106 protein-coding genes, 6 pseudogenes and 1 riboswitch (2 of these 113 cut by a window edge) are annotated in these 115,343 nt (G+C 48.2%); of the genes and pseudogenes, 47 read left to right on the top strand and 65 right to left on the bottom strand.

Annotated elements, in window-relative coordinates:
- The 7 genes from KZ483_RS14380 to KZ483_RS14350 all read left to right on the top strand — a co-directional run.
- Window positions 1-1,419: the 3' portion of a GNAT family N-acetyltransferase gene (locus KZ483_RS14380; protein WP_397376114.1), read on the top strand. It extends 120 nt beyond the left edge of the window; only the last 1,419 of its 1,539 coding nucleotides appear in the window; the start codon falls outside the window, past its left edge; the stop codon is at window positions 1,417-1,419.
- Between the two features lie 17 nt (window positions 1,420-1,436).
- The gene (locus KZ483_RS14375) at window positions 1,437-2,318 is read left to right on the top strand and encodes a nitrilase-related carbon-nitrogen hydrolase (RefSeq protein WP_220348007.1); all 882 of its coding nucleotides are present in this window, start codon (window positions 1,437-1,439) and stop codon (window positions 2,316-2,318) included.
- A gap of 1,256 nt (window positions 2,319-3,574) precedes the next feature.
- Complete coding sequence (locus KZ483_RS14370; RefSeq protein WP_220348006.1) at window positions 3,575-3,763, top strand: hypothetical protein; 189 nt, start codon at window positions 3,575-3,577, stop codon at window positions 3,761-3,763.
- Window positions 3,764-4,027: 264 nt separating this feature from the next.
- Window positions 4,028-4,411 carry a hypothetical protein gene (locus KZ483_RS14365; protein ID WP_220348004.1) on the top strand — a complete coding sequence of 128 codons (384 nt, stop codon included), beginning with the start codon at window positions 4,028-4,030 and terminating at the stop codon, window positions 4,409-4,411.
- A complete protein-coding gene (locus KZ483_RS14360) occupies window positions 4,351-5,148 on the top strand; it encodes a hypothetical protein (RefSeq protein ID WP_220348002.1) in 798 nt (265 codons plus the stop codon). Before KZ483_RS14365 ends, KZ483_RS14360 begins: the two co-directional genes overlap by 61 nt.
- A gap of 187 nt (window positions 5,149-5,335) precedes the next feature.
- On the top strand, window positions 5,336-6,613 hold the full coding sequence (locus tag KZ483_RS14355) for an RHS repeat-associated core domain-containing protein (protein ID WP_220348000.1): 1,278 nt from the start codon (window positions 5,336-5,338) through the stop codon (window positions 6,611-6,613).
- A gap of 16 nt (window positions 6,614-6,629) precedes the next feature.
- A complete protein-coding gene (locus KZ483_RS14350; RefSeq protein WP_397376113.1) occupies window positions 6,630-7,118 on the top strand; it encodes an SMI1/KNR4 family protein in 489 nt (162 codons plus the stop codon).
- 393 nt (window positions 7,119-7,511) lie between these two features.
- Here the strand turns inward: KZ483_RS14350 and KZ483_RS14345 are convergent, their stop codons facing one another.
- Window positions 7,512-8,396 (bottom strand): AraC family transcriptional regulator, encoded by an 885-nt coding sequence (locus tag KZ483_RS14345; protein ID WP_220347998.1) that lies wholly within the window; start codon window positions 8,394-8,396, stop codon window positions 7,512-7,514.
- Window positions 8,397-8,519: 123 nt separating this feature from the next.
- On the opposite strand from KZ483_RS14345, the gene KZ483_RS14340 reads away from it, so the two are divergent.
- The 6 genes and pseudogenes from KZ483_RS14340 to KZ483_RS28545 all read left to right on the top strand — a co-directional run.
- Window positions 8,520-10,364 carry an alpha-galactosidase gene (locus KZ483_RS14340; RefSeq protein ID WP_258881244.1) on the top strand — a complete coding sequence of 615 codons (1,845 nt, stop codon included), beginning with the start codon at window positions 8,520-8,522 and terminating at the stop codon, window positions 10,362-10,364.
- Window positions 10,365-10,400: 36 nt separating this feature from the next.
- Entirely contained in the window at window positions 10,401-11,297 is an 897-nt protein-coding gene (locus tag KZ483_RS14335) for a rhodanese-like domain-containing protein (RefSeq protein WP_220347997.1), read from the top strand.
- Between the two features lie 1,656 nt (window positions 11,298-12,953).
- Window positions 12,954-13,286, top strand: coding sequence for a group II intron maturase-specific domain-containing protein (locus KZ483_RS29125; protein WP_397376112.1), 333 nt, complete (start codon window positions 12,954-12,956; stop codon window positions 13,284-13,286).
- A 153-nt stretch (window positions 13,287-13,439) separates the two neighbouring features.
- Entirely contained in the window at window positions 13,440-13,937 is a 498-nt protein-coding gene (locus KZ483_RS14325) for a GNAT family N-acetyltransferase (RefSeq protein ID WP_220347994.1), read from the top strand.
- A gap of 419 nt (window positions 13,938-14,356) precedes the next feature.
- Window positions 14,357-14,506, top strand: coding sequence for a hypothetical protein (locus KZ483_RS14320; protein ID WP_220347993.1), 150 nt, complete (start codon window positions 14,357-14,359; stop codon window positions 14,504-14,506).
- Window positions 14,507-15,157: 651 nt separating this feature from the next.
- A pseudogene (locus KZ483_RS28545) lies at window positions 15,158-15,290 on the top strand (RNA-directed DNA polymerase); the annotation flags it as partial.
- Here KZ483_RS28545 and KZ483_RS14315 read toward each other — a convergent pair.
- A complete protein-coding gene (locus KZ483_RS14315) occupies window positions 15,279-15,608 on the bottom strand; it encodes a transposase (protein ID WP_220347992.1) in 330 nt (109 codons plus the stop codon). The pseudogene KZ483_RS28545 and the gene KZ483_RS14315 sit on opposite strands and share 12 nt — an antisense overlap.
- A gap of 201 nt (window positions 15,609-15,809) precedes the next feature.
- Between KZ483_RS14315 and KZ483_RS14310 the strand changes: the two genes are divergently transcribed.
- The 13 genes and pseudogenes from KZ483_RS14310 to KZ483_RS14255 all read left to right on the top strand — a co-directional run bounded on the left by KZ483_RS14310 (window position 15,810) and on the right by KZ483_RS14255 (window position 28,033).
- Window positions 15,810-16,358 carry an RNA polymerase sigma factor gene (locus KZ483_RS14310; RefSeq protein ID WP_220347991.1) on the top strand — a complete coding sequence of 183 codons (549 nt, stop codon included), beginning with the start codon at window positions 15,810-15,812 and terminating at the stop codon, window positions 16,356-16,358.
- Window positions 16,322-17,596 carry a DUF4179 domain-containing protein gene (locus KZ483_RS14305; RefSeq protein WP_220347989.1) on the top strand — a complete coding sequence of 425 codons (1,275 nt, stop codon included), beginning with the start codon at window positions 16,322-16,324 and terminating at the stop codon, window positions 17,594-17,596. The genes KZ483_RS14310 and KZ483_RS14305 overlap by 37 nt, the downstream gene beginning before the upstream one ends.
- Before the next feature lie 244 nt (window positions 17,597-17,840).
- A complete protein-coding gene (locus KZ483_RS14300) occupies window positions 17,841-18,266 on the top strand; it encodes a GNAT family N-acetyltransferase (protein WP_220347988.1) in 426 nt (141 codons plus the stop codon).
- A 328-nt stretch (window positions 18,267-18,594) separates the two neighbouring features.
- Entirely contained in the window at window positions 18,595-19,815 is a 1,221-nt protein-coding gene (locus KZ483_RS14295) for an IS256 family transposase (protein WP_220347986.1), read from the top strand.
- Between the two features lie 56 nt (window positions 19,816-19,871).
- A pseudogene (locus KZ483_RS14290) lies at window positions 19,872-21,077 on the top strand (IS110 family transposase); the annotation flags it as partial.
- Window positions 21,078-21,611: 534 nt separating this feature from the next.
- Window positions 21,612-22,061, top strand: a complete 450-nt coding sequence (locus KZ483_RS14285) for a cell wall hydrolase (RefSeq protein WP_220347984.1) — start codon at window positions 21,612-21,614, stop codon at window positions 22,059-22,061.
- Between the two features lie 366 nt (window positions 22,062-22,427).
- Window positions 22,428-22,640: a hypothetical protein gene (locus KZ483_RS14280; protein WP_220347983.1), complete on the top strand. Its 213-nt coding sequence runs from the start codon at window positions 22,428-22,430 to the stop codon at window positions 22,638-22,640.
- Between the two features lie 407 nt (window positions 22,641-23,047).
- Window positions 23,048-23,638: a DUF4253 domain-containing protein gene (locus KZ483_RS14275; RefSeq protein WP_220347981.1), complete on the top strand. Its 591-nt coding sequence runs from the start codon at window positions 23,048-23,050 to the stop codon at window positions 23,636-23,638.
- 26 nt (window positions 23,639-23,664) lie between these two features.
- Window positions 23,665-24,821 (top strand): IS3 family transposase gene (locus tag KZ483_RS14270; protein WP_258881243.1). Its coding sequence is split into 2 segments (ribosomal slippage): window positions 23,665-23,923 and window positions 23,923-24,821, totalling 1,158 coding nucleotides; the frame shifts between segments, so codons are not numbered across the junction.
- A 111-nt stretch (window positions 24,822-24,932) separates the two neighbouring features.
- Complete coding sequence (locus KZ483_RS14265) at window positions 24,933-25,829, top strand: hypothetical protein (RefSeq protein WP_220347979.1); 897 nt, start codon at window positions 24,933-24,935, stop codon at window positions 25,827-25,829.
- A 182-nt stretch (window positions 25,830-26,011) separates the two neighbouring features.
- Window positions 26,012-26,860, top strand: coding sequence for a copper amine oxidase N-terminal domain-containing protein (locus tag KZ483_RS14260; protein WP_220347978.1), 849 nt, complete (start codon window positions 26,012-26,014; stop codon window positions 26,858-26,860).
- A gap of 130 nt (window positions 26,861-26,990) precedes the next feature.
- Window positions 26,991-27,477: pseudogene (locus tag KZ483_RS28540) on the top strand (hypothetical protein).
- Window positions 27,478-27,580: 103 nt separating this feature from the next.
- Window positions 27,581-28,033: a hypothetical protein gene (locus KZ483_RS14255; protein ID WP_220347977.1), complete on the top strand. Its 453-nt coding sequence runs from the start codon at window positions 27,581-27,583 to the stop codon at window positions 28,031-28,033.
- A gap of 356 nt (window positions 28,034-28,389) precedes the next feature.
- Here the strand turns inward: KZ483_RS14255 and KZ483_RS14250 are convergent.
- Window positions 28,390-29,655 (bottom strand): annotated as a pseudogene (locus tag KZ483_RS14250) (IS110 family transposase).
- A 223-nt stretch (window positions 29,656-29,878) separates the two neighbouring features.
- On the opposite strand from KZ483_RS14250, the gene lepB reads away from it, so the two are divergent.
- The 4 genes and pseudogenes from lepB to KZ483_RS14235 all read left to right on the top strand — a co-directional run.
- Window positions 29,879-30,463: a signal peptidase I gene (lepB, locus tag KZ483_RS14245; protein ID WP_220347976.1), complete on the top strand. Its 585-nt coding sequence runs from the start codon at window positions 29,879-29,881 to the stop codon at window positions 30,461-30,463.
- Window positions 30,464-31,085: 622 nt separating this feature from the next.
- A complete protein-coding gene (locus tag KZ483_RS28535; RefSeq protein WP_258881242.1) occupies window positions 31,086-31,709 on the top strand; it encodes a hypothetical protein in 624 nt (207 codons plus the stop codon).
- The gene (locus tag KZ483_RS28530; RefSeq protein WP_258881241.1) at window positions 31,702-32,304 is read left to right on the top strand and encodes a tyrosine-type recombinase/integrase; all 603 of its coding nucleotides are present in this window, start codon (window positions 31,702-31,704) and stop codon (window positions 32,302-32,304) included. Before KZ483_RS28535 ends, KZ483_RS28530 begins: the two co-directional genes overlap by 8 nt.
- Before the next feature lie 46 nt (window positions 32,305-32,350).
- Window positions 32,351-33,511, top strand: a pseudogene (locus KZ483_RS14235) (IS110 family transposase); the annotation flags it as partial.
- Between the two features lie 514 nt (window positions 33,512-34,025).
- On the opposite strand, the gene metE reads toward KZ483_RS14235, so the two are convergent.
- From metE to KZ483_RS14205, 6 genes are all read right to left on the bottom strand, one after another.
- Window positions 34,026-36,314 carry a 5-methyltetrahydropteroyltriglutamate--homocysteine S-methyltransferase gene (gene metE / locus KZ483_RS14230; protein ID WP_220347975.1) on the bottom strand — a complete coding sequence of 763 codons (2,289 nt, stop codon included), beginning with the start codon at window positions 36,312-36,314 and terminating at the stop codon, window positions 34,026-34,028.
- A 109-nt stretch (window positions 36,315-36,423) separates the two neighbouring features.
- Window positions 36,424-37,326 (bottom strand): LysR family transcriptional regulator, encoded by a 903-nt coding sequence (locus tag KZ483_RS14225; RefSeq protein WP_220347974.1) that lies wholly within the window; start codon window positions 37,324-37,326, stop codon window positions 36,424-36,426.
- 173 nt (window positions 37,327-37,499) lie between these two features.
- Window positions 37,500-37,868: a hypothetical protein gene (locus KZ483_RS14220; RefSeq protein ID WP_220347973.1), complete on the bottom strand. Its 369-nt coding sequence runs from the start codon at window positions 37,866-37,868 to the stop codon at window positions 37,500-37,502.
- A 32-nt stretch (window positions 37,869-37,900) separates the two neighbouring features.
- The gene (locus KZ483_RS14215; RefSeq protein WP_258881240.1) at window positions 37,901-38,821 is read right to left on the bottom strand and encodes a pyridoxamine 5'-phosphate oxidase family protein; all 921 of its coding nucleotides are present in this window, start codon (window positions 38,819-38,821) and stop codon (window positions 37,901-37,903) included.
- A gap of 135 nt (window positions 38,822-38,956) precedes the next feature.
- The gene (locus tag KZ483_RS14210; RefSeq protein ID WP_220347972.1) at window positions 38,957-39,565 is read right to left on the bottom strand and encodes a CGNR zinc finger domain-containing protein; all 609 of its coding nucleotides are present in this window, start codon (window positions 39,563-39,565) and stop codon (window positions 38,957-38,959) included.
- Window positions 39,566-39,797: 232 nt separating this feature from the next.
- Window positions 39,798-41,147: an aminotransferase-like domain-containing protein gene (locus KZ483_RS14205; protein WP_220347971.1), complete on the bottom strand. Its 1,350-nt coding sequence runs from the start codon at window positions 41,145-41,147 to the stop codon at window positions 39,798-39,800.
- Between the two features lie 214 nt (window positions 41,148-41,361).
- Here KZ483_RS14205 and KZ483_RS14200 point away from each other — a divergent pair, with 214 nt between their 5' ends.
- A complete protein-coding gene (locus KZ483_RS14200) occupies window positions 41,362-42,030 on the top strand; it encodes a nitroreductase family protein (protein ID WP_220347970.1) in 669 nt (222 codons plus the stop codon).
- Between the two features lie 236 nt (window positions 42,031-42,266).
- Here KZ483_RS14200 and KZ483_RS14195 read toward each other — a convergent pair whose 3' ends face one another.
- The gene (locus tag KZ483_RS14195; RefSeq protein ID WP_220347968.1) at window positions 42,267-44,705 is read right to left on the bottom strand and encodes a Calx-beta domain-containing protein; all 2,439 of its coding nucleotides are present in this window, start codon (window positions 44,703-44,705) and stop codon (window positions 42,267-42,269) included.
- A 369-nt stretch (window positions 44,706-45,074) separates the two neighbouring features.
- Here KZ483_RS14195 and KZ483_RS14190 point away from each other — a divergent pair, with 369 nt between their 5' ends.
- Window positions 45,075-45,608 (top strand): DUF1003 domain-containing protein, encoded by a 534-nt coding sequence (locus tag KZ483_RS14190; protein WP_220347966.1) that lies wholly within the window; start codon window positions 45,075-45,077, stop codon window positions 45,606-45,608.
- Between the two features lie 21 nt (window positions 45,609-45,629).
- On the opposite strand, the gene KZ483_RS14185 is transcribed toward KZ483_RS14190, so the two are convergent.
- Window positions 45,630-45,857, bottom strand: coding sequence for a hypothetical protein (locus tag KZ483_RS14185; RefSeq protein WP_220347964.1), 228 nt, complete (start codon window positions 45,855-45,857; stop codon window positions 45,630-45,632).
- A gap of 404 nt (window positions 45,858-46,261) precedes the next feature.
- Between KZ483_RS14185 and KZ483_RS14180 the strand changes: the two genes are divergently transcribed.
- Genes KZ483_RS14180 through KZ483_RS14165 form a run of 4 tightly spaced genes read left to right on the top strand, consistent with a single transcriptional unit; the run spans window position 46,262 to window position 49,816 of the window.
- Window positions 46,262-47,182, top strand: a complete 921-nt coding sequence (locus tag KZ483_RS14180) for a metal ABC transporter solute-binding protein, Zn/Mn family (RefSeq protein ID WP_397376200.1) — start codon at window positions 46,262-46,264, stop codon at window positions 47,180-47,182.
- A gap of 26 nt (window positions 47,183-47,208) precedes the next feature.
- A complete protein-coding gene (locus tag KZ483_RS14175) occupies window positions 47,209-47,967 on the top strand; it encodes a metal ABC transporter ATP-binding protein (RefSeq protein ID WP_220347960.1) in 759 nt (252 codons plus the stop codon).
- Between the two features lie 17 nt (window positions 47,968-47,984).
- On the top strand, window positions 47,985-48,920 hold the full coding sequence (locus KZ483_RS14170; RefSeq protein ID WP_220347958.1) for a metal ABC transporter permease: 936 nt from the start codon (window positions 47,985-47,987) through the stop codon (window positions 48,918-48,920).
- On the top strand, window positions 48,917-49,816 hold the full coding sequence (locus KZ483_RS14165; RefSeq protein ID WP_220347957.1) for a metal ABC transporter permease: 900 nt from the start codon (window positions 48,917-48,919) through the stop codon (window positions 49,814-49,816). Before KZ483_RS14170 ends, KZ483_RS14165 begins: the two co-directional genes overlap by 4 nt.
- A gap of 210 nt (window positions 49,817-50,026) precedes the next feature.
- Here the strand turns inward: KZ483_RS14165 and KZ483_RS14160 are convergent, their stop codons facing one another.
- Complete coding sequence (locus KZ483_RS14160) at window positions 50,027-50,440, bottom strand: DoxX family protein (RefSeq protein ID WP_220347955.1); 414 nt, start codon at window positions 50,438-50,440, stop codon at window positions 50,027-50,029.
- A 128-nt stretch (window positions 50,441-50,568) separates the two neighbouring features.
- Here KZ483_RS14160 and KZ483_RS14155 point away from each other — a divergent pair, with 128 nt between their 5' ends.
- The gene (locus tag KZ483_RS14155) at window positions 50,569-51,309 is read left to right on the top strand and encodes a class I SAM-dependent methyltransferase (protein WP_220347954.1); all 741 of its coding nucleotides are present in this window, start codon (window positions 50,569-50,571) and stop codon (window positions 51,307-51,309) included.
- A gap of 183 nt (window positions 51,310-51,492) precedes the next feature.
- On the opposite strand, the gene KZ483_RS14150 is transcribed toward KZ483_RS14155, so the two are convergent.
- The 12 genes from KZ483_RS14150 to KZ483_RS14095 form a co-directional block, all read right to left on the bottom strand.
- Entirely contained in the window at window positions 51,493-52,386 is an 894-nt protein-coding gene (locus KZ483_RS14150) for a hypothetical protein (protein WP_220347953.1), read from the bottom strand.
- Between the two features lie 257 nt (window positions 52,387-52,643).
- Window positions 52,644-53,960: a deoxyguanosinetriphosphate triphosphohydrolase family protein gene (locus KZ483_RS14145; protein WP_220347952.1), complete on the bottom strand. Its 1,317-nt coding sequence runs from the start codon at window positions 53,958-53,960 to the stop codon at window positions 52,644-52,646.
- 166 nt (window positions 53,961-54,126) lie between these two features.
- Window positions 54,127-55,485 (bottom strand): 2-oxoglutarate dehydrogenase complex dihydrolipoyllysine-residue succinyltransferase, encoded by a 1,359-nt coding sequence (odhB, locus tag KZ483_RS14140; RefSeq protein WP_220347951.1) that lies wholly within the window; start codon window positions 55,483-55,485, stop codon window positions 54,127-54,129.
- Entirely contained in the window at window positions 55,478-58,402 is a 2,925-nt protein-coding gene (locus KZ483_RS14135) for a 2-oxoglutarate dehydrogenase E1 component (protein WP_220347950.1), read from the bottom strand. Before KZ483_RS14135 ends, odhB begins: the two co-directional genes overlap by 8 nt.
- A gap of 323 nt (window positions 58,403-58,725) precedes the next feature.
- Window positions 58,726-59,229 carry a hypothetical protein gene (locus KZ483_RS14130; protein ID WP_220347949.1) on the bottom strand — a complete coding sequence of 168 codons (504 nt, stop codon included), beginning with the start codon at window positions 59,227-59,229 and terminating at the stop codon, window positions 58,726-58,728.
- 113 nt (window positions 59,230-59,342) lie between these two features.
- The gene (locus tag KZ483_RS14125) at window positions 59,343-59,897 is read right to left on the bottom strand and encodes a TVP38/TMEM64 family protein (RefSeq protein ID WP_220347948.1); all 555 of its coding nucleotides are present in this window, start codon (window positions 59,895-59,897) and stop codon (window positions 59,343-59,345) included.
- A gap of 39 nt (window positions 59,898-59,936) precedes the next feature.
- A complete protein-coding gene (locus KZ483_RS28915; RefSeq protein WP_220347946.1) occupies window positions 59,937-61,025 on the bottom strand; it encodes an MSMEG_1061 family FMN-dependent PPOX-type flavoprotein in 1,089 nt (362 codons plus the stop codon).
- A 100-nt stretch (window positions 61,026-61,125) separates the two neighbouring features.
- Window positions 61,126-62,031, bottom strand: coding sequence for a sugar phosphate isomerase/epimerase family protein (locus KZ483_RS14115; protein WP_309568573.1), 906 nt, complete (start codon window positions 62,029-62,031; stop codon window positions 61,126-61,128).
- A gap of 19 nt (window positions 62,032-62,050) precedes the next feature.
- The gene (locus KZ483_RS14110) at window positions 62,051-62,944 is read right to left on the bottom strand and encodes a DNA polymerase domain-containing protein (protein WP_220347943.1); all 894 of its coding nucleotides are present in this window, start codon (window positions 62,942-62,944) and stop codon (window positions 62,051-62,053) included.
- Window positions 62,941-63,819 (bottom strand): ATP-dependent DNA ligase, encoded by an 879-nt coding sequence (locus tag KZ483_RS14105; RefSeq protein ID WP_220347942.1) that lies wholly within the window; start codon window positions 63,817-63,819, stop codon window positions 62,941-62,943. Before KZ483_RS14105 ends, KZ483_RS14110 begins: the two co-directional genes overlap by 4 nt.
- On the bottom strand, window positions 63,816-64,817 hold the full coding sequence (locus KZ483_RS14100; protein WP_220347941.1) for a non-homologous end joining protein Ku: 1,002 nt from the start codon (window positions 64,815-64,817) through the stop codon (window positions 63,816-63,818). The genes KZ483_RS14105 and KZ483_RS14100 overlap by 4 nt, the downstream gene beginning before the upstream one ends.
- A gap of 163 nt (window positions 64,818-64,980) precedes the next feature.
- Complete coding sequence (locus KZ483_RS14095) at window positions 64,981-66,312, bottom strand: outer membrane protein assembly factor BamB family protein (protein ID WP_220347940.1); 1,332 nt, start codon at window positions 66,310-66,312, stop codon at window positions 64,981-64,983.
- A 334-nt stretch (window positions 66,313-66,646) separates the two neighbouring features.
- Here KZ483_RS14095 and KZ483_RS14090 point away from each other — a divergent pair, with 334 nt between their 5' ends.
- On the top strand, window positions 66,647-67,306 hold the full coding sequence (locus KZ483_RS14090; protein ID WP_220347938.1) for a phosphatase PAP2 family protein: 660 nt from the start codon (window positions 66,647-66,649) through the stop codon (window positions 67,304-67,306).
- Window positions 67,307-67,420: 114 nt separating this feature from the next.
- Here KZ483_RS14090 and KZ483_RS14085 read toward each other — a convergent pair whose 3' ends face one another.
- The 4 genes from KZ483_RS14085 to KZ483_RS14070 all read right to left on the bottom strand — a co-directional run bounded on the left by KZ483_RS14085 (window position 67,421) and on the right by KZ483_RS14070 (window position 70,408).
- On the bottom strand, window positions 67,421-67,867 hold the full coding sequence (locus KZ483_RS14085; RefSeq protein ID WP_220347936.1) for a disulfide oxidoreductase: 447 nt from the start codon (window positions 67,865-67,867) through the stop codon (window positions 67,421-67,423).
- Window positions 67,867-68,586, bottom strand: a complete 720-nt coding sequence (locus KZ483_RS14080) for a DsbA family protein (RefSeq protein ID WP_258881239.1) — start codon at window positions 68,584-68,586, stop codon at window positions 67,867-67,869. Before KZ483_RS14080 ends, KZ483_RS14085 begins: the two co-directional genes overlap by 1 nt.
- A gap of 128 nt (window positions 68,587-68,714) precedes the next feature.
- Window positions 68,715-69,740: a sensor histidine kinase gene (locus tag KZ483_RS14075; RefSeq protein WP_220347935.1), complete on the bottom strand. Its 1,026-nt coding sequence runs from the start codon at window positions 69,738-69,740 to the stop codon at window positions 68,715-68,717.
- The gene (locus KZ483_RS14070) at window positions 69,737-70,408 is read right to left on the bottom strand and encodes a response regulator transcription factor (protein ID WP_220347933.1); all 672 of its coding nucleotides are present in this window, start codon (window positions 70,406-70,408) and stop codon (window positions 69,737-69,739) included. Before KZ483_RS14070 ends, KZ483_RS14075 begins: the two co-directional genes overlap by 4 nt.
- Before the next feature lie 178 nt (window positions 70,409-70,586).
- On the opposite strand from KZ483_RS14070, the gene KZ483_RS14065 reads away from it, so the two are divergent.
- A complete protein-coding gene (locus KZ483_RS14065) occupies window positions 70,587-71,354 on the top strand; it encodes an ABC transporter ATP-binding protein (RefSeq protein WP_220347931.1) in 768 nt (255 codons plus the stop codon).
- Window positions 71,341-73,269 (top strand): ABC transporter permease, encoded by a 1,929-nt coding sequence (locus KZ483_RS14060; protein ID WP_220347929.1) that lies wholly within the window; start codon window positions 71,341-71,343, stop codon window positions 73,267-73,269. The genes KZ483_RS14065 and KZ483_RS14060 overlap by 14 nt, the downstream gene beginning before the upstream one ends.
- A 16-nt stretch (window positions 73,270-73,285) precedes the next feature.
- Here KZ483_RS14060 and crcB (KZ483_RS14055) read toward each other — a convergent pair whose 3' ends face one another.
- A complete protein-coding gene (gene crcB, locus KZ483_RS14055; protein WP_220347927.1) occupies window positions 73,286-73,642 on the bottom strand; it encodes a fluoride efflux transporter CrcB in 357 nt (118 codons plus the stop codon).
- The gene (crcB, locus tag KZ483_RS14050) at window positions 73,639-74,040 is read right to left on the bottom strand and encodes a fluoride efflux transporter CrcB (protein ID WP_220347926.1); all 402 of its coding nucleotides are present in this window, start codon (window positions 74,038-74,040) and stop codon (window positions 73,639-73,641) included. Before crcB (KZ483_RS14050) ends, crcB (KZ483_RS14055) begins: the two co-directional genes overlap by 4 nt.
- Window positions 74,041-74,099: 59 nt before the next feature.
- Window positions 74,100-74,160: riboswitch (Fluoride riboswitch) on the bottom strand.
- Window positions 74,161-74,314: 154 nt separating this feature from the next.
- On the opposite strand from crcB (KZ483_RS14050), the gene KZ483_RS14045 reads away from it, so the two are divergent.
- Window positions 74,315-74,470, top strand: coding sequence for a DUF1540 domain-containing protein (locus KZ483_RS14045; RefSeq protein ID WP_220347924.1), 156 nt, complete (start codon window positions 74,315-74,317; stop codon window positions 74,468-74,470).
- Window positions 74,471-74,582: 112 nt separating this feature from the next.
- Window positions 74,583-74,717: a DUF4023 domain-containing protein gene (locus KZ483_RS14040; protein WP_220347923.1), complete on the top strand. Its 135-nt coding sequence runs from the start codon at window positions 74,583-74,585 to the stop codon at window positions 74,715-74,717.
- A gap of 112 nt (window positions 74,718-74,829) precedes the next feature.
- On the opposite strand, the gene KZ483_RS14035 is transcribed toward KZ483_RS14040, so the two are convergent.
- From KZ483_RS14035 to KZ483_RS14005, 7 genes are all read right to left on the bottom strand, one after another.
- The gene (locus KZ483_RS14035) at window positions 74,830-75,480 is read right to left on the bottom strand and encodes an amino acid ABC transporter permease (protein WP_220347921.1); all 651 of its coding nucleotides are present in this window, start codon (window positions 75,478-75,480) and stop codon (window positions 74,830-74,832) included.
- A gap of 14 nt (window positions 75,481-75,494) precedes the next feature.
- On the bottom strand, window positions 75,495-76,148 hold the full coding sequence (locus KZ483_RS14030) for an amino acid ABC transporter permease (RefSeq protein WP_220347919.1): 654 nt from the start codon (window positions 76,146-76,148) through the stop codon (window positions 75,495-75,497).
- Window positions 76,149-76,157: 9 nt separating this feature from the next.
- On the bottom strand, window positions 76,158-77,036 hold the full coding sequence (locus tag KZ483_RS14025) for a transporter substrate-binding domain-containing protein (RefSeq protein ID WP_309568572.1): 879 nt from the start codon (window positions 77,034-77,036) through the stop codon (window positions 76,158-76,160).
- Between the two features lie 30 nt (window positions 77,037-77,066).
- Complete coding sequence (locus KZ483_RS14020; RefSeq protein WP_220347917.1) at window positions 77,067-77,795, bottom strand: amino acid ABC transporter ATP-binding protein; 729 nt, start codon at window positions 77,793-77,795, stop codon at window positions 77,067-77,069.
- Window positions 77,796-78,022: 227 nt separating this feature from the next.
- The gene (locus KZ483_RS14015) at window positions 78,023-78,331 is read right to left on the bottom strand and encodes a hypothetical protein (protein WP_220347916.1); all 309 of its coding nucleotides are present in this window, start codon (window positions 78,329-78,331) and stop codon (window positions 78,023-78,025) included.
- Window positions 78,332-78,417: 86 nt separating this feature from the next.
- Window positions 78,418-80,193: an ABC transporter ATP-binding protein gene (locus KZ483_RS14010; RefSeq protein WP_220347915.1), complete on the bottom strand. Its 1,776-nt coding sequence runs from the start codon at window positions 80,191-80,193 to the stop codon at window positions 78,418-78,420.
- A gap of 166 nt (window positions 80,194-80,359) precedes the next feature.
- Window positions 80,360-81,352, bottom strand: a complete 993-nt coding sequence (locus tag KZ483_RS14005) for a serine hydrolase domain-containing protein (RefSeq protein ID WP_220347913.1) — start codon at window positions 81,350-81,352, stop codon at window positions 80,360-80,362.
- Between the two features lie 218 nt (window positions 81,353-81,570).
- On the opposite strand from KZ483_RS14005, the gene KZ483_RS14000 reads away from it, so the two are divergent.
- On the top strand, window positions 81,571-82,347 hold the full coding sequence (locus KZ483_RS14000; protein WP_220347912.1) for an alpha/beta hydrolase: 777 nt from the start codon (window positions 81,571-81,573) through the stop codon (window positions 82,345-82,347).
- A 50-nt stretch (window positions 82,348-82,397) separates the two neighbouring features.
- On the opposite strand, the gene KZ483_RS13995 is transcribed toward KZ483_RS14000, so the two are convergent.
- The 3 genes from KZ483_RS13995 to KZ483_RS13985 all read right to left on the bottom strand — a co-directional run bounded on the left by KZ483_RS13995 (window position 82,398) and on the right by KZ483_RS13985 (window position 87,435).
- Complete coding sequence (locus tag KZ483_RS13995; RefSeq protein WP_220347910.1) at window positions 82,398-83,708, bottom strand: beta-propeller fold lactonase family protein; 1,311 nt, start codon at window positions 83,706-83,708, stop codon at window positions 82,398-82,400.
- A gap of 694 nt (window positions 83,709-84,402) precedes the next feature.
- Window positions 84,403-85,977: a GMC oxidoreductase gene (locus KZ483_RS13990; RefSeq protein ID WP_220347909.1), complete on the bottom strand. Its 1,575-nt coding sequence runs from the start codon at window positions 85,975-85,977 to the stop codon at window positions 84,403-84,405.
- 18 nt (window positions 85,978-85,995) lie between these two features.
- Complete coding sequence (locus tag KZ483_RS13985; protein WP_220353442.1) at window positions 85,996-87,435, bottom strand: GMC oxidoreductase; 1,440 nt, start codon at window positions 87,433-87,435, stop codon at window positions 85,996-85,998.
- 179 nt (window positions 87,436-87,614) lie between these two features.
- On the opposite strand from KZ483_RS13985, the gene KZ483_RS13980 reads away from it, so the two are divergent.
- The gene (locus KZ483_RS13980) at window positions 87,615-88,430 is read left to right on the top strand and encodes a ThuA domain-containing protein (protein ID WP_220347908.1); all 816 of its coding nucleotides are present in this window, start codon (window positions 87,615-87,617) and stop codon (window positions 88,428-88,430) included.
- Between the two features lie 210 nt (window positions 88,431-88,640).
- On the opposite strand, the gene KZ483_RS13975 is transcribed toward KZ483_RS13980, so the two are convergent.
- Window positions 88,641-89,252: a DUF3298 and DUF4163 domain-containing protein gene (locus KZ483_RS13975; RefSeq protein WP_220347907.1), complete on the bottom strand. Its 612-nt coding sequence runs from the start codon at window positions 89,250-89,252 to the stop codon at window positions 88,641-88,643.
- A gap of 249 nt (window positions 89,253-89,501) precedes the next feature.
- Between KZ483_RS13975 and KZ483_RS13970 the strand changes: the two are divergent.
- Window positions 89,502-89,807, top strand: a pseudogene (locus KZ483_RS13970) (AAA family ATPase); the annotation flags it as partial.
- A gap of 117 nt (window positions 89,808-89,924) precedes the next feature.
- Window positions 89,925-90,260: a winged helix-turn-helix transcriptional regulator gene (locus KZ483_RS13965; RefSeq protein ID WP_220347905.1), complete on the top strand. Its 336-nt coding sequence runs from the start codon at window positions 89,925-89,927 to the stop codon at window positions 90,258-90,260.
- 48 nt (window positions 90,261-90,308) lie between these two features.
- Here the strand turns inward: KZ483_RS13965 and KZ483_RS13960 are convergent, their stop codons facing one another.
- The 24 genes from KZ483_RS13960 to KZ483_RS13850 all read right to left on the bottom strand — a co-directional run bounded on the left by KZ483_RS13960 (window position 90,309) and on the right by KZ483_RS13850 (window position 114,545).
- Window positions 90,309-91,058, bottom strand: coding sequence for a glycerophosphodiester phosphodiesterase (locus tag KZ483_RS13960; protein ID WP_220347904.1), 750 nt, complete (start codon window positions 91,056-91,058; stop codon window positions 90,309-90,311).
- Window positions 91,059-91,060: 2 nt separating this feature from the next.
- A complete protein-coding gene (locus KZ483_RS13955) occupies window positions 91,061-92,065 on the bottom strand; it encodes a CehA/McbA family metallohydrolase (RefSeq protein WP_220347903.1) in 1,005 nt (334 codons plus the stop codon).
- A gap of 3 nt (window positions 92,066-92,068) precedes the next feature.
- Window positions 92,069-92,533, bottom strand: a complete 465-nt coding sequence (locus KZ483_RS13950; protein ID WP_220347901.1) for a hypothetical protein — start codon at window positions 92,531-92,533, stop codon at window positions 92,069-92,071.
- Window positions 92,534-92,563: 30 nt separating this feature from the next.
- Window positions 92,564-93,412, bottom strand: a complete 849-nt coding sequence (locus tag KZ483_RS13945) for an ABC transporter permease (protein ID WP_220347900.1) — start codon at window positions 93,410-93,412, stop codon at window positions 92,564-92,566.
- Window positions 93,409-94,575, bottom strand: coding sequence for an extracellular solute-binding protein (locus KZ483_RS13940; RefSeq protein ID WP_220347899.1), 1,167 nt, complete (start codon window positions 94,573-94,575; stop codon window positions 93,409-93,411). The genes KZ483_RS13945 and KZ483_RS13940 overlap by 4 nt, the downstream gene beginning before the upstream one ends.
- 57 nt (window positions 94,576-94,632) lie before the next feature.
- Window positions 94,633-95,664 carry an ABC transporter ATP-binding protein gene (locus KZ483_RS13935; protein WP_220347898.1) on the bottom strand — a complete coding sequence of 344 codons (1,032 nt, stop codon included), beginning with the start codon at window positions 95,662-95,664 and terminating at the stop codon, window positions 94,633-94,635.
- 55 nt (window positions 95,665-95,719) lie between these two features.
- Window positions 95,720-96,544: an ABC transporter permease gene (locus tag KZ483_RS13930; protein ID WP_220347897.1), complete on the bottom strand. Its 825-nt coding sequence runs from the start codon at window positions 96,542-96,544 to the stop codon at window positions 95,720-95,722.
- 147 nt (window positions 96,545-96,691) lie between these two features.
- Window positions 96,692-97,696 carry a LacI family DNA-binding transcriptional regulator gene (locus tag KZ483_RS13925; RefSeq protein WP_220347896.1) on the bottom strand — a complete coding sequence of 335 codons (1,005 nt, stop codon included), beginning with the start codon at window positions 97,694-97,696 and terminating at the stop codon, window positions 96,692-96,694.
- Between the two features lie 285 nt (window positions 97,697-97,981).
- Window positions 97,982-98,116: a hypothetical protein gene (locus KZ483_RS28515; protein ID WP_258881238.1), complete on the bottom strand. Its 135-nt coding sequence runs from the start codon at window positions 98,114-98,116 to the stop codon at window positions 97,982-97,984.
- Between the two features lie 311 nt (window positions 98,117-98,427).
- Window positions 98,428-98,637 (bottom strand): hypothetical protein, encoded by a 210-nt coding sequence (locus tag KZ483_RS13920; protein ID WP_220347895.1) that lies wholly within the window; start codon window positions 98,635-98,637, stop codon window positions 98,428-98,430.
- A 120-nt stretch (window positions 98,638-98,757) separates the two neighbouring features.
- The gene (gene uraH, locus KZ483_RS13915) at window positions 98,758-99,126 is read right to left on the bottom strand and encodes a hydroxyisourate hydrolase (RefSeq protein ID WP_220347894.1); all 369 of its coding nucleotides are present in this window, start codon (window positions 99,124-99,126) and stop codon (window positions 98,758-98,760) included.
- Window positions 99,123-100,154 carry a factor-independent urate hydroxylase gene (gene pucL, locus KZ483_RS13910; RefSeq protein WP_220347893.1) on the bottom strand — a complete coding sequence of 344 codons (1,032 nt, stop codon included), beginning with the start codon at window positions 100,152-100,154 and terminating at the stop codon, window positions 99,123-99,125. Before pucL ends, uraH begins: the two co-directional genes overlap by 4 nt.
- Before the next feature lie 32 nt (window positions 100,155-100,186).
- On the bottom strand, window positions 100,187-100,687 hold the full coding sequence (gene uraD / locus KZ483_RS13905) for a 2-oxo-4-hydroxy-4-carboxy-5-ureidoimidazoline decarboxylase (RefSeq protein ID WP_220347891.1): 501 nt from the start codon (window positions 100,685-100,687) through the stop codon (window positions 100,187-100,189).
- Window positions 100,684-101,172, bottom strand: coding sequence for a nucleoside deaminase (locus tag KZ483_RS13900; RefSeq protein WP_258881237.1), 489 nt, complete (start codon window positions 101,170-101,172; stop codon window positions 100,684-100,686). The genes uraD and KZ483_RS13900 overlap by 4 nt, the downstream gene beginning before the upstream one ends.
- Complete coding sequence (locus KZ483_RS13895) at window positions 101,169-101,672, bottom strand: (2Fe-2S)-binding protein (protein WP_220347887.1); 504 nt, start codon at window positions 101,670-101,672, stop codon at window positions 101,169-101,171. Before KZ483_RS13895 ends, KZ483_RS13900 begins: the two co-directional genes overlap by 4 nt.
- Window positions 101,669-103,951: a xanthine dehydrogenase subunit D gene (gene pucD, locus KZ483_RS13890; RefSeq protein ID WP_220347886.1), complete on the bottom strand. Its 2,283-nt coding sequence runs from the start codon at window positions 103,949-103,951 to the stop codon at window positions 101,669-101,671. Before pucD ends, KZ483_RS13895 begins: the two co-directional genes overlap by 4 nt.
- Before the next feature lie 494 nt (window positions 103,952-104,445).
- Window positions 104,446-105,387 (bottom strand): FAD binding domain-containing protein, encoded by a 942-nt coding sequence (locus tag KZ483_RS13885; protein ID WP_220347884.1) that lies wholly within the window; start codon window positions 105,385-105,387, stop codon window positions 104,446-104,448.
- Window positions 105,388-105,474: 87 nt separating this feature from the next.
- Entirely contained in the window at window positions 105,475-106,404 is a 930-nt protein-coding gene (locus tag KZ483_RS13880; protein ID WP_220347883.1) for an ABC transporter permease, read from the bottom strand.
- 16 nt (window positions 106,405-106,420) lie between these two features.
- Entirely contained in the window at window positions 106,421-107,533 is a 1,113-nt protein-coding gene (locus tag KZ483_RS13875; protein ID WP_220347881.1) for an ABC transporter permease, read from the bottom strand.
- Window positions 107,530-109,065: an ABC transporter ATP-binding protein gene (locus KZ483_RS13870; protein WP_220347879.1), complete on the bottom strand. Its 1,536-nt coding sequence runs from the start codon at window positions 109,063-109,065 to the stop codon at window positions 107,530-107,532. Before KZ483_RS13870 ends, KZ483_RS13875 begins: the two co-directional genes overlap by 4 nt.
- 105 nt (window positions 109,066-109,170) lie before the next feature.
- A complete protein-coding gene (locus tag KZ483_RS13865; RefSeq protein ID WP_220347877.1) occupies window positions 109,171-110,328 on the bottom strand; it encodes a BMP family ABC transporter substrate-binding protein in 1,158 nt (385 codons plus the stop codon).
- A 104-nt stretch (window positions 110,329-110,432) separates the two neighbouring features.
- On the bottom strand, window positions 110,433-111,026 hold the full coding sequence (locus KZ483_RS13860; RefSeq protein ID WP_220347876.1) for a nucleotidyltransferase family protein: 594 nt from the start codon (window positions 111,024-111,026) through the stop codon (window positions 110,433-110,435).
- Window positions 110,959-112,068: an XdhC family protein gene (locus tag KZ483_RS13855; RefSeq protein ID WP_220347875.1), complete on the bottom strand. Its 1,110-nt coding sequence runs from the start codon at window positions 112,066-112,068 to the stop codon at window positions 110,959-110,961. The genes KZ483_RS13860 and KZ483_RS13855 overlap by 68 nt, the downstream gene beginning before the upstream one ends.
- 524 nt (window positions 112,069-112,592) lie before the next feature.
- Window positions 112,593-114,545 (bottom strand): ATP-dependent DNA helicase, encoded by a 1,953-nt coding sequence (locus tag KZ483_RS13850; protein ID WP_220347874.1) that lies wholly within the window; start codon window positions 114,543-114,545, stop codon window positions 112,593-112,595.
- Window positions 114,546-114,745: 200 nt separating this feature from the next.
- On the opposite strand from KZ483_RS13850, the gene KZ483_RS13845 reads away from it, so the two are divergent.
- Window positions 114,746-115,343: the 5' portion of a metal-dependent hydrolase gene (locus tag KZ483_RS13845; protein WP_220347873.1), read on the top strand. It continues 47 nt past the right edge of the window; the window shows 598 of its 645 coding nt (coding positions 1-598); it begins with the start codon at window positions 114,746-114,748; its stop codon lies off the right edge, out of view.

The raw sequence follows: 115,343 nt of genomic DNA, 5'->3' as shown, positions 1-115,343 counted from the left end.
AAGCTGGATCAATTGGAAAGTCACGTCCGCACGTTTCCCGATGGTCAAATGTGCGTTGAGCTCGACGGTGATATTATCGGCTCCTGTTCTAGCCTGATCGTGAACTTCGACGATTATTTGGAGCAGCATACGTATTCCGAAATCACGGACAAGGGCTATATTCGCAACCATAACCCCCGGGGCGGGAACCTCTATGGGATGGAAGTCATGGTGCATACGGATTTCCGTCGCATGAAGATCGGCAGAAGGTTATACGAGGCAAGGAAACGGCTGGCGGAGCAGCGTAACCTCAAGAGTATTATCGTAGGGGGACGCATTCCGGGGTATCACAAGTATTCCGATAAGTTGTCGCCAAGAGCTTACGCGGAGGAAGTGTTGCAGCAGAACATCTACGATCCGGTGCTGACTTTTCAGATGATGAACGGATTTACGCTGAAGAGGATCATTACCAATTATTTGTCCGATGACGCCGATTCTGAGAATTTCGCGGCCCTGTTAGAATGGAATAATATCGAATACAGGCCGAGCATCAGCAAGACGCTTTATAAAATGTCTTTCCCCGTCCGCATTTGCGTGGTCCAGTATATGATGAAGAAGATCGATTCTTTCGAGGAATTCGCCACCCAGTGCGAGCATTACGTGGACGTGGCATCGGATTACAAATCCGATTTCGCCGTTTTCCCGGAGAACTTCACCATGCAGCTGCTTTCCTTCTTGGATGAACGGTCTCCGAGCTTGGCCGTCCGGAAGCTCACGACATATACGACCAACTACGTGGAGTTATTCTCCGAACTCGCGGTCAAATACAACGTAAATATCGTAGGCGGCTCCCACTTCGTCGAGAACAATAACCGGATCTACAACGTGGCTCACTTGTTCCGCCGGGACGGCACAATTGAGCAGCAATACAAGCTGCATATTTCTCCGAACGAGCGGAAGTGGTGGGGCATCAACGGGGGTAGCTCACTCGGGGTGTTCGACACGGATTGCGGTAAAATATCGATTCAACTCAGCAGCGATATCGAGTATCCGGAGTTGTCGCGTATCGTCGCGGAGGAGGGAGCGCAGATTATATTCGTTCCTTTCTGCGCGGAAGATAGGCAGACGTTCCTGAGGGTGAAGTACTGCGCACAGGCCAGGGCGATCGAGAACCAAGTGTTCATTGTGACCGCGGGAACGGTAGGAAATCTAACCCATGTGGACAACGTAGACGTTCAGTACGCCCAGTCCGGTATCTATACGCCGGCTGATTTCTCCTTCTCTCGCGACGGCATCGCTGGGGAGTGCAGCGAGAATACGGAGACGGTCATCATGGCCGAGGTAGACATGGAAACGCTGGAAAGGTACCGTAAGTCCAACGATGCATTGTCGTTCAAGGATCGCCGGACGGACATCTATTCCTTACAAATTCGTACTTAAACAAACGAGAGGTGCATATGAAGAAGTTAACGATAGCAACAACGCAATACGGTCTCACTGATATCCGTTCCGAAGAAGAGTTCTGGACGGGAATCGATACGAAGGTTCGGGATGCTGCCGAGCAGGGCGCCTCGATGATCGTGTTCCCGGAATACATGACGGCTCACTTGCTAAGCTTAGAGCCGTCGATGCTGCACGATGAAGCGTGTTATTTTCTGGACGGGCTAACGGATAGATATATCGAGTTCTTCGGAGAGCTAAGCCGAGAATGCAATATTGCCATACAAGCGGGGACGCATATTTGCTTAGAGGAAAAGGGCGAGTACTCGAACAAGGCATTCCTCTTCTTTCCCGACGGACGGGTGGAGACGCAGAGCAAGGTGCATCTTACGCCGGAGGAGCAGATTCGCTGGCCTCTGGTCGCGGGTGACGAGCTTAACGTATTTGACACGGAGTGGGGCAAGATGGCGATCTTGACCTGTTACGACATCGAGTTTCCGGAGCTGGCGAGGGCAGCCGCGCTTCGCGGCGCGGAACTGCTGCTATGCCCTTCTTATACCGATAGTTCCTTCGGGTACCATCGCGTGCGGTATTGTGCCCAAGCGAGGGCGATCGAGAATCAGCTGTTCGTCGTATTGAGCGGCCTCGTCGGAGCCTTGACCGAGGATCGTCCGCAGGTGGACATTGGTTTTTGCCAAGCGGGCATATTCACCCCATGCGATCTACCGTTCGCCGCGGATGGCATCTTGCAGGTCGGAGAAACGAACGAAAACAGGACGGTGCTGGCCGAACTCGACTTCCACAGGCTCCGAGAGAATCGCGAACGCGGCGCGGTAGCGCCCTTCTACGACCGCCGCCCCGAGCTATACGAACACGAACACCAGAAGACGCTACTGTAAACCGAAAAGATGGCCCCTTGCGAAGGAGTTTGTAGTACCAGAAAAGGAAAAATTAAGATTCGAAATACATTGTCGGGTGACAAGAACTTGGTCCCAATGACGTCCGCGTAAATCGCGGGCTTTTTTATTTATGGAATCAAGTTCTTGTCATATTACGTTGACAAGAACTTGATCCCATTCCCGACGGAAATATTCTGTAATTAGAAGTGAGTCATTAATCCATTACTCAGTTAATGATAAACACGAACGGTGGCCCTTAAGTTATTGAGATGACAGGCAAATTAACGCAGAATTACCCTCGCAGATTGATTAGTGATATTTATCTTTGATGGCCGGCTACCAGTACATTCGGCAGCCTTCGTTACTAAACTCGCGATACGCGTGGAAATGGAACGAAAGTCCAATATCCGAAAACCGGCAGGTACGAGTTGTTTGGTTACGACAGTCTTGACCGCATAATCTATGAGGAATACGCATCGAATTTAGGTATTGTGTACAAATAAGATGCGAATGATAATATCACGCAGGTTGATACCCAAGATTTTGTATGGAAACATACGCTGCTAATGACAGACTGGTTTTATATCAATGGCTCAAAATCGCCAGAAAAGGTGCTGTAAAAATCAGAGTTCCTTCTTGGACTGAAGTTAGTAGATTAACTTATTATTTTATCACCGAAAAATGAAGGTTATATAGTGTATGACACCACAGCGCGGTTTTACTTTCTTATGGTGAAGCAATAATTGACCCCTGTGCAGCCGGGTGTCGGACGACAAGAACATCTATACAACAAAGTCGCACAAACTGCGGCTTTTTATTTTTTGTATAGAAGTTCTTGTCGTCTGCTCAAGACAAGAACTTCTATACAAAGCCGTATTAGGACAAGAACTTCTATACATTCCCGTGATCCAGGAAAGTGCACGAGTTATTAAGCCACCCCGAAAATTACTCTTAGTCGCAAACCCCAAAATGGCAGCACGAAACTAAGCCCAGCTTTACGTTTTTTAAAAACTGCGCTTCTTAGGATCTATATGAAATATAGCGTTAAGAGGCCTCTGAAGCAGATAGCGAAACCTGAAAACCAAGATTCTCGAGCCTTCGAACGGCTTGACTCACGATCGTTTCTTGCTGTCGCTGCTCAAAGTAATTGCTGGCTTTGTAGTCCTCTTTGCGTATAAGAAGATGATAAACAATATGGTCATGATGGGTCTGGTGACAAGCCCGTGCTTTTTTTTTCGGTAAGCGGAGGGAAAGAGATGAGCGTTATCAAAAATTTCACGGGTAAGAAAGATGAGGCGTGGAGATCGGTAAGGGAATTAGCGCAGAGACAGGCAGTTCTGTTTGAAATCGGATTAGAGGAAGCACCGGAATTGATTCAAAGGATCTCGGAAAGCTCGAAAGAAGCTTTTAGCAGGAGAAATCCTGCTTTTTCTCAGTCAAGTTAAAAGAATAAATCATTTTCTAAATAATAGACAAAAAAGACCTTTTTTCTACAATTTACACCTCTTACCTATTATATTGTAGAAGTGCATAATTAAATTGATTCAGAAGATCGAAATAATGTTCAATCCAGTTTTTTATGTCAAAGGGTGTCCAAATTTGTTAGTGGAAAGGATGGATCTAGCGGTGAAACTTTCATTGCGAATATGTACTCATTCATGATGTGTTAGGAAATGGATTTTTAAAATATAAAAAAGAGGAGTCCAACTATGTCCAGTAAGAAAACAAAAAAAGCACGTTTTCTAATGTGCTTCCTGATATTTATTATCTGTTGTCCTTTGAAGGAAGTGTTAGCAAATGCACAAACGACTACTGCAGATATTTCAAGTACAAACAATAATGCAAATGCAACCGCTGAACAGCCGCCATCACAAGATGGATCGACCCCTGATAACAGTCAAGTCTATCCTGCGGGAGTACTCGACAAAGCAAAGAAGTTAGAAAAAACTGTTGTACGGGAAGCTGTTGAGCGTAGGACTGAAAATAGTAAGCATTATCAGCTTTCTGATGGCTCATTTATTGCAGAAATTACTTGGATGATACGGGAAAATGGCAACCGATCAGCACTGAGCTTATCGATGAAGCTGATTTAGACTTGGTACATATCCCATTTTCACAGGTCTCATCTGATGATATGAAAATGATTGCATTGAAAAACAAAGAGATTCGCAAAAATAAAGCAATTGATCGAACAGAAACAAATTATAGAGCGCCTCAAGTACCTTTCGATGTGAAGATCCCGAAAAAATTCGATAGTGGTTATTCCATTGGTAAAGGTTCTGAAAAATTTATCTTTACCCCAATTAAAGCTAATACTGTAACCGCTAATGTTTACAGCAATAAAGCGGAGTATCACAACGCTTGGGAAAACACTGATTTGCAGTTGGAAGTACTTGACACAGGCATAAAGGAAACGATTATTTTAAAAAACAACCAAGCTCCGACCACTTTCAGATTCCAAGTGGATGGTGATATAAAAAATTCACTAAATTTCAAACTGATGTCCGCGTGGCTTGTTAATGCCATCGGAACAAAGAGGGATGTATCTCAAACCATTGATGAAACTGATGGTGAAACCTTTATTCAACTTAATGTTGACACAACCGGTTTACAATTCCCCATTTATGTAGATCCAAGTGTGATAACTACTTCGACATCGAAAGATATGACTTGTAGCAATTATTGGAATTCTTGCCATGACGGTCCTAGTGAGTCTTTCTCGGTGGGATCGTGGAGCAGCAGCTATGATAACTATAAACAAGATGATGGTTACTTTCAGTTTAATTTAACATCTATTCCACTTAACAGTGTAAAAGTCTCGGGTCGTTAATTCAGAAGAAATCAGACGGAACCGTACTAAATAGTTTCAGCTACAGCTACGATAATAACGGTAATATAACTCGAAAACAGAGAATAGTGCGACAAGTACTTTCGGCTATGATGAACTGAATCGTATCACAACATCGTCACAATATATTGAAACGTATAAGTACGACAGCCGCGGCAATCGTTCGAGTATGACGACTAATCATCCGTTTGACAGCCCAGATTCGGTTAAAACGTATGACAAACGTGATCGTCTGACCAACATCGCTATCAACAATGGAGGAGGTAATGTTTCATACAAATATAACGGTGATGGTTTGTTATGGGAACGAACGGAAAATGGAAAGACTACACGGTATTATTGGGATGGCGATCAAGTTATTGCTGAGGCCAATGTCTCTGGTGGAGTTGCGACTCTGAAAGCGCGTTATATCCGCGGCCAGGGGCTTGTCGCTAGGGAAGATAACCAAAGCAAGGCCTACTATGTTCATAACGGTCACGGTGACGTAGTTAACCTCATGGATCGTACTGGAACGACGAAGTTGAACCAGTACAACTATGACATCTTTGGGAATATCGCATCGCAAACTGAGAACATCCAACAGCCATTTAAATACTCGGGCGAAATGCAGGATGACACAACAGGCCTGCAGTATTTGCGGGCAAGATGGTATGATCCTAGTATAGGACGGTTTATTGGTGCGGATAGTTATAAGGGGCAGACTACGAATCCGCTAAGTCTCAATCTTTATACGTATGTGAATAATAACCCGTTGATTTATCACGATCCTTCTGGACATTATACAAAAGAAGCAGTAGATATGATGCTATCTGTTGCTGCTTATGCAGGTAAAGGGAACCAAATCTATTGGAATATTAGAAGTGATTTGGGAGTTGCAGTCAGCGGCTCTCTTGTAACGGATCGGAACCAATTTTTATATCTATTTAATATGGCGACCGGAACCAGTTCAAGGATCTCGGAAAATACCTCGGGCCAAGCATCGTGGGCTAAAGCACAATTGATGTTAATTGTTGAAGTAGCTGAAAAGGATAAACAACTTCAAGAGAACATGGCATTCGCGTTTTTGGGTATGGTTGGTGGTCGATCTGGTACAACCAAAGCAGTTAAACCTAATACAGTCGTACCGTATCGACCAAGTAATGCCCCTCTTGAAAATCATCATGGTATTCTTGATGTGTGGGCAAAAAATAACATTTCCGGTTATAAAAGTAGAAAATCGGATAACCCAACTATCGCTCTAACACAACAACAACATGATGCAACAAATCAAGTTTATCGCGAGTGGCTGTATGAAAACACTGGAAAACCAGTTGGAGGGGCGGTAGATTGGACAAAAGTTTCTGCACGAGAGATAATAGATTTAAGTGAAAGAATGTTTGATGCCGCCAATGTACCGGTAGATGCGAGACTGGAATACTATTCTGAATTTATTAAATATATAAGCTAAATTAGAGGTGATAAAATTGATCGATCAACTCATTTCAAGAATATCTTTAATAAAGGATTGTGAAGTTCTTCTATCGGAGGGTCTACCTGTAACAAATAGTACACATATTCTTCCCAGTGATGTTCAAGAGTTTTATAAATTATGTGGGGGCGTTAACCTATACAAAGGATCGGACTATTCTATATCGATTGTTCGTCCTGAAGAGTTCGTTCTTTCAAGTCATGTTATTCTAGGAGAAATATATGAAGATGATATATCCAGCCATTGGTATGTTATAGGCAAAGGAGGGACGTCAGAGTATATTTCTATTGATCTTGCACCAGAAAGATATGGGCGTTGTTACGATAGCTTCGCCGAAACTTTTGGGCTAGCAGGAGACAGTCCCATAATTGCAAGTTCATTCACCGAACTATTGAAAAGGTTGATAGATAATAAAGGAGAACGCTATTACTGGCTAGATGACAACTTCATCCCAATTGGTGATGCATACGATGATTTAGAATGAGCACTATCCGGACCGCATCGGACAGCATCTGCGATAAAATTTCCCCCTCGGGGGAAAGCACGAAAAGAGTTTACACAAAAGATTTGACAGACCCTTCGCTGGCTGGATATTCGTTTCCCTGAGTATGCTTCCGTCTTTAAGGATTGGAATTGCCCTCGAGCAATGGCGACCCTAAAAGAGTTTCCGTCTCCGTCTGATCTAAAGATTGCATAAATATAGAAGTTCTTGTCGTCCGACAACATTGTCGGGTGACAAGAACATTATCTCATTAATTGCCGCGTAAATTGCGGCATTTTTATTTTATGGGATCAAGTTCTTGTCAAAACCAAATGACAAGAACTTGATCCCATTCCCGACGATACAAGTTCGATTGATCTTATTGTCATACTACGCTTAAACGGGAGCTTTTAGATCATTAAGGGAGGAGTCGGTCTGTGACTGGCAGCTGTAATTTGGTTCATAGCTATTTATGGACTGTTGAAAGAAATTTTGATCTCTCCATTGTGTGGGAGTCATATTAAAGTGTTTTTTAAACAGCTTCGAAAATTCCATCTGATTTCCATATCCGACACCATTGGCAACCTCTTTAATGGTCATACTGCTTTTTTTGAGTAATTGTGAAGCCATCTCCATTTTTAGAGAAATTATAAACTGCTGTGTGCTTATGCCGCAAATGCTTTTGAAGATACGTGCCAGATGACTGCGGTCTATGTTTAAAAAATGTGCAATTTCAGAAACGGATACCCTTTTGTGAACATTACTTCTTATAAAGTTTTTTGCATTAGAGACATATGTTTCTGCTGTATTCTCATCTTTCTTTAATAATTTGCCCTTCGTAAGTGCCGCAATAAATGACCAAAAATGGCTCATGATAGTTTCAAAGTCAGACCAGCCTAAATCTATTATATTCTTAAGTGCGTTTCCAACGCCATGATCATCATTTATAACGTGGTTTTCGTGTGAAAAGCCTGTCACAGTCATAAGCTTTTCCGAAAAACTGCCGTCAAACTCGATCCAACGATACAGCCACGGCTCATTGTCATCTGCCTTATAGTATGCTGTTTGTTTCGGATAAATCAGAAAAAACTGTCCTGCATGCACTTTATAAGCTTTTTTATTAATATGCAGTTCGCCTTGCCCGCTATAAATGTAATGGATTAAATAGAAGTTGCGCACTGCAGGTCCAAAGGAATATCCGTTATCGCACTGCTGTTCACCATATTGCATGGGATAAATATCGGATGACATAAAAGGGCTTTTTGCATAATATAGTTTCATTTAAATCAGCTCCTGAAATGAATATATCACATTTCCCCATAATCACTCGATAAAAACATATTTATTTCCCCCTTTGTTTGTCCTATCATGACAATGTAAATGCAAGTTTAAGGAGGATTTCTTATGGACAAGTTTATGAATTTAAATTCAATATCTACCCCTGCACCGGCTAGAGTTACATCAAGGACTGAGCCTGACGAGATCACGGATCCTGACTATATGTTTCCGGCTTTCTCAAACGGTAAAGTGCTTTTAGATAAAAAGCAGGGACGCCTCCCTGCCATGGGCTGGAACAGCTGGAATGCCTTTGGCAGTAAGAACAACGAGGTACTCACAAAGGCAATGGCAGACGCAATTGTTGATTTGGGACTTGCGGATCTGGGATATAAGTATGTAGTGCTCGATGACGGCTGCTATAAGTCCGAACGCGTAAACGGTTTACTTTCAAATGAAACGATTAAATTTCCAAGCGGCTTTAAGGCGTTATCTGATTATATACACAGCAAGGAACTTAAATTCGGTATGTACAATGATATAGGTACGAATCTTTGTGCAGGCTCTGCGGTAGGTACGTGTGGCTTTGAGGATGTCGACACAAGGTCTTATATTGACTGGGGGGTTGACTTAATAAAGGTTGATAACTGCTACTACCTTTGGGACAATGCAACGTTCTCAGACTCAACAAATGCAAAATATTCCTATGCACCGAATATCAGAAGCATAACGGTTGCGGGTGAAGGATTGAAAATAACTTTAAATGCTGTAAAGGACGGTGTGCTTTTAGGCCAGGGTGCATCCAAAAACAGTGGCGACTATGTAACAAATATCGGTACATTCGACGGAACAAACGTCGGTACAACACCTGTGGGCGACCGCTGGGGCGAGCTTCAGTTTACTGTTAACGCGCCGGCTAGCGGAAAATACGCCATAACCATAAATTACGCAAGCGGCGAGGAGGATGGCACTGGACGCTGGCTTCAGCTTGCAGTAGGAAACGCAGATCATGAAACTCGATATTTTGATAATTTGCTTCCTCTTACCCAAAGTACAGCTACCTTTGAAGATTCGGAAGAAATAACTGTATCCTTAAATGAGGGAGAAAATATTATACGTCTTATGAATCACAGAAGGCAGGAAAACACCCTTAATTCATATGCGGCTCTGCTTGAAGGCTTGAACAAGGCTGACCCTGACCATGATGTTGTACTCTCAATCTGTGAATGGGGTAAAACACAGCCGCATAACTGGGGATATAAGGTTGGAGACTCATGGCGTATTCTTAATGATATAACCTTCTGTGTCGGCTCAGACGGTAATCCGGGCTCCGCCGAATGGAGTTCAAACAATACCGCAAGTATAACCTCGCAGTACAGTAAGGCGGTTATTATGGACGAGTTTGCCGGACTTGACAAGGGGTGGAACGATCCCGATATGCTTGTAATCGGTATGAACGGAATTACAAATCCCATGAATAAAACTCATATGACGATGTGGTGTATGATGAATTCTCCGATTATGCTGGGAATGGATTTAAGACGGGTTACAAAGGGGGACGAGCTATGGATGATTATTGCGAACAAAGACCTAATCGCATTGAATCAGGATCCCCTTGGTATTCAGGCAAAAAGAATTTACTGCTCTATCGATAATACCAATCCCGATACGGCATATATTACGAATAATAACCGAGTTGATATTCTTGCAAAGCCTCTTGCGAACGGAGATATTGCAATGTCCTTTATAAATCTCAGCGAGTCAAGAGATACGAAGGAGCATTCCGTTGATGTAAGCCGCATTATCGAATATATTGGGCATAAAATGATTGATGCTGGAAAATTTAAAAATGCTGTAAGCTATTATCTAAAGGATTTATGGACAGGTGAGGTTACAACGAACATTTCAAGGACCTTTTCCGTTACAGGAATTGACGCCTATGACAATGTAACCATAAGAGTTACTCCTGTTTAATATACTGATGAAAAAGTTAAAAAAAGGATTTATAATATGAGAAAATTAATGCAAACTGCAATAGACTTTGATGCGGCAGACAATCAATTTGCTGATATTGATAATCATTGGGCTGAAGCATATATTTTAAAACTTATAGAACGCGGCATTATTCCAGGGATGAAAGGCGGCTTATTTCATCCAGAGGATAATGTTACGACTGAACAGTTTGTAACAATGGTAATTAGAAGTAGTAAAGGCAATAAAGAGCCAACGCATGGCTGTTGGTCATCTGGATATATGGATTACGCGTTGTATAAGGGAATAATAGAGGACTATGATATAACAAACATAAACAAACCCATTGAGCGCCGTTCCGCTGCAAGAATAGTTCACGAGGCGCTTGTAACAGAATTCGGAGAAAGAGATGAGTACGAATGGTCGGCGGCAGAAAATCTTAGAGACTTATATTCCTGCCATACCTGCGTTATGCATATAGCGCAGGTGTATGTTAAAGGTATAATGCACGCGCGTGACAATACCGTGTTCGACACTGTGGGCAGCTTAACTCGCGCGGATGCTGCAGCAGTTGTTGTAAGAATGCTTGATAGGGACCAGCGTATTCCTCAGACTGGGAGCAGAGAATTTCAAAGTAAAAATCTGTCCCCCGATGAAGCATGGCAGCTGATGTTAAATGATAATACTGCAATGCTTGTTGATGTGCGGACTAATGAGGAATATAAGATAGGACATATACAAGAAAGCATTTGTATACCGTTAAATGATATATCCAATAACCCGTTCTCGGTATGTGATAGAAAGGATACTCCATTAATCCTTTACTGTCAAAAGGGGTATAAGAGTTCTTTAGCGGCACAAGCACTTATAGATGCAGGCTATAGCAGAATCTACACAATTCCGGGTATAGAGCAGTATCAGTATAATTTAATATAAGAGAATTTTTTTGTGGATATTATCGTATGTTGGTATGTTTTGATATGTTTCCCCAGGACAGAATGTTGCCGCCCACGTAAAATGACGGCGTGAATCTCGCCGACAATGGCGTTGGAAATGTAACGTTAATCCGCCAAGAAGGTGAGTAGTGTACCGCCATCCAAAAGAGGAGTGCTAACATTTTGACGGGTTTATATCTTATATTAGCGGACACGTATTCGCCCCGTTCCTTACGACCTTAGCGGTAAATCTCCAATTTAACCCGTGCGTTCGCAGATGGTATCAGCTACGCAGGTACTATCCTAATTAAGAAGGAACAGAAATAAGCTTCCCGTGAAGGGAAGCTTATTTCTGTTCTGTCATCATTCGTGCCGGGGACAGATGTGGTGTTGTTGTATTGTTGTCGATCAACAGACACCCATTGCCTGGTTGCTGGCCGGTGCGGGCGTACTGGTTCTAGCCGCTTTGATTGGCTGTGGACAGAGAGAGTATTCGGACAACATATCCCCTCCTGCTGCACTTCAAAATTCAGAAGGAGCCGGTAACTCCAAGTCGGCGTCACAGCCACCGTCAGCAGCGGTCGAGGAGCCTCCTGCTGAACCGGCGTGAAGGAAACAATGGAAAACTGTCGGACGACAAGAACATCTATACAATGGAAGTCGCATAAAGGTTATTCAGCTATTGATTCACTATATCATTCAATCCTTGGATTAGCTGCTCAAATGTCGGGTGACAAGACATAATCTCATTAAATTGCCACATAAATTGCGGCATTTTTAATTTATGGGGTCAAGTTCTTGTCAAAACCAAATGACAAGAACTTGATCCCATTCCCGATGGGCCACTGTGAATTGATGAAGAGGCTTAATAAAGCCGGAAACGTGTCCTGCTCATTAAGATAGCAGGCAGGATAGTTCCAATAAATGGTGATTGGCATTATACTTTAAATAACACTAGGCAGGAGGTGTGCCGCAAAGCAAAGAGTTTTATTTACGGTTAGTTGAAGAGACTGGAGAATATAAATACCCTTGGCAATCCCAATTCGATGAGCCAACCGCTGAAATGATTTTAGCACAGACTATATTATCGTACATATCTGAAAGTTCGAGGATTCTTGATGTAGGATGTGGACACGGTGAATTTGCGAATCAATTTTCTAATAGAAGTTATTCCTACTCATGATTAATGGTCCATCACCTACGTACTCTAACATTAAATACTTGATTTTCTGACCATTTAGTCCGTAAAAAAAATGAAGCCAACAATATTAATGGCAGCTTCGTATGCTTTTTCGTTGAAATGATTACCTAGTCAACGCAGTGAATCGCCTTATAATTTATTATTTTTAGTGTTACTCATGAAAGATTGTATAAATTTTCGCAGGGAAAGTGAGAGCCACTTCTCCGATAATTTTGAGCCACCCTTCCGGTTCAGAGAGCCAGCAACAAAATGAATTGCAAACAAAAAACGGACTCTTGGGGCTCTGCCCCAAACCCCGTCCTCGTCGGAGGTTAGGTGATCTTTGCTAAAAACCACCAACGACAGGATCTGGGGCTGGAGAGGGATTCAAGGGTCAAGATGAACTCGCTACGCTCGCCCTTGATTCCCGCATCATATCTACTTCTAAAATACAATTGACTCTTCTCGATAAATAGTGTGGTTTCCAGCACCGGAAGAGTGGCTCAATTTTTCCGGAGAGCTGGCTCACTACTTACTAGGGAGAACCGGGACAAGCCGCTGAGACGACTGATCCCGAAACTAAATGCAAAACTCCAGGGCTATTACAATTACTATGGGTTAATCGGGAACTACGCCAGTCTATGGGATTTTCATACGCAGGCAATCCGAATCCTGTACAAGTGGTTAAACCGGAGAAGCCAACGACGAAGCTTCAATCTAAGCGCCTTTACCGCCTGCTTGAGCAGGTATTATGTTGTGAAGTCTCGAATTGTAGAATCCAGACATATCCAACTTCAGTTTGATTTCTAGAAGCCGGAAGTGCGGAAATGAGTATTCTTGAAGAGCCCGGTGCGGGAAATCCGCACGCCGGGATATTGTGCGGGGGACGCCGAGTAATCGGTGTCTCTACCGTGACGCTGAAATTCGGCAAATCAGTTTAAAGAATATTTGGGAGGATTACTTATGAATAAGATCACATTTGTGGAAATTAGAGAAGATCATATTCCTGACCTATTATCTATTTATAATCATTACGTTCTAAGTTCGACAATAACTTTTAATACTGAGCCATTATCAGAGTTAGAGATGAAAAACTTGATAATGAATCATAACAGTAACAGATACAAGTCATTTGTAATTTTAAATCATGAATTCATCTCGGGGTATATTTTAATAACACAATACAAGGCAAGACAGGCTTATGATAATACAGCAGAGATAACTATATACTTAAAGCCAGAGTTCATTGGACAAGGGCTTGGTAAACACTCACTTCAATTTATCGAAGGAGTTGCAAAGGATAAAGGATTTCATACATTGGTTGCTGGACTTTGTACTGAGAATGAAAGAAGTAGACATTTATTTGAAGGAAATGGATATCTAAAATGCGCGCATTTTAAAGAAATTGGATATAAATTCGGAAGATTTTTAGATGTAGAATATTTTCAAAAGATGATTTAACCATTCGTGGGAATATTCAAGGAGAGCCGAACTTCAGCTAACACTCTGGATTCGTTGCGCAGTTGTCAAAAAAATGGCCTTCGAAGCTGAAACCGAATAATGGATCTTGAGTCTGTTTGCCGGCGGCTACGGCGTGGCCTGTGCATTAGCGTTTCTCGCCGCGACTCATCTGTTTCGTAGGTGGTGGCCCTACAGCGTAGTTGCAGCAATGCATCTGCTTGCCAGGGCAGTCTACGTCTGCATGGCCGATTTCACGGTGACTAAGCAGTGGACAGCGACAAGAAACTGCCGATGGCTATCGCGCGGAATTTGCTTATTTTAACGGGCAGAAAGAGATTCCCATCGAGCTCGGAATGGGACAGACGTTGGCATATCACATCGACTGGCAGATCACCAACGGTGGCGGCTACGGCACGTACTTGGACGCCGAGGGCGGGACGTACACAAGCGTAAAGCGGGGTGACAAAGACTGGATCGCATATCGAGTCAAGTCACCGTCTACTGTACGAATCGTCGTCACCGGCGATCGGGCACAGGGAGCGTTGACGATGCAGTGGGAGATAACCTGATGAGAAAGGATGGCTTCAGCTCCTACCAACGACGGGCAACGATAGTGGAGCAGCTACTTTAAGCAGCACCACTTTTGCTTTTTATTGAAGTAAGGGGCAGGTTCGACAAGTTCTGCTATAAGCGCCACGGCGTGAAAAGCAGGAGATTAAATGAATAATCTTAACTTTACAATTGAGGATGGGAATGACGGAGCCATGTTTCCCGAAACCATCCCGCCAATACTCCTGCGTGCGTCATGCCTGACAGATCATGAGGTATGAAGTACAGGTAGATCCGGCAGAACGAAGGCTGAAGCCATTCCTCTGGACAAGGTATGCCAACGGATATGCCGCACGGCTGAAAAGCTGGATACGGTGAGAATGCTCAAATATACGAAGTGACGAACTTCCGAATGTACGGGTCTAAAGTTAGAACTTATGAAAACATATGGACCATCAAACGATGGGGTGAGTGGCGTAAAGTAAAATTTTCTTCTATGAAATACGCTATGCCGAACCATGGCAGCATCCAGCTCACAGGCAGAGGAAGCACCTATGTCTAGAAAGGAAAGCTAGGTTGTAAGGGACTTGGAAAACAAGGGACGTTGCATCAAGGGCTGTCACCCGAAACGGTTGCTATAAGGCACTCGCCGAAATGCACCTATCCTTGCGTTCAGACCGCTGAGGTCAACCCATCATGCGATGGCCAGAGTGCAATTTCTCGTGAATCACTCAAACTGCATTACGTTGTAGACATTGAGTTAAAGGTTTCTTTGAAAACGTGAACCACTCTTTACTGGTGAAACTGAATTGACTCGAAAAACGATGGGTACACCCATAGCTTTTTTAAGTATTCATTCTCCGCTCGTAACCGTAAGAGCTCCTGTTCCTGGCTCATCGGCTCCGCTTTTGGACGGCCCTTTGCAGCCCCTGAAGATTTACCACGCTTCTCATCCAAGCCAGCTAGGCCTTCTCTTTCATAATGTGCAACCCACCGCCTTACCATTTTATCGTTAATGCCAAGTGCTTTTGCGACAGTCTTATATCCCATCTTGTCATCAAGGAACATTTTAACGGCCTTATATTTAAATTCTACATCATACGTTTTTCTCATTTCCCCCATAAAAAATCCCCTCCAAGTAAACTGTAGTGCGCTTTCTTGGCACTGTCTACTTAAAGGGGATAATATCAAACCGGCAGCCTTCATTGAAGTAACGGGCATTTAAGCTCAATTAGCATTCCGAAAACATTTTTTTGATAACGTGAAACCTAACGATCCTCTTATGTATCTAACGTATGGTTGCAACCAGAAAGGAGATTGTCGATGGATGCCGTATCGGAAGTGAAAAAAGCGCAGCGCGGAGACAAGAAAGCATTCGAAGGCTTGATCTTCTCTCACAGAACGGTCATGTATCGTATGGCGAAAACGATGCTTCAACGCGATGAAGATTGTGCTGACGCCATCCAGGATGCGATCCTGAAAGCGTACCAAAACATTCGTAGCTTGAAGGAACCGAGATACTTTAAAAGCTGGTTACTGCGCATCCTCATCAATGAATGCAAACAAATGTACCGACAACGTGAAAATATAATTGCGCTTGAGCTGCGTGACGAGCCCGTTTCCAACGACGACGCATTAGCACGGATCGAAGTCGATCAACTACTCGAAAGTTTGCCAGAGGATCAACGCGAGCTTCTGAAGCTGTTCCATATCGAGGATATTTCCGTACAAGACTTGGCGGCTATTTTTGAAGTGCCTGAAAGTACAATCAAGACGAGATTGTGCAGAGCGCGTGAAAAAGCAAAAGAAATATGGATAGCGGAGGAGGAGCGACAGTGGAGCAATGGGAAGAAGCAATTAAACAAACGGTGAATCCATCCGTACCAAGCGAACTGGAGGATCGAATCATGCACACTCTTAATCAGCTTCCTCGACAAGCACGCAAGCGGAAAATGTACTACGCACTCCCGGCGGTGGTATTGGCGGTAGTTATCCTGTTCGGCGCAAGAGCGATTTCTCCGGTTTTCGCGGAAACCATACGTTCAATTCCGGTGATCGGATCGATTTTTGAGCTTGTAGGGAATGTCGGGGAACGGAAAGCCAGTCAAGACGGGCTTGTGAGTCCGCTTGGACAACAGGTGGTCATTGACGGTAAAACCGTTACCTTCACGGAAAGTCTTTACGACGGATCGAGCATTCATATCGGCTTTATCAACGATACTGGCAACTTTGAATTTTGGAACCATACTCAAATATCGATAGACGGTAAACGTCTGACGAGCTATAACGCGGATTTAAGCGGCAGCAGAACGTTGGCGGATGGAAGCTTCGCCGGTATCTATACGATTCACCCAAATCAAGAAATTCCGGAAGCTTTCACACTTGAATTAAGCTCATTGGATGACCGATCGTGGCATGTCGCGATTCCTATGAAATTACAAGGAGACGAGCATGCTTACCTCATTAATGACGCCAGAGTGTGGCGGGATATGACGATGCTTTACGATAAAACTGTTTTTAATTCAACTTCCGCAACACTTTCCATCCGTTGGTTCAGTAATGAAAAAAGGGAGCTCCCTTCAGTCATGAACTATCAAATTTTCGATGACAAGGGACGCGTTCTGCAAATATTCAGTCATAATGGAAAAGACACACCGACTGAAGACGGTCAATATGTGTACTCTTCTCAATTGAATTTCGAACGTATGGATCCCATTCCGAAGTCGCTGACCATTAAGCCGTATCTGGGGAGCGGTATGACGGGTTTGGAAACAAAACGATGGGAGGGAAAGAGCCTCGAGCTGTCTCAAGGGGAAGCCGGTTCCGTTCGGATTGAGCATATTGAACAAAAAAATAATACATTTACGATGACGTTCGAAGTAGAGGGCGAGCTTACCAGTGATCGGACAAGGTATGTGTGGCTAGAAAATCAATATGGCGTAGGATATGACGTTCTTCAATACCCTCAACGGGTGGAAGGAACGGTGAATCAATATCAAGCTGTATTTACCTCGACCAATCCAAACGATGACGTCATCATCGGCACGGAGCAATTCCATCCGAAAGATTATATTGATGACCTGACGATTACAGTCGAAATTAGCAAATAATGAAGGTGGCGACGTAACAATAGAATGTGATTCCAACAAATATTGAAAGGGCAGCGACTGAAAAAGGAAAAATTTATAATTTTGCTAAATGGGAACGATATTTCAACGAATCATGGAGCAGATTGCCGGTGGCAGCTGCTCCATATTTCATTAAGCTAAAGGGCTGTAGAGTTTAATAACGGCTATTCATGTTTAAATTCATCCATGTTAGAATATTTTCAATAATTTGCTAAGGGGGATTAGAGTGGAGATATCATATAAGCAATACGTAATAAGTGATGATAAATCAAGAATTGACGTTCAAACGGTTTTAAACTTTTTGGCAAACAGTTACTGGGCTAGTCGAAGACCCCCCGAAAAAATCAAAAAATCTCTTCAAAACTCAATTTGTTACGGTGTATATCACAACGATAAAATGATTGGATTCGCAAGAATAGTTACAGATGGGGCAACAATGTATTATTTGTGCGATATCTTTGTACTGGAAGAGTACCGGGGACAAGGAATCTCAAAAAAAATTGTCGATGTTATATCCAATGCTCCAGAGTTCGAATGGATGACCGGTATTTTGGGGACTCAAGACGCACATGGATTGTATGAACAATTTGGATTTGTTAGGGATTCAGAGCGGTTCATGAAAAGATTACCACAAGGAAGAAAGATACTTTGATTTATTTTCAGAACAGCTAAGTTGGCACTTGGTGTCTTGCTCATTACGTTAACGGGTACGATAGCATTCCTGTAGAGCGTTAAATTTCCGCTTTGCAAAAAAACGAGCGCCTCGGTACGATGGGAGTACGAAACGGGTCATAGCCCTTTAAATCCCATCATCTTAGGAGGACGCTCTACTATGAAGTTTAAATCGCAGGACAAACAAAATCAACTTATTGAAAAAATTTCCGCCCAGCATCTGGTCGTCGGGATCGAGTCTGTAAAATAGATTGTGTAAATTCCTAAACCTATTACAATGGAAGTAGAAGAAAGGTTGGGGAGAACACATGGGATTATGGACGAAACAGCAACTCCGGCAGTTCATCAAGGAGAATAAATTGGTCTCGGCGCAGGATGCACAGAATGCGTTGAAAGAGCTGTTTGCCGAAACGCTGCAGGAGATGCTGGAAGCCGAGATGGATGAACATCTGGGCTATGAGAAGCACGACATGCAGAACAAGCAGACGACCAACAGTCGTAATGGCAAGAGTAAGAAAACCATCGTAAGCGAGTACGGTGATCAGGAGATCGCCGTTCCCCGTGACCGGCAAGGGGAATTTGAACCCCTGGTGGTGAAGAAGCACCAGTCTAATGTGACCGGCATTGAAGATCAGATTATTGCCCTTTATGCCAAAGGTGTCAGCACGCGTGAGATTCAGGATCATCTGCAAAATCTGTATGGGATTGAGGTCTCTCCCACCTTTATTTCTAACGTCACCAACAAGATCATTCCCTTGATTAAAGAATGGCAGAACCGGCCGCTCCAAGGCGTGTACGCGGTTGTCTTCCTGGATGCCATACACTTCAAGGTGAAGCAAGATGGTGCCATTGTCAATAAAGCCGCCTACATGGTAATCGGCATCGACCTGGATGGCAACAAGGATGTACTGGGCATGTGGATTGGTGAGCATGAATCCGCCAAGTTCTGGCTTAATGTTCTAAACGACCTGAAGAACCGGGGCGTGCAGGATATCCTTATCATCTGTGTCGATAATCTGACCGGCTTCAGCCAAGCCATTCAGGCTTGTTACGCGAAAACGGATATTCAGAAGTGTATCATCCACCAGATCCGCAACTCCACCCGTTACGTCTCTTACAAGGATCTGAAGAAGGTAACAGCTGACCTGAAGCCGATTTACAAAGCAGCGACGGAAGAAATGGCACTCGTCGAGCTCGATCGCTTCGAGGAAACCTGGGGGAATAAGTACCCGCTCATCATTCGCTCTTGGCGCAATAACTGGGATGAGCTGGCCACCTTCTTCAAGTATCCACCCGAAATCCGCAAGCTCATTTACACCACCAACATCATCGAGAGTTACCACCGCCAACTTCGCAAAGTGACGAAGGGAAAAAGCATCTTCCCGACGGATGAATCCTTGTTGAAAATGCTTTATCTGGCCACCATGGATGTTACGCGTAAATGGACAGGCCGCGTTCAAAACTGGGGTCAAATGCTGCTGCAGCTCTCCGTTTTCTATCCGGACCGCATCGGACAGCATCTGCGATAAAATTTCCCCCTCGGGGGAAAGCACGAAAAGAGTTTACACAAAAGATTTGACAGACCCTCGGGATCGACATCGCCCAGCAAATGCATGTCGCACGTGCTGTTAATTTTCGGGGAATCGTGGTCGGTAATCCCCTATCCTTCTCAAACGATGAAGAGGGTTTTAATAGCCTTCTTCGGTGGATCCAGTCGCTGCAATCCGCTCACGCTTTAACAGCAGCCATTGTCGGTATGGAGCCTACCGGACACTACTGGCTTAACCTCTCCAGGTGGCTCTCAAATCGTCAGTTTGAAGTTGTTCTAGTCAATCCACATCTCGTGAAAAAGAACAAGGAAAATCGCGACAATACGCCATCCAAGAGTGACAAAAAGGATGCCCTGGTCATCGCAGATATGGTCAAAAACGGCTACTACTCGTTCACTCGCAACACACCAGAAGCATTCGATGAACTACGTGTTTTTCTCTCAAACCGCGACTCTGTCGTTACGAGACTCGTTAGTGCCAAGAACCAAATTCATCGCTGGGTCGACGTTGTTTTTCCTGAGCTGCGACAAGTTTTCAAAAACATCCTGTGTGCCGGTTCATTGGCCACTCTTCGTCTTTTCCCAACGCCCGAAGAATTGTGTAAATTACAGCCTCAAGACGTTTTACAACGTTGGAAATCGATTATGAAACGGCATTCTGGTGAGCGAAAAGCTCGAGCTCTTATCTCATTGGCTTACAAATCTGTGGGTTCTAAGCAAGCCACACATGCCTACAAGCTTCACTTGAAGCAGCTGCTCGATGAGTACGACCTTGCTTGCCGGCAATTGCAAACAGTAGAAACGGAGATAATCGCTGTTTTGGATCGCATTCCATTTGCGAAATCCATGCTTGCTGTCAAAGGGATAAGTGCGATTTCGTTAGCTGGTATTCTAGGTGAGGCGGGGGATTTAAGCGGCTTTGTTCACGGTAATGCCTTACTGCGTCATGCTGGTCTCAACCTTGCAGAAGCAAGCTCAGGTAAATGGACCGGACAGATGAAGATTAGCAAACGTGGACGCTCTCGTCTCCGACGTTTCATCTTCATGATGACCATGAGTTTAGTTGCTAATAATTCGGAGTTTAAAGCCATCCATGCATACAATGTACAGACAAAGAAGATGAAGAAAATGAGGTCCATTATGAAGCTGTGTGGCAAATTAGCCAGAATCTTAGTTGGAATGGCTCGCAGCGGCGAAGCTTACAACGCTCCAAAAACGATGCCAATCCAGCTAGCTGCTTAACCTATACTTACCGTTTCGTTGTACGAGTTTTGGCTTATTCGCGGGATTTCAAAGAAAGCACGGGGTACCGGATGAATTGAACCAAAGGGCACCGACCCGTAACGATAGCAAGACCGGCCTCCACCCCTTGGCCAGGTGTAACGAAGGAATGAAAGGGCGTAGACCCGTTGAGACATGGGAGTGAAAACCTCCAGGGGCGGCGTGGAGAATGCGTGCAGTAGATGGAAGAATGTGGGGTTGCAACCTCCCCCTCTATTTCCTCACGCCTTCATGTTGCTCAGGTCTATTACGAGGTCATCTTTCTTACCTTTCTACATTTCTAGTAAGGGTGAAATCCTGCGAATAAGCGAGTATTCGTGAGAAAACAATATCGTACCGAGGGAGTTCAACCATTACACAGCGGCAGCCGGCCAAACGATCGGCTACTTTTTTAAGTTTTGACACCCTGGCACACATGTGACCCACCCCGCACGCCAACGGTCATTTTGCCAAAATGTGAATATAGTGTGTTAACCAGTTAAAGGGGGTTTTGCCATGGGTGCAAGGGTTAAGTATAGGTCGTCTGACGTTGATTTGTTGGCGCGGCTTATGAGGGGCGAGGCACAGGCGGAAGGCGAAAAGGGTATGTTAACGGTTGGCGCTGTCGTGATTAATCGGGCCGTAGTCAGGTGTTCGGACTTCAAGAACGTCAACAATATTAATGATGTTATTTATCATTATATGAATGACGATGCCATGTTCGACGCCATATTAGAACCCGATTTTTATCTGAAGTCACGGGAACGAGAGCGTCGGCTAGCTGAACAGACCATAAAAGGCTGGCGAGAATGGCCTTCAAAATACTCGCTGTGGTATTTCAACCCGTGGGGGCCAACATCTCAAGCTTGTCCCGCAATGTGGTACGGTCAACCGCTCGCGGGTGCTTGGAAAAATCATTGTTTTTACCAACCTACAAGCACGGAATGCGCGGAAATTTACCGATAAAAAGCTTTATAAGGGCGAATGCCATAAGGCATTCAATGCCTGGTATGCCATCGACTACGAAAAGTTGCCTTAAAAGAAGCACAGCCTCTTCTTGATAAGAGTCCTCACCTGACTGTGAAAAAATAGGTGATCAATTAAAAGTAGTTACAAATCCAAACTTTAAATAATCAAGGGTGAGCTTTTATCAAATTTCAAGTAGTATCGGAAGAAGATTAAGCTAACGGATAACGATAGCGTAATAAACAGGGAGTAGATTGCCGCGGCAGCTGCTCCCTGGTTTTTTATTGAACGGGCAGCATAGCGCAACTTTCCAAGTATTGGAACGTAAAAGAATAAATTGAGACGGAAAGAGCGTGAGGTGATTTAATGAATAGACTAGCGGGGTTATTACTCATGGGCTTTTCATGTTTAACTGCAGCGATAATATTTACTCTGGCTAAAATGTCACAGAATGTGGATGAAATCGATGGGAATTTTGGAGGGTGGTCTGGACAAATTCCATCTGTAGTTTTTATTTTTCTAATAATTCCTTTGTTAATTGGAGTAAGATTATTAAATAAAAGGGATTCGGATAAATAGACTACTTTACTGAGGAGAATTCACTATCGGATAACAAGAGCTCAATGAAGCTGCCGCGGATCAATCGACAGCTTCACTCCGCTAACGGGCAGTGCGCGCCTAGCCAAGCTAGGCACAACTTACTGATGAAAGTTCAGTCGGGGTAGGGACCAAGCCGCCCCGTAGCTAGCAGGCAGACGTCGGCGAAATCCGGCGGTTGAAGCCCTGTGAAAAGTCGCGCTCTGCGCGGTGAAGCAAATCTGCAGGCCGTAATGAAAATGAATCCTACCGCATCGTGAAAGTGAAGCCGAAGGGGATAATGCTTGGGCAAATTAACTCGAAAAAGCCCCATGAAGGCTTGGAGCTTAGAGATGGATGATTTTGTGGCACGATACATGCTGGGGTGCTATTAAGTGAGGAAACCGAAAATGGGTTGGAAGAAGATTTTTGGATTCGGGAAAAAAAGAGATGTACTTGGCGATGATATTGCAAAAGAAATGGGATTTAGTCATGACGTATTAGATATTGTTAAGCACGTATCTAATAACAACTATCAGCATTTAACTGTAAGAAATTTATATAATGAAGGTGAAATAGAGGTTGAAGGGATTTCCTTCTCCACATCTAAGAACGAAGCTGAAAAGTTAGTCATTCAACTTCAATCTAAACTTAGACCTTTAGAATACTCAGTCTTTATTAGCGAGCACACAAATAATAAAATTTGTAAGGTAGGTGTAATAAAAGGGGATGACCAGTTTGAGATTCTTAAAATTCAACAAACAAATGGTGACAATTATGATATAGGAAACGATGATGTAATTGACAAACTAAAGGAATGGAACAAAAAATATCCTTTTACTATTATCGGGGCAGATTATGACTGGGTTGAAGTACACTTTAAGGTCATACCAAACGATAACGATTTAAAATCTTTTGCACAAGAAATTTATGAATTTTGTCCAGATATAGTTGTTGCTAGACTAGAAAGTGGACACGAAGAACCGAGAATGCGAGAATAAAATCAAATCCATTCGAGGTGTCGAACATGACGAAAAAATACGATAGAGACTTCAAGATACAAACGATCCGAATGATCCAAGAGGAAGGGAAGCCGGTGGCGCAGGTAGCCCGCGAGCTCGGCATCAGTGAGAATACCCTGTATCGCTGGATGTCAGAATTTAAACAGGAAGGCAAACAGGCCTTTCCTGGGAGTGGAAATCTAAAGCCCGATGAGAAAGCAGCGCGTGAACTTCAGAAGCGTATTCGCGACCTGGAAGAGGAAAACGAGATCTTAAAAAAGGCTATGCACTACTTTGCAAAAGACCGGCGCTGATCTATTCCTTCATTCATGATCATCGCTTCAAGCTCCGTGTCGCAAAGATGTGTGCTCAATTTGACGTTTCTCGAAGCGGCTACTATGCATGGCAGAAAAATAAAGACAAGCAAACCAAGCGGAGTACACGTCGAAAAAAGTTGGAGCAGTGCATCCGCCAGGTTTTCTTAAACTCCCGCCGTCTGTACGGTAGCCGGAAGATCAAGGAGTCGCTGGAACAGCAAGGTGTTCATGTATCAGGAAAGACGGTTGCGCGGATCATGAAGGAACTGGGCTTGAAATCCCGGACCGTTAAGAAATACAAAGCAACGACCAACTCCAAGCACAATCTCCCGGTTCAAGACAATGTGTTGGACCGACAGTTTTCTGCAGATGCCCCCAATAGTAAATGGGTGGCCGATATTACCTATGTCCCGACAAGCGAGGGCTGGCTTTATCTGGCCAGTATTATGGATTTATACAGCCGAAAGATCGTCGGATTCCACATGGATGATCGCATGACCAAGGACCTTGTCCTAAAAGCGCTTGACCGGGCCTATAGCCTTCAGAGAACTAACGGTCCCGTCCTGCATCATTCTGATCGCGGCAGCCAGTATGCTTCGCTTGACTATCAAGCGCGACTGGATAAATACCAGATGCAAGGCAGTATGAGCCGCAAGGGTAACTGCTATGACAATGCGTGCATCGAATCCTTCCACAGTGTGCTAAAGAAAGAACTCATTTACTTGGAGAAATTCAAGACTCGCTCGCAAGCCAAAAAAGCAATTTTTGAGTATATTACATGCTTCTACAACGGAAAACGAATCCATTCATCCATCGGCTACAAAACACCTAACCAGCACGAACGTCAGTACCGATCTGCAGCGTAATCCTCTCGATTCTATGTGTCCATTCTATTGACAGCGGTGCATACAGTAACTTTTTATAAATGTGTGTTTTTAATACTCTCGGGAAAAGATGATGGGTAGGAGGTGCAATACATGCACAATAAGCAAGTAGACAGGTTTTTAGGCGGCTGGGAAGTCGATTTCAATGATCATGAATCTGCAACATCGTTCCTTCTCACGCATGGGGTAGACGAAGAAGCATTTGATTTTTTCTGCACAGCTCAAAGAGGACTAAGATTGACAATTGAAAATAATAAGTGTTGTGAATTGTATGAAAGATGTTTAACGGCTGATGGTGAGTTTGAAGAAGAACTACTACAGCAGGATAGCTTTGATTTACCCATTAGGGATTGGGAGGATCATGCGATTTTTTTTCTGGAGAAAGATGCTGAAGGCCTACATGTGATTGGCGGGAGAAAACCCGAGGAGTTTATTTTGCCAGAAACCCAAGATGTTAAAAACCAATTTCATTTTATAGGTACACTTGATGCACGAGATCCTTTCTTTCAGTGGCTTAACCTTCCAAAGTTGCATATTGCCTTTCCACTGCATCAATTTGGTAGTCGTTTATTTCTCGATTATTCGGATCCCAATAAACCGATTATTCTAAACCCAGATACTTTTAATTATCAATTACCGTCTGATGTTGATCCGTTCCCCGATGAATTGGATTTTCCTGATTCTGATTATTCCTATCCAATTCATTTTCTTGAAAAGAGGTACAGATCCACCTCACATATTGATATGGAGAGATTTATGGAAACAAGTGATTTGATGTTATGCGGCGTTCCACTATGGTATCAGGCGCCAAATATTCCTATATGTCCGAAAACTGGTGAAAGGATGAAGTTTGTCTGCACCATTAATTCCGATTCGGAAATAAAGACCACTTTAAGTGATTATGATTTTCTTAATTTCGGGGATTGTGGTCACTTATTTGTTTTCTTTCACCCGAAATCTAAGATTCTACATCTTGAAGCCCAATGGTAATTTTTTAATGCTCTAACGGTTACAAGAACGCGGCGATGGATCGGATCCATCGCTTTTTCTGCGTTACTTAGCTGATCGCTCAACTAACTGGCAGGAAAGCGCAACAAATTTTATCCAGTTACGTCTTAATATGGTGGAGAGTTACTGTGCACTAAGTTTAACCAAAAAAGGAGCTATAATTTATGAAAAAAGCATTCTTTGGGGTTTTTCTTGCAATCTTTCTATTTATTTCATCGTCAACTACTTATGCAGCAGAAATTCAAATCAAAGTTGACGGTGTTGCTATTGCATCCGATGTGAAGCCCGAAATTAAGAACAAACGTACAATGGTACCTTTACGTGTTATTAGTGAAAATTTGGGGGCTAGCGTCGAATGGTCCAATTCCGAGGTTATTCTCGCTAAAAGCGATATGAAAGTATTCTTAAAACTGAACAGTAGTACAGCGGTGAAGAACGGGGAAAAGATGCTGCTTGATGTAAAACCATACATGAAAAATAATCGCATATTTGTTCCACTTCGTTTTATTGCAGAGACGTTTGGATGCAATGTTAATTACAGCAACTTTACAGTGATTGTCGATACTGAACCATTGTTCATAGACGGAGTACAAGTAAAAGCATTGCAACAAGAATACCATATGACTATGGGCGGCGTAGTTCAGCAAATTAATGGAAATGCATATAACGAAACAATTTATAATATTTTTGTAGAAAACAAAGGTGAAAAGGTAGAAGAACCTGCAAACTACTCTTGGAGCCCCACTATTGACACACTTGGGTCTTATTATAAAAATGCACAATATGATTTTCTAGACCAAAAAGGGAACAGCTTAGTTCGTTTTGATGTATATTCTTTACTTCGTTCTTTTCCATCTGAACTTTTAACAGGATACCCAGAGATTTTGATTCATGACGTATCTAAAGATGAGTGGTATTTGTTTAGCGATACTGCAAGACAATCCATTGATCTGTTAATATATACCGCTGCAAAGAACGGTTTTCTGACGATTATAAGTAATACAGTTGTATAAAGTGATTTTTTTATTCCACTAACGGGACACGATAGTGAAATGATTACAATAGGAGCAGGCGTGGTAGTGACCTGCTCTTCATCGTTGAAGTAACTGGCAGGATTACGCAATATTGGAGGTGGAAGGGAAAATGGATGTGAACTCAATTATAATCCAAAATTCCATTGTAAATTCACGTTCAAACATACCACGATATGTCGTGGGCATTGACGGTTTAAGTCGTTCAGGGAAAACAACATTGGCTGGTACGAATACTATTACCTTCAATGGGATGTTAACTGGCTTAAGAAAATTTATTTGAAAAATTGAGAACTTCCAATGAAATTCACCTTCCATTTTTCGACGCTGAACTGGATAATCATAGCGTACATAACATAACCATTTCAGATTCATGTATTATTCTTATAGATGGGATTTTTCTTCAACGCAAAGAATGGAAAGGATTTTTCGACTATTTGGTTTATTTAGATTGTCCGAGAGAGATAAGGTTTCAACGAGAAAGTCAGGCTACTCAAAGGAATTTTGAAAAGTTTACAAATAGGTATTGGAAAGCAGAAGACTTTTATATTGATATAGAAAAGCCAAACGAGAGGGTCGACCTGGTTCTAAAAAATTGATTGAACTTACGGAAACGATAGCTCAACGAACAAGAATAAAGGCTGCCAATCGCCAGCCTTCTCTTGACTAACGGGTACACAAAAGGCTGATTAGCTCAAATAGGTGGTGTTAATTTTGCACATAGTAAGATACTTAATTTTATGGATATCTTTTATCATTTTGTTCAGCCTTGCTGCATTGGGCTTGGAACTAATAGAAGGATATAAAATCACCACAAGCGAATATTATGGTCTTCGTAATATAGGTTTTATTTTTATCACGATGATGTTTCTTATTGCATCTGTATTCTATCCTGTTATTTTAATACCGTTATCTATCGTTATTAGCAAAATCGTGACCGTTGCGCTTGGTCGGGTGCTACTGTATTCCATACTGGGGGGAATAGGAGGAATCTTCATATTCCATAAGTTTTACAGTGATCACTTTATTCAGGAATACGATCTGAATATTAGCAGCTCCATTTTAATCTTCGGAGCTGTTGGCTTCATGTATGCCCTGATAGATAATTATCTCCAACGTCGGCCGTCTCCATTACGCTCCCTCGATATGATTTGATTTTCTCACGCAAGCTCGTGTATTCGCAGGATTTCATCCCTTTTAGATTCGGTGATGAATGAAGAGAGCCAGGGCTTGCTATTTTTGACCCGTTAGAAGGTGTGCGGGAACAGAGGTGGGGGTAGCCTCACCCAATTCGTTCCATATGCTGCACGTATTCTCCACGGTTCCCTTAGCGATTATCGCTCCCATGTCGGGGCGGGTCATAGCCCTTTCATTCCTTCGTTACACCTATCTAAGGGGTGGAGGTCGGTCTTTCTAACGGAACGGGTCTGAGCCCTTTTGCGTAACATATCCCGATACTCCGTGCTTTCTTTGTAATCCCGCGAATGCACCAACTTGCGTGAGTGTTGTTTTTAAGCTGCCTGTATAAAGACTTTACCTGGGTTGTAAGCTTCCTCACTACGTGCCAAACCGACTAAAAGGCGGGCCAGCTTTCCACATAATTTCATGATTGATTTCATTTTTTTAAGCTTTTTAACCTGTACGTTATGTTTATGCAAAGCCTTAAATTCTTTGTTGGTCATAACCATGCACATCGTGATTAGGTAGAGGAAGTGCCGAAGGCGTGGGCGGCCTCGTTTACTGAGCGTCATCTGGCCTTTCCATTTCCCTGAGCTGGCCTCGGTTAGATTAAGGCCTGCGTGACGGAGTAGTGTATTCCCATGAACATAACCGCTGAGATCACCTGACTCCCCCAAAACGCCAGCTAAAGAAGTAGCACTCACACCCGTAATAGCAAGGATTTTGCTCGCATAGGGAATACGCCCAAGAACGTCCCTGGCTTCAGCCTCGATTCTCTGAAGCTGTGTATTTGCTAAATCATACTCTTCAAGAAGATGCTCAAGATGGAGCTTGTAAGCGAGAGTTGCCTGCCTAGAACCAACGGTTCGCTTGGCAAGATCGATGAGCAACTTAGCCCTACGCACACCTGAATGGCGTTTCATGGACTTTTTCCATCCCGCAATTACATCAGAAGGCTCTAATTGACATAGATCGGCGGGGAGAGGAAACAACCGAAGAGTTGTCAATGCACCTTTGCAAGTCAAGATTTTAAAGACTTGTCTAAGTTCAGGGAATACAATGTCGACTTAGGCGGTGGATCTGATTCACAGCACTAACAAGCCGTTTAACAACAGTTTCTCTGTTTGCCATAAGGACTCGCAGCTCTTCGTATTCTGTGGAATGGAAACGGACAGGGGAATAATAGCCGTTTTTCACCATGTCTGCAATGACAAGCGCATCCTTTTTGTCGCTTTTAGATCGAGTATTATCGCGGTTTTCTTTATTCTTTTTGACTAGGTGAGGATTAACGAGTACGGCCTCGATCTCTTTGTCCTGAAGCCAATGGGCGAGGCTGAGCCAGTAGTGTCCTGTCGGCTCCATACCGACAATTATTTTGGTTAGCTTGTACGACGCCAGCAAGTCGCGGATCCAGCGATTAAGAGATTGGAACCCGACTTCATCATTACTAAATTCCAATGGATTACCCAGGGCAATACCGCGGAAATTACAGCTCTAGCAACGTGGGTCTCCTGCGCGATATCTACACCGATGACAAGGTGACCAGCGGTAATGTTTTCAATGAGTTGATTTTGCTTATCTTGTGCCTTAAACTTCATAGTAGAGTGACCTCCTGATGTGGGATTTTAAGGGCTGTAGACCCGTTGTGTACTCCCATCGTACAGGGGCGCTCTTTTTTATTCAAACTCCAAATTATTCGTTCCACAGGAATTCTAACGGAAACGATAGTTGAATAACCCGCCAAGGGCTACCGAATAACGGGAAATCAGCATTGATTCCAAAATTAGAACACGTAGCCGCAAGAAAGGAGTGAAGATGATCTTGAGACGAAAGATAATGGTTCTTTTAATGCTATTCATTGCCTTGATTTTGAGCGGTTGTACCGAAACCGTCACTGACACCGTGACAGTAGATAAAATAAAGGTGATTGAGAATCCTGACCCATCGTTAAAGAAGGTAAAGGTAAGAACAGACGGAATGTTATCAGAAGTTGGTTATAGTCACCCACATCCTTTTGGCATGGGCAACGAAGTGTTAGTAGACTTGAAATACTATGAGCAACATGACATTTCCCGCGGGGATATTGTAGTGTTCAAAACAAAAAACAAAAAAGAACAAGACACAGATATTGCAAGAGTCGTGGGGCTCCCTGGTGAAACGGTGCGCATTAAAAAGGGCCAAGTCTATATTAATGATAACAAACTGGACGTGTTTTATGGCAATGATTCTACCTCTGACAACAGTGATTCATGGAACGCTGTAGCGTTGAAAGAAAACGAGTACTTTATCTTGGCGGATGTTCGTTGGAGAGGATTCAATGACAGTCAAACGGCGGGAGCTTTTTTAAAACAAGATGTCTTAGGAAAAGTCGTGGGATATGAAAAACCTGGTATTAATCAGAAATAGAATAAAAATTAACTTATGCAGGAGTGAGGAATAATCATTCCACCTTTAAGCTACCATGAAAGAACGGATTAACTTTCATGCTCTGTGGTGCAGCATAAGAGATGCATGGATGGCTAACGGGTACGATAGTGAGGAGCTTGCTTGTCGTGACGTTTAATGGTTAAATCGGTTATTGGAGGTGTATAAAATGGTAAGGGGATTGATATTATTCATTGGTTTATATTTTCTTCTTTTTTTAGGGACCAGGATTTGGGGTTTGGTTACAAAGAGATATCAAAGATTAGTTTGAAAAGGAACTAGTGGAAATTTTTAACCAGCTTCCAAAACAGCAGGAGTGCTGCGGCAGAAGTGAGAAAGCATTTATGTATAGAAGTTCTTGTCGTTTTTGTATAGAAGTTCTTGTCGTCCGACATTGGAACGCTACTGAATACGTTTGAGGGATTCAATCGATTTATAGACATATGTACAAAATACAATGTAATATCAATTGTTAAGTTTCGTTGACGAGCCTATGATTCTACTGTATTTTCATATAGTGTTACACATCATATGTGGACATCCGTTTCAGGGAACGGAAATGTCCGCTTTTTTGTGAGGATGAAGGTGGGGAGGAGGGAAGGAAATGGCTTCATTTTTCCATGTATACTGTCCGGAGGGAGTGAGCAGCAAATACCGTCTCATTGTATTTGACGATTCGAAGGAGGCATTCATTCCTCTGACGGAGTTTTATCACGATCAGGTCAACAGGATCAGTGAGAGCTCCGTTATCGCTTATTTAAACGTCCTGGAACCGTTCTTTTATTGGTTAAAGTACCAAAGTCGCTACAAGGCAAGAAAGGTCTGGTGGGATGACGAATCGGAAGCCGTTAAGGAGGCAGTCAGGCAGTATTTGTTAGACCAGATGCACTGTAAGATCCGCGGCAGAGACGGGCATGAGGGCGTTTATTTGACGAGCAAAAGCTCCAAAACAGTTCAACTGTTCCTGTCCGCCATTAAAGGGTTTTATAAGACCATGATCCGCTTAAAGAAGTATTCCCACGCCAATCCACTAATCGATTTAGAATTCAAAGAAAGTGTTTCTGAGCAGCCGGGGGAAAGGGGGAACAGACCAAGGATGCCCAAGGCAGCCGGTACCGAAGAGCCGCTCTCCTATAGGAAACAAACGGATTCCTACTTTAAAATTATCAATGAAGAATGGGTCCCTGAGATCATTGGGGACTGGGATCTGCCTTATCGCTATGCATGAATTAGCCGCGACGAACAAAGGCAGCTTTAAACGGCGAATTAAGTTCATTCGAATTTCTCCGGAGACACTGAAATTACTGATCAAATATGTGAACTCGGAGCGACGTCAATTCGCAAGCACACAAGTAAAGTTCAACGACTTGCCTGACGGCGAACCTTTATTTTTGTCGACCAGAGGCACTCCATACACTTACTCAGCGTTTTATTCGAATTGGACCACGATCACCAAGAACTCCGGACTCAAACTAAACCCGCATAAAGCAAGGCACTGGTTTGTGACCTCGATGCTGCGCGGCATTTATGAACAATCGGAAACGGCAGCCCAAATCGAAGACAAGAAGAAGCAGCTAATTGAGTACATGAAATGGCGAGACCCAGATACATTAACCGTGTATGAACATTATTACGATGAGGAGAAGTTCCGAGACTTGCATGAGAAGCTTCAGGAGAGCTATATGAAGCGTGAGAAAGAGTACTTCAAATCAGCCAAGTCGCGCTCACCGATCGCGAAGCCGATACATACGGTTTTCGAGTTGGAGAACTCCGAAGAGAAACAAGACTGGTTAAATGAGTTTTATGAGGGGATGGAAACGTAGTGTCAACAGCTGTGCGTTTACTAGAAAAAGTACAAGATAAACCTTTAATTTTCGGGGAATCGTGGTCGGTAATCCCCTATCCTTCTCAAACGATGAAGAGGGTTTTAATAGCCTTCTTCGGTGGATCCAGTCGCTGCAATCCGCTCACGCTTTAACAGCAGCCATTGTCGGTATGGAGCCTACCGGACACTACTGGCTTAACCTCTCCAGGTGGCTCTCAAATCGTCAGTTTGAAGTTGTTCTAGTCAATCCACATCTCGTGAAAAAGAACAAGGAAAATCGCGACAATACGCCATCCAAGAGTGACAAAAAGGATGCCCTGGTCATCGCAGATATGGTCAAAAACGGCTACTACTCGTTCACTCGCAACACACCAGAAGCATTCGATGAACTACGTGTTTTTCTCTCAAACCGCGACTCTGTCGTTACGAGACTCGTTAGTGCCAAGAACCAAATTCATCGCTGGGTCGACGTTGTTTTTCCTGAGCTGCGACAAGTTTTCAAAAACATCATGTGTGCCGGTTCATTGGCCACTCTTCGTCTTTTCCCAACGCCCGAAGAATTGTGTAAATTACAGCCTCAAGACGTTTTACAACGTTGGAAATCGATTATGAAACGGCATTCTGGTGAGCGAAAAGCTCGAGCTCTTATCTCATTGGCTTACAAATCTGTGGGTTCTAAGCAAGCCACACATGCCTACAAGCTTCACTTGAAGCAGCTGCTCGATGAGTACGACCTTGCTTGGCGGCAATTGCAAACAGTAGAAACGGAGATAATCGCTGTTTTGGATCGCATTCCATTTGCGAAATCCATGCTTGCTGTCAAAGGGATAAGTGCGATTTCGTTAGCTGGTATTCTAGGTGAGGCGGGGGATTTAAGCGGCTTTGTTCACGGTAATGCCTTACTGCGTCATGCTGGTCTCAACCTTGCAGAAGCAAGCTCAGGTAAATGGACCGGACAGATGAAGATTATCAAACGTGGACGCTCTCGTCTCCGACGTTTCATCTTCATGATGACCATGAGTTTAGTTGCTAATAATTCGGAGTTTAAAGCCATCCATGCATACAATGTACAGACAAAGAAGATGAAGAAAATGAGGTCCATTATGAAGCTGTGTGGCAAATTAGCCAGAATCTTAGTTGGAATGGCTCGCAGCGGCGAAGCTTACAACGCTCCAAAAACGATGCCAATCCAGCTAGCTGCTTAACCTATACTTACCGTTTCGTTGTACGAGTTTTGGCTTATTCGCGGGATTTCAAAGAAAGCACGGGGTACCGGATGAATTGAACCAAAGGGCACCGACCCGTAACGATAGCAAGACCGGCCTCCACCCCTTGGACAGGTGTAACGAAGGAATGAAAGGGCGTAGACCCGTTGAGACATGGGAGTGAAAACCTCCAGGGGCGGCGTGGAGAATGAGGGAGCTCAATTACGCAGACCACAACGTCGAGACGAAACAAAATTATAGCAAGATTCACACAAAACAACCTCCAATCAAATGATTTGATTGGGGGTTGTTTTGTCGGACTTTAGTACTTATTATTTTGATCATCATATAATGTGTAACAATATATAAAAAACCAATGGCCGAAAGGGATTAAATCGGTTTTTATACATTTGTACAAAATACGGGTTTTGTGAAATTGTCATGATGAATAACTGAAAAAAGCCGCGGCGCCGCGGCTTAGTTATCTTTTATAGATCTTTACTTTATCGATCACTTAAACCTTTAAGGAATGCTTTGCGCGCGCAATCTGCGTGGCTTCGACCATGTTGCGCAAGGATTCTACCGTTTCCTGATATCCGCGCGTTTTAAGTCCGCAATCCGGATTGATCCAGAATAGTTTCGGATCAAGCACTCGCAAAGCGCGTTCGATCATACTGGTCATTTCCTCTACACGCGGAATACGTGGACTGTGTATGTCGTATACACCTAATCCAATGCCTAGTTTGTATGTGTTCAGCTCAAAGCTATGAATCAGCTCGCCATGACTGCGCGATGTCTCAATCGAAATCACATCCGCATCCATTTCTTCGATCGAATCAATCATGTCATGGAACTCACAATAACACATATGCGTGTGAATTTGAGTCGTATCCCGAACCGTACATGTGGTCATGCGGAACGCTTTCACAGCCCAAGCCAGGTAATTCGCTTGATCTTCTTCCTTAAGCGGAAGTCCCTCGCGAACAGCGGGCTCATCTACCTGTATCATGCCAATGCCCGCCTCCTCTAGCGCCTCTACCTCTTGTCTTAGCGCATATGCCAGTTGATAGGCAATTTGTTCGCGCGAGATATCCTCGCGGACGAATGACCAGTTCATTATTGTAATTGGGCCGGTCAGCATGCCTTTAACGGGACGTTCAGTCTTCGATTGGGCATATTTCGTTTCCTCGACAGTCATCGCCTCTTCAAACGCCACATCTCCGAAGATAATTGGCGGTTTTACGCAGCGAGAACCATAAGACTGCACCCAGCCGAACTGTGTGAAAGCGAAGCCCGCCAGCTTCTCACCAAAGAACTCGACCATGTCAGTTCTTTCAAATTCCCCATGTACGAGAACATCCAGCCCGATTTCTTCCTGCAGTTTAATCCAGATGTCGATTTGTTCCCGGATGAAATCCGCATACTGCTCATTGTCCCAATCACCCTTGCGCCACAATTGACGCGCTTTGCGCACCTCTGCTGATTGTGGAAAGCTGCCAATCGTCGTCGTTGGAAAAATCGGCAATTGCCATCTTTTCTGTTGAGCAAGATGACGCTCCGAAAAAGGAACACTGCGTTTTGGCTGCTGTCCACTGATGTCCGCGACGGCATGCTGAATTTCTTTACGATTCCGCTCGCTTGAATGCTCGAGCGCCTGTAGAACACGGTCGCATTCTTCTAGCTCAGCTGTAACTCCAGTTCCGCCCGAAGAGACTGCTTTTGCCAGAAGGACAAGTTCGCCCAGCTTCTCATCGGCAAATGCAAGGGCATTCCTCAATTCACTTAAGAGCTTCGTCTCATTTCTTACAGTGACCGGAACATGCAGCAAGCTGCATGACGACTGCACAATTAGCCGGTCGTTTGTAACGAATTCGGAGAGCGCTTCTATTACTTTCAGTTTCTCGCGCAATGAAGCCTTCCATATACCACGTCCGTCAATGATCCCTGCACCCAGAATCTTGTCCGATGGAAAACCAACCTCTTTAATTGACGAGATATTACCAGAGAAGCCATGTACGAAGTCAAGCCCTATACCTGTTACAGGCAGTGAGACAATTTCTTTGTAGTAAGCAACCGACTCAAAATAGGTTTGCAGCATGATATTAAGGTTCGGTACTGCTGCTGCAAACGTCTCATAGATTGACTTCAAATGCTGCACATCATCTGCGCTTAACTTCGTTACGAGAATCGGCTCGTCTATTTGTACCCATTGAACACCTTCTGCCTCAAGCTCCTGCAGCAGCTGTACATAAAGCGGCAGCAATTTCCCGAGCCACGAGTCTGTCTCCGATTTACTGTATCCTTTTGATAGCTTCAGGAAGGTCAAAGGCCCGACGATAACCGGCTTACCCTCGATCCCGAGCTTCTCCTTCGCTTCCCGGTACGCTAGCAGGGGTTTATTCTCGGTAAGCGCCGGCGATACTCCTTCCAGCTCTGGTACGATATAGTGATAGTTCGTATTGAACCACTTGGTCATTTCGCTTGCTGCAGCATCCTTCGTACCACGGGCTATACCGTAATAAACAGACAATGGTACGACGCCGCCCTCATAAGAAAAGCGTTTTGGAATAATTCCGAACATTGTCGCTGTATCAAGAACATGATCATAATAGCTGAAATCATTAACCGGGATCAAGTCGACTCCCTTCTCCTGCTGCTTGCGCAAATGATTCAATCGAATCTCCTGCAGCTCACGATGAAATTCCGATTCTTCGAGCTTGCCGGACCAGAACGCTTCAAGTGCTCTCTTCCATTCTCTATCTTCACCAATACGCGGATATCCCAAAACACTGCTTTTTATCATCTTGTAAGCTCCTCTACACATTGTTACAAGAAAGATATCACGGTTTCGCAGATATAGTGTAACTGAAATAAACTATAGCTAGTTATAGCTTTTTGCTATATCAAAACATTTATCGGGAGATTGCCTCCACCAGCGCTTCTATATAGGCCGCTCCGAGCTTGGAAAGCGAAGCATTTTTATGAGAAATCCAACCGACATTGATCGTTTCCTCACAATCCAAAGGTACGGGAATAATTTCATTACCGTTCAAATCGGCGCTTAGCACCCCTGTCGATATGGTATATCCATTAAGTCCAATCAATAAATTGAAAAGCGTCGCACGGTCATTCACACGAATGCTCTTCTTATGTGACATCGTGCTAAGAATCTCTTCTGAAAAATGAAAAGAATTATACTCCCCTTGATCAAAGGACAGATACGGGTAGTTCTGAAGCTGGTCAATCGTCACGATGGATTGCTTGGCCAGCGGGTTTTTAATACTGATGAAAATATGCGGCTTTGCCGTGAATAAGCTGTTGAATTGCAAACCTGCGGTTTTGAGCAGCTTGTCGATGACTTTCCTGTTAAACTCATTAAGATATAAGATCCCTATTTCACTGCGTAAACCTTTGACATCTTCGATAATTTCATAGGTTTTGGTCTCTCGTAAAGTTAACTCATATTCATCCTGGCCATACTCCCGAACCAGAGTAACAAATGCATTCACCGCGAAAGCATAATGCTGAGTAGATACCGAAAAATGCTGCGGGGAAGGCTTAGCATTCAGGTATCGGCTTTCCAACAATTCCGCCTGCTCGACTACCTGCCTGGCATAGCTTAAGAATTCAACACCTTCCTTGGAAAGTGAGATCCCTTTATTGGATCTTTCAAAAATCTCAAACTGCATTTCTTCTTCCAGATCCTTAATCGCATTTGAAAGACTTGGCTGAGAAATAAACAATCGCTTGGCAGCTTCATTAATGGAGCCCCGGACCGCGACCTCAATTACGTACTTTAATTGTTGTAGAGTCAATGAAATACTCCCCTCTAACATCTCGTTGAACTTACCGGCAGGTGGATGCTTAATGTTCTTCTCTACATTATACATGGTTCCTAGCAGTCTTAGCGCAGCGAGATAGAGAAATAGCGGACCGCTAAGGCAGCCCGCTATTTCCCGTGATTTCGTTATAAAGGACGAACATATTATTAAAGAATGATCGGTAAAAATCCGTCTTTGATATATTGAGCAAACGGAATATGTCCGCCGGTTTTCTCAATCCCCACCAACGATACCCCTGCTTTCTGGATTTCATCTTCAATATCGTGGAATCCGGAGCACGCTTGGCATCCGCCTTTAATAATCCCCGATTTCATGACTTGTTTGTACAACGAGTTGAACGGATGGTCTGCCTTGCTAAGCTCACTCGGCCATTCCGTACCGGCACCGTCGAAGAGAACCTCTACTTCATAACCCTCGTCATGCAGTTCCTGACCATATAACAAACCATGAACCGCTTTACCTACATCCTGTTGATTCGCTTGGATAATAATCACATATTTATTCGCTGTTGGCATGTACTTCATCCTCCTATAATTTGGTCGTTAATTTACAATGTTGGATTGGCCGGGGAATACTCGAATATATCCCAGCTAAGCGAAGATCTGTATTCCGTATAAATGACTTCATCGATAACAAACTGAACCAACCGTTCCGCCCCCGCAAAGCTGGATATTTCGTTCTCGTCCCAAATGATTGTCGATCGTCCGGTAAGTTGAAGGGAGTTACCGCTATCAAAATCAATAAACAATAGACTAGAGCTGGGATTGCTATAAATATTTCCGAGGGTATTGAACATGGAGTTTCCGAAGTAATCGGGGAAAAGCAGCGTGTTTGCATCGGCAACCTTTACAAATCCGGGATTCCCCCCTCGGTGAGAGACATCCGCTTTCCCTTCCAAGCTGGCGCTGCCAATGAAGAACGTGTCGCTTTTTCGAATCCATTCTTGCTGCTTCGAATTTAAGTGAAAGCTTTGCTCTACGGATTTCAGAGTTCTATGGAGGCCGCCGCTCGGTTGCAACGATCGTTTCTGTATGTACTTCGGACAGTTTCCATATACTTGCTCCGTTGTTACCGATAACCGTCGGTCTTCGTCAAAATGGCCTTGCCCGTTGATTCTCATTCGGATTCTTCTGTTGAAGTCGATCGCCAATAAGCCGATCTCCGGGTTTGATGCGATATTTCCGACCAGAGGATCGCTTGCGACTGGTATGGATATTATCCTTAACGTATTCTCGGACGTAACATTGATAAAACCCGGCTCGCCCGTTAGAAAAGAACTCCACACTCTACCATACCCGTCGACGGAAGACGCTAAGATTAGCGATTGCGTTCGAAGGAACGCCATTGCCCCTTTTAAAATCACAGGTTTTATGCCTGTTCCGTTTTGCTGCGCAACGATTTCCGCCCCCGCCAGTTTTTGCACAGTCAATTCGCCTGCATGATACACGCCGCTCACTTTTATCACCACCTTTTTTAACCTCCATACAGGTCATATGAGTATTATACACAAATTTATTTAACCTGCAAATACTATTATAGGGTATTAATAAAAACAAATAAAAAAAGAGCCTTAGAAGCGATTCTAAGGCTCGGCTAAACTTGTTTATTGATTTTTGCGCCTTTCCAGGAAAGCCGCAACTTTCATTCGGTTGCCGCATGTCTTTTGGCTGCACCAACGCCTGGTGGCGTTTTTGCTCTGATCGTAAAACAGAAGGACGCAATCCGGATTTTCGCATTTTTTGACGAGCTGCATCTCGCAATGACTGAAAAACTCAATGGCCGCCTCAGCGATCGGGGCAAGAAGGTCGGTAGGTTTCCGGACCTTCACTTCTCTTTTTTCAGCGAATCCATTCTCCATCTGAACGAGCTTCGTTGTAATTACCCGATCCCTGAGCAATCCGTTGATTTGCTCCAGATGCTCCGAAACATCGCGGCCCGCGTTCCTTTGTTCAACCAGAGACAACAACGCGCTTCGCAAAGCTCTAGCCGTCGTCACGACAGCTTCCCCTTCTTTACCGCTTCCCCATGTCCGACTGTATTCGTTCGCTTCCACTTCTATAATAAAGCGAGCTTTCACCAACCACTCCAATAGATCCGAAAAATCCGCCAATAAATCGACGGGTTTTCCGCCCACGGCAATCTTCGTGTTGATAAAATCCAAAACAGAGTGGTTGCCTATAAAATAAAAGCTCGGGGCGATTTTCTTAGGCATTTTCGTAAGGCTCCTTATTCGCAGCTTCTTTCAACAGTTCTTCGGGTAATTCCTTCCTGCTCCGGCAACTCTCGACTAGACAACCAGGGATCCAAGCACTACGGATTCCTTTGAAATGATATCTCGGTCTCCAGTCCATACTTGTTAATTCTATGGTGTCTCACCATTTTCCTTTTCTTGCCTTTGTTTACTCAACAACCTTGCTTCCGGGAACCGGTGGTGTATTCCGCCATTAAGATGGGGACTTCACTTCCCGCCTCGCTTCCTCGATGATCTCCCTAATCCCCTCCTCGATTTGCTCCGGCTGCGCCCGTGAGATGCTGATCCTCAGAAACTTCTCCCGTTTCAAATAATTCGATAAATAAAACCGCTTGCCGGAGACGACAATAATATCCTTTGCCGCAAGCCGCTCTATTAGGCGTTCAAGATTGACCGTTTGCGGCAGCTTGAACTGCACGTAAACGCCGGTGCGGACTTCCGATATTTCGAGTATTACTTCATCGTTATATCGCTGTACGGCCTCGTTCAGTGTTTGAAGCCGCGCAGTATATTGGCTGCGTATTTTGCGTTTGTGCCGTTCGTACATGCCGTTTTTGATATATACTTCGAGCGCCGCCTGGGACAGCTGCGAGGTGTCCGCGTATCTTTTGTATTCGTGGAATGTCTGGAGCAGCTTTTCCGGCAAGACGGCGGCGCCGACCCTTAGTCCCGGGAAAATGATTTTCGAGAAGCTCTTCAAATAAACGACGTGCGACGTACCGTTATAGGCGTAAATAGGGTCTGAGCCCGGTTCTTCGCCCAAATCGGCCATGTAATCGTCCTCCACGACGTATACGTCATATTTGCTGGCCAAACGGGCGATCGTTTTCCTCACATCCGCGCTATAAGATGTACCGAGCGGACAGTGGTGCCTCGACATGGTGTAGAAGAACTTGATGCCGCCAAGTCTGAATTTCTCCTCGAGCTCCCGCAAATCAATGCCAGCCATCGTACGGGCGATACCGGAGACCGGAATACCCTCCATTTCTAAAAACCGTAAGTAATTATCGTAGCTAGGCTGTTCGACCAGGATGACCGATTTCCCATTTGGAAACGGCATTTTCGCCAATATTTCGAGTGCCGGCTGCGCACCCGACGTTACGACGATCCGCTCCGCTTTGGTAAATACTTGATCTCCAGCCAAATGGGAAACGAGCGTATGACGAAGCGTCTCCAGCCCTTTTGAATCACCGCAGGTGAACAGATCGTATTTGTAAGTGTCTAAAGCTTTGTTCAAGCAGTGCTGGAAATCCAAATACGGAAATACGCTTGGATCCGGCGACGCAGAGGCGAAATCGATCGTCCTGCTCTCCGTGACGCCGAGCCGGTTCCCCGACTTTTCCACTATATAATAGCCGCTTTGAGCAATCGAGTAAATGGCGTGGCGTTTTTCCAATTCCGCATATGCCCGTGTAATCGTGTTGACACTGCAGCCATACAGCTTCGCGGCATTTCGGACGGAAGGAAGCTTCTGGCCCGAAGCGAGCTGACCTTCATGGATTTTTTGCTCCATATCGATAAGAATATCCAAATATTTTTTCATTCCGCTCCCCCTGCTCACTCAGCCATTATATTATACCGGTTAACTGTATTGATACACTTTGGGAAAAATGCTATTGTTTCAAGCCGAAGATCGGCATATCATTTCAATTAACGGATCCGGTTCGCGAACGATCTATCCAAGCCGTAGGAAAATATGACTGGTATTAATATCCAGATTCAGTGCAGATTATTCATTCAAAGGAGTCGATTAAGAAATGTTATCCGCTGCGAAAACCGAATTTTTGACCATATTCCGTGAACGTCATTCCGTCAGACATTTTGATGCATCGCACAAACTCAGAGAACAAGAAATTAAGGAACTCCTTGAAATAGCGGGCAGCGCGCCGTCGTCTTGGAATCTTCAGCATTGGAAGTTCGTCGCCATTACCGATGCGGCAGCCAAGGCAAAGCTGCTTCCAATCGCGCACGGTCAAAAGCAAGTCGTGGGCGCTTCCGTTACCGTCGCCATACTCGGGGACCTGCAGGCCAATCGCAATACCGAAGCAGTGTACAGACCCGCCATCCAGACGGGACTTGAAGATGCTTATGCGGGCTATTCCTCCTATCCGGCCATGGTCGCTCAAATCGAAGATTCTTACGCGAACGCATCTCCCACCTATCGGCGCGACGAAGCGATTCGCAACGCATCACTTGCCGCCATGCAGCTTATGCTCGCCGCGAAAGCGAAAGGTCTCGACTCAAGCCCTATGGTCGGCTTCGACGCCGATGCCTTCGTCAAAGCGTTCAATGTCCCGCCGCGTTATGTTCCGGTCCTGCTCGTAGCCATTGGCAAGGCTGCAATCCCTGCCCGGCCTTCCTCACGCTTCCCGGTGGAGCAGACGATTATCTGGAACGGGTTTGAACCCGATGCCGATCATATGTAATTGGATATCGCAAGAGTTTTTGAGCATGAGTTGGAAAATAAAAAGATGGCCGGTGTATCGACCATCTTTTTTGGCTTCCTCTTCAACTACCACGTAATGATCGGCCCCACAAGCTTCGCCAAATATTGTCGGGATCCAGCCCGTCGGAACTTTTTGAATCGAGAGACAGAATTAATAGGGTAAAAATAAAAAAGCCGCAGCTTGGCGGCTTAATATGTGGGGTTCAAATTCGGCTTCTACCTTAAATGGTCTTGGTCGAAAATATATACTTCTGTCGAAGCCTGCGCGCCGAGGCTTGCACCTGGGGACGGGTTCGAGAGCCGGACGGAGAAAGTTTCCTTATATTCAATAAGGGTATCATCAGGGATTGATAACCGAATCGTTTTTACCGTCTCTCCGGGCGCGAATTTCAGTACGCCCGATACAGGTGTAAAATCTTTAACCGCAGCCGCTGTCCCAGCAGAGGATTCGTACTGAACGGAAGCCTCGTTTCCGGTATTGCCGGAACGGACTACCTTTACATCGATCCTCCCCGTTTCCTCCACCACATTATAGGTTGACGCCTTAAACTCCAGCTTGGCTGGTGCTGCGTCACGAATTACCATTATCGTATGCGTATTATTGCCGGCAGTCCTCGCCTGCAGGCCGGTAACTGGAACCTGGACATCAACCGTATTCACCCCGACGTTCAGACTTAGGGCGGCACTCGCGCTGCCGCTGGCTACGGACACATAGTCACCGCCGTTTACCCTTACCTGAACGGCTGCAGAGGAATCCGATACGGTCGGCATTACCTTTATAGAGGTGATGCTATTGTCAACGTGCGTTTCATAGTTCATCGTATCAGGGGCGAAGGAAGGACTGAGTGTGGCTCCAGGGAGCGTCAGACCGGTGAGCTGCACAGTGCCGTTTTGTATCGGTTCCGATTGCACTACCGTTTCACTCTCGCCAACCGCGACGAACGAGCTACCGCCGAAAGTTATTCCTGTCAGCGATTTGGAAACGCCGGAAGCCCGGGTTGTCCAGTTCGTGCCGTCACTGGAGGTAAGTATCGTACCAAGCGAGCCTGTCACGACATACACCCCGTTGCCGTACGCGGCGCCACATAGGTATACTGATGTTCCGGATGATTGCTTTGTCCAGCTTGTCCCGTTGCTTGAGGTCAGAATAGTACCGTTCAATCCGGTGGCCACATAAATGCCGTCGCCGAAAGCTGCTCCCATAAGAGTATCCGTTGTCCCTGAGGATTGCGAAGTCCAACTCACGCCATCATTTGAAGTAAGAATGGCGCCCCCGCCTCCCACAGCAGCATAAGTACCGCCACCAAAAGAGATATCTTCCAGTTGATTCGCAGTTCCGGATGTACGGACCGTCCAACCGGCACCGTCAGTTGAGGTCAGAATCGTTCCATAGTCTCCGACTGCCACAAAGCTTCCGTTTCCATAAATAACGCCTCTAAGATAATTTGAAGTTCCGGACGAGCGGCTCGTCCAGTTTACCCCGTCACCGGAGGTCAAGATCGTACCCATCATGCCTACCGCTACATAGGTCCCATTGGCGTAAGCAATATCGGTAAGCCCTCTTGAGGCGCCCGGTTTCCTGCTTGTCCAGACCATTCCGTCACTTGAGGTCAGTATATCCCCGTTCAGCCCGACCGCCGCATATATTCCTCCGCCGTAAGTGATACCGGAAAGCCGGTTTCTGCTGTCCGAAATACGCTGCGTGCGGTTGGTCCAGTCCATGCCGTCGCTGGAGGTCAATATCGTACCCGAATTTCCGACGGCGACATAAATGTCGCTACCATATGTTAAACCGTTAAGCCAATTGACACCTGCAGGAGTGGAGTCTTGCCAGTTCACACCGTCATTGGAGGTACGGATCGCACCGCCTAGCCCGTCCCTTTCGACTCCGACTGCCACATACGTGCCGCTGCCGGCCGCGGCGTCAAAGAAAGTGCTGACCCCCCAAATACTTTGGCTGTTCCAGCTTGAAGCGTCTGCGGAGGTAAGAATCGTGCCAAGTCCTCCCACTGCCATATAACCGCCGTTGTGGTAGCTAAGTTCATGCAGCATTTCCAGTGTATCGTAGGAACGCTTCTGCCAGGCTGACCCATCAGAGGAGGTCAGGATCATTCCGCTGTTACCCACTGCCACGAATGTCCCGTTATCGAAACTGATCCCTGCGATAAAATTCTCGGTTCCGGACGCTTGGCTCTGCCAACTGACACCATCAGCCGACGTTAGAATAGTTCCATCCCATCCCACAGTTACAAAAATCCCGTTTCCAAAGGCAATGTCATGAAGCGCTTTCACAGTGCCTGAAGGCCGGATTGTCCAGCTTGCGCCATCATTCGAGGTCACAATAGCGCCTTCTCTGCCTACCGCGACATAAGTTCCGTTAAAATAACCGATGCCGTTCAGATCGCTTTGAATACCCGAATCCTGAACTGACCAATTCACACCGTCGCTGGAGAGCAATATCGTGCCGCTCTCTCCAACTGCGACGTACTGGCCGTTGCCGTATGTAACCTCCTCCAAGTCATTAGCCGTGGGCAGCGGATTTCGGATATGCCACTCGTCAAGTGGTTCTCCATACGCATACGAAGGTATGATTCCGGCCAGCAGCACAATTACCGTTACAACAAAGAAAGTGAACCTGCGCCTGAGCATTTTCATAAACGACTCCTTCCTTTCGACATTATAATTTGTAAGAAGACACTGCGAGTTTAAAGCGGTCTCAGTATTTCTTTATTTCTCCAGTATGTCAGAATATCCATATTATGTTAATCATTCTTTAGTCCCAATACCTTGTAGAAAAATGTCTATTCAGCAAAAAAATTTGATGCAGCGGCAAATATCAGGTACATAATCCCCCTTTATGGAAAAATATGTTTATTTTTGTCGGTATAGTTGTTCTCGGCCCATTACACGGTAACCATTCAAATAAAGTATTGCAGACTGACATAACGTGACAGGTTATTTCTTTTGCCAAGGGGGTATATGGTCTTAGGGGCGGCCATCTTTAACTTAAGGAGGAATTTACCCATGAACCAAGAGAACCACGAAACCTCATTGCTTGAATGTTTGGAGGAAGAAGCTAAAGAGGCCGAGCAAGCGAATGAACTGGAGGAAGAACATTTACTTCGAATCACTGAATTAGTGAGCGATTATAAAGGCGCCGTGAAATCCAGGTTAAGTCAGGAGCAAGATAAAAAGACCAGATGGAGCGACAGGCTTGCTGATAAGATAGCATCTTTTGGCGGAAGCTGGTCGTTTATCGTCATATTCGGGCTGTTCCTATTAGTATGGATGCTGTGGAATACCCTGAGCGGCAAATTGAAGTTCGACCCCCCTCCTTTTATTCTTCTGAATCTTTGCTTGTCTTTTATCGCCGCATTTCAAGCGCCTGTCATTCTGATGAGCCAAAATCGTCAGGAGGCCCGCGACAAGCATGAGGCGATGATCGACTTTGCCATCAACTATAAAGCGGAAGAAGAAAATATCGAGATGCAGCGTCAGCTCAAACGGATCGAAGACATGTTGGTAAAACTCGTGGAGGATAAAGAAAAGCAGCCGTAAGTGAAAAATTTGTTAATGTCATTAAACGCCTCTTCGATATTTTCGTTCGCTGGAGGAGCTGTGTTTGGTCGACTCTTTTTGTTTCTCTTCCTCTTGCTCAATATTGAGGTCTTCTACCGGTATAGGATCGACGGTACGCTCGGATTCGAAGCGATCGAATAAGCTCTCGTTATCGGTCGGATATTGCTCCGGGTGATCACGATTGCCCTGCTGTACAATCTTTTTCTTATTTTTCTTCGACGGTTTCAATATTTTCACCTCACTCTGTATTGATAGTTCTATATACCTTTTATGCTTCAATATCAAACATTCTGTGCCGCGGACTGTCTTATGGCTGCTTACTTGCGGTAAATGCCGCTGCGGGACTGTCTTCCTGAATGAATAAACCCAACAAAAACTTTCCCGCGGGAAAGTTTTTGTTGTACAGGCAATTATTTTGAGGTAGGATAATAATATAGGTAGCGGGCAATAAGGTGTTTATTTTTTTACTTAAAATGTTTCCCTGGAGAAAAATAATTGTTCTCAGGAAAGAGGTTCCGTTACCCTTACTTTGAAATTGATTGATAGAGTGACCATTTAACCGATTGTCCAGAAGGGGAGATTATGACATGCAAGCAAATCAAACGGTAAGACTCAAAGCCTACGTAAACAGAATGTTTCTCGCATTCACCTTCATCGGGTTTGCAGCTTTTATCTCGGCCTGCGGCAGCAGTGAACCGACTCCGTCAGATTCGGACGGCAAAATAAAAATAACGACGACGATCGGCATGATCGCCGATATGGTCAAACAAGTTGGCGGCGAGCACGTAGAAGTAACGGGACTTATGAAAGCCGGCGTCGACCCTCATCTGTATAAAGCGTCGCAAGGCGATATCGAGAAGCTCGACAACGCCGAAATCATCTTCTATAACGGTCTGCACTTGGAAGGGAAAATGGTTGAAATATTCGAGAATATGGCGAAGAAGAAAACCGTAATTGCCGTATCGGATAAAATTGACCGCTCCACGCTGCGGTCCGGTGCGGAAATGGAAACCGAGTACGACCCTCATATCTGGTTCGATGTAAGGCATTGGATGACGGCGACCGAATCGGTGCGGGACACTCTTGTGGAGAAGGATCCGGAGAATGCCGATGACTACCGCAACAACGCTGAAAACTATTTGAAGCAGTTAAGGCTGCTGCACGATGAGGTAGCGGAGAAAATCAAATCCATTCCGGAAGCGAGCCGCGTGCTCGTCACCGCACATGATGCATTCGGATATTTCGGAGACGCCTATGGCATTAAAGTTATGGGACTTCAAGGGATTAGCACAGCTTCGGAAGCCGGTACGAAGGACGTGACTGATTTGCGGGATTATCTGGTTGAAAACAAAATCAAGGCTGTATTTATTGAATCCAGTGTTCCCCGCAAGGCAATTGACGCCGTCATTCAGGGCGCCAAAGCAAAAGGACATGAAATGAATATCGGCGGCGAATTATTCTCCGACGCTATGGGCGAAGAAGGAACGCCGGAAGGAACTTATATCGGAATGGTGCGTCATAACGTTGAAATCATCGTCGGCGCTTTGAAGTAGCAATTATCGGTCAGGAGGAATGAGGCATGCAGGCAAGCCCTTTATCGATCCGCAACCTGTCGGTCGCTTATCAGAAAAAACCGGTACTCCGAGATGTCAGCTTTGAAGCTCCCGAGGGAAAGCTCATCGGAATCGTCGGTCCCAACGGAGCCGGTAAATCCACATTAATCAAGGCAGCATTAGGGCTTATCCCCCGTCTGTCCGGCGACGTGTCGATATATGGCAAGCCCTATTCGCAGCAGCGGAAGCTGGTCGGTTATGTCCCCCAGCGGGAATCGGTAGACTGGGATTTTCCTACGAACGCGCTTGATGTTGTCATGATGGGGCGATACGGACACCTTGGCTGGTTCAGACGCCCGGGAAGCAGCGAAAGAAGATTCGCAATGGAGTGTCTCGCAAAAGTCGGGATGACCGAATATGCCGACAGACAGATCAGCCAGCTTTCCGGCGGGCAGCAGCAGCGGATATTCCTTGCCAGAGCATTGGCGCAGGATGCCAACCTTTATTTTATGGATGAACCGTTTGTCGGTGTTGACGCGGCAACGGAGAAAGCGATCATTTCGCTGCTTAACGAGTTGAAGACACAAGGAAAAACGGTGCTGGTCGTCCATCACGACCTCGCTACCGTTAAAGAATATTTCGATTGGGTAATGCTCCTCAATGAGCGAATCATCGATTTTGGTCCTGCTGAGGAGACCTTTACGACTGACAAACTTCAGCAAACCTACGGGGGCCGGTTAACGATACTGGATAACAGCAGCCAATCGGCTCTGATCATGAAATAACAAGGCAGGTGTAGGGCATGTTTGAATGGTTGAAAGTGTTCCAGGATCCTAACACACAGTGGATATTATTCGGCTGCATGCTGCTTGGTTTAAGCAGCGGCGTCATCGGAAGCTTTGCTTATTTGCGGAAACAATCCTTAATGGGCGACGCATTATCGCACGCGGCGCTGCCCGGAATATGCATCGCCTTCATGCTCAGCGGCTCCAAATCCATTCTGTTGTTTCTGATCGGGGCCGCCGCCGCAGGTATCGTCGCCACCTTCGGGATCGGATATATTACGCGTAACACAAGAATCAAGCAGGACTCGGCTTTGGCAATCGTTCTTTCCGTATTCTTCGGCTTCGGGATCGTATTGCTTACGCAAATCCAGCACAGCGGCGACGGCAATCAAAGCGGACTGGATAAGTTTCTGTTCGGTCAGGCCGCGTCCATGATGCTGTCAGACGTAATCATTATGACTGGGATCTCCGTCCTCTTAATCGGCGTATGCTCCCTACTCTTCAAGGAATTCAAGCTGCTCAGCTTCGATCCCGGGTTTGCCCGTGGATTGGGATATCCGGTTGCTTTCCTGGATCAGCTGATCATGTTTCTGATAGTCATCGCAGTCGTTGTCGGCATACAGGCCGTTGGTGTTGTGCTTATGTCAGCCCTGTTGATCACCCCCGCTGTATCGGCACGCTACTGGACCGAGAAGCTTGGGGTTATGGTTGTGCTATCAGGCTTGTTCGGCGCATTCAGCGGGTTGGCCGGCACCTTCATCAGCGCAAACGGCAATAATTTGCCAACGGGACCGTTAACCGTGCTTGCGTCCACCTCCCTCTTCGTTATATCAGTCATCGCCGCGCCTAGGCGTGGTGTTCTGTCGAAACTGCTGCTTCGCGCATCTGTACGGAGCAGCATGAGGCGCGAGCAGGCAGTCCTTCAAATAGAACGGAGGGACGAAGCGTTATGAGTACCTTCTGGATTATATTAACGGGAGCGCTGGTTGCAGGCACCTGCGGCCTTGTCGGCTGTTTTCTCGTCCTTAGGAGGATGGCGATGGTCGGGGATGCGATCAGTCATTCCGTCCTTCCGGGTATCGTAATCGCCTTCCTCATCAGCGGATCAAGAGATTCCTTGTTCATGCTGCTGGGAGCCGCCGCACTGGGACTGATTACCGTGTTTCTTATCCAATTGTTTCATCAAAGCGGCGTACAGTCCGATGCCTCAATTGGTGTTGTGTTTACCGCTCTATTCGCAATCGGTATCGTTCTGATCAGTATATTTACGAGGGATATTGACCTGGATCTCGACTGTGTTCTTTATGGCGAGATTGCCTATGTTCCGTGGAATACGATTCAACTTGCCGGAATAGATATCGGACCTAAGGCGGTTTGGGGAGTCGGCCTTGCGTTTCTGTTAAGTATTGGCGTCATTACCGCATTCTATAAGCAGTTTAAAATTTGCTCGTTCGATCCGGCCATGGCCGCGGCTGTCGGTATCCCGGTTGCATTCTTTCACTACCTGCTTATGGGGCTCGTTTCCGTCAGCACTGTTGCTTCCTTCGAAAGTGTAGGAGCGATTCTGGTGGTGGGAATGCTGGTCGTGCCTCCGGCAACGGCATATCTGCTTACAGAGAAATTGAGTCGTATGATGATTTATAGTGTAACTATCGGCTTCTGCAGCTCCGTAATCGGCTACTATACGGCACATGCATTGGATGCTTCTATCGCAGGGTGTATGATCAGTGTCGCCGGTATATTCTTTCTTCTTGCTTTATTATTCTCGCCAACTCATGGCGTAATATTACGCAAATTTAATAAGAGGCGTCTGTCGGAGTCTTATGCGGCGACTCCGTCGAAAAAATAACGAAAATTCTTAATAAAACGATGCATGGATTGTAAGCCGTTCAGAGAACACAGGATTGGGTAACATAATAATTATTATGTTACCCAATCCTGAAACCGGTACGCCGAGTTTGTCCTGACAGAAATCACTAAAAGCCTCAGGGACAGCTCTTAATCCGGTCGGTTTCTTATTAAACCTGATAATTCCGCATCTTATTCGGCGATTGCTAGCTCAGCCCTGCAATTTCACTGTAGCCCCTTGCTTTCTGCGGTTCAATAAGTTATCCAGTGAGAAATACGGATGACCGGCAGCCGTAAAGAACAGTGACATCGACAACAGCGCAATTTCATACTCATAACCTCCGACAAAACCTGCCTTCAACTTTACCTTTAAGATTGCGACCAGCATAATAAGCGCGAATAACGCAGCGATTACGCGTGTACCAAGGCCGAGAATGATAAGAATACCCCCGACGAGCTCGATCGTTCCGACTGCGTATGCCAAGAACCCTGGAATGCCCATGCTTTGGAAGAAGCCTGCCGTATTGCCGATCCCACCCTGAAACTTCTGAAGCCCATGCATGAAGAAAATGACGCCAAGAACGAACCGAATGATCAAACCACCGATTTGCACATTTTTTTCCATAAACTATTCCTCCTTTAAAATTTAAAACAAGCTCAACAACAATTTACACTACTCATTGTAGTGTTAAAAGCCAAGGGGTGTCAAGTCGACTATAGCACTAGAACCAACGAATTCCATAATTTACATGAATGCTTGATCTAATAACGAGTTATATTACTTCCGTTAACTATGAAACGGTGGTGACAACAAACGTTATGCCTCTTTCCCCCCGCTTATATCACTGGTTTGTGCGTCCGCAATGGCTGACGAGAAAATACATCCATGAGCACATCAAGAATCACTTTGAATTGGATAATAAAATCATACTCGATTTCGGATCGGGAACCGGTGCTAATTGTTCCATATGCACTCCCGGCCATTATATAGGTATTGAGCCCGATAAAGAGAGGGTAAATCTGGCTAAACATCTTTATCCCGATCATAATTTTGTCATATTTGATGAGCAGCGTATCCCGTCAAACGACGATTCGTTTGATTATATTTTTGTAATTGCCGTTCTGCACCATATTCCTGACGAGCTAATAAGGAATTATCTGCTGGAGTTCGAGCGAGTATTGAAACCGGATGGAAAAATCATTGTAATGGAGCCTTATCTGAGAGAAAACACGCAATTCAGCAACCGTTTTATGAACTGGTATGATGACGGCGAGCACATACGGGACGAAACTAGCTATTTAAACTTATTTAAGTCAAACCGCTATGAGTGCAGCGTACTTCACAAGTTTAAGAAGTGCTTTGTGTACAATGAACTGTTTTTCTCGGCGACCCCAATGGTAAAATCGGCCGAAAGTGCATACGATATGGACGTCTCCCTTATGCCAGGCCTGGAATTCGAATACGAAGATGCACAATATCAAGGGTCATATTAAACAACTGTCCGCTTTTTAATTTAATCACGTTAATTAACTAGTTAATGTGATTAATTTTCCAATACGAGAAATTTAATTAATATCATTAATTAAATAAGCATCTTCGGAATGACTCCCAGCCACACTCTTAAAATGTCAAAAAGCCCGAATTCTCGGGCTTTTTCTTGTGCTCCGGTATGGATGTTACACGTTTAACCGCCGCTGCATCATCGCGGCTACATCTTCCGTCTTCTCCCATACATAAGGTTGTATTTGCTTTATTCGCACTCTCAAATTATCCGCGTTGAGCCGATTGACGGTCAGGATGACCGGGATCTGCATGCCCAGCGCAAATCCCGCAGCAAAGTAAATCTCGGGTTCGCCGCTTGCGATATCTGCCAATATCAGCTTGCACTCGGAGATGAGACGAACCGTATCTTCACCGCTGCTCTCCGCTTGCAAATCATCGGACATTCGTGGCAAATAACCGCACTGTTCCAGCTTCGGCAGTACATTCTCTTTCCACTCCTCGCGCAGCTGCTCCTCGTTTGGAAGATAAACGAGGCAGGGCTTCAATCTCTTTCCTCCTGCACGTGCTGCAGCTTCGCGCCATCCAGATTCAGTCAATTTAAAAGTTGTTCCGATCCGTTCGATCAACAGTTCGTCCTTTAGCTTCTCGATAATATATACAAGCTCCTGCAGGTTGGGAGAATACGTAAGATTGCAGCTCTCCGAAAGCCGGTGTATGATGACCGGATCCCCCGGCGCACTTGAGTTCCGATGCAAGTAAAGAAGAAGCCTGCCGGCCTTCTCATCCATCGTACCGGGTATGCGCGGGGAATTGATCACCGATTCCAAATCTGCGAACGATAACAGGACCGTTTCATTGCAATCGGTCGTCTCTCTGATATATCCGGAGAGGATAGGAAACCACTGTCGTTTCTCCTGATACGACAGTTCATGATATAGATCGTAGCTGTCTCTTTTCAGACTATAAAACCCGCCCGGCGCGCATGAGCAGCCTACATACCGGTCATAGTCGCCTTGCGGCTGAAGCGGAACAATTTTGTCGCAAAACAAACAACGTTTCATTTCCATTGCCGTAATCACCCCTCAACTTATCTTTCGCACAGTTTACAGGATAACAGGGTGTACAGGCGATTAAGATTCTCTCATAACGTTAAATATTTCCTCATAATACCGTACATCTCCAGGTTGCCCTGAAACAGAAACAGTTCCAGCGTACAAGAACTGAAAGTTCTGCCGGTTGCTTACCCGTTTATATTCACAACAAACAAGACCGTTCAACTTTCGAACGGTGCTGGCATGTTAGGTACACGGCTCTTGCCGCAGCTTTAATCCATCTCATAGATGGAGCCTGAACGGCTGGCGAAAAATTCGGCATAGACTTTCTCGGCGTATGCGTCAGTCATTCCGGAGATATAGTCCGCCGCCATCCGCTCCCAAGACCATTTCCCCTTGTGTTGCTCATAGCTTTCCAGCCAATCCGGCGGAATAATCAATCTTCCTGTGTCTACCCTTTTGAAGCTGTCCCAGAGCCGCTTAATCATAATCTCGCTTCGCTTGTGCAGACGCTGTACACGAAAATCCTTGATCAACGTAACCCAGGCAAGTTTCTTGAGAATTTCCATTGTGCGCAGAAGCTCCAGATCCTGCCGGCCTTCCCGGGTAAAAGTGACACGCTTCCAGCCTGTGGCTGGGTCGTCGATGATACCAACCTCGCTCGCGAATTTCCGGACCCACCTTGCTTTCATCTCGCGTCTGGTCCTCGAAGGCTCCCGGCCGCATTCCACATATATGTCTTCCCACTGCTGCACATACTGGCTCAGTACCTGCTTCACCATGTCATTCATATCGACATGTTCCCAGTCTACTTTCGAATGGTTCGGATCGTTAACTATTTCTTGCACCACGTGTTCGATCAGGCGGTCATCCTCGAACAAATCGCGGTTCATCTGGATTTTACCCGCCCGAATGCCATCCTCGATGTCGTGAGTGGAATAAGCGATATCATCGCATAAATCCATTAACTGTGCCTCGAGCGTTGCGCAGCCTTCCGGCATCTGCCAAGTTTGCCGCAGAAAATTGATTCCCTCCCACTCCATCTTATAGACGCCCTTAAGACGACCAGGCTCATCGATGCAGAATGGATATTTATTGATCGCCAGAAGAACGGCTGCGGTAAGATCCAGCCCGCTGTCGCTGCCTGCCCGTTTCTCCAGAAACATTAATATGCGGAAGTTCTGCGCGTTGCCCTCATAGGAGAGGCCAAATTCATCCGTAAGAAGCCGGTTGAGCACCTCTTCTCCCTTGTGGCCGAACGGCGGATGTCCCAAATCGTGTGCGAGTGATGCGCATTCGACCACTTCAGGGTCCATCGTCAAGCCAGGATGCTCCTTCTTCGCAAGGAACGGATAATTCTTGCCCAGACGCCTGGCAACCTCTCGGGCAATTTGGGACACTTCAAGAGAATGAGTCAACCGGGTTCGGTAATAGTCGCCCGAGCCTGCGCCGAACACTTGCGATTTCCCCTGCAGCCTGCGAAAGGCGGGGGATTGAATCAAACGGGCATAGTCCTTCTCGTATTCATCCCGGTCCTCGCTGGAGTGGATATTTTCCGTATCATGTAACCTTATTTTACGTACATTCATGTCGATTCCCTACGTTTCTCTCGCATATCCGGTTGTTCGTGCGTTTGTTCCGGTATTTATATTTTATGAATAACATTACCGAATAGCAACATGACAAATTGGCGTCACATTTGTGTCACGCCAGTTCGTCGGACTATGGACCTATCTCAATCAATCACTCGGCTATTTACCCTTCGAGCAGCAGGGATTCCGGGTCCTCCAGCAGCTGCTTGAGGGTTACGAGGAACCGTACGGCCTCCGCACCGTCCACTATACGATGGTCGTAAGAGAGAGCTACATACATCATATGCCGGTTCTCCATTCTATCCGCATCTATGGCCACCGGTCTGAGCTGGATCTTATGCATGCCGAGAATACCGACCTGCGGCGCATTAAGAATCGGCGTAGATAACAAGGAACCGAACACACCGCCGTTTGTAATGGTAAACGTGCCGCCCTGCAGATCGGACAGTGCCAATGAATTGGAGCGCGCTTTCTCCGCCAGACCGGAAATTTGCTTCTCGATTTCTGAGAAGGTCAGGCGGTCGGCGTTCCGTACTACAGGGACAACGAGCCCTTCCTTGGCGGATACGGCGATTCCGATATCGTAATACTGCTTCACTAATATCTCATCACCCTGAATTTCCGCATTAAGAAGCGGGAATTCCTTAAGCGCACCTACGACGGCTTTGGTGAAGAACGACATGAATCCAAGCCCGATGCCATGCTTCTCTTGAAATGCCTGCTTGCGCCTCTTGCGGATATCGAGTATAGCCGTCATATCCACTTCGTTAAACGTTGTAAGCATAGCGGCTGTCCGCTGCGCCTCCACTAACCTGGCCGCGATCGTGATGCGGCGGCGGGACATCTTGCGTCGCTCTGCCGGTTTGGCCGGATCAGCGCCTGCCGCGCTCTGTTTCACATCGGTACCGCCCCCTTCGTTAGGACGGCGTTCCGAGGCTGCGCTTCCGGCCGGGCGTGCAGGAGTTTCACCTGCCGCGGGTTTGGCCTTATAGGCTTCGACATCCTCCTGCCGGATTCTTCCGATCGGATCCTGGGATTGGACCTTGGAGAGATCGATTCCCCTTTCCCTGGCGAGCTTCCTCGCTCCGGGAGTTGCGTTATACGAGGCGGCAGAGACCTCGGAATCGCCTGACGCGTCGTCTTTCTTCGGCTGTGCTTGTGATGCAGCGGACTGCTGCGGTGAAGCTGGAGCTTGGGCGCCCAGTTGACGTTCGGATGACGCACCGGCGTCTTCTTTGCTCTCTCCGGCCGAGCCCGTCTTGCCGTTCTGTTCGGCAGCAGCTGCCTTGGCAGTGCCGATTCGGGCTATCGTTTCCCCCACGCCTACGGTTTCGCCCTCTTGACGTGTGATTTGCTCGACTATCCCGCTTTCCTCTGCGCTGATTTCTATATTAACCTTATCCGTTTCCAGTTCGGCCAGAACCGCACCCTGATTTACGGAATCCCCTTCCTTCACATGCCACTTCGCGATTGTGCCTTCTACAATAGATTCGCCCATTTCAGGCACTTTAACATCACTCATTGCCGTTCTCCCCCTTAACATTCGTCGTTAGCGTGCTCCGGTTCAAAGCGACTGAAATAATCCGCTGCTGCTCGGTATTGTGGATGTACTGGAAGCCGCTCGCAGGGCTGGACCGTTTGGGCCGGCCGACATAACGTACGGCCGCACCACCTGGTGTCCGGGCCCTAATACGCGGCTCGACATAATTCCAAGCTCCCATATTTTGCGGCTCTTCCTGGACCCACATGATTTCCTTCACATTCGGATAGCGTCCGATAACCCGTTCGACATCGGCTTTGGGGAACGGATACAATTGTTCAATGCGGGCAATATGAAGCCAGCTACGGTCATTCGGTTCGCTTTTCTCCGGATTGTCCGGCTGCAGGGCAGCTTCCAGTTCGACCGCGATTTTACCGCTGCAGAAGATCAGCCGCTCTACCTGGGCAGGTTCCTCTCCCAATCCCTGCTGCTCCAATACGGGCTGGAAAGCCCCTTCGCTTAATTCTCTCGGCGCTGACGCGACATTCGGGTTCCGAATCAGACTCTTGGGCGACATTATAATGAGCGGCCTTGCTTCCTCTGTGTCCGTTATCGCCGCCTGCATGCGCAGCAGATGGAAATATTGCGCCGCGGATGTTAGACTCGCGATCGTCCAGTTGTCTTCTGCCGCGAGCTGGAGGAACCTCTCCAGTCGTGCGCTTGAATGCTCCGGTCCTTGCCCCTCGTAGCCGTGGGGCAGGAGCATGACGAGACTGGATTTTTGCGACCATTTCACCCTGCCGGCTGTAATAAATTGGTCGATAATGACCTGCGCCGCATTGGCGAAATCCCCGTACTGCGCTTCCCAGATGACGAGTGTTTCCGGAGAGAATACATTATAGCCATAGTCGAATCCGACCACAGACGCTTCAGAAAGCGGGCTGTTATAGATCGCGAACGACGCGCGCGCCTCCGGCAGCGTATGAAGGGGACACCATGTTTCTCCGGTGCTGCTGTCGTGCAGGACAAGATTCCGGTGCGCGAAGGTCGCTCTTTCCGTGTCCTGTCCGCTTAGTCGGATCGGTTTGCCGTCGGCCAATATCGAAGCGAATGCCAGCGTTTCCGCAAGCCCCCAATCCACTTTACCGCCCTCGTCCAGAGCATCGGCACGACGCATCAATATACGCTCCAGCTTGTTGTACACCTTAAACCCTTCTGGCCACTTCAATAAACCGGCATTGATGGATTTCAATCTGTCCAGCGGGACAGCTGTTTTGTTCTGGGTAGGCCGCCGCTTGCTGCCCGCCTCATCGGTTCGGAACGGGCGGTCCTTCTTCTCGTTCTCCTTCACTTCTCCGAGGGCTGCTTGCAGCCGCTGCATTCCCTCTTGTTTGATCTTCTCGATCTGTTCTTCCGTAATCAGACCCTTTCCCTTGAGGCTCTCGGAATAGATTTCCGTTACTCGCGGGTGGTTCTGGAGCTTCTGGTACAAAAGCGGCTGCGTCGTTGCGGCATCGTCCGTCTCGTTATGGCCATAACGTCGGTAACCGATCAAATCGATGAGAAAATCCTTGCGGAAACGGTGCCTGTATTCACAAGCCATGCGAACAGCGGCAATACATGCCTCCGGATCGTCCGCGCTCACATGGACAATCGGTATTTCATAGCCCTTTGCAAGATCGCTTGCATAATGCGTGGAACGGGAATCGCTGCTTTCCGTAGTAAAGCCGATCCGGTTGTTAACAATAATGTGGATCGTTCCCCCGCTCTCGTAGCCCTTCAGCTTCTTGAAATTCAGCGTCTCAGCAACAATTCCTTCCCCGGCGAAAGCGGCGTCGCCATGCATAAGCACCGCAGCTGCGGCTCCGAAATCCGGCTTCGGGTAGCCGGGCGACGTCCTGTCGTCCTGCGCGGCGCGGGTGAATCCTTCGACAACCGGATTTACGAACTCGAGGTGGCTCGGATTGTTCGCCAAGGTCAAGCGGGTTTCTATCGTCTCTCCCGCCTTCACCGAACGGTGTGCGCCAAGGTGATATTTGACATCCCCGGTCCAGCCGATGTTGATGCCGATCGATCCTTCCGATGGTATAAGATCCTTATTGGGCGCAAGGTGAAACTCCGAGAATATCTTGCTATACGGTTTGCCCAGTACATGAGCAAGAACGCTCAGTCTTCCGCGGTGAGCCATTCCCATCAATATTTGAGTAGCGCCGTCATGGGCAAGCTCCCGCACGATTTCATCCAGCATCGGAACGAGCATATCGGTTCCTTCTATCGAAAACCGTTTTTGTCCGACAAACGACCGCTGCAGGAAGTTTTCGAATTGCTCGACCTCTATAAGTCTGTGCAGCAGCGCGGTTCTTTCCTTGGCACCGAGCGGTTTCCCGGCCATTCCGGATTCTGCCTGCCGGTTCAGCCATATACGCTCATCCTCTTCATGAATGTGGCCGAATTCGAAGCCGAATGATTGCGTATAGGTTTCCTTCAGCCGAGTTATCGCTTCCCACCCGTTTCGTACCGTTTCGGGCGCGTCCTCCCATATGAGAGAAGCGGGAATTGCCGCCAGCTCGTCCCGGGTAAGATGGAACCTCTCGGGTTCAAGCAGGCTGGTATCCGGTGCGGTACCCAGCCCGAGCGGATCATTATGGGCGGCCAAATGCCCGTAGGTTCGAATATTTCGGACCAGCTTTCCGGCATCGACGACCTTTTTGAGAAACGCGGGGTCTCCCGCCTGGATGCTTCTCTCCCCGGATAATTCTCTTTGCTGCGGCAAAGGCTTCGCCGGACTTGCAGCCGAAATCGAGGGTGGCGGCCCCCACTGGGCGAACAACTCCCGATAGGAGGGATCCACGTCTTCAGGGTTGTCTAAATACATATCATACATTTCCTGTATGTACCCAAGATTAGGACCGTAATAGAGCTGCCAGGGCGATTGCCCGCTTTGATTGCTTGCTGTCATTACCGCCTACCTCCGTCTAAGTTTAATGAATGATCGGAATAACTTCCTTCTATCCTTATTAACCCTTTCAATACCCATCCATACATTCAATCCGTAAAGTTTGGAATACCGTCAAATATACTGCTGTATGCATAGTCAATAAGATGCTCAGAATCGCAAGGATGGATGCGCAGAAGGACATGATTTCATCGTAAAGTAAAAGTTAATCAAACGACAAATACACAGATTAGATATCATTAATCTCTTTTCAAGATGAACGCCGGGAGGCAAAATAAAAAGCAAGCTTATGGAAAGCTTGCTGCAGTGGCCCGTATCTTGATCCGTTATGGAATATATTGCTGTACGATTTTAACAATCCGGTTATTCTCGATTGTAAGATGGTACGGATAATCGCTCATGTCCCATATACCGTCCTTTTTAAACAGCGAACGGAATTTGGCGACATCAATCCGCTCGTTCCAGACAATGTCATCATCTGCAGCTTTGCCGGTCCGATCATAGATTTGCATCAGGACGACAGCATTGTGATCGACTTCGAAGGTGCGCAATTTCTTGCTGTCGTTAATGATATAATAGCCGTCTGGCGCTTCGTTCATATCGGCATCCTTCTCGCGTTCCCGAAACATACGGTTCGCTGCTTCGCCTTCAAACCACTGAATATAATCGGCCGTAATATAAGTATGGCCATTCTTCGTGTAGATCCTGTCGATGAATGCCGGGTGCGTATCCGGGCTCTTCGGGACCGGATGATATTCATTGTCGTCCGCGAAGCTTAGCTGTGTCAGGAACAGAAATACGACGGCAAAGCATAGTACGGTTTTTCGCATTATGATCTCCCCCTTGGCCTTTCTCTTTAAATTTATTATTCGTTTGCCGGAATCAGTCCTCCCTATCTATTGCCCAAAAAGCCCCGACATAAAACAGCGCCGCGACTAAGCGACTAGCCGGCCTTTTTCTTTGATGTTCCAAACAGCAGCACAAACGCGGCGATAATGACGATTGTAACGATAAATCGGGTCGTATTTTGCTTCAGAAAAATCAAATCATGTCCAACTAATGTTTCTAAAGCTACAGACGGCGCTTTACCGATTAACGTGGCCAGAATGAAGTCGGTAAACCGCATGGATGAGATCGCGCCTATAATGGTCACTATCCCAGATGGAATAAAGGGGGTGAGCCTGGCAAGCAGGATCGCGGTGAACTGCCGCATGCGATCCAGTTGGTTGATGCGGCTAAGCCACTTCCAGTCCGCATTCTTGCCTTTCCTTAGAGACAGAAAGCCTTTCCTGTACAGAAAATACGAAACTGCCGCTCCCAGCAGTTCTCCTAACCACGATACAAAAAATCCGGGGACCAAACCGAATACAACGGCATTTGCAGCCGATAAAAAAACGGAAGGCACGACACCGAGCAGACTGATCACCACATTTAACAACAAACTGATTACAATCGCCCAAATGCCCCACTGTTCAAGCCATTCCGCAAGATGCCCCACTTCGCCTCTCCTCTCGTCTGCCGGTATCTATAATATACACTAATACAACCGCTTCTCGTAGCTTTCCTTCAGCCCTTCAGAGATAACATCAGCTGAAAGATCAGGGTTGCCTACGTGGTCGGCAAGCATTTCGGGTATTGATGGCAGCCCAGACTGGTCAGGCCACGTAAGGTTATCCCACAAATGCGAACGAATGAATGCTTTTGCACAGTGGACATAGCACTCATCTACTTCAACACCAATGCCGAGTTGAGGTATCTTACCACTCGCTTGCAGCGGGGACAACAGCTGCCGGTCATCGACAATAACGGCTCGCCCATTGATACGAAGCGTTTCTTTGAGGCCGGGTATAATAAAAATTATTCCGATATGCGGGTTGGAGAGAATATTCTTCAGCGTATCCATTCGTCTGTTGCCGGGCCGCTCAGGAATAAGCAGCCGTCTCTCGTCGATTACCGATACGAACCCCGGGGCATCGCCGCGCGGCGATACATCACACATACCCTCTGAATTGGACGAAGCAATGAACAGCATCGGAGATTTCGAGATGAAGCTGCGGCAGTGGCGATCGATGAACGATATTGTCTTACGGTTCACCACTTCGCTAGGATAGCCCAGACGAGAATGAAGCTCCTCCTCCGTATGAATTCTCCTAGCGAATGGATTATGTTTCGGCAGCGCTCGTACCAAATTGACGAACTGCGGCATCGAATCGTAAAACATTTGCACCAAACGTCTCATTTGCTCCGCGAATTGTACACTGCCAGGCGCACTAACCTCAACGGACTGGAGAGTTCCGCTCATAATTTCATGAAACAAAGGAATGTCCCTGTTGTACGTAAGCTTGATATATTCCTTATGCCGGATACTCATGCCTATGATGAAATCATACTCGTTAAAGCAGATTTCATCGAACTGCATTCGCGTAAAAGAGGATGTGTCGATGTTCATTTCGTTCATTATGGAGAAATGAAGGTCCGAATAATGGCCGATTTCGCTTCCCGCACTTATTCCGGCTGAATGAACAACGACATCGTCAATATTCGAGCGCAGCAAATAATCTCTAAGACAAAACTCCGCAATGACGCTTCGCGTATAATTGTCTGTGCACAGAAACAACAGCTTCATGGCATCTCGTCCCTTCAGGTTAGCTTATGTCTACCACTGTACACTATCACTGATCGATTCGAATAGCTCCGGATTAAATTCCATTACCAGTCGATTCCATTCAATAGCCCTCACAAATATTTTCCACCCAAGCATAACAGCGGTCAAGCTGTTCATCGCTGATCAGATCCGAGCGATGCTCAAACAGAATCTTCACATCCGGATTTGCCTTCAGGATGATGCGTAGATATTGCTCGATCGGAGCCCAGCCGTCCTGCGGTCTTTGCTCGGGCAGAACGGGTACGTGGCGGTCTACCCCGGACTCGCGGATTCGGGAATTGGCGAGGTGTACAAGCGCTGCATACCCGGCGTACTTGAGAATCACCTCTATGGCATTAAAATGCGGATCGATCCGTTCCTGAAGGTGAAGCCTCCCCGTGTCCAGGCAGAGCTTTATACGGGGATAGGCCTCCAGCAATTTTTCCAGTAAATCGGTATCATAAACATATCTGTTCAGGGCATCGAACTCGAGTAATGGCGTGAAAGCATACTGCTCTCCTTTATTCGACAGCCATTCGAACATCGCTTCGCTATGGCGCTGAAACGACTCAAAATCATAGACGCTCTCGAATTCATATTCGCTTCTGTCGGCGAAATGCCATTGGTTCCAATCGGCGCGCTCGTCAAGAATAACCGGCTTGGGGTAATGGAATAGCACATAATTCGGCTTCAGCCCGCTGAGCAGCTGCAGCTCCTCGTCTACTTCAATGAATTCTTGCTCTCTGATTTCCTGATCCCGAGCCAGGAATAATGCGTCCCGAAGCTTTGAAGGCTGATGCCGGAAACGATAATGGATGCCAACCTGGAATCCGTGCCGCGCCGACTCCTTGGCCAATGCCTCGTAATCGGCTTGATTCGAAAATTGGCTTGCTTCGATGCCATAAAAGCCGGAGCGAAAATCACGCTCAAACTTCCCATAGTCGAACCTTCCGTATTGACCGATCAGGAATCGCGAACACAATTTCAAGTTATTCTCCTCCGTGCGCTCAGCAGCGTAATTTAATAAAGTCAAGAATCGCATCCAGCGATTGCGGCTCCGTCTGAGCGATCAAATCGCCGTACCGGGATAAACGCTCTTCGATGTTGAGCAGGTTGAATAAGCGCGGATCGATTCCCTCCCGCACCTCTCGCCACAGAAGTGGCGTCGAAACGGTCGCAAGCGGACGGCCTCTTGGCGTGTAGGGCGCCGACAAGCTTTTTCCCGCGGCATGCTGGACATAATCGATGTAGATTTTACTGCCGCGGTCTTTAATAAGCCGCTCAACCGTAAACAGCTTCGGATATTTCTCGGATAGATACTTGCCGACAAACCTTCCGACTTCTCGGAGCTGACCGAAAGTATATCCCTTCCGTATAGGCACATATATCTGAAAGCCGGTCGCTCCGGATGTTTTGGGTACCGATTGAATACCGAGCGCATCGAGTGTCTCCCCGATAAGAGAGACCGCTTCCTGCAGCCTGGGCTCATCCTCCCCGCTCGGATCGATATCCAGCACCCACTCGGCCGGCTCCTCGCCGCCGATATACTCGAAGGAAGGGTGGAACTCCAGCGCTGCGAGATTCCCGAGCCAGAGCAGTGCCGGAAGCGAATTCAAGTTAATATAGTTCACGCCCTCATGCTCTGCCGTGCGTACATAATCCGGTATTGGCCGGGGCGCATTTTTCTGATAAAAGGATTTGCCGCCCGCGCCGCCCGGGTATCGGATCGTTGTCAAATAACGGCTGCGGCAGTACGGCAGCAAATATGGCGACAGCGCGACCAGCTTTTGCAAATAGACCGACTTCGTAATGCCCATCTCCGGCCACAGCAGCTTCGAGGGATGAGTAACAGTGATTTCGTGCCCATCCAGCTTTATAATGCCGCTCTCTTCTGCAATCATAGCGTCCTGCCTCCTATGCTGAGCAGTTTGGGGTGGCGGATCAAACCTCCTTCCGTCCGTTCCGCTCCAGTCACTTCAATAGAAAGGGGTTCCGCCAGCCAGCGAACGGTTTCCCCTTTCAGACCCGCGGGGAGAGAGTCAAAGTATAGCTTCATTGAAGCGCTCATATCGAGCTTAAGCAGCTCCGCCTTCTCCCGAGTGTTAAGCCCGGAGGATACGCGCCCGATATAAGCGCCGTCCATACGCATCACAAGACTGGCAGCTCTGCCTTCATTGAACAATATGCCAACCGCCTCCGGCTCCAGCCTCAGAGCAGCTTTTCGTTTATACCAATCCTTGTGTTCTTTCCCTTCTTTATAAAGACTTCCTAGCCTCTTGCTGATGACACCTTCCCAGCCGTTTATCTGCACCCATTCCCAGAGCGCTCTGCCGTCCTCATATACATCCGCAACAAAAAAAGGCGGCCCCCAAGCGGAAGCCAGCCGCTTCAGAAGCGCATGCCGTTCCCGGTAAGGCAGCTTGCGCAGATCGTTTCCGTCCATATTGAGCAGGTCGAACAGCATATACTGAACCGGCTCGCGCTCAGTGAGTTTGCCGCGCTGCTGCAGCTTCTGGAAGCTCGGACGCATGATCTCCGCATCCATAACGATCACCTCGCCGTCCAGTATGAACTCACCCTCAAGCTTTGACAGCGCCTGGACAAGCTCAGGATATTCACTGTTTTGCTCCAACATCTTCTTTGAATACAGCCCGACATGACCGGAGCGAGCAGATGCGATAATTCGGTAACCGTCCCATTTGAGCTGATAAACCCAATCTTTCCCTTCGGGGATAATGTCAGAATAGACTGGCGACATCGGGATAAAAGGCTTCATTCGTCAAGACCCCGTTCTTCGTGTGCGTTTCGGCTTGCCAGCTTCCGCTTCGGCTTTAGCTTCAGCGGAACGCTTCTCATCGTTTCCGCGCCCGGCAGTGCTCTTGGCATTATTATTGCCGGCATTCTCACTATCTTTCTTCGCCGCTGTACCTGTTTTCTTCGCGGATGTCTTGCGTTTGCCCGGCGATTTCCGTTGGTTACGGAGCCGGTATCGGCTTTGGAAGCGGCGGATTTCGGCTGCTGCAGGCTCGCCTTCAACGCCTCCATCAGATCGATAAAGTTGGCTGGTTTCTCTTCAGGGGCGAATTTCACTTCTTTGCCCTCTACTTTATCTTCAATTGCGGCCAGCAGACGCTCCCGGTAATCATCCTTGTACTGATCGGGCTTGAATTCGCTTGTCAGCTGTTCAATAAGCAGCTTCGCCATATCCAGCTCCCGCTCGTCAACCATTGACGACTTCGGCAGATTCGGAACCTGTTCAATAGAACGAATTTCATCCGCATAGAACATAGTTACCATCGACAGCACATTGTCGATCACCCGAATGGCGGCAAGACTGCTCTTGGAACGGATCGTAGCGTTTGCGACGCCGATCTTGTTCGTTGCTTTTAACGCTTCAACAAGCAGCGTATAGGCGTGCTTGCCCGTTTCCTCCGGCGCCAAATAGTAGGTTTTATGATAATAAACCGGATCGATTTCATCCAGCTCGATAAAATCGAGAATGCGGATCTCACGCGAATTCTCCGCTGAAAGCTTCTCCAGCTCCTCTTTCTCGAACGTCACATAGTGACCCGGCTCATATTCGTACCCTTTCACGATGTCATTCCAGCTTACATCATCGCCGCATTTCGGACAGGTGCGGTGGTACCGGATCGGGACATGGAAGTCTTTATGCAGCATTTTCATCGGAATATCGTTGTCCTGAGTGGCCGTAAACATTTTCACCGGAACATTGACCAGACCGAAGCTGACTGCGCCTTTCCAGATCGTTTGCATGGCGAACCCCTCCCTGTATTCAACGTGTATTCATTAATAACCTTCCCGCCCGTCATCCAATCTTGCAGGAGGTTTTCATACGCGAAGAAACGGGGTATTGTCATGGAACACGATGATAGCTGGATGACGATTCCGACAAGGCTAATGAAGTCGATCTTAGCGTTTATTTGAGCGATTCAGGTATTTTGACGCCAATCAGACGCCCTTCGGCTTGAATAATGATCGTTTCGCCTGTTTTCAAAGTCGGACCGTAATTCCTGGTGCCTGTTTTGACGGTGAAAGCCGCGGCCGTTGTCTGGAGGTTAAATCCGTGAAACAGCCCGTCGGTTTGACCTATATACACGCCATTACCGAAAATATCCGTCTGAGCCGCCGGATTATCCCCTCTCCATCCGACTTGCTGGCCGTTTGCCAGCTTCATCCCTTTAAGGTCGCCGGTTGTATGATCGAAGAAGAACATGCGCTCCTTGTAGATGCTGCCGACAACCTCGGCGTTCGAATAGGGTCTATACCATTTCTTGACCGGCTGCCCATCCGGTACGTATTTTGCAAAATCATATTGGACGATCTTATCATTTTGAAATATGTACAAGTCATTTCCGTCCAGCAAGGCGGAGCCTCCGGCAGTGGCAAAAGGCGGCTGCCCGGGAAGTGTCCATGAATATACCCGCTCCTCCTCAACCGCTCCAGTCTTGAGATTAAAAGCTTTTATGGTTAGTTGTCTCTTTACTGCGGCGTCGTCAAACGGATAAGGATCTGTTATTGAATAGACTAAACCGTTCCGGACGGTTAGGGGACTGTTCTGACGAAACACGTCCCACAGCTTCTTCCCGGTTTGTTTATCGAATGCATCGAGCTGAACCGAAGTTAGAGCACCCTGAACTAAGAATGTTCTGAAAACAACCCCTCCGGCTTCCAGCACCGCTCCTCCGCCCCCTTCGGATTGCGGCTCATCCGCTTTCCATTTCAGCTTGCCTGTAGCCGCTGCAAAGGCGAAAGTCTCGGATTGCACGGCTGCATATACGGTATCGCCGATTGGCGTCAAAAATCCGCCGCCGGGAAGCTTAGCCGTTGAAACCCACTTTTTCCGGCCGTTCTTGGCATCAAGCGCATACATATTTCCGCCTTCGGTCAGCCCGTACACAATACCGTCATGATAGACGACGGCAGGAGCCAATTTACTACCATACTTCCACAGCTGCTTCCCTGTCTTGGCATTCACGGCGACCAATTGCTTGCCTTTAAAAGCAAATACCATGCCGTTTTCCGCCGCGGATTGCTGGCTTGAGTAAGCTTCCGCCGGTTTATCTACTGAGAACGTCCACGAAGGTTTAATAACCGGTGCTTTCACAGTATTGCTTGTCCAATTGCTGACAGAGACCGCTGGCGCCTCAGCATTAACGGGAGCAGGCACGCTCGCTAGACTGAATAATACTGCCAGAGACGCCGCCGCGGCAATTCCTTTACCATATAGTGTACATGTTCGTTTCTGCATTTCGACGCACCTTCCTCATATATACATTTTTATGTAACTCTATTTTCGACGTACAATTGATAGCGAAGGTTGCAGCTGTCTCAAAATAATAAAGCTCTCCCGTCCGCTCTGCGACACCGATATAACAAAACCGGCCGGTGCGCCTCAGACCAAGGAACTGAACTGATCCAGGACCTTGGTCTTAAGGAGCCCAGCTCAACGTCTTGGCATCGAATACAACCGTAGGACGTTTCTGGAAAATCAACGGAAGCGTATTCTTGTTATAACACCGGGTCGAAAACCCGCGAAACGAGAAATGGAGTGTCCTATTATGATCAATGTTTAACTGGCAGCGTTGAAGCCGCATCTTATCGCGCTCAGCTGTCTTCTTTCCATACCCCTGCTCGGCATTGTCTACATCTATTTGAACCGCAGCAGGGGCGCGAGCACGCACAGTCTTCTTACGGATCTTGATGAGCAGACGCCATTTCTGAAAATATTCATTGTTCCGTATTTAGTTTGGTTCGTCTTTATACTGGTATGTTTTGTCTATCTGGCATTCAAGAATCGTCAGCTCTATATGAAGACGCTGCTGCTGTACAATATTGGATTAGTCATTTGCTACTGCATCTATGCGGTATATCAAACCCATGTGCCGCGTCCGGAAGTTTCGGGAACGGATTGGTTATCCCGATTGGTTCAATACGTTTATAACTCGGATCAACCGTATAACTGCTTTCCCAGCACTCATGTTCTGACCTCTTACTGCATCATGAAAGCCTTTGCCTCAGCAAGGGAGATTAGCCGCCCGATTCGGCTGTCGGTTTCAACCATCTCCATTCTTATTATCCTTTCGACTTTGTTCGTCAAGCAGTATGTGCTGCTCGATATTGCCGGCGCCATTGCGGTTGTGGAGGCCAGCTATTTCATCGCAGACCGGGTGAAGATGAGAAATCGTCGTCCAGCGGTTATTCAGGAACTTGGAAATAAGCGGTTCTTAAGGATGGACCAATAGCCTCTCTTTGCGGTTTAAGCACAAAAAAAAACCGCGCTGCGCGCAGTTTAAAATCGGATGAACTTTAAATTCAAGCGTTGCCGTATAATCCGGCACTCTTTGTTTTATATCCTGCTATTCGGTTTCGGTGTCGGAATCCGTTTCAATCGGCTGTTTTCTTCCGATCAACAGGAACACCGTGATCAGGATGAAAGCAATCAAAGCCATAAACGGAATCGTAATCACGCCGAACCAATCGAGGTAATCCCTGTCGCACGGAACGCCTGCACTGCAGGGCATAATATCGGCGAAGCCCGGCACTTTCTGTTCGAGGTAATGCCAGAGCGAAATACATCCCCCCAGAATACTAAGCGGGAGCGCATAGCCGATGATCTTCCGGTCGTTTAAATAACTGGCCCGTCCCAGCAGAATAACAAGCGGGTACATAAATATTCGCTGAAGCCAGCACAGCTTGCAAGGCTCGAAATTCATAATCTCGCTAAGAAACAAACTTCCGCCGGTGGCGATCATTGAGACTACCCATGCTAAATACAGAAAGTACGTCCGAACCCATACAAGCATTAAGCTCCACCCTTTTGAGCATTGTCGATTGCAGCCTTAATCTTCTCATAATCGAACACATCTTCGAATTTAACGCCGTTAATGAGCAGTGTCGGTGTCGATCTGGCATTGGCTTTATTCTGAGCGAATGAGCTGTGGTCGGTAACCTCTTTCTCGTATGTTTTGTTATCGATATCCTGCCGCAGCTTGTCGTAATCGACCTTGATGCCCTGCTGCTTGGCCAGCTCGGTCAGGAAGTCAGGTGTCGTCCAGTTTACGCTCTCGCTCTGTTGATTCTTGTATAACGCGTCATAATAATCCCAGAACGCATCTTTATTCTGATGGAACACGGATCGCGCGGCGAGCGCGGCGGTAACGGACTCTTCGATTGGGCTGATGATGATATCGTCCATGAAATAGAACGATACCTTGCCTGTATCGATATAATCCTTTTTTAACTGCGGGAAAATATTTTGACTGAATACCTGGCACGCAGGACATCTATAGTCACCGAACTCGACAATTTTAACAGGTGCGTTAGCTGACCCCAGCATCGGCAGTTCATCGTAGGGAATTTCCAGAGGTTTAGCTTTCGGTTGGAAAATGATCGCAACGGCAATCACCGCAATAAAACAAATACCTGTGAACCACATAATGAGCTTCATTCGTTTCTGTTTCTTTAGCTTCTCCTGTTGCCTTAATGCTTTATTGTTTACTTTTGCCGCAGATTTGTTTTGCAACGATTACCCTCCCAGAGCACAAAATTATCTCTATTATAACCGAATAATCTTAAAAAAAGCTGAAAATTATCGAATTAAATAGAAAGGGGTTTCTGGAAAGGAAATAACTCAGTCAATCTCACTTCACATCACATTCGATAATAGTTTCTGATTTTCGGAAAATGAATGATGAGCTTCGTGTATGAGTTTTCCTCCGACTGGACGGATAGATCGTGTCCGAGCTTAAGGGCCATCCGCTTGGCCAGATACAGCCCCATCCCGGTGGATTTGGCATGACTTCTTCCATTGGAGCCCGTAAAGCCTTTATCGAAAACGCGGTTAATATCCTCCTGTTTAATCCCGATTCCGGTATCCTGTATCAGCAATCGTCTTTCGTTGCCGTCTTCTTCAACACGGAAGGATATCTCTCCGCCTTCACCCGTGTACTTTAAACAATTCGATACGATCTGATCGATAATAAAACCAAGCCATTTCCGGTCGCTTTGCACAAGATGATGTCCATAGCTCATCGTAAAGCGAATATGTTTATCAATAAACAGCTTCGCGTACTTCTTGACGCTATCCTTACTGATTTGGTCAAGCTCCAGCTCCGTAATGAAATAATCTTTGGAGAAGGAATCGATGCGTGAATAGTACAGTGCCTGCTCGACATAATTATCAATCTTGCCCAGTTCATCCTCCAGCTTGTCTACAAGGTAATCTACGGTCTTGCCTGTGCTGTTCTCGAGCAGCAGCCGGCTTGCGGCGATCGGAAGCTTCACCTCATGAATCCAGGACATAATAAAATCCTGATGATCGCGTTTTTCGTTATGCAGCTGCTGCAGCTGCATCGAATGTGCGTCATTCAGTTTCTTGAGAAGCTCAAGATACTGCGCTTGCTGATAATTCTGAGCAGCCGGCAAAGCTGCGGCAATTTCTGCCGAACCGCTCTCAATGATGTCGTTAAGCTCCCGGTAGAACGTCCTGCGGTAATAGTATCCGCTCATAAGGTACACGGCCGCGATAAAGAAGCAGCCGACATTCGTGTATAGGATATTGTTCGCGGCATGCTGCCTGCTGGCGCTGATCAGCATAATCAAGGAAACAAAGAGCATGATTAAGATGTACAGTCCGATGAAATACCGTTTATCTTTAAGATATTGAATCAGACTCATAGGATGATGTACCCCTGTCCTTTCTTCGTTGTAATGAAATCCTCCTTGCCAAGATCAGCCAGCTTCTTACGCAGCCGGGTAATGTTGACCGTTAATGTATTATCGTCCACGAAGCTCTCGTCTTCCCATAAGCTGCGCATGATTTTCTTTCGGCCCACGATCGTACCTTTATGCTGCATCAGTATTTTCATAATCGTGAACTCGGTTTTGGTAAGCTCCGCCTTCCGTTCGTCCGACAAGACATACCCATCGTTAAGACTGAGTATGACCCCGCCATGTTCGATTACGCTCAGAGGAGTTTCAACGTACGCGTACGTCCTGCGCAGCAGCGCATTTATTTTGGCCACCAAAACATCGGTAAAGAAAGGCTTCTGGATAAAATCGTCGCCCCCCATATTCATGGACATTACCATATCCATAGGCGTGTTACGCGAAGAAAGGAAAATAATCGGCACTTTTGAGACTTCTCTTATTTTATTGCACCAGTAAAATCCGTCAAATGAAGGCAGGTTGATATCCATTAAAACAAGGTGTGGATTTTCACGCAGAAACTCCTGTAATACCTGCTCATAATCTTCGACTCGAAGGGCTTCGAAGCCCCATTTCCCCAGAGCTTCCGCGACCGTATCCGCAATAATCGGATCGTCCTCTATAATCAAGATTTTCATTCCCATTCCCCCGGCTGCCGTCTATACCATGCAACATACCATTTTGGTCCGAACGAAATCAATATAATGTGACAACATTGTAAGGTCCGACATAGAAGTTGTAAGCTTATACAATGGTTGTTCCTTGTAGAATAGAACTCGTAAGAACAATATTGGACCACAATGGAGGAATCATTATATGAGAACGGTAGTGGAAGCCAAACAACTGAGAAAAGTATACGGTTCGAAGGGAAATGTGTTCACCGCATTGGATGAAATCGATTTGACGGTTCAAGAAGGAGAATTCGTTGGCATAATGGGTCCCTCCGGTTCCGGCAAATCCACCCTGCTGAATATGCTGGCAACCATCGATCAGCCGACGTCCGGCGACATCGTTATTGACGGGACAAGTGTTTTGAAGATGAACGAAGAGCAGTTATCGGTCTTTCGCCGCAGCAGGCTCGGTTTCATTTTTCAGGATTTCAACCTGCTCGATACGCTGACCGTAAAGGAAAATATATTGCTGCCGCTTGCGCTGGCGAAGATGAATGTGAGTGAATTGGAGCGAAGGGTGGATGAGATTGCCGATAAGTTCGGCATTCGGCCTCTTCTGAATAAGTACCCCTATCACATTTCCGGCGGACAGAAGCAGCGTACGGCAGCTTCCCGCGCCATTGTTTCGAGGCCAAGCCTGATACTGGCGGATGAACCGACTGGTTCGCTGGATTCCAAGTCGGCGACCGACTTGCTCGAAAGCCTGAAAGACTTGAACGAACAAGACCAAACGACGATTCTGATGGTGACGCATGACGCTTTTGCCGCAAGCTACTGCAAACGTGTGTTGTTTATCAAAGACGGACATATGTTCACTGAGCTTGTGAAAGGCAATGCGCCCCGCAAAGATTTCTTCAACAAAGTGCTCGATGTGCTGTCGGTGCTTGGGGGTGGCATAAGTGACGTTATTTAGCCTGGCGAGGAAAAATGTCCGGGGAAACATGAAGAGCTATCTGATTTATTTCATTTCGATGATTTTCAGCGTGGTCATCTATTACACGTTCGTTTCTTTGCAGTATAGTAAGGAAATCCAGGAAAGCATGCAGATGTCGCAGGCTATAAGCTCGGTCTTTACGGGGGGATCCGTGATCCTGCTATTGTTCGTAGCCGTATTCATCTGGTACTCTAACTCCTTTTTCACCAAGAAAAGGAAGAAGGAAGTGGGCCTCTACTCGCTTCTGGGTTTACGCAAAAAAAAAATCGGACAAATGCTGTTCTACGAGAACCTGATTATGGGAACTGTCGGCTTAGCCGCCGGAGTCGTCATTGGAACATTAATGTCCAAATTGTTCACCATGATTTTTTTGAAGCTGCTGGATTCGGCAATCGATGTAAGCTTCAGCATCTCAATAGAAGCGATTATCAATACGATTCTTGTATTCGCCGTCCTTATCTTATTCACATCGTTTCAGGCTTACCGTCTGATTTATCGTTTCAAATTAATCGAGCTGTTTCAAGCCGAGAAAGAAGGTGAACAAGCTCCGAAGGCTTCCTTGGCGGCAGCAATAATCGGTATTGTACTGCTTGCCGGAAGTTATTGGCTTGTCTTTCAGCCTATGACAACAAACGAACAAATGGGGAGAAATATACTGCTTTTCATAATCGGAATGATTATCGGGACTTATTTATTATTCCGTTCTGCTATCGTTCGGCTGTTAGGCGCTTCCAGGGCAAATAAATCCCGCTATTACAGTGGAATGAATGTAATCGCCACCTCTCAACTGCTGTTCCGCATTAAAGGGAATACGCGTACGCTCACCATGATTTCTCTGCTCAGCGCGGTTACTTTGAGTGCTATCAGCGTAGGCTACAGCATGTACTACAGCAACGCGAGTAATGCCGATGAGGCTGCGCCTTTCAGCTATAGCTATATTTCCGAAGGCGAAGCGACGGATCTGCAGGTCCGGAGTATCCTTGAGAAGGATAAGGAGCATCCCATTACGGCTCATTTGGATATTCCGGTTATTATGCTGAATGGTGATATTTCAGCTTTGGAGTATGTTCCATCCGGGTTCCCGGAGCATCAGTCTCCCTTGAAACTGATTTCTGCAAGCACATACAATCAAGCTTCCAGGGCTTTAAACCGGGAGGGAAATGTACAGCTTTCGGGGAATCAGGCGGCAGCTATCCTGCCGCGGTATACATCGGACCTCAGCCGTTCGGATTATGAAGGACGCTCCATTTCACTCGCGATATCCGGGGGAAACCGGACAATGACGCTAGTGAACCTGCTCGAAGGAAGAGTTCTAAGATGGAGCTACCCGGATGTTGCATTCGTCGTTGGCGATACCGCATTTAACGACTTGGCCGCACAAATCCCCCCGGTCGTTTTTAAGGTATATAAAGTAGAAAATCAGCAATCGACGAAGGCCTCCTCCGATCAGCTTGCGAAGCTGGCGGACAAGGATATGCAGATGTCTTCATTCTACACGGTGTACCGGGAGGGACTAGAAAATGCAGGGCTGAATATTTTTATTTTGGGCTTTCTCGGTCTCGTGTTTCTTGCCGCAACCGGAAGCATTATTTATTTCAAGCAGTTGACGGAAGCCCACGCGGACAAAGGGCGTTATGACATACTCCGCAAGATCGGTGTTAGTAAGAAGGAAATACGCGCCTCGGTAGCTAAACAGACTTTCTTTGTCTTTGCGCTGCCGCTGGCTGTTGGAATACTTCACAGCACGATGATTTTAAAAGCGTTATCCGCCATCAATCTTATCGTTGGCAATTTGGCGGTTCCGATTATCAGCTCGATGGCAGTGTATATCGCGATCTATCTCGGATACTATGTTCTTTGCGCGAGCTCCTTTAACCGAATCGTAAATAAGTGAATGAGCTGTTGACAGTTCAACCAAGGTCCATTCCGAGCCAGGCAAACAGCAGTCCGAAAATAACGGAAAGAACGATATATGCAAAGGCAAAGCCGATCTTCTTCTTCTCAAGCAGCTGGATCGTCTCATAGCCAAAGGTCGAGAACGTCGTATAGGCCCCGCAGAAACCTGTCCCAAGCATTAACCAGCACCAGTCGGGGATATCCCCCTGTATATGAAGGGAATAGAGTAAGCCCAGTAGAAATGAGCCTGAAATATTTATGATGAAGGTCGCGAGCGGAAACAATGTTACCCTCTTTGAGAAGACCCATTTGCCAAAATAATAACGGCAATAAGCTCCGGCAATTCCCCCTGCGCCAATTAAAATTATCATGATGCGTTTCTCTCCCGATTTACTTTATTGAATTGATATTTCGCTATATAATAGCCGGCTACAGCCAGCAACACTCCGCACAATACGCTTAATAACACATAAGACAGAGCCAGACTGTATTGATGTTTCTTGATCAGGTTTATTGTTTCTACAGAAAATGTCGAGAATGTAGTGAAAGCTCCGGTAAAACCGGTTCCGACTCCTGTCCTAACCGACAAGGGAACAGTGAACCGAAATAAAATAATGGTGAAGAACCAACCGAGAAATAAGCATCCAATCCAGTTGATGACCAATGTTCCTTCAGGCAATCCATTTGGCAAGGGCTCAATCCATTTTTCCATTTCGTATCGAAGGATTGTCCCTATAAAAGCGCCTACTGCCAGTGCGATCGCATTCATTAAGATTCTCCTCTCATCACTTCGGGTTCGGGCAAAAAAACAGACTCCTACCAGCATTTCCACTGGTAGGAGTCATCAGCCCGAAGGGCGGTTATGGCGAACTCCATCGCCGTTATAGCTGTATTCATTTTAATTCAACTGCGTTTGCGCCGCAAGCAGAAATTATGAATCGCGAATCTACTGTCATATTCAGTCGCCGCAATTCTTACTCGCCTACGTATAAATTGAATACCAATCCGCCCATCCTAATGAGATGAACGGAGGTGAACAAGCTATGGCCAAAGACGTATTGTGTGAAGTGAACTCCTGCAAATATTGGGAGAAAGAGAACCATTGCGCAGCATCCTCGATTTATGTCGTCAACAATCGGAACAAGCAAGCCAGCAATTCCGGAGAAACGGATTGCAAAACGTTCGAACCGCAGCTGTAATACCTTAAGCGGTCAGCCTTTGCCTGAAGGCTGACCTCTCTTCATCTTCATTTCTAAAGTATAACCAACAGTGATTATTATTATCAGTGAGAATGATGGAGGCATCGGAAAAGTGGAGAAAGATACAAAGCAATTTGTTGAGAAGGTTCACGAAACCCAGGAAAAGGACCGCAAGAACCGTGAGCATTACGGTAAAGGGACGCCATCCGGCAAGCTCCCGGCAAAGCAGCACGGCAAAAATCCGTAACCCCGGGCAATACCGGGCAGCTTTCGCAGCAAAGAAACAAGGCGGCGCATTCAAACGGCAGCCTTGTTTCTTTAGATACAAGTTTCTTATCCACCCAGCTTCATATTCCCGTTTAAACTTGCTTCGATTCCAGCCTTCTTGCCGCGAGAGAAAGTACATAATTTACCGTGAAATAGATTGCGGCAACCAGTATCAGAATTGGGAATACGATATTAATGTCCTGTCCCATCACAATATTTGCATTATGTGTCAATTCTGCCAGACTTATAATTACTACCAGCGAAGTATCCTTGAGGAGTGAAATAAACTGACTGACAATCGGCGGTACCATTCGCCTGAGCGCAATCGGAACAACCACATGCCTAAGCGTTTGAATATAGGATAGACCCGATGAACGGGCAGCTTCCACAAGCCCCTTCTCCACCGAATTTAATCCGCCCCGCACGATTTCGGATATCATTGCCCCTTCGAACACGGTTAGCGCCAATATCGCGGCCCAGAATAGACTCAGGTTTATGCCAAACTCCGCAAGTCCGAATTTAGAGAAAAATATAATTAACAACAGAGGCAAATTGCGGATGATTTCAATACCCATTGCTACAATTCTGGAGAGCAGCGGGATCCGGGCATACCGCAGCACTCCAAGAAGACATCCGAGTATGAAACTGAGGATGATGGCCGTTGCGGAAAGTCTTAGCGTCATGCCGAGCCCTTCCATCAGAAACCGCAAATTGTCGGGCGAGTAAGCCTTTTGAAAATCCATGACTTCCCCTCCCTTCAGCCGCTTCGCGCGAGCCTGCGTTCCAACGCGCGGGAAGCAAAGGCAAGCGGGAATGTCAACATTAAATAGAATAAGGCGACAAAAAAGTAACTGGTCACTGTATTATAAGTTTCGGAGTTTACTAAATCTCCGTAATACATCAAGTCGAGTCCGGCTACAACCCCAAGCACGGATGAATTTTTCACCAGGTTAAGAAATTGATTAGTAATGGGCGGCACTACGATTTTAACCGCCTGAGGGAGAACTACATAACGCATGGTCTGGGCATATGAGAGTCCCGAGGAACGGGCGGCCTCCGTCTGTCCCCTGGGTACCGCCATAATCCCGGCCCGAATCGCTTCAGCGATAAATGCAGAGGTGTAGACCATAAGTCCGATTGTACCTGACACGAAGCCGTTCAGCTGAATACCGACCGCCGGCAAGCCGAGAAAGAACATATATACGACGAGCAGAAGCGGGATGTTGCGAAATATCTCCACATATGCGGTTCCTGCCGCCTGCAGCGGCTTCAGCGGCGAGATCCGGAATACGGCAATGAGAGTCCCAATTACAAAGCTGCCCGCCAATGCAAGAAGACTGGCGAACAGCGTATTTCGCAGTCCGGTCAAATATTCATCCCAATGACCGGTCAGCACGGAGAAATCAATCATGTATGACCGTTACTCCGCCGGCGGCTTTTCGCCGATCCATTTCTCGTATATCTTGTCGTACTCGCCGCTGGATTTCAGTTCCTTCAATGTCTCGTTGACAAGGGCGACAAGGCCGGATTCGCCTTTCTTGATCGCAATTCCGTATGGCTCGTCAGTGAATGTACCGCCAACAACCTCGTAGTTCGGATCTTGTTTAGTCATCCCGTACAAGATAGCATTATCCGTTGTAAGAACTTCGCCTTTCCCGGACCGAAGCGCGGTGAAAGCTTCCTGGTAATTCTCATACTGCTGAACACTGAGTCCCGCAACCTTGTCTTCGATATTTTTAATCGAAGTGGAGCCTTTAACGCCGAGAACCTTCGTATCTTTCGTGATATCATCAATGCTGCGAATCGGACTGCCTTTCTTGACGAGCAGCGATTGGCCGGCTTTGAAATAGACATCGGTGAAGTCGACTTGTTTCTTCCGTTCCTCGGTGATTGTCATCGTCGCGACGATGAGGTCGATATCACCTGCGTTCAGCATCTGAATCCGTGTTTTGGATGTTACTTCCTTTAGCTCCAGCTTGCTGTCGTCGCCGAAGATTTTCTTTGCGATCGCCTTCGCTATATCGACATCGAAGCCTTCTACATTTCTCGTCGCGGGGTCCTTCAAGCCGAACAGCTTCGTATCGAACTTGACACCGGCTACCAGCTTGCCCCTTGCTTTAATATCTGCCAGTACGCCTTCCGAATCGCCGGCGCTTGCACCCGTCCCTTGATTCCCTCCACCGGAAGTGCCGGCGTTGCCGCCCGAGCTTCCGTTATTCTTGGCGCCGCAGCCTGCAAGAACGAGCATAACAGCAGTAATCAGGAGCATAATCGTCAGCCATCTTTTATTTTTCTTCAATACAATTTCCCCTCTCTACCCGCTCTGTTTTTAATGATTAATGATCCTGCTCAGAAACAATCTCGCTCTCTCTTCCTTCGGATTATCGAAGAACTGTGCCGGAACGGCCTCCTCGATAATACGACCTTGATCCATAAACACGATCCTGTCCGCAACCTCCCGGGCAAAGCCCATTTCGTGAGTGACAACCACCATGGTCATGCCCTCGTGGGCGAGCGACTTCATCACATCGAGCACTTCGCCGATCATCTCGGGATCGAGTGCGGAAGTAGGCTCATCGAACAGCATGATCTTCGGCTTCATCGCAAGTCCGCGGGCAATAGCGACACGCTGCTGCTGGCCGCCTGAGAGCTGAGAAGGATAAGCGTCCGCCTTCTCGGGAATTCCGACCTTATCCAGATAAAACCGGGCGGTCTCCTTTGCTTCCGAAGGAGGCAATCCAAGCGCTTTAATCGGAGCCAGCGTAATATTGTCGATAACCTTCATATGGGTGTACAGGTTGAAATGCTGAAATACCATGCCGATATTACGTCTGAGCTTGTTAATATCCGTGGATCTGTCATTGACTTTAATGCCGTCAACGGTGAGTTCACCCTCGGACACGGTTTCCAGTCTGTTGATGCAGCGGAGCAAAGTGCTCTTCCCCGAACCGGAAGGTCCAACGACGACAACCACTTCACCCTGACCGATGTGCAGGTTAATATCCATCAGCACTTGAAAACGGCCAAAGTATTTATCCACCTGCTTGAATGTAATCAATGGCATCCCTCCTTCTCCCTTTTACTCATTTCCTGACCGTTTAAAGCATGTATATTATGTAAGTGAATATTTATTAACCCATTTACCCCATATCCAAACAATCTGAAACAAAAGAGCCCCGATCGCTGCGCCGGAATGCAAAAATGCTGCTGTAAAGCCGGAATCTCCGCTCTACAACAGCCTTCTAATTGATGATATCGGGCGATGCCGCCAAGAGGCGGACCGCGCTACTTTTTATTTCGAAAAATATTATAGAGGAGCATAAGCACAATTACAACGAATGCCAAGCCAAACCAGGTTTTATAGTCCGACCAGATGCTTCCCGTGTTGTAGCTTCCTGCGAAATTGGCTTTCACATACGAATTTCCGCCTGACTTGCCTGCAATCGCACTGTTCGCGTCGATCCCGGTTATCGCATAATATTCCTTGCCTATCGAACCGTCGTTAACGACGAAAGGAAGCGCAGGGTCCGCCCATACATTGTGATTGGAGAACAACAACAACAGAAATACAATGAAGACAAGCATTTTTTTCATTATGCTCTCTCCTCTCATCCCGTATGACCCTATTTTAATAATAATAGATGGATCAGGCAATATGGATGGAGGATCATTCGGCCTCACTACACGGAAAGCTTCACATAATCATCCCGATCGTTAAGACGCAGCTGCTGTGTCGCAAATTCCCGGTACAGCCCGTGCGTGCGCAGCAGTTCTTCATGCGTACCGCTTCCGGTCAGCGTGCCCTTCTCAATGAAAACAATTTGATCGGCATCCACCACGGTCGATAACCGGTGCGCAATAACAAGGGTCGTCCGTCCAGTCATGAGGTTTTTGAGCGCTTCCTGGACAACGACCTCCGATTTGCTGTCAAGACTGGACGTTGCTTCGTCAAGCATAAGTATTTGCGGATCGCGCAGGAGCGCACGGGCAATGGCAATTCGTTGTCTCTGTCCACCCGAGAGCTTGACACCCCGTTCGCCGACCTCGGTCTCATAACCGCCTGGCAGCTCGCGGATGAACTTATCGGCATAAGCCATTGCCGCTGCTCTTTCCAGTTCCTCGCGCGTTACTTCGCGATGAATCCCGTAGCAGATATTTTCCCTGATGGAGCCGGCAATGAGCGGGCTTTCTTGCGAGACATAACCGAACTGGCTGCGCCACGATTGAAGAGAGAATGTCCCGATGTCGTCGGGACCAAGGCGAATCCTGCCGCTTGTAGGCTCGTAATAACGCTCCAGCAGCGAGAAGAGCGTTGTTTTGCCGCTTCCGCTCGGTCCGACGATTGCGGTTACTGTGCCCGGCTTTACCTCGAAGCTGATATCCTTTAGGACTGCTTCTCCGTTCGGATATGCAAAGGTCAGCTGGTCGAATGCAATGACTTTATCAGCCCGTTCTACATCATTGCCCGTCTGATGGTCCTCTTCATCGGCATCCAGCATCTCGATAATACGTCCCGTTGCTCCGGTCGTCTTCTGAAATTGCGTAAAGAAGTTCGTAATTTGACTCATCGGCATGACGATCTGGATGAGATAGAGAATAAAAGCGACCAGTTCGCCGGCAGTAAGGGCGCCAGATGAAACACGCATGCCGCCGTACCCCACAATGACGACGAGCAGCAGCATCATAACAAGAAACATAAGCGGCGCAATCATCGCCTGTACCTTGGCTTCCCGTAATCCGAATCCGAACAAATTCGTAATACGGTTCTTACCGTTCATGTATTCCTTCGCCTCGGCATTGGATGACTTCACGAGCCGTATTTCGGACAAGACTTGCGTCAGCACGGTCGTGAAAGACGCAGTCTCATCCTGCAGGCCTTTCGAAATTTTGTACATTTGCCTTCCCAACGGAACGAGAAACAGTGCAGCAACCGGAATCACCCCGAGCATGACCGCGGTCATCCGCCAATCCATATAGAAGAGAACAGTGACGGATCCGATAATGGAGATGATACCGGTAAAGAAGCCGGTCATGTGCTCGGCAATAAGCGACTTGACGGTTCCCGTGTCGTTCGTCATTCGGCTGATCGTTTCCCCGGTCCGGTGCGCGTCGTAGTAGTCGACCTTTAGGACAAGCAGCTTCTTCCACAGCCTGTCGCGCAGCTCGGCGACGACCTTCTGCCCGATCCGGTTAAGCATATAGATCGATACGCCGCTGGCTACGGTTTGAACAATGAACGTGACGGCAATTGCGCTGATTTGTCCCCAGCTCAGGCTGCTGAGCGAGAACCCGTCCACCAGTCTTTTCGTAAACAACGGGATTATGAGCCCGACAATCGTCGAGGCTACGCTCATCATAACTGCAATCGATATTAATACAGCGGATGGCTTCGTCTGCCTGATCAGTTTGATCAAGAGCCTACCGTTTCCTTTTATCTCAGGAATTGTTGTCTGCATCGTTTAATTCCTTTCCGCCCTCCATCAGGCACCAATACTTATCATGCTGATAAGCTTACATTGGTTTTTTGAACTGAATATGAACGGCTTGACTATGCCGGGGTGATGATTCATACGCAGGAGGCGAGCATTGGCGACAGCGGGTAAATATTAATGCCGGGTTCGTTCATTTGGGCACGTTCGGAATGATATGCTCCATCAGCAGCCTTTTGGAATATATCGCGTTGTTCTTCCCTTCCGGCTCTTTACGGATCGCGGCAACAAGCTCCAGCTCAGGCACGACAAATATATACTGGCCCCCGTAGCCTTTGGCAAAATAGTAATCTACCTTCCCGTTATGCTCCTTCGAGGATATCCACCAGTGATACCCGTACGCGCCGAAGATAGGCGGTTCGTAATGAAGGAGCCCCTTGTGACGCATAGTTGTGGAACTATCCACCCAAGCTGCGGGAATAAGCTGCTCGCCTTTCCATTGTCCCCGCTGCAGATACAACAATCCGAATTTCGCCATGTCCTGCGTTGACAAATGAAGCCCTGCTCCGCCTTCATAAACGCCGCCAAAGCTGTTCCATTTCGGCTTGCGGAAGCCGAGCTTATTGAACAAGCGCTCCCTGGCAAATTCATATACCGGCATGCCGGTCGCCTTCGTTAATATAGCCGACAACAAGTGGGAACCGCCTGAGTTGTAAGTGAACACCTCGCCCGGTTCATGCGCCATCGGCTGGTCCAGGACGAACCTCACCCAGTCGCTTGTCCGTTTCATCCGCCAATACGGCTTATCGAAATCAGGCCAATCGAACCCCGGCGTCATACTTAGCAAATGCTTGATGCGGATAGCGCGTTTGCGCTCGTCGTCTGCGTCTTCGAGTTCTGGGAAATATTCCGAAATCGGCTGGTCCAAATCGGCGATATATCCTTGCCCGACTGCGATGCCGATCAAGGCGGACAACAGGCTCTTGGTACAGGAGTAGACGGCTCCGACACGGTCGGTTTGGTTATCATGCCATCTCCAAGCGGTTTCGCCTTTATGAATAATAACGACATCCTTAATATTCCAGACTTGGCAGTCTTTTTGAACTTGTGAAATCCCCAAACGGCCGAAACCATTTGAATCTGGACTGCGCGGCGGTTTATCCGGATCTTCCGTTATCACGCTCATCAAACCGCCCCCTTTCTCTATTCAGTTATACATCAAATTCGTCTATGAACACAAAGTTAAGGCAGTCTGTCCCGGCGCGAAGAGCAAATACCCGGCTCTAAAACGACCGTAATTTGAACGAATTCCATAATTTCTTGTCCTGGATGAAGGTCTTTTAATCATGTATGTTGAAATAGTGTGCTTACACTAAAAAACCTTATCTGGAGGATCAGTTCATAATGGCTCTTATTCAATGTGAATATTATTCCGATGTTCTAGGCTTGTCCACTTCGATGACTGTCATACTGCCGCAAACGGCACACACGCAGATCGGTATGAAGACAACCGCCAACGGCGAAAAGCACAAAACACTTCTGCTCCTGCACGGACTCTCGGACGACCACACGATTTGGCTCCGCCGAACGTCAATCGAACGCTACGCGTCCGCGCTTGGACTTGCCGTGGTCATGCCTGCCGTGCATCGGAGCTTCTACTCGGACATGATCAGCGGCTACAATTATTGGACCTTTATAAGCGAGGAACTGCCGGCATTGGCGCGTTCGTTCTTCCCGCTATCCGACCGCCGCGAGGATAACTTCGTTGCCGGCTTGTCCATGGGCGGGTATGGAGCTTTCAAGCTGGCTCTAAGCTACCCGGAACGTTATCAAGCGGCGGCAAGCTTGTCCGGCGCGCTTTATCTGCCATCCGTGAGGCATCATTTCCCCATTGATTTCGAGAAAATATTCGGCACTCTGGAGCAAGCCGAGAACAGCCCGAACGACTTGTTCAAGCTTGCCGCAGATACCGCCTCCGGCGGAGTATCTCCTCAGCTTTACCAATGCTGCGGAACTGAGGACTTCCTGTATGAGGACAATGTGAAATTCCGCGAATACGCGAAGGAACTAAAGCTGCCTCTGACCTATGAGGAAGAGCCGGGGGATCATGATTGGGGCTACTGGGATCATAAAATTCAACGCGTGCTTCAGTGGCTTCCTCTGCAGAGCGCCAACGTTTAGGCCGGGACTTCCCGGCCTTTTCCTTGGACTGAAGCGCTCGCTTCATCGTCCTATACAAGCCTCATTGGCGTAATCGCTACGCCGGATGGAAAGCTTCCAACCGGGAGGATGGCGACAGGCAAATGGCTTTCTACATCAATGACTGCAACATAACCGAATGTCAGAATGGTTACGTAGACCTTCGATCCGTCACTCGTAACCGCCAAATCGCTCATATTGCTGCCGTTCGGCAAATCGATCGTCGTCAGTATTTCATTTCGGGAAATGTTAATGACGACCAGCTCGTCGCTTCCGCGACTGGCTACGTATGCAATCGCGCCGTCCGGCGTGATGACGATGTTCTGCGGGTCGCTGCCAGGTATAAGAGAAATACTTTTTACGATCCGGTTCGTGGAGGCCTCAATTACATACACTTTTTCGAAGTGAATATCGGATGCATAAATGAATTCTCCGTCCGGTGTAACAGCCGCCGCTGACGGTTTGCTTTTTTTGGGAAGCCTTATCGTTGCCGTTATTGTGTCGCTCGAAGTGTCAATGACGGCGATTGCCCCGGTATTGATCAGACAGCAGTATGCCCGTGTGCCGTCCGGCGTAACAGCTATGGCCGTCGGGTCGCTTCCGGGGGGCAGTGAAATGAGCTTTGCAATCGAATCCGTTTCCGTGTCGATAACGGCCACATAGTCTTCTATCATCGTTGTGACATAGACCTTCCTCCCGCTTGGAGCTGCCGTCACGGCGAATGGAACCGCGCCGATTGGAAAACCGATCTCCGCGCATACCGAGTGTGTTATCGTATCGATCACTCTTACCGTCTTATCTCCCTGGCAGGAAACATAGGCTTTCAGTCCATCCGGTGCAAGATCAAGCAGCCGCGGGCTGCTCCCGGGCGGAAGCGAGATTGTCGCCGCCCTCATGTTGACCCCGGTATCGATGACCGATATCGTGTGCTGGGTATGGTTAGCCACATAAGCCAGCAGCCGTCCCTCCGGCTTTGAGGACATGACGGCCATATGGTGTATGGCCGTCACCTTGCCTTCTGTATTCCTCTCCATCATTGCAGCAGTAACATCCCCTGCCCCTGGTCCGCTAACAATCACGCGGACGCCAAAGGTTTGCAGCCCATTCATATCATAATCAACCGTGAATGCGCAGCCGGGTTCCACCACAGGCTGAAGAGCGGCGATTTCAAGCGTGGTGAAGTGCAAGCTCCCATAGTTTTCTTCTTCTAAGGAAGGCAGAATCTCATAGATTTGGAAACCGGCTACCGCCTTATGTCTGCCCATGTTCAGAGCGGTTATTGAAAGATGTGTCATACGCGATTCGTCCCGATTACTCAGGAGTCCCGTATCCAATACCGGCATGCGGACGCCTCCTCCATTCTTTCTTTCTCTATGCTATGAATTGATAGAGAGAATGGCGCGGGGTATTCCACTATGAAGGATTGGTAGATTGCGTATGCTGCTTAATGCAGACTTAAGACTGCCGACCCACTGGCTTGAGTTAGCTTTTCAGGCACGAGCTAATGTTAATACCCTATTAAACACTTTAAGTTTACATAATATTAATTATGTAAACTTAAAGTGTTCGCGTACCGAACACAACTCCCTTATTTTCTTATTTAAACCATTTTTATGCTGAAAAGCCGTTAAATTTAATCAGGTTATTTTATCGTTTTGTATAGAAAGGAAGCCTGTCGTTTCCGATAGCTTAATCAGGGGGTAAAGCTTTCCGTTCTCAATGTCACCTTCCCAATGCTCAACCTGCCTAAAAATTATATTATATTCAGAACTTCTTTTTTTAAAAGATGCGTCAGATAAATACTGTTCATTATCGTTAAATACGCTTACGCTCTACAATGTCGGCGATACGTTCTTCCTGTAAGCGGGCGGGGATGTGTTGTTATCGAGCACCGGCCTGGGCCCCGAAAGTCCCTTCCGGCGCAGCTTGAAGTATGAAGTGCTCCAGCGGGGAATCAAGTCGGACTCCTTTCTGTACAAATGGGAAGGAAACACGTATGCGGTGTCATTATCTCACTTGCCTTTCTGCTCCTACTAATTATGGTAAAAGATGAGGCTGAACTGCAGCTATATAATCTGCCGTTCGTATCGCCAAAGCGACTGTTGTTAAAGTAGGATTGGCGGGTCCGGACAGACGAACGACGCTGTTGTCAGCCACGAACAGGCCGGGAACACTATGGATCTGTCCGAAAATGTCGGTTGCCGATGTATCGGGATCCAGTCCCATCCGGCATGTCCCGCATTCAGCATTGTCTTCCCCCGGGACAAGAAGACGGGGTGCATTATCGAACTCGAGTCCCATAACCCCCACTGCTTTCCCCAGGAATTTGAACTGCTCGGCAATCATCACACGGTCTTGATTACTGTACGAAAACTTAACCTGCAGTCGGGGGACGCCGTACTCATCTTCTGTTCCCGGCACGAGAAAAACGTGGTTTTCAAACCGCGGCTCCATTGTCCCCTGGCAGAAAAACCGGAATTTCAACTGGTTTAAATACGGTTTGTCTTGGTACGCATACCAATAATATTCTTCCGGATCGGGAGCCATCCCGTTCATTAATATTCGGCTGTTGTCCGGATGCGGAATCATAAGGCTCGCCACTCCAGATACTTCCCCGAATTGGTCCCGGTTTCCCTTGGCCGTCGAGATCACCCTCGGGTGATTGACCAAATAATGTCCGATTGCTTTCCCGGGAATACCGGAGTAGAAAAGAAGGCGAGGCGTCTCCCATGTTCCGGCTGAGACGATAACCGTTTTAGCGGTGATTGTATAACTTTTCCCGCCCGGAGTCATAGCCGTTACGCCAGCCGCTCTTCCATTCTCGGTGAGCACTTGAACCGCCCGGGTATTGACAGCAAGATCGAAAGTCCTGATATTCAGGGCTCTGGCAAAAAAGTTGATCGAACTGGCGAACACATTCGAATGGATGATGCCGAATTGCGACGCCTGAAGATCGGCGGCAATGGGCAGCGCTTGGGCATCGGCAAGCCCTCGCGCCCGAAGCCGCTGCAGAAGCGTCTGCTGGATCGACGACCCCTTGGCATAGTCGGTCGTTACATCCATCATTTCTTCGGCTATCAGATAGTATGGGACAATGTCCTTATACGGTATCGGCCACGATTCGAAATGCACAGCGGATAACCGGGGCGTCATTAAATTCCATTTCAGCGTTCTGCCTCCTAGAGCCCTGATAATCCTTGCTCCCGGGTATTCCGGCCAATGCTTTCCGATATATTCCGTATGCAGGGGATTCGAGAAATATTGAACGAAACGTTCCTGGTCCATTGTCGGAAGATTTCGCCCGTGAGTCGGCAGGAGCAGCGGGCCCGATTCGATTATCCCGATTTTTTTCCCGGATCTTGCCCACTGTTCGCACAGTCTCCATAGAACGGCCCCGCCACCGGCTCCACTGCCGACGATCAGGGCGTCGTAATCGGTTTGCGCCATTTTCTCCAGAGGGGTCAGCGGCATCCAATGTTCCAGCGGAATTCCGGGAGGAATCCATTGTTTGTGCGTTGTGGACGGAATAAACGGGTTACGAGGCTCCCGGTCTGCTATACGCTGGCGAACGTCCGGGCTGGAAAACGGTTGGTCTTTTGAATATCCGGTCATGTTCGTCCCTCCCCCTCCTCAACTGGACGTTTCGACGATATAGTCGGCAGTGCGCATGGCGAGCGCCATTGTCGTCAATGTAGGGTTAGCCCCTGCGGTGAGCGACAGTACACTGTTATCTGCAACGAATAGCCCAGGGATGCCGTGAATTTGTCCGTAACGGTTACACGCTGAAGTAGCGGGGTTATCACCCATTCTACATGTTCCCGACTCATGTTTAATGCTTCCCGGCGGCCATAACTCGGGCGCCTGAAGAGGCGACATGTTCAGGGTTTCTACCCATTTGCCCGTCGAAACGAGCATCTGTTCAATAATGGCCATATCCCGGCTGCTCCACGAAAACTCGACGCCGATCCCTGGGACGCCGTATGCATCAAGTTGGTTTGGATTAAGATAGACACGGTTCTCAAGCCTTGGCTCGACCGTTCCATAGGTGTAGAACAAGAACTTGAGCGAATCGGCCACAGGCGGTTCCACAAATTGCTGATAGAGAGTCGGTCCTAACAAGAGCATATGAAATCTTCGTTGTTCCGAGTCCGGCACATAAATCTTGGATGTACCCAGTACCTCGGGAAACATCTGCCGGTTGGCCGTCGCCTCGGCACTTACGAAAGAATGGTCGACCAAATTTCTGCCGATCGCCTCCCCCGGAATGCCGGAATGGAGCAGAATGCGCGGAGTTTCTAACGTGCTTGCCGACAAAATGACTGTTCTCGCGGAAATGAAATGCGTTTTCCCATCCCAAGTCATAACCTTGATACCGGCGGCTTTTCCTTTCTCGGTAAACACCTGCAAAGCACGGGTCCTTACGCTAAGATCGAACGGTCTGGTATTCAGCGCATAAGCCATATAAGAAATGGAGCTGAAAGCGGGGTCCGAATGAACTTGCCCGAATTGAGTCGCTTGAGGGTCCAACGCAAGCGGTACGGTCGTTGCCTCCGGTAGACCTCCGGTACGCGAGCGTTCCAGAAGGATGTCCTGGACCGCAGAGCCCAGAGAATAGATCGTGTTAACCTTCATAATCCGTTCCGCAATATTGTAGTAAGGAGCAATCTCCCGATAAGTTATCGGCCAAGTTTCGAAAGTGAACGGAGGGAAACGCGGGCTCTCCATCGCCCAAAATAAGGTTCTTCCTCCAAGAGCCCTTATGAGGATCACATTCGGAAAATCAGGCAGCCGATTCCCGATATAATCCGAATGGGCAGATTGGAACAGCTCGAAACGGGGGCCGTTAAAAACGGGTATGTTCGCGGCATGTGTCGGAAGCAGCAGGTCCCCGGCCTCGACGAGGCCGATTCGCTTGCCGTTTCGTCCCCATTTCTCGCACAGCCGCCATAGTGCTGCTCCTCCCCCTGCGCCGCTGCCGACAATAATGACGTCATAGTCAGTCTGCGCCATCTTCTCGATCGGGGTGAGCGGAATCCATTCTTTCATGTCGTTTTGCGAAGGATTCAGCATCACAGACGTTCACACCCTTATCGTAGTAATACTTCATACCTATGTTGTAGACAACCCAATTCATGCACCGACTGTACATTTTCGTTGATGAGTTCTGTCGGAGGAATGTGCCCGGCTGGAATAAGAAGTCCACAAGGTGGGGAAAATCTACAAAAGTACCGATATAAAGGAGATAAGCAATGAAAAGCGACTTACGCATTTCGATTAAACGGCTCTTTCTGCTGCTCGGAGTGTTCCTCATGGCTGCGACGGTTGTCTCCCCGGCGCCTGCGGGATTGGCCAAGGGAAAGCCGGCCTTCAGACTGCTCGTCTTTACGAAAACCACCGGTCACCATCATGACTCTATTCCGGAAGCGAAGGAAGCCGTGCGCAAGCTGGCCGCCGAGAACAATTTCGCCGCGGATTTTACCGACGATGCGGAGAAATTCAACGACGCCAACCTGGCGAAATATGACGCGGTCCTGTTTCTTCTGACAACCGGGGAACTACTGAATCCGGACCAGCAAGCCGCGTTCGAACGCTACATTCGAGCCGGACACGGTTATGCCGGCGTGCATGCGGCAGCCGACGCCGAGTATGACTGGCCATTCTACGGGGAACTCTTGGGCGCGTACTTCGACGACCATCCGATGTATCCGGATCCGGAGGTTCAAAGAGGGGTTGTCCGTGTGGAGGATCCGACTCATCCGTCGACTTATTTTCTGCCGAAAGCTTGGTTGCGATTGGACGAGTGGTACAATTACCGGACCAATCCCCGCGATAAAGCGCATATCCTGCTCAATTTGGACGAGAGCACGTATAAAGGCGGCACAATGGGTGCGGATCATCCTATCGCATGGTGCCGGAATTATTCGGGCGGACGATCCTGGTACACCGGCCTCGGCCACACGATAACATCCTATCATGAGCCTTTATTTCTGCAGCATCTTCTCGGGGGTTTACAATGGGCAGCCGGTGTTAAGCCAGGAAGGTGCGAAGCAGCCCCTCAGAAATAACACTGAATCGGACGATACGAAGGGCAACTTCGGCCGGACGCTTAAGCTGCCTATTGCCCAAATTAAAAGGACTGCACAGTCGGCATATCAAGACTGAGCAGTCCTTTTCTGCTTTTTCACCGGGCATTTCCAAGACGTCATCATCGGCATAAGAACCATCGAACCGGTAACTCTGTCATGCTCAATCGTCATTCTGCCATGAACAGCCTTCTAATCGTTCACCGCCATAACCGCGAGCGGTCCAGTGGGGTTGATGATATCGGCAATGTCGTAAACCGGTATCGGAAAATAAGGAAAACCGAACGCATACGGCGTCAGCTCGAACAAGGGGAAGTAAATCACAAGCGCGCGATCGGCGATATAAAATGGCTGATTTGGAAGTATCGTCCGGAACGGCTCCAGCGTGGCAATTTGGCGTGATTCGATCTGTGCCCGGATCAAATCCGATAAACGCTTGACGTATGCGCTGCCGGGCTCAAACAAGTCCGCCAGTGAATAAGATTTGCCGCTTGTAATGTCGAGTGTATACGAGTGCTGGAGGGTAATCCCATGAGCCCCGCCGGTATAAGCGTAATTAAATAGCGATAAGCTAAGCACGGCTTTTTCGTTCGTTTTCAATTCAAACCAGCCCTTCATTTCCGCGCGTGGATCGTCAAGCGATCCATGATCGCCGACCAATAGGCTGGCTGCAATGCGAAGCAATTTGTTTATTTCGTTCTGTGCAGCCTGGTTGTAAAGTCCGCTCACGACAGGAACCCACAGCTCTGCCTTCGGAAAAGTAACGCGGGAAGCTTGAATGACAGCCGGAAAATGAAATGCCATACTCGGGACACCTGCCTATACGAGTGATGTTCCATTGTATGCGTCAACAGCTTTTTTGCCACTAAGGCGTCCGGGAACAGCATATTCCATATGAAACCGCGAGCAAAACCGGCGGAGGGGTTAAAATCAGTACTTGCCTCGTGAAAGGATCGCCATCATCGCCCCCATTTTCGGATTGCCTCCTCTGTTAGTGCCCCTTTTTCCAAGCCATGCCCAGCTCAAAGCTGAAGCAGCGATGTCACAAATTTTGCATTCATGAACCGCTTAAAGGGTAACGGACTGTATATGATGGACGAGCCAGAGGCGGCACTCTCTCCATTCCGTCAACTATCCATGTTATCGAGGCTCCACGACCTTGTCCAAAAACACTCGCAGTTTATTATTTCTACCCACTCTCCTATTCTCATGGCTTTTCCCGACGCAATCATTTATCAACTTACTACAAATGGGATTAAGGCAGTGACTTTGGAGCAAACGGACCATTTTAATCTTACGCAGCAATTCTTAAATAACCGGCACAGGATGCTGAGGGAACTATTTCGGAACGAAGAATAGCCACACGTAAGAGACAAATGTTTAAAAAATAAGTCACTTAAAAAATATAGGCTTTCCGCTTCTGATTGTGTGTTATTATTCCAAGGTTTATAATGAAGAGAAGAACGAGGTGATACGATGGAACAAGCGCAAATTTGCCCACGGTTTGAGAAAGCGATTGAAATACTGAGCAAACGGTGGACGGCATTAATTATATTTCAACTGCTTTCCGGCCCGCAGCGTTTCGCCAAGATTGAGAATTCCTTAACGAACTTAAGCGGTAAAGTACTCTCCGACCGTCTGAAGGAACTCGAAGCCGAAGGGCTCATCAAAAGAGACGTATACCCGGAAATACCGGTACGTATTGAGTATTCATTAACGGCAAAAGGTCATGCCCTTGCTCCTCTCTTCGTAGAGATCGGGAACTGGGCCGACCAATGGATTGAAGCTGCACAAGTCACGGAAAACCAATAAAGAACGCCAACCGGCATTCTTTATTGGTTTTTTTCCGTCAATAGTAAATTACGAACTATGCTTAAATCCAACCATCGCCTTCACATTTCTCGTTGTCAAGGAATAAACGCCCATTCGGGCAAAGCTTTGCATTTGAGACTCATCATTTACCGTCCAAACGTAAACGGGAAGGTTATGGGCATCCGCAGCCTCTATCAGATCTGTTCGAACGAACCGGTAATCGATGTTGATTCCGGAACATGATGCGGCTAAAGCATCCTCAATAGTCTTCCCCACCGCTTCAGTGTAGCCTCGTGTCAGGAACAGTCGGACATCGGCATTCAGCAGCTTTCTAATATCGGGACAGATCCTCTCAGCCAACTGGGCTCGCTGGATCCCGCATCCCGTAAAAAAGATTTGATCCTGCATGTTGTATTTGCGGGCTAAGGCAGCGGCCGCTTCAATGCTTCCGTCCGTCTTAAGGTCGCAGTTAATCATCTTCCCTGAACTCCTGATGAGCGATAATAATGATTTCAAGTCGGCAATACGGATCGTCTCTCCGCCCTTGGCATGTGCAGCTATGATATTCATTTCCCGAAGCTCCGGATAGGTCAGATGTGACAGGCGATACTTCGTTCCTTCGGGTAGGCGCACCTCATCATCATGGAACAGTACAGCTACGCCGTCCCGGGTGACGCGGATATCTTCTTCTATAATATCGGCTCCCAGCTTGATTCCCGTTTCAGCAGAGATCAAGGTATTATCGGGGCAGTTCATACACCCGGTATGGGCGGTGACGAGCGGAAATGATCTTGACACTATTACCCCCTGCTTCCGTTTGAGAAATAGACCGCATTGGTAAATGCGATCAATACCTTCGCGTGTCTGATCGTTCCCCACAGCTCGGCTCTCGCCCATATCAGACCGGTCTGCAGGAAGTCCATTAGATACTCTTTATCCTCTGCACGTATGGCTTTTTCGGCTAGCAGGCCTGTATTGCCGATGATTCGCAGCTTGAAATTCTGATCCGGAATATCCCAAACGCCTTTACGTACGGAAAAATCCGCATGAACCCGGGCACGAACCGTTTCCGTCTCGTCAGAGGGGGGAACCAGATCGCCGTTTATATAGCTGCCTTGTGAATGCTCGATCGTCAATGTGATCAACGGACCAATCGTTACTGAAGTCCTGCCTTTAGATAAAGCATGAACGGCCCTTTCTCCTATCGGTCTGTCTCCCTCTTCGATTCCCAAATATGTAACGGAAACAAGCTCTTCCGTATTGCTTTGCTCATGCCAGTCCCTTCCGGATACGGCAGCAATGCGATACCCTTCGTTTAACCGTTCTGTCCAGAGACTGAAGGCGCGTGCATTGGCATGCTTAACGGGCGGGAACGTTCCGGACCACACCTCGATATAGTCCAGAGCGTTCCAGTCGCGGATATTAAATTTCCAGAAGCATCCTGTGCAGATCGGGCTTCCGATACGGAACGGATGGGCCATGCCGGCGATGCCGCCCTGCTCATGCACCTTGGCGATTCCTTGGTCGATATCATTGACGCCTACCGTACGCCAGTCCACGAATTGGCTTAGGCCGATCGTTACCATATGTCCATAAAAGGTAGTCCATTCCATGCCCGGAATGATCGTAATCCCGGTCACTCGTTCAACGGTTTCCCGGTCCGCGAGGCCGGTCATCGTGTTATGATCGGTCAGCGCAATGCATTCGAAACCGAGCGATTTGGCGCCTTCTGCCAGCTCGTGCAAGCTTTGGCGGCCGTCGCTGTGAAACGTATGAGTATGAAGCTCGCAGGCTATCCAGCGCATTGGCTACTCCCCTTCCTCCCAAACCTGAAGCTCATAATCGCATCTCTCCGTTACGATTGCGTGAAGACTCAGGGTCACCTTCCACCATCCGCCGGGCAGTTGACCGCTCACAAGACCCGGAGATGCTCCCGATTCCGACAGATAAAGTTCCTGCACCGGATCATGGCGGTGCCCTGCACCCCTGTGGCGCTCCGGATCGTCCACGGAAAACGTAATCAGGTTTTGCAGCGGGAGGAACCTTTCCCATCTGGATTTTACCGCCTCGTTGTGCTCGGGCGCAGTGTATTTATCAATACTGTCCAATATCATCTCCCTCGACCGTTCCAGGTCCACCAATCGCTTGGGGGTGTAAGCGAAGCGTATACACAATTTACTTGCCGCCTGCTCGAGATGGAACTGGTAAGTGATATGGCTTCGCGAGCATACCGGTGTCACTTGGCCTTTCACATCGACATACAACATTCTCATTCCCCCATCACAGGCAAGTGGGATTGCAGGTCAAGACGAACGGGAAGCCTTATCTTCTTTAATCATAGTACGAATATAGAAATAGCCCATTACGGAGCAGAGCAGGAACATAAAAACGGCGACGGCTGAAGCCAGCTCTTCCTCTTGATACACACCGAAAATCTGTTCCATCGCGACACCCAGCATTTGCGGAGCATTCGGACCAATCAGAAACGGAGCGGTGAAGGATCCGATAACGCCCATGAACACGAAGGTGAGCGCTACGAGCAGCGTTTTGTACGAGAGTGGCAAAATAACCCGAAAAAATATGGCGAGTCTCCCAGCTCCTACGTCCTTTGCGCTCTCGATGACCGAATTGTTTATCCCTGAAAGCGCGGAGCTCAGCAGCATAGTGGTGAACGGGATATTAAACCACATATTCGCAAGAATAATCCCCCGGGCATCATAGATGATCCGAGGCAGCGGGGCATCCGTGAATAGTAGAAGAAAACTGGATAACCAGCCATGATTGCCGTACATGTTGATCAATCCGTAGGTTGCGATTACGCCGGGAATGAACATCGGGATCATATACGTTCTTTTGATCCACCCCGCCATAACGCCTGAGCTGAACCGCATGTACACCGCTAATGCATAACTGGAGGCCAATACCAAAATAACCGAAATTACCGTTATTTTCAGCGTATATATCACGTTGGAACGCATGACTTTGTCAGTAAATATATAGATGTAATGGGACAGATCATACCCGCCTGAATCGTTCTTGAAGCTTTCGACGAACGCCAGAAAAATAGGAACAATGACAACGGCAAATAGGATTAAAAAAGAAGGGATTACGAGAAGTAATCCCAAAATCCCTGTTTTCACATTTTTATTCATTGCGCGGCAACATCGCTTTGCCAACGTTTTTGAATATCCTTGCTCAACTCTCCGATATTAAAGGTTCGGTAGCCCGCAGCGACACCTTTAAAAGCGTCCTGAATGTCTTGGGGCATATTGCTCAATTTGATGCCTGGAAAACCGTGCATTTTGTTAACGATAATCGACTGCGCTTCCGGAGTTAATACGAAATTCAGAAACTTTGCAACCGCATCCTTCTTATCAGACCCTTTAGGCACCATCAAGTAGGTTGGTCCGCCCGTGAATCCGGGATTTAACTGTTTCAGAACCGTCGATTTCGGCAGCAGGCCTTCATCGATTTGCTGCAGCCCCATATCCGACCAAGCTGGAATCATGTCCACTTCGCCTCTGGCCAGAAGATCAAGGGTTCCCTGGTTTTTCTTCGGATAGATGCCTTTACCGTACATGAACGGACCGAGCTCCTTGAGCAGAGCAAAGCCCTTGTCCCACTGCTTCTCAACGCTTGGATCGGCATTGTTGATTGCATCATCAGGCAGAAAGTTGTATATCGCCGTTTGAACGAAGGAGTCACCCGATCCTCCGGTAGTCGGATCGTTATAGGCAAAGCGTCCGGGATGCTTGCGAATCCAGTCGTAAAGTTCACCCAGTGTACTCGGCGCATCCTTCACGGTATCTCCGTTATAAGCGAGTACGACGGCAGACGAACGGTAAGGGAGAGCCAGATTCGACACAGCTTTCATCGTCTCCGCATCCACTTTATCAATATTCGGAATGCTTGCGCTGCTCAGCGTATCCCAAAGATCTTCTTTCTGCCCTTTCGTGACATCTCCCAAGCCGCCTTCATACAGGTCAATGCCGCCGGATCCGTTATTCGATTGTTTGGCTGCGGCCAAACGGTCGAGCGTCGGCTGGGCCGCCGTCCCGGATGGAAGATAGACAAGTTTTACTTTAACATCCGGATTTTGTTTCTCGAAAATTGGCGTTAGAGTATCCCACAATTCTTTGACGTTATTCGACCCTGTGAAATAGAATGAGAATTCGGTCGTAGAATTAGCGGCAGCGGCGCTTGTTTCGGATAAAGAGCCGGAGTTTGCACCGGATTTGTTTGCGCATCCGGCAAGCACAGTTAAACCGAAAATAAATACGAGAGACATAATAAACAGCTTCTTCGTTCTAAACATACAGTAGTTCCTCCCTCAAGATCTGGTCTATTGACGTTTTCTTGTGAACGGTTCCCATTACATGCTCTGAAATGCCATTGTTTTCGAGAAATTCACGTTCAGGACTTTACCCGAATAAAGTTCATCGACCGACTGGCGCGGTTGAAACGCTCTGATGACGCCGTGCGTCTTCAAATCAACGGTAACTTCGGCATAATGCCCCAAAATCATGACCTGCTTCACCACTCCTGAGAGTCCTTCCTCTCTGTCGCTGACAAAAGTGACGTCTTCCGGCCGAACAGCCAATGTGACATCTCCGGACAGCTTGCCGGCAGCCGTGAATTCCATATGGTCTACTCGAACCCTGCCTCCATCTACCACTCCCTTCAAAAAATTCATTTTCCCGATAAATTGCGCTACATAAAGACTTTGCGGGCTATCGTAAATAACCTGCGGTGACGCTATTTGCTCGATATGGCCATGATTCATGACAACGATCCGATCGGATAAGGAGAGAGCCTCCTCCTGATCGTGCGTGACAAAAACCATAGTCAAACCGGAATCTGCTTGAATCTCCCGGAGTTCCTCCCTCATTTCATGACGAAGCTTGGCATCCAATGCGGAGAAGGGCTCGTCCAGCAGAAGTACCGCCGGCTTCAACAGGAGCGACCGGGCCAGGGCGACCCGCTGCTGCTGTCCTCCGGAAAGCTCGCTAGGATATTTATTCTCCGAGTTCGGCAGCCGGACCAGCTCCAATACTTCGGTTATCGCCTTACGAATCTCCGCTTTTCCCTGCTTGCGGATCTTAAGACCGAAGGCCAGGTTATCGTAGACTGTCATATGCGGCCATAAATTATATGCTTGAAAAACCATGGAGGTCGGACGCTTCTCAGGCGGAAGTTTAAGTACGCTTCTTCCTTCGATCAGAATGTCGCCCGAATCCGGTTCCAGGAAGCCTCCGATGCTCCGAAGCACCGTCGTCTTTCCACAGCCGGAAGGCCCGAGCAGGGTTATCAGCTCGCCTTTACCGACATCAAGCGAGATTCCCGTCACGCCGTCCCCCGTTTTGTAGCGTTTGGTTAATTGTTGAACCGATAATTGGGTGGTCATAGATACCTCCGGGAAGCAGCCAATTTAATTTAGTTGATTGTCTGATGGGCTGAAATCATTTGACTTGAAACCCGCCCGCAAGCAGATCGGCACTCACGAACCGCTGGGCTGCAACGAGCAAAATAATCGTCGGAGCCGTAAGAATAATGGAGAAAACAGCGCCTGCATTGCTTGGAAAATCGGAAATGATAGAGTACATCACAATCGGCATCGTTTTAAAATCGGGGATTCCAACCAGGAATGTCCCCTGCGCTTCGTCCAGTGAATTCAGAAAAGTGAAAACGGATGCCACCGTTATCGCAGGCATTGCCATCGGCAGCGTAATGCTACGAAATACCCGGAATGGCGATGCACCCACATCTTTCGCGGATTCCTCCTGCGCTTGATGGATGTTCCGAAAAGCCGCAGTGGGAATCCAGGTCATAAACATAAGTACATTTACAATATGAATGAGGACAACGCCGATCAATGTGTTCATGAGCCCAAGCTTGTAGAAGAGTACGGCGATCGCCACATACAAGCCCATCTTCGGAAAAGCGTGCGTGAGCAAAAAAGAAAACAGGAAGAATCGGCTAAGCGGAAACCGGATGCGGGCAAATGCATAAGCAGCGGGAATGCAGATCACAATCGACAACGCGGTCACGATCGATGCGATCATAAAGGATAAACTGATGGATTGAACCACATCCTCCTGTTTAAATACGAACGACCACCACTTAATCGACCAGGTTTGCGGAAGCAAGCCGGGATAACGCCAACTGCCGCTGAAGGCCAGAACCGCCAGGTTCAATAACGGGCCCATAAAGAAAATGAGAAATGCGGCCAATAGAACAAACTCTACGATCCTCCGCGTTCCCAAGGCTCGGAAATACCAGCGCATACGACAAATCCAACTCCTTATTCGATGAAATCTCGATAGTGGGAACGTTCCCATACGTCATGAATCTAAATACAATGTAAGGCACAACTGTTAGTAGGATGTTATGCGCAGGTGTTAATATTGTAAATCACCTGAAAGCACCTGCCGCTAGGTCGTTTCTCTGATGATGAGACGGGGTTCGCATTCGACTTCGTTAAGAGGGGATTGCTCCGAGTTAATCAAACGGTCCAGCAGGAGCACCGCTTCCCGTCCCATTTTTACTTTGTCAACCCCAACTGTCGTCAATGACGGATGATACATAGCAGCAAGGTCCACGTCATCGTATCCCATAACCGCTATCTGCGAGGGAACGCGCACTCCTTGCTCCATCAGAAACTTCATGGCGCCAAGGGCAATCATGTCATTGGTTGCAAATAAGGCGGTATAGCGCCGCCGGCAGAACCCAGACCAATGACGGGAAATCGTTTCGTATCCGGCTTCAAACGTTGAAGCGGGCGACTGATAAACCGAATCCGGCGGTACGGGAAATCCGGAACGCTCCGCAAACCCAAGAAATCCCTGTAACCGGAGAAAGTGGCTGCGGTGAGCCTGCGGACCGGCTATGATGCAAATTCGGCGGTGGCCAACATGATGAAGATGTTCCGCTGCCAGTTCTCCGCCCTTATCATCCTGGTTCACAATGCGGATGACTTCTTCGTCCTCCGTCGTGCCGTTAATCATTAAATAGGGAACGCCGAAGCTCTTTATATATTCAATCACGTTATTCCGCAGCCGACTGATAAGGATTAGGCCGTCGACTCTTTTTTCCAGCATGAAATCGGCGGACCGAAGAGACATTTCTTGATCGGTCATGACGAATACGGAATAACCGAGCGGTTCCGCAGCGGACAGAATGGCGTCGAGAATTTTGCCATACAAGGGATGGGAAGCAACCGGTTGTTGGTCGCGATATATGATAACCCCTATATTATGGGTTCTCTTGGACACCATAGCGCGAGCTACCGCATTCGGTTTATATTGCAGCGCCTCAATAACATTCATTACTTTCCCCCTCGACTCCTCACTTGCATAGCCTTGACCGGTAATGACTCTCGATACCGTAGACTTCGATACACCTGCCATTTCTGCAATTTCCTTAATGGTATATGCCATCCACGATTGACCCCTAACTTACGTAAATTTGTACATGTCAATCATACCAGACGGCTTATTAAGGAATTGTTAAAGTTAGCCGCACCGGCTGATAGAATCCGGCATAACGAAAGCTGACCCTCCAGCAGCGCAGCAATCGTCCAACTCTGAGTACACCATAACCCCCTGTTTGACCGACTTTTGTTTTCTTGTTTTCTGCCGGAACGCAAAAAAGCCGCCGATGATTCGCTCATCTGCAGCTGGTTTTAAATATAGTAAGCTGGACTTCCCGGTTAACCTGATTAGTTACCCCTTGTCCGTCTCATCTCCATGATCTTCCCATTTTCTTGAGTAAGCCTTATTGGTCACCCATATGGTCAACCAGGTCAATACGATCAAAATAATTACAGCAGCAACCCAAACGCCTACCGGCACACCCATCAATATGTTCTCCCTTTCCTGGAATCCGAGGATTCAAGATTACTATCATCATAGCAAAAATTATCAGCCGTTACGCAAGCTTTTGTCACAAAATGACGAACAAATGCGCTTCCCGCAAGCTCCCGGAGCGATCAGCTTTTCTCTGGCTCTCCGTCATTAATGTTCAAAACGCAAGGTAAAGATCAGCGCCCATTCGAGACTGCTTAACGATTCTGGCGTGAAATCCGCATCACGAATCTCAATCCATAAAACTCACGATTACAAGGAAAAGCCCCCTTCCAATGTTCCCATTGGAGGAGGCTCGGCTCCGGTTATCCCTGGGGGCCGTCCGCCAGCAATTTCTCGATTTCTTCGAGTCGTTCTATCATGGTTCTGAGCTCAATGGCCAGAAAATCTTCATTTGCCGACTCAAATGCTTGCTTAAGCCGCTTCAGGCTGTCGGTGCCGGCAGGCAGCAGCTCATAGGCCCGCTCTGCATGCTGATAATAGGAATGAACGGGAACCGTTTGCTTGCTTGACACTTTTTCCACTCCTTAAAGACTTTCAACTATAAGAGTAAGATACTCACTTGGAAGCATACGAACAAATCTCTTCTTACTTTATCATTAAGGCGGATCTCATGTCCATCCCGGCTTGCCTGCCTAGCTGCCCCGGTAGGTGCTGTAGCCGCCGGGAGCAACCAGCAGCGGAACGTGGATATGGGCGCTGGCGTCGGTTACGCGGAAACGCACGGGTACCAGGTCAAGAAATGCTTCGGAGGGTGAGTAATCTTGCGCAGTCCGTGAGAAGTAGTCGCCGACGGAGAAGACGAGCTCATATATCCCCCTCTTCAGCTCCTCATTCTCAAGAAGCGGCGAGTCTATCCGGCCGTCGGCATTCGTACGTACCTCCTTCAAGAGATGCGGCTGTCCATCTGGGCTTGCAGCAAGCATGTACAGCGTGACGTACATGCCATGCGCGGGCTTGCCCCGTGACGTATCGAGCACATGAGTGGTGAGCCTGCCGGTCATTTCGGTTGCCCCGCTGCCGCCGGGCTAGTGCCCGTCCCGGCTTCGATGCTTTCCCGGTCTTGCGAAGACTCCATACCTTCTACTGCACCAAGATCTTCCCTTGTCATCGAGAATCCTTGAAACCCGAATGGAGGTCTCGGCTCCGTGAAGACTCCGGCCCCTGTCACGGCATCCGGTTCAACGACCGTCTCCCATGTTCTGTTGTTCGATTCGAACCGGATTTCAGCAAGCTGCGGGAAGCGGGTCAGAATCCGCCGCCCGATCTGGACAATCAAATACTGGATGGACGGCGTCTTGTATTCATGAAACACATGATGCGCAATATCGCGCACCTGCTCTGCCGCCACATAGCTGCCCGATTCCCCCTTGAGGGCATCATCCGCCTCCGCATAACGCCATTTTATATTGAGGAAAATGAACAGCGGCCGATCATAGCTGTCCGGCAGCGTCGTGTACTCATCGCGTATAAACCCATAGAATGAGCTTCCGCTCACTTTGATAAGCTGCAAATCCGATAGACCGCTCCATAGTGAAACGACCTGCGCGCCTTCGTGCGCAACCCGCTCGAGTACCATTACAGCACCAGCATGCTCGTTATGGGAACGCCTGTATACGAGACCGCTGTTCTCGAAACCGCTCTCACCCGCAACGTTCAGAGATTCGAAGGGAATCCGGTCGGCACCGATCTCTATCGCCGAAATGTGCGGATATTTCTCTATGAAGCGGGCGCTCACAAAAGCGATCAATCCTTCGGTCGTGCTTCCTTCGTAATCCGCGCAATGGCGCAGAATGAAGTTCTTCATCGAATCGGTCGCTACAACGTTCGAATTATCACCTTCCGTAAAGGAAGTCAAAAGGGAGTCGCTGCTCACTGCGAATGTAATGTTATGGGCAAAGATGACATTGGGATCACCCGCGAATGAAGATTCCGGCACCGCTGAGACAGACAATGGCTTTGCGTAGGTGCGGTAGGCGAAGACGTCTCCTTTTCCGTAATACAGCATGCGTCCGCTCGATATTTTCAACATGGATGCCATCCCCTTTCAATTAATTTACGACATTAATCATCTACCAGGTCCATTATTCGAAACCGGGTTATCAGGCCGATTTGCGCGACCGCCTTCTCCCGCTCTTCCGGCACCGTGTTACCGATTCTGGCTTCCAGTGCGGATAGTATATCCTCCTTGGTTTTGCCGCGAACCGCATAAATAAAAGGAAAACCGAATTTTTGCACATAGGCGCGGTTCAGATTGGAGAACAGCTCATATTCCTCCTCCGTCAACCGGTCCAGTCCCGCCCCCTGCTGCTCCAGTGCCGAGTATTCGCTTATTTGCAGACGGGTTGCAAGGTCCGGGTGCGCGCGTATAAGCGCGAGTACCTGCTCGGGCGGAGCATTGCCGACTATCTTCATCATCGTAACATGGATCTCATGGGTAGAATGAAAGGGTCTATTCTTCCAGGCCTCATCAGCAACCCACGGAGAATGTTCAAAAACACCTCCGAGCATTCGCACAAACAATTCGCGGCTTAGCGTATTCAACTGCCATAGTGAGATTTTCATGACCAGTAACCTTCATGAACGGCTACGGTCTCCGCTTCGATCTCCGGGAAGGGGCCGATCACCTCGATTGGCTTCCTGCCGCAGGCGAATACCTCCCGGCAGGGCAAATTGAGCGTCAAATTTTGTTCATCGTCGCCGGTTAATTGCGCTAAACGCTCCTCCGAGATTCCGTAAACCACTGTTCCCACATTGCCCCAGTAAATCGATCCCGAGCACATTGCGCATGGCTCGGCCGTCGTGTACAAGGTGCATGACCACAGCTCGTGCTTCGGGTACAGCTTGGATGCCCTTACCATCAGCGACGTTTCCGCATGACCGGTGCATATCGATTCCGTCACCTCGATATTGCCCTGCTCCAGCAGAATTTCTCCTGACATATCAACTAGAATGGCGCCGAACGGCGTGTTGCCGGATGCTCTTGCCCGCCTCGATACCTCAATACATTTCCGCAGAAAATGAATGTGTCGGTCCTTATCGTTGTTCATTGGCTCCCCCTCCCCCATTCAATGGCCCGCTGAACGGCGCGGACAATGCCGCCATAACCGGTGCAGCGGCAAAGATTGCCGGACAGCGCCTCTTCCACTTCCTCCTGCGTTGGGTCCGGATTCTCGTCAAGCAGCGCTTTAACCGATATGATCATCCCGGGTGTGCAGTATCCGCACTGATACCCGCCCTCCTCCAAAAAAGCCTGCTGGACCGGATGCAGCCCGTCTTGCGACAGCCCCTCAATCGTCGTAATTTGTTTGCCTGTGCATTGATAAGCCATCGTTAAACACGCATTCACCGGCACGCCGTCCATCAATACCATGCAGGCGCCGCAGCGGCCGATCTCGCATGACCGCTTCGTTCCGGTCAGCTGCAAATCGTCCCTTAATACCGACAGCAGCCGCTTGGCTGGCGAAACGCCAATCGTAACGGGCTCGCCGTTAATATGACAGGAAAGCAGCGGCTGCCCCAACGGTTCCGTTATTGAGTTGTTTTTCATCTGCCGCTCACCGCCTTTTTTGCGAAGGATGGCCTTTCCTGGAGCTCCGCAGGATCGATAGGGAGCTTGCAAACCCATTTCCCAACCGCATCGTGAACGGCCGAAATGATCGCAGGCGCGAGACCCACCGATCCTATTTCGCCAATGCCGCGGGGACCGTACTCATCTCCTTCGGGCAGCTCCTCGATCGGCAGTACCTCTAATCTTCCGCGGACGTCCGACAGTGTGGGGATCAGATAGGTGTCCAGATTTTTGGTCAAATACTGTCCGCCCGCCATAAGCGCTTCCTCCGTAAGTGTATAACCCAGTGCCATGCTGCTTCCGCCTTCGATTTGCCCGAGATATCCCTGCGGGTTCATGACCGGTCCGGCGGCGACGGTATGGAATTGGTCCAACACCCGAACTCTGCCGGTCAGCGTGTTTACTTCGACTTTGACGGCAGCAGCCGCGAATGTATATATGAAATGGGCGCCGATACGATTGACCGGGGAGGTCGGAAAATGGAACTCGGTCTCCGATGTGATCGGTTGATCCGAGGCTATCGCAAGCTGATGATAGGAGGCGAGAAGCTTCGTCGGATTGTTCCCCTCCCTGATCCCTCCAGGGCCAACTTGGAGCTGCGACGCGGGAATTCCGAGCATCACCTCCGCGCAATCGAGCAGCCTCTTCGTGAATATCGGCCTCAGATTCTGCAGCGACTTCCACATCATGCTGGTGGCGCGCGAAGCGGTGCTCGAGCCGCTGTTCGGAACCGCATCGGTATCGCCGATGACAAGACGCAAATCTTCGGCTGCAAAGCCGAACTGCTCGATCAGCATAAGCTCAAGTGTGGCGAGCAGACCCTGCCCGAACTCCTCGTAGCTGAATGCCGCTTCGATTTTACCATCCGGCGCTAAAGTCAGCCTGCCTCCAGCCGGGTCGGGAATGCCGACACCAAGCCCGGAACCGTGCATTATGAAAGCCGCACCGACACCGGTTTGGATCCAAGGCTCCCTACTGCAATTCGAATCCTTCGCCTTTTCCTTCCATATCGTGGCATCCGCTAAAGCGTTCCATACCTGGCTCGCTCCGTCAGTTCGAGCGATTGGCTGACCGAAGGGGCCCGGCTCGCCTGAATTTTTTAAATTCAACCGTCGGAACTGCCACGAATCCATTCCGATTGTTTCGGCCAGCCGGTCCATTTGACCTTCGAGAGCAAACAGCGCCTGATTGCCGCCGAAGCCGCGAAACTCTCCGGACATTCCGTTGTTCGTATAGACGGATATGCTTGATACATCGGTATTCCCGTACCGGTAAGGGCCGAGTACATGCTCGGTTGCGAAGTTGAGCACTTCTGCTCCCAATGTCGCGTAAGGACCGGTATCGGCTGTAATACGGACCTGATGCGCGAGAATCCGGCCTTCAGCATCGATGCCTGTTTTCATGCGGATGGTCATCGGGTGGCGTTTGAGGCCCGACCGCATCGATTCCCACCGGGAATTATGGATTTTGACTGGCAGCTTCGTATAAAGGGCAAGCAGCGCGCCGTAGGGCTGAACGTTGAGTTCGTCTTTACCGCCGAAGGAGCCGCCGATCGGGCTTGAGATTACCCGTATCTCGCTCTCCGGCAGTGCCGTTATCCTCGATAGCTGCAGCCGGTCCAGAAAACCGTGCTGAGTCGGGGCGTAGACCGTAAGCCGTCCGTCTTCGCCGGGAACGAACAGACCTCCTTCTGTTTCCATATAGGTATGCATCTGCCTCGGTAACACATACGTTTCTTCGACGATATGGCGGCTGGCCGAGAAGCCTGCTTCGATATCTCCGTCTCTGTAACCCGTTCGATGCAGGACATTGCCGTGCGGATGCAGCATAGGCATCCCGTCATCAGTCGCCCTCGCGGGATCGTCTATAACGGGCAGCACTTCGTAATCGACTTCGATAAGCGATAACGCGTATTCCGCCAGCTCAGCGGATTCTGCAGCTACCGCGGCAACCGCGTCGCCGACATATCTGACGCGATCAGTGCAGAATACCGGTTGATCCTGTATTGCAATGCCGAATGCGTTCAGTCCCGGAACATCCTCATGAGTCAGCACGGCATGAACGCCCTTTAAGCGCTTCGCGTTCCCGGTGTGTATGGCAAGCAGCCTTGCATGCGGGTGCGGACTCCGCAGCACGCTTCCGAACAGCATTCCCGCAGCGGTCATGTCGGTTAAATACGAGAGCTTGCCTGTCACCTTGCCTGGGCCGTCAGGTCTGACCCGCCACCTCTCGCCGCTTGAGCTTCGGTTCAACAACATGTTCCTCACCTCTTTTATTCGCAGGATGTTAATGTGCTAAAGCATCGCTGTTTTATTCAAAATAATTGAAATAACCACTTGCGGCATCCCCACTCTAGATAATGCCGCTGTTCAGACTCTATACAAGGTCGCTGTTCAGACTCCAGACAAAGCCGCTCTTCTGATTCCAGACAAAGCCGCAGTTCGACTCTAGACAATGCCGCACTTCAGACTCTAGAGAAGGCCGTGTGTAAGCAGGGATTTCCTGCTAAAGCAAGACCGTGAGCATTTTCAATCCACTATAAGAAGGATTTTCACGGTTAAGAGCCTCGTTCTGCTTCCAGCGGATATCCCGAGGGCCTTTTAGAAAGGAAAAACCTTCTTACAAATGTCCTCATGGCTTCTATTCCGCGCAATAAGCAGGATTTTCCGAATTAAGGGCCTCATTCTTGTTTCAGTGGATATCCCGAGGCCTTATCAGCTCTCATATGCCTTGGGACACACTCATAAATTCCTCATAACATTTGCTTCCACAAGCCGGCTGCAATTACATTGGCCGCGGTTTGTTTGCGATACTCCGCGGAAGCGAACATATCCCCTTTCGGGTCGTATTCCCGCAGGATTTGTTCATGCAGAGCCTGCAGCAATTCGGGCTCGATCATCCTGCCGTTAAGCAGCGATTCGCAGGCATATAACCGGCAGGGCGTCGTTTGTCCGCCTCCGGCTGCTAAACGGACATCGCCGAGATTTCCGCTGTCATCCACATAGCCCCATAACGCGGTAGTGACGAGCGAAGGTGTGAAGGCTTCTCTTCGGCCCACCTTATCGTAAGCGGAGAACCGCTTTATTTTCCCGTCGACGGCGCTTTCCTTTTCCATCGAGTCCATCGAGTCCATCGAGTCCAACGAATCGGTGTATTCCGAAGAACAAGGAAGCTTAATCTGCATTAGCAGTCTCCCCTGCCGGTTCGATTCACTGCTTTCAAGCCAGTCAAGGAGCGGTTGCGTATGCAGCCCGCGCCCATCGTGCCATAGCAGCTCCGCTTCATAAACAAGCAATGCCGGCAGCGAGTCGCCGACCAACGAGGCGATATTACCACCGAGCGTGGCGAGGTTTCGTACAGAGGGTGCGGCGATAACCCGGACCGCTTCAGTGAGCATCGGAAAATATTTGTCAATCAGCGGGTCGCGGCGAATTGCGGATAAAGTAGTGAACGCGCCGATCGTAAGTTCTTTGGAACTGACAGCGACCCCCGTAATTCCGGGAATCGAACCGAGGTCGATCAGATGCTTTGGAATTGCGGTAAGACCTGATTCCCATTGCGTCCGAAGCAGCGTTCCGCCGGATATATATACACTCTCTTCACCGTAGCTTTGCTTGAGCCGCCACGCCTCGGCTGCATCGCCGGGACGCCAGACGAACGGAGAGCGGGTCATTTCCTCATCAACGGTTGCCATTGTGCTCCCCTCCTGATCATATGCAGACCGGACCGTCTCCAGCCTGCTTCACAAAATCACTTCGGATTTCCAGCCAACGATTTCGACTTAATATCTCTGCTCCCGAATATAGGGAACGCCGAGCGACTCCGGCGCCCCGGAAGGTTTGTTGCGGTTTCTCCAGCCGAGTGCCATCAGGACGAGGATGGTGACAATGTAAGGAATCATTTTCAGAAAATAGGAGGGCACTTCGCTGCCGAGCAGCTGAATGCGGAAGCCGAGCGTGTCGAGCATGCCGAAGAAATACGCGCAGAGCAGTGCGCGAACCGGATTCCACCTCGCAAAAATAATAAGCGCGACGGCGATCCATCCTCTGCCTGCGGTCATGCCTTCAATCCATGACGGAGTATAAACAAGCAGCAAATCAGCGCCGGCCAGCCCGATCAGCATCGATCCGGCAGTAATATATACATATCGAAGCGCGTTGACGCGAATGCCCATCACATCCGCGGTTGGGGGATTGTCGCCGATAGCCCTAAGGTGAAGTCCCCAGGAGGTGCGGTGGATGAACAAATGCATGACGATAACGAGCACGAAGCTGGCCCAGGTCAGCACATCCAGCCGGCCGAAAATATCACCGATAACCGGCACCCCCTCAATCCAGGTCAAATGCAGCTTCGGAACGGCAAGCGGGACCGGATTGCCGCTTACGGATTTGCCCAGATAAGCGCTGAAGCCGGAACTGAACAGCGTCATGGCGAGACCTGTGACGATTTGATTCGTCCGCAGCGATACCGTAAGCGAAGCGTGGATCAAGCCGAGCAATGCGCTAACCGCAAATACGGCAAGCAGTGTGAGCGTCAAGCTTCCCGTATGCAAATATGTCAGGCACGCCGTAACGGCTCCCATAAGCATCAAGCCTTCCGCGCCAAGCTGAATAATGCCGCAGCGTTCAATCAATATGCCGCCTAGCGTTGCGAACAGAAGCGGCGTTCCGGAAGCGATTGCCGCGTTTAACACTTGAATCCATACTTCCATGAGAAATCCGCTCCTTTCATACGGCTCGCCTCACCCGCAGCTTGCCGATTACGCCGCCGGCGATGAGAAAAAACAAGATTGCACCCTGAAGCATATCGGAAATCGAAGAGGGCAGGCCGATCGTTTGGACGCTGTAGCCCCCGACGATCAAGCCTCCGAACAACACAGATGCCACAATTAATCCGACCGGATTTAATTTGGCAAGCCACGCGACGATAATGGCAGTATAACCATATCCTGGCGAAATGCCATACATAAGCCGGTGCGAGACGCCGGCTACTTCACTCATACCCGCGAGTCCGGCAAGCCCGCCGCTTATGATCATAACGACCAGAATGTGCCTGCCGATGCGAATGCCGGCATTCTTCGCAGCCTCGGCATTCGCGCCGATGAGCCGAAGCTCATATCCCCATCTGGTGTAGCGGACAGTAAACGCGTATAACAAAACCGCAATAATCCCGAATAAAAGCCCGGCATGAAGCCTCGTGTCCCCCAGCACAGGCAGCGATTGCGCATCCGTGAACATTGGAGTACCCGGAAAATTGAACCCCTTCGGATCCTTCCACGGACCGAATACAACATAATCCATTGCGAGCAGTGCTACATAATTAAGCATCAGGGAAGTTATCAGCTCATTGACCTGAAAATAGGTCCTCGGAATTGCGGTCAGCAGTCCCCATAACCCGCCTGCGGCGACACTGAAAACAATCATCAACGGAATAGCGAAATATCCGGGCAAGTCGGGAAAATAAATCGTGACCGCCGTAGCCGCAATCGCCCCGGCGGCGAACTGTCCTTCCGCACCGATATTCCATATCGAAATACGGTAGGCGATCGCAACGCCGATTCCGCACAGCAGCAGAGGAATCGACTTGACCAGCGTCTCGGTGATGCCGAATTCCGATCCGAATGCTCCCTGAAGCATTTTGGCATAGACGGTTACGGGATTCATGCCGTTCGCGGCAATAAAAACTCCGCATACAACCAATGCAAGAAGAATGGAAACAATCGTGACCCACCATGGATTTCCCGGCCGGGACGAATCGATTTCCAGCCGAAGCGAGAATCGTCCCGGCTTTGGAGCTTTATTATCCAATGTCAATGCTCCGGGTACAGGTTGTTCGTTCATATGGCTTCCTCCCTCTTACCGGGAAGGCCGGCCATAAACTGTCCAATTTGCTCGCGGTCGGCTTCAGCACGCGTCATTTCCCCGACTATCGAACCGTTGTAAAGGACAAGTATCCGGTCCGAAAGCTGCATAACTTCATCCAAATCCTCGGAAATCAGCAGTACGCTTCTTCCTGAATCGCGCAGCTCCATAAGCAGCCGGTGAACGCCTTCGGAAGCGCCGACATCAAGTCCCTGGGTTGGGTGAACCGCCACCATAAGCCGGGGCTCCTGATGAATTTCCCTGGCGAACAGCAGTTTCTGCTGGTTCCCTCCGGATAGTTGACTAACGGGCGTATCAAGGCTGGAGGTCTTGACGTCGAACTGTTCCACCAGCTTTTGCGCCCATTCCCGGTTACGGCCGGAACGTAAAATCCCTAGCCTGGACCGCTCGCTTGTGCGGTACGATTTGAACAGCAGGTTATCGGTCACACCCAAACTGCCCGCAAGACCGCTTCTCATCCGATTCTCGGGTACATGAGCAATTCCGGATTCGATGGCTTCCCGCACCGAGGTCTGCTTCATCTCCTTGCCGCCAAAGCGGATGGTGCCTCCATCACGCGAACGGAGCCCCGTCAATACCTCGGCCAATTCCTTCTGCCCGTTGCCGGCCACGCCCGCGACACCGACAATTTCGCCTTCCCGCACGTGAAAATGCAGCTGATTGAGCACTTTGCGTCCATGGTCCGCATTCACGTCCAGCCTGTCGACCGAAAGCAGAATTTCTCCCTGCGGCCTGCTCATATAAGCGCGTCCGCCGCCAAGTTCCTTGCCGACCATCAGCCTGGCAAGCTCCCGCTCTGTTGTCTCAGCTGTCGGCATCGTTACGATCATCTTGCCTTTGCGCATGACGGAAATACGGTCGGAGGCGGCCATAACCTCCTTCAGTTTATGCGTTGTTAAAATGACGGTCTTGCCCTCGCCCTTCATACGCGCGAGCGTTTCGAACAATTGATCCGACTCCCCGGGCGTCAGCACAGAGGTAGGCTCATCCAATATGATCAGATCAGCGCCCCGATACAGCGTTTTGACGATTTCGACGCGCTGCTGCTCACCGACGGACAGCTGCCATACCGGACGGTCCACAGGTATCGAAAGCCCGAAGCGCGCCGCAATCGCTTCAATTTCCTCCTGCTTCGATTGCATCCATTTCGGGCCGCGCCAGAACGAGGATTTCTCGCCGAGCACGATATTTTCCGCGGCGGTCAGCGTCTGCACGAGCCGGAAATTTTGAAATACCATTCCGATTCCAAGCTTCATCGCATCCTTGGGCGAACGAATCTTCGACTTCACGCCCTGTATATGGATTTCGCCGCTTGTCGGTCGGTAAACACCGGAGAGCATGCACATTATGGTGCTTTTGCCAGCTCCGTTCTCACCGAGCAGCGCATGTATTTCCCCTGCCTTCGCCTTGAAATCCACTTGATCGCTCGCAAGAACGCTGCCGAACCGCTTTACTATGCCGCGCATATCGACGGTATGGAAGTCATTCATATGCGTTACCTCCTTCTTTGAACGGCAGACAGGCGCTGCGCGGGATAAACGGGCAAATCCCTCTTTCAAGGGATTTGCCCGATTGAAGTATTGTCGCTCTTGCCTTTATTTTGGAATCGTACCGTCTATCCCTTTTACAAACCAATTCATTTGGAGAATATCTGCCAGGCTCATCGTTTCGCCTTTTTTGAGCTTCTCTGTCCCGCCGGCGTCGACGATCGGTCCCGCGAAGACGATCAATTCGCCTTTGAGGATTTGTTCCTTCTTCTCGGCGACAAGCTTCTTCACATCTTCCGGAACTTTAGGTCCAAGTGGTGCGATATCCACCATGCCGTCCTCCATGGACCCCATATATTGCTCGCTCTTCCATGTGCCGTCCTGTACGGATTTGACCACCTTCTCGTAGTAGGGGCCCCAATTCCAGACCGGATTGGTTAAATAAGCGTCGGGAGCGTACCGGGTCATATCCGAGTCGTTTCCTCCTGCCATAGCGCCCCGTTCGGCCGCGGCTTGAAGCGTCGCCGGGGAATCCTGATAGGCCATCAGAACGTCGGCCCCTTTATCGAGCAGGCTAACAGCCGCCTGACGTTCGGTCGAAGGATCGAACCATGTATTCGACCATACGACGCTTACCTTCACATCCGGATTGACGCTTTGCGCGCCAAGCGTAAACGCGTTTATGTTATAAATGACCTCTGGAATGGGGAAGGCTCCGACATAGCCGATCAGGTTTTTCTTCGTCATTTTTCCCGCCGCAATGCCGCTTAGATAGCTCCCTTCGTAATTTTCGCCGAAATAAGTACCCATGTTGGCGTTGGTCTTGTAGCCAGCGGTATGTTCGAAGATGACCTTCGGAAATTTCTTGGCGACGTTAAGCGTCGGATCCATATAACCGAAGCTTGTCGTGAATATAAGATCATGGTCCTGAGCAAGCTCGGTGATGATCCGTTCCGCATCTGCGCTCTCCGGTACATTTTCGACCGTATCCGCTTTGATGCCGGTCTTCTCTTCCATATACTTGCGCCCCTTGTCATGCTCGAACGTCCATCCGCCGTCGCCTGGAGGACCGATGTAAACGAAAGCGACGCGTAGTGCTTTCTTGGCTGTTGCTGTCGCATTGTCCGCTTTCGCCGGATCGGATGCCTTGGCGCTTCCTGCTGCCGTGTTCGTGCTTTCCGGCGATTTACCGCTGGAACACCCGGTGAGTGCGAGTAATGCTGCGAGGAAAATGATAACTGCCGCTCTCTTGTTTCGATGACTCATACGTATGGTTCCTCCTTAGGCTTTTCTATATATTTCATCCTGATGTTGATCAGGATGCCGAGCAGCATTTGGTATGGTTTATTTGTCAATTGTCCGGAATGTATTCACCTTGCTTTGGCCTGCAGCTCCGACCAAATCATTTTCGCTTTATCCATTTCTTCCTGCGTATCTACATCGACAAATGCCCATTCGGCCGCATATCTCACCACGACTCCGCGATAATCCGGCGATTTGAACAGATGTCTTGCACCCGCGTCCCCCTCCAGCTGGCAAAGCCGGGAAAACATAGACCTGCTTACGATTACTGGCGGGATGGCCAGAGTGCCTTGACCGCTGGCGGCATAATCGACCGAAGGATCCTCGAGATACACGGAAATCAACCGGTTTAAGAGTGAGGCAGTAACGAAGGGCTGGTCTGCAAGTGCGATTAGAATGGCGTCGGGATCATCCGGCAGCAGCGCTTCGAGCCCGCTGCGGATTGACCGCGACATTCCCATATGAGATTGCATGCCAGGCACGATGCGGAACTTCGGCAGCGTGCCAGCCCTATCATTCCGGTCACAGAGCCACAGCAGCGGATCATCCGTTCGGACAACGACGGCCAGCGGCTTCAAATCACAAGCCCGCATTTCACGAAGCGCCAGGCTCCCAAGGGTGACGCCCGGAGAAAGCTCCATGGACAGCTTCGCTTCTCCCATTCTCTTGCTCGCTCCGGCCGCCAGATACATACCCGCGATTTTGATAAAGATCCGCTCCTTCCTTCCGGCTCGCCTCTAGTCTTGAACGTACCGCGATCAGCTCTGCCGCAATGCTCACCGCTATCTCCTGCGGGCCGTCCGCCCCGATCGCCATACCTACCGGTGCGCGCACGTTCGAGGTTACCGATAATCCCGCGAAGATCTGCCGAATCCTACTTTGCGATCCCAGGACGCCGATATATTGGAGCCGCGCCGGCAATAGCCCTTCGAGCATCTCTCGGTCCCGCTGCAGCTGGTGGCTGCTGATAAGCGCATAATCGTCCGCTGCCGGCCGAAGCCTATCAATTATTGCTTGAGGCAGCCCGTTAATGATCTCCGCACCCGGAAATCGTCCGGAGCTGCACAGCGAGGCCCGCCAATCCGCAACGACTATTCGAAACCCGATCCTGCCGACCAATTCACATACAGGAATGGAGTCGTCGCCGGCACCGAATATAAGAAGCCGCGGTCGCGGCGAGAATACAGAGTGGAACGTTTCAAGGCGGAACTCGCTATCCCTGATATCCGGGCGCAGCTCCCAATCCGCGGTCTGGCGCTGCATGACGGCGATCGGTTTATCGGATGAAATCCGGTAGCCGATCCTCCTCCCGCCTAGTATTCTGGTCAGCCCGACTGTCTCGCCTGCCGTCGTTCGTTCATACACAGCCCGCATAATCTGCTGAAGCTCACCGGATACCGGCTCGAGCAGAACACGAATCGCGCCACCGCAGCCGACCGATTCTCCCCAAACGGCATCCTCATCGGCGTTTAAGTTATACTCGATTATTTCGTGGTTTCCTGATTCCAGAACCTCACCTGTTCGTTCCAGTAAATCCGCTTCCAGACATCCCGGGCTGATACTGCCGATTTTGCCCCCATCCTGCAGCAAGAGCATTGCCGCTCCGGCTTTCCGATACGAGTGGCCATGCACACCGATTATGGTAGCCATTACGGAGGGGCTTTCCAATCGGCCCATAGCCGATAAAATAGTATAATGATCCACAAAACACCTCCTGTACCGGGTGAACGTCCAATTCTTGCACTTCTAATTGCCGCGGTTCCGGAATGATTATGGATTCGTAATGAATTATGATGTTATATTATATAACATCTTATAGAGATGTGTAGTCTTTGTCATGAGTTAAAATGTCTAATTTTACGTACGCAATTTGGTCAATATAGATAAATATTTATTAAAATTCCACTATACCAAACATTCGACGTGATGTTTACGTCATATATTTCTTGTAAAGAAGGTCTTTTTAAAGTCACCTTTTCCGTGTTAGCGGGCTGGATTCCATTGAAGTGTTTGTAAGAGGGAAGCAATGATTCGGCTGGCTGTTATGGCAGCGCTCAAGGGAGAGGCAGAGAGGTTAAATTTTTTTGTTATATTATATAACATTATGAAGTGTTTTGAGAACAAAATACGCTGTAAGTGTCATGTATATTTACACAACAAAAAAAGCAGTCCGAAACAGTAATCCTGTTCCTAAACTGCATCATTCGTATTTATCCAGGTTTAAATTACTAAACAAGCGATTCGCTGAGTTCTACGCCTGCGGGAAGCACTGCGGTAATGTGTTCCTTTACCCCTTCACGCTGATGTAATTCCTCACCTAGTATGGCCACGATCCCCGTATCTGAACTCGACCGGATCAATCGACCCATCCCTTGTCTGAGACGAAGCAGCATATAAGGCAGATCCACCTCTTCGAAGGGCGAAGCCGCAGCACTGCGTTTAGCCATAAAGACAGGATCGTTTGGCGGAAACGGCAGCGACCAGATAATTACGCTAGATAATGACGGACCGGGTACATCCAGTCCTTCCCACAGACTGACGGCACAGAGCACGCTCGTCTCGTCATTCTGAAACAGAGTGATCAAGCGGCTGATTTCCAGGTCGCCTTCAAACAAGAAGCGCATACTGCTGCATTCGGGCTCTTCTGCGATTCCATGCTTAAACCGCTCAAGCTCATCCTTTGTTCGGAATAAAATCAACGCCCTTCCGCCCGTTCGATGCAGAAGCCGGACGGCCGCATTCATTTTCTCGGTGAAGGTTCCTCCCTCGGACCAGTCGGGCGCGACCACTTTCATTTGGAGCTTATACTCATATGGAGAGTCTACGGAGAATGATAAATAATCGTCAATTCCGAGACTGTGCGTGACATATTGGAATGACCCCTCGACGGACAAAGTGGCAGATGAGAAGATAATCGGAATCCTTGCCGCGAAGACATGCTCTTTCAGCACCTCTTTAACCTCTGTCGGCATAATCGATAAGGTTGGTCCGTCACCGCTTTCCGTCAGCCAGCAAATCAAGGTTTTCGAATGTTGAAACAAACTGAGAGCCTTCTGCATCATCTCCAGATGCTCCTCCACGATACGGAGCTGGTAATGATTCAGAGTGTACAGCTCACTTTCGAACACAAGCTCCTCCTCGATCGCCGAGACCACCTCTCGAAACCGGCGCACATCCGCCAGCAAGCTGTCGCTCAGAAGGATCTGTTTTCGCTCCGAGCCGGGGATCTCTCTGCTTTGGCTCTCCAAGGCGGCAAACATAATTTCACTCCGGACAATCGCCTCGTCGATCAACACGGCAAGCGATTCCCGGATTTCTCCCTGGAGCAGTCTGATTATCAGCTGTTCGAATACGGCATGCTTCAGCTTATAGCTCAGTGCCTTCTGGCTGGCCGATTCCAGCAAATGACCTTCATCGAACACAACGGCGCAATGCTCCGGCAGCAGCGGCAGCTGGCCTTCCCGCTTCCTTCCTTCATACGTCCACACATGCTCCATATAATAGTCGTGGGAACAAATGATGATATCGCCGGATTTGCGGTAATGGTCCCGAGACAGCGTTTGTCCGCAGCGGTGCCTCTTGTCGCAGACGAAGCAATCCTGGAAAGCGTCCCAATTTATTTTATTCCATTGTTTATCGTTCAGGTCCGAGTACTGCTTCCGGTCGCCATACGGATGAAAGGTCTGCAATGCGGCGTGTGAATGGACGAAAGCAGGCAAGCTCCTGTTTAACTCCTCGAACAGCATCCCGTCGTCTTCATCCAGTCTTGCTTCATCCAGCTTCGTTAAGCATACATATTGGTCGGGGGATTTACCAAGCCTTGCGTCGATTATCAACCCTAAATGCTCGGCAAGCTTTGCGATATCGCCCTCGGGTTTGACCAGCTGCTCAATGAGCGATTCGTCCGCACAGGCTATAATGACAGGCTTGCGCATGTATCGGGCATAGCAGACGGCATACAGCAGATAGACGAGGGTCTTCCCCGTTCCTACTCCGGCCTCTGCGAATATGGTCCTTTTCTCCGCGAATGCCCGCTCTAATTGAAAAGCCATATAGATTTGCTCATCGCGAACTTCGAACCCGTATTCAGGCAGTATATCGTAAAACACATCTGCGATCCATGCGCCGGCTTGCTCAATGAACGGCTCTGCGGCATTAAAAGTAAACGGATACCGGTCCAATGTTATCGTTCCCCCATAAAACTTGGTCTCGTGCTTATCCAGTACGGCAAAAGCTTATTATCACATGCCGCGAATATAATTACAACTGCCGGAGGCCTTCCTATTCTATCATTGACGCCGCGGATAAAGCATGTATAATAGATTAGCAAACATATGTTTGCGTCTTACACACAATACATACGAGAGTCTCGGGAGGAATCATGAAAGGGAAAACACACCTGGTTATCGGCGCAGCGATCGGAGCTGCAGCCGCCGCATACTATCCGTTTACCTTCAAAAATGCAGCCTTATATATTACGATATCGGCTTTCTCGGCTTTGAGTGCCGACCTTGACGGATCAAGCATGCTGAGCAGCAAGCTTAGCGGCGTTTCCAGGCTGCTTCGCGAGCTTGTCCTCTGGGCGGGGATACTGCTGGCCGCAGGGGTCATTTATTTGTACGCTGCACAGGACAGGTTATATCCCGAATATACGATCATTGCGGTTATCGTCTTTCTGCTCGGATTCGTCGCCAAGTCAGGCATAATCCGCAATGCGCTGGTGAGCGCAATCGGCTGCGGTCTTATTTATGCGGGATGGATATATAAGATGAATTGGTTGATGGGCTTCGGCCTTTTCGTCGCATGGGTTCCCTGGCTCAATCACCGGGGAATGACACATACCTTATGGGCGGCGGCGCTATGGAGCGCCATCGGTTGGGGACTCGAAGAGCAGCTTCATATTAAAGGAATAGCGACCGTCTCGGCAGCCGGTTACCTTTCTCACCTGATTGCGGACACCTTAACGCCAAGCGGGGTTA

The organism is Paenibacillus sp. sptzw28 (assembly GCF_019550795.1).
In the GTDB taxonomy this organism is placed as follows: Bacteria; Bacillota; Bacilli; order Paenibacillales; family Paenibacillaceae; genus Paenibacillus_Z.
The sequence above is the reverse complement of the archived record's forward strand: the minus strand, read 5'-3'. Positions and strand labels throughout refer to the sequence as shown.

Bases quoted from the DNA above. Each gene is read 5' to 3' on its own strand.
- KZ483_RS14375 (WP_220348007.1), top strand. From the start codon at position 1,437: ATGAAGAAGTTAACGATAGCAACAACGCAATACGGTCTCACTGATATC.
- KZ483_RS14370 (WP_220348006.1), top strand. From the start codon at position 3,575: ATGAGCGTTATCAAAAATTTCACGGGTAAGAAAGATGAGGCGTGGAGA.
- KZ483_RS14365 (WP_220348004.1), top strand. From the start codon at position 4,028: ATGTCCAGTAAGAAAACAAAAAAAGCACGTTTTCTAATGTGCTTCCTG.
- KZ483_RS14355 (WP_220348000.1), top strand. From the start codon at position 5,336: ATGACGACTAATCATCCGTTTGACAGCCCAGATTCGGTTAAAACGTAT.
- KZ483_RS14345 (WP_220347998.1), bottom strand. From the start codon at position 8,396: ATGAAACTATATTATGCAAAAAGCCCTTTTATGTCATCCGATATTTAT.
- KZ483_RS14340 (WP_258881244.1), top strand. From the start codon at position 8,520: ATGGACAAGTTTATGAATTTAAATTCAATATCTACCCCTGCACCGGCT.
- KZ483_RS14335 (WP_220347997.1), top strand. From the start codon at position 10,401: ATGAGAAAATTAATGCAAACTGCAATAGACTTTGATGCGGCAGACAAT.
- KZ483_RS14325 (WP_220347994.1), top strand. From the start codon at position 13,440: ATGAATAAGATCACATTTGTGGAAATTAGAGAAGATCATATTCCTGAC.
- KZ483_RS14315 (WP_220347992.1), bottom strand. From the start codon at position 15,608: ATGGGGGAAATGAGAAAAACGTATGATGTAGAATTTAAATATAAGGCC.
- KZ483_RS14310 (WP_220347991.1), top strand. From the start codon at position 15,810: ATGGATGCCGTATCGGAAGTGAAAAAAGCGCAGCGCGGAGACAAGAAA.
- KZ483_RS14295 (WP_220347986.1), top strand. From the start codon at position 18,595: ATGGGATTATGGACGAAACAGCAACTCCGGCAGTTCATCAAGGAGAAT.
- KZ483_RS14285 (WP_220347984.1), top strand. From the start codon at position 21,612: ATGGGTGCAAGGGTTAAGTATAGGTCGTCTGACGTTGATTTGTTGGCG.
- KZ483_RS14280 (WP_220347983.1), top strand. From the start codon at position 22,428: ATGAATAGACTAGCGGGGTTATTACTCATGGGCTTTTCATGTTTAACT.
- KZ483_RS14275 (WP_220347981.1), top strand. From the start codon at position 23,048: ATGGGTTGGAAGAAGATTTTTGGATTCGGGAAAAAAAGAGATGTACTT.
- KZ483_RS14265 (WP_220347979.1), top strand. From the start codon at position 24,933: ATGCACAATAAGCAAGTAGACAGGTTTTTAGGCGGCTGGGAAGTCGAT.
- KZ483_RS14260 (WP_220347978.1), top strand. From the start codon at position 26,012: ATGAAAAAAGCATTCTTTGGGGTTTTTCTTGCAATCTTTCTATTTATT.
- KZ483_RS28535 (WP_258881242.1), top strand. From the start codon at position 31,086: ATGGCTTCATTTTTCCATGTATACTGTCCGGAGGGAGTGAGCAGCAAA.
- KZ483_RS28530 (WP_258881241.1), top strand. From the start codon at position 31,702: ATGCATGAATTAGCCGCGACGAACAAAGGCAGCTTTAAACGGCGAATT.
- metE (WP_220347975.1), bottom strand. From the start codon at position 36,314: ATGATAAAAAGCAGTGTTTTGGGATATCCGCGTATTGGTGAAGATAGA.
- KZ483_RS14220 (WP_220347973.1), bottom strand. From the start codon at position 37,868: ATGCCAACAGCGAATAAATATGTGATTATTATCCAAGCGAATCAACAG.
- KZ483_RS14210 (WP_220347972.1), bottom strand. From the start codon at position 39,565: ATGCCTAAGAAAATCGCCCCGAGCTTTTATTTTATAGGCAACCACTCT.
- KZ483_RS14205 (WP_220347971.1), bottom strand. From the start codon at position 41,147: ATGAAAAAATATTTGGATATTCTTATCGATATGGAGCAAAAAATCCAT.
- KZ483_RS14200 (WP_220347970.1), top strand. From the start codon at position 41,362: ATGTTATCCGCTGCGAAAACCGAATTTTTGACCATATTCCGTGAACGT.
- KZ483_RS14195 (WP_220347968.1), bottom strand. From the start codon at position 44,705: ATGAAAATGCTCAGGCGCAGGTTCACTTTCTTTGTTGTAACGGTAATT.
- KZ483_RS14190 (WP_220347966.1), top strand. From the start codon at position 45,075: ATGAACCAAGAGAACCACGAAACCTCATTGCTTGAATGTTTGGAGGAA.
- KZ483_RS14180 (WP_397376200.1), top strand. From the start codon at position 46,262: ATGTTTCTCGCATTCACCTTCATCGGGTTTGCAGCTTTTATCTCGGCC.
- KZ483_RS14175 (WP_220347960.1), top strand. From the start codon at position 47,209: ATGCAGGCAAGCCCTTTATCGATCCGCAACCTGTCGGTCGCTTATCAG.
- KZ483_RS14170 (WP_220347958.1), top strand. From the start codon at position 47,985: ATGTTTGAATGGTTGAAAGTGTTCCAGGATCCTAACACACAGTGGATA.
- KZ483_RS14165 (WP_220347957.1), top strand. From the start codon at position 48,917: ATGAGTACCTTCTGGATTATATTAACGGGAGCGCTGGTTGCAGGCACC.
- KZ483_RS14160 (WP_220347955.1), bottom strand. From the start codon at position 50,440: ATGGAAAAAAATGTGCAAATCGGTGGTTTGATCATTCGGTTCGTTCTT.
- KZ483_RS14155 (WP_220347954.1), top strand. From the start codon at position 50,569: ATGCTTGATCTAATAACGAGTTATATTACTTCCGTTAACTATGAAACG.
- KZ483_RS14150 (WP_220347953.1), bottom strand. From the start codon at position 52,386: ATGGAAATGAAACGTTGTTTGTTTTGCGACAAAATTGTTCCGCTTCAG.
- KZ483_RS14145 (WP_220347952.1), bottom strand. From the start codon at position 53,960: ATGAATGTACGTAAAATAAGGTTACATGATACGGAAAATATCCACTCC.
- odhB (WP_220347951.1), bottom strand. From the start codon at position 55,485: ATGAGTGATGTTAAAGTGCCTGAAATGGGCGAATCTATTGTAGAAGGC.
- KZ483_RS14135 (WP_220347950.1), bottom strand. From the start codon at position 58,402: ATGACAGCAAGCAATCAAAGCGGGCAATCGCCCTGGCAGCTCTATTAC.
- KZ483_RS14130 (WP_220347949.1), bottom strand. From the start codon at position 59,229: ATGCGAAAAACCGTACTATGCTTTGCCGTCGTATTTCTGTTCCTGACA.
- KZ483_RS28915 (WP_220347946.1), bottom strand. From the start codon at position 61,025: ATGAAGCTGTTGTTTCTGTGCACAGACAATTATACGCGAAGCGTCATT.
- KZ483_RS14110 (WP_220347943.1), bottom strand. From the start codon at position 62,944: ATGATTGCAGAAGAGAGCGGCATTATAAAGCTGGATGGGCACGAAATC.
- KZ483_RS14105 (WP_220347942.1), bottom strand. From the start codon at position 63,819: ATGAAGCCTTTTATCCCGATGTCGCCAGTCTATTCTGACATTATCCCC.
- KZ483_RS14100 (WP_220347941.1), bottom strand. From the start codon at position 64,817: ATGCAAACGATCTGGAAAGGCGCAGTCAGCTTCGGTCTGGTCAATGTT.
- KZ483_RS14095 (WP_220347940.1), bottom strand. From the start codon at position 66,312: ATGCAGAAACGAACATGTACACTATATGGTAAAGGAATTGCCGCGGCG.
- KZ483_RS14085 (WP_220347936.1), bottom strand. From the start codon at position 67,867: ATGCTTGTATGGGTTCGGACGTACTTTCTGTATTTAGCATGGGTAGTC.
- KZ483_RS14075 (WP_220347935.1), bottom strand. From the start codon at position 69,740: ATGAGTCTGATTCAATATCTTAAAGATAAACGGTATTTCATCGGACTG.
- KZ483_RS14070 (WP_220347933.1), bottom strand. From the start codon at position 70,408: ATGAAAATCTTGATTATAGAGGACGATCCGATTATTGCGGATACGGTC.
- KZ483_RS14065 (WP_220347931.1), top strand. From the start codon at position 70,587: ATGAGAACGGTAGTGGAAGCCAAACAACTGAGAAAAGTATACGGTTCG.
- crcB (WP_220347927.1), bottom strand. From the start codon at position 73,642: ATGATAATTTTAATTGGCGCAGGGGGAATTGCCGGAGCTTATTGCCGT.
- crcB (WP_220347926.1), bottom strand. From the start codon at position 74,040: ATGAATGCGATCGCACTGGCAGTAGGCGCTTTTATAGGGACAATCCTT.
- KZ483_RS14045 (WP_220347924.1), top strand. From the start codon at position 74,315: ATGGCCAAAGACGTATTGTGTGAAGTGAACTCCTGCAAATATTGGGAG.
- KZ483_RS14035 (WP_220347921.1), bottom strand. From the start codon at position 75,480: ATGGATTTTCAAAAGGCTTACTCGCCCGACAATTTGCGGTTTCTGATG.
- KZ483_RS14030 (WP_220347919.1), bottom strand. From the start codon at position 76,148: ATGATTGATTTCTCCGTGCTGACCGGTCATTGGGATGAATATTTGACC.
- KZ483_RS14015 (WP_220347916.1), bottom strand. From the start codon at position 78,331: ATGAAAAAAATGCTTGTCTTCATTGTATTTCTGTTGTTGTTGTTCTCC.
- KZ483_RS14010 (WP_220347915.1), bottom strand. From the start codon at position 80,193: ATGCAGACAACAATTCCTGAGATAAAAGGAAACGGTAGGCTCTTGATC.
- KZ483_RS14005 (WP_220347913.1), bottom strand. From the start codon at position 81,352: ATGAGCGTGATAACGGAAGATCCGGATAAACCGCCGCGCAGTCCAGAT.
- KZ483_RS14000 (WP_220347912.1), top strand. From the start codon at position 81,571: ATGGCTCTTATTCAATGTGAATATTATTCCGATGTTCTAGGCTTGTCC.
- KZ483_RS13995 (WP_220347910.1), bottom strand. From the start codon at position 83,708: ATGCCGGTATTGGATACGGGACTCCTGAGTAATCGGGACGAATCGCGT.
- KZ483_RS13990 (WP_220347909.1), bottom strand. From the start codon at position 85,977: ATGACCGGATATTCAAAAGACCAACCGTTTTCCAGCCCGGACGTTCGC.
- KZ483_RS13985 (WP_220353442.1), bottom strand. From the start codon at position 87,435: ATGCTGAATCCTTCGCAAAACGACATGAAAGAATGGATTCCGCTCACC.
- KZ483_RS13980 (WP_220347908.1), top strand. From the start codon at position 87,615: ATGAAAAGCGACTTACGCATTTCGATTAAACGGCTCTTTCTGCTGCTC.
- KZ483_RS13975 (WP_220347907.1), bottom strand. From the start codon at position 89,252: ATGGCATTTCATTTTCCGGCTGTCATTCAAGCTTCCCGCGTTACTTTT.
- KZ483_RS13965 (WP_220347905.1), top strand. From the start codon at position 89,925: ATGGAACAAGCGCAAATTTGCCCACGGTTTGAGAAAGCGATTGAAATA.
- KZ483_RS13955 (WP_220347903.1), bottom strand. From the start codon at position 92,065: ATGCGCTGGATAGCCTGCGAGCTTCATACTCATACGTTTCACAGCGAC.
- KZ483_RS13950 (WP_220347901.1), bottom strand. From the start codon at position 92,533: ATGAGAATGTTGTATGTCGATGTGAAAGGCCAAGTGACACCGGTATGC.
- KZ483_RS13945 (WP_220347900.1), bottom strand. From the start codon at position 93,412: ATGAATAAAAATGTGAAAACAGGGATTTTGGGATTACTTCTCGTAATC.
- KZ483_RS13940 (WP_220347899.1), bottom strand. From the start codon at position 94,575: ATGTTTAGAACGAAGAAGCTGTTTATTATGTCTCTCGTATTTATTTTC.
- KZ483_RS13935 (WP_220347898.1), bottom strand. From the start codon at position 95,664: ATGACCACCCAATTATCGGTTCAACAATTAACCAAACGCTACAAAACG.
- KZ483_RS13930 (WP_220347897.1), bottom strand. From the start codon at position 96,544: ATGCGCTGGTATTTCCGAGCCTTGGGAACGCGGAGGATCGTAGAGTTT.
- KZ483_RS13925 (WP_220347896.1), bottom strand. From the start codon at position 97,696: ATGGCATATACCATTAAGGAAATTGCAGAAATGGCAGGTGTATCGAAG.
- KZ483_RS28515 (WP_258881238.1), bottom strand. From the start codon at position 98,116: ATGGGTGTGCCGGTAGGCGTTTGGGTTGCTGCTGTAATTATTTTGATC.
- uraH (WP_220347894.1), bottom strand. From the start codon at position 99,126: ATGACCGGCAGGCTCACCACTCATGTGCTCGATACGTCACGGGGCAAG.
- pucL (WP_220347893.1), bottom strand. From the start codon at position 100,154: ATGTTGAAAATATCGAGCGGACGCATGCTGTATTACGGAAAAGGAGAC.
- uraD (WP_220347891.1), bottom strand. From the start codon at position 100,687: ATGAAAATCTCACTATGGCAGTTGAATACGCTAAGCCGCGAATTGTTT.
- KZ483_RS13900 (WP_258881237.1), bottom strand. From the start codon at position 101,172: ATGAACAACGATAAGGACCGACACATTCATTTTCTGCGGAAATGTATT.
- KZ483_RS13895 (WP_220347887.1), bottom strand. From the start codon at position 101,672: ATGAAAAACAACTCAATAACGGAACCGTTGGGGCAGCCGCTGCTTTCC.
- pucD (WP_220347886.1), bottom strand. From the start codon at position 103,951: ATGTTGTTGAACCGAAGCTCAAGCGGCGAGAGGTGGCGGGTCAGACCT.
- KZ483_RS13885 (WP_220347884.1), bottom strand. From the start codon at position 105,387: ATGGCAACCGTTGATGAGGAAATGACCCGCTCTCCGTTCGTCTGGCGT.
- KZ483_RS13880 (WP_220347883.1), bottom strand. From the start codon at position 106,404: ATGGAAGTATGGATTCAAGTGTTAAACGCGGCAATCGCTTCCGGAACG.
- KZ483_RS13875 (WP_220347881.1), bottom strand. From the start codon at position 107,533: ATGAACGAACAACCTGTACCCGGAGCATTGACATTGGATAATAAAGCT.
- KZ483_RS13870 (WP_220347879.1), bottom strand. From the start codon at position 109,065: ATGAATGACTTCCATACCGTCGATATGCGCGGCATAGTAAAGCGGTTC.
- KZ483_RS13865 (WP_220347877.1), bottom strand. From the start codon at position 110,328: ATGAGTCATCGAAACAAGAGAGCGGCAGTTATCATTTTCCTCGCAGCA.
- KZ483_RS13860 (WP_220347876.1), bottom strand. From the start codon at position 111,026: ATGGGAGAAGCGAAGCTGTCCATGGAGCTTTCTCCGGGCGTCACCCTT.